Annotated in this window: 103 protein-coding genes and 2 riboswitches (2 of these 105 running past the window's edge); of the genes, 84 read left to right on the top strand and 19 right to left on the bottom strand. The window is 44.7% G+C overall.

The features are described from left to right. Positions 1–38, bottom strand: the 5' portion of a protein-coding gene (locus tag ACSW3C_RS09620) for a hypothetical protein (RefSeq protein WP_486562320.1). It extends 172 nt beyond the left edge of the window; only the first 38 of its 210 coding nucleotides appear in the window; its start codon is at positions 36–38; its stop codon lies beyond the left edge, outside the window. Between the two features lie 177 nt (positions 39–215). Here ACSW3C_RS09620 and rpiB point away from each other — a divergent pair, with 177 nt between their 5' ends. From rpiB to ACSW3C_RS09520, 20 genes are all read left to right on the top strand, one after another. Then, on the top strand, positions 216–656 hold the full coding sequence (gene rpiB, locus ACSW3C_RS09615; RefSeq protein WP_248514269.1) for a ribose 5-phosphate isomerase B: 441 nt from the start codon (positions 216–218) through the stop codon (positions 654–656). Positions 657–668: 12 nt separating this feature from the next. Beyond that, positions 669–1,238 (top strand): TIGR01440 family protein, encoded by a 570-nt coding sequence (locus ACSW3C_RS09610; protein ID WP_486562319.1) that lies wholly within the window; start codon positions 669–671, stop codon positions 1,236–1,238. 346 nt (positions 1,239–1,584) lie between these two features. Then, on the top strand, positions 1,585–2,838 hold the full coding sequence (gene glyA, locus ACSW3C_RS09605) for a serine hydroxymethyltransferase (RefSeq protein ID WP_486562318.1): 1,254 nt from the start codon (positions 1,585–1,587) through the stop codon (positions 2,836–2,838). Between the two features lie 288 nt (positions 2,839–3,126). Further along, positions 3,127–3,756: a uracil phosphoribosyltransferase gene (gene upp, locus ACSW3C_RS09600; protein WP_238078752.1), complete on the top strand. Its 630-nt coding sequence runs from the start codon at positions 3,127–3,129 to the stop codon at positions 3,754–3,756. 19 nt (positions 3,757–3,775) lie between these two features. Then, entirely contained in the window at positions 3,776–4,897 is a 1,122-nt protein-coding gene (gene wecB / locus ACSW3C_RS09595) for a non-hydrolyzing UDP-N-acetylglucosamine 2-epimerase (RefSeq protein WP_486562317.1), read from the top strand. Positions 4,898–5,554: 657 nt separating this feature from the next. Further along, the gene (locus ACSW3C_RS09590) at positions 5,555–6,157 is read left to right on the top strand and encodes a DedA family protein (RefSeq protein ID WP_486562316.1); all 603 of its coding nucleotides are present in this window, start codon (positions 5,555–5,557) and stop codon (positions 6,155–6,157) included. After that, complete coding sequence (locus ACSW3C_RS09585) at positions 6,154–7,338, top strand: MGDG synthase family glycosyltransferase (protein WP_486562315.1); 1,185 nt, start codon at positions 6,154–6,156, stop codon at positions 7,336–7,338. The genes ACSW3C_RS09590 and ACSW3C_RS09585 overlap by 4 nt, the downstream gene beginning before the upstream one ends. 523 nt (positions 7,339–7,861) lie before the next feature. Next, positions 7,862–8,233, top strand: coding sequence for an ATP synthase subunit I (locus ACSW3C_RS09580; protein WP_207960192.1), 372 nt, complete (start codon positions 7,862–7,864; stop codon positions 8,231–8,233). Between the two features lie 29 nt (positions 8,234–8,262). After that, a complete protein-coding gene (gene atpB, locus ACSW3C_RS09575) occupies positions 8,263–8,973 on the top strand; it encodes a F0F1 ATP synthase subunit A (protein ID WP_238078755.1) in 711 nt (236 codons plus the stop codon). Between the two features lie 64 nt (positions 8,974–9,037). Further along, a complete protein-coding gene (atpE, locus tag ACSW3C_RS09570) occupies positions 9,038–9,262 on the top strand; it encodes a F0F1 ATP synthase subunit C (protein ID WP_238078756.1) in 225 nt (74 codons plus the stop codon). Positions 9,263–9,448: 186 nt separating this feature from the next. Beyond that, positions 9,449–9,976 carry a F0F1 ATP synthase subunit B gene (atpF, locus tag ACSW3C_RS09565; protein WP_486562547.1) on the top strand — a complete coding sequence of 176 codons (528 nt, stop codon included), beginning with the start codon at positions 9,449–9,451 and terminating at the stop codon, positions 9,974–9,976. Continuing rightward, positions 9,973–10,512: a F0F1 ATP synthase subunit delta gene (locus ACSW3C_RS09560; RefSeq protein WP_238078757.1), complete on the top strand. Its 540-nt coding sequence runs from the start codon at positions 9,973–9,975 to the stop codon at positions 10,510–10,512. The genes atpF and ACSW3C_RS09560 overlap by 4 nt, the downstream gene beginning before the upstream one ends. 24 nt (positions 10,513–10,536) lie before the next feature. After that, positions 10,537–12,048, top strand: coding sequence for a F0F1 ATP synthase subunit alpha (atpA, locus tag ACSW3C_RS09555; protein WP_486562314.1), 1,512 nt, complete (start codon positions 10,537–10,539; stop codon positions 12,046–12,048). A gap of 49 nt (positions 12,049–12,097) precedes the next feature. Further along, a complete protein-coding gene (gene atpG, locus ACSW3C_RS09550; RefSeq protein WP_238078759.1) occupies positions 12,098–12,952 on the top strand; it encodes an ATP synthase F1 subunit gamma in 855 nt (284 codons plus the stop codon). Positions 12,953–12,994: 42 nt separating this feature from the next. Further along, on the top strand, positions 12,995–14,410 hold the full coding sequence (atpD, locus tag ACSW3C_RS09545; RefSeq protein WP_238078760.1) for a F0F1 ATP synthase subunit beta: 1,416 nt from the start codon (positions 12,995–12,997) through the stop codon (positions 14,408–14,410). Positions 14,411–14,434: 24 nt separating this feature from the next. Further along, positions 14,435–14,836, top strand: a complete 402-nt coding sequence (locus ACSW3C_RS09540) for a F0F1 ATP synthase subunit epsilon (protein ID WP_238078761.1) — start codon at positions 14,435–14,437, stop codon at positions 14,834–14,836. Positions 14,837–14,912: 76 nt separating this feature from the next. Beyond that, a complete protein-coding gene (locus tag ACSW3C_RS09535; protein WP_238078762.1) occupies positions 14,913–15,149 on the top strand; it encodes a DUF1146 family protein in 237 nt (78 codons plus the stop codon). A 423-nt stretch (positions 15,150–15,572) separates the two neighbouring features. After that, entirely contained in the window at positions 15,573–16,868 is a 1,296-nt protein-coding gene (murA, locus tag ACSW3C_RS09530) for a UDP-N-acetylglucosamine 1-carboxyvinyltransferase (RefSeq protein WP_486562313.1), read from the top strand. A gap of 116 nt (positions 16,869–16,984) precedes the next feature. After that, the gene (gene spoIID, locus ACSW3C_RS09525; RefSeq protein ID WP_486562312.1) at positions 16,985–17,953 is read left to right on the top strand and encodes a stage II sporulation protein D; all 969 of its coding nucleotides are present in this window, start codon (positions 16,985–16,987) and stop codon (positions 17,951–17,953) included. Between the two features lie 10 nt (positions 17,954–17,963). After that, on the top strand, positions 17,964–18,617 hold the full coding sequence (locus ACSW3C_RS09520; protein ID WP_238078765.1) for a M23 family metallopeptidase: 654 nt from the start codon (positions 17,964–17,966) through the stop codon (positions 18,615–18,617). Here ACSW3C_RS09520 and ACSW3C_RS09515 read toward each other — a convergent pair. The 3 genes from ACSW3C_RS09515 to ACSW3C_RS09505 form a co-directional block, all read right to left on the bottom strand. After that, positions 18,589–18,945, bottom strand: coding sequence for a hypothetical protein (locus ACSW3C_RS09515; RefSeq protein ID WP_486562311.1), 357 nt, complete (start codon positions 18,943–18,945; stop codon positions 18,589–18,591). The genes ACSW3C_RS09520 and ACSW3C_RS09515 overlap by 29 nt on opposite strands. Before the next feature lie 23 nt (positions 18,946–18,968). Further along, positions 18,969–19,178 (bottom strand): hypothetical protein, encoded by a 210-nt coding sequence (locus tag ACSW3C_RS09510; protein WP_486562310.1) that lies wholly within the window; start codon positions 19,176–19,178, stop codon positions 18,969–18,971. 564 nt (positions 19,179–19,742) lie between these two features. Then, on the bottom strand, positions 19,743–19,871 hold the full coding sequence (locus ACSW3C_RS09505) for a hypothetical protein (protein ID WP_486562309.1): 129 nt from the start codon (positions 19,869–19,871) through the stop codon (positions 19,743–19,745). A 284-nt stretch (positions 19,872–20,155) separates the two neighbouring features. On the opposite strand from ACSW3C_RS09505, the gene ACSW3C_RS09500 reads away from it, so the two are divergent. Continuing rightward, positions 20,156–21,106 (top strand): nuclease-related domain-containing protein, encoded by a 951-nt coding sequence (locus ACSW3C_RS09500; protein ID WP_486562308.1) that lies wholly within the window; start codon positions 20,156–20,158, stop codon positions 21,104–21,106. Between the two features lie 219 nt (positions 21,107–21,325). Here the strand turns inward: ACSW3C_RS09500 and ACSW3C_RS09495 are convergent, their stop codons facing one another. Together ACSW3C_RS09495 and ACSW3C_RS09490 are read right to left on the bottom strand one after the other, a co-directional pair. Continuing rightward, the gene (locus ACSW3C_RS09495) at positions 21,326–21,520 is read right to left on the bottom strand and encodes a hypothetical protein (protein WP_486562307.1); all 195 of its coding nucleotides are present in this window, start codon (positions 21,518–21,520) and stop codon (positions 21,326–21,328) included. An 11-nt stretch (positions 21,521–21,531) separates the two neighbouring features. Then, a complete protein-coding gene (locus ACSW3C_RS09490) occupies positions 21,532–21,786 on the bottom strand; it encodes a hypothetical protein (protein WP_486562306.1) in 255 nt (84 codons plus the stop codon). A 152-nt stretch (positions 21,787–21,938) separates the two neighbouring features. Between ACSW3C_RS09490 and ACSW3C_RS09485 the strand changes: the two genes are divergently transcribed. From ACSW3C_RS09485 to ACSW3C_RS09450, 8 genes are all read left to right on the top strand, one after another. Then, positions 21,939–22,208, top strand: a complete 270-nt coding sequence (locus ACSW3C_RS09485) for a sporulation transcriptional regulator SpoIIID (RefSeq protein ID WP_238080940.1) — start codon at positions 21,939–21,941, stop codon at positions 22,206–22,208. A gap of 315 nt (positions 22,209–22,523) precedes the next feature. Beyond that, positions 22,524–23,519, top strand: a complete 996-nt coding sequence (gene mreB / locus ACSW3C_RS09480; RefSeq protein WP_486562305.1) for a rod shape-determining protein MreB — start codon at positions 22,524–22,526, stop codon at positions 23,517–23,519. Between the two features lie 51 nt (positions 23,520–23,570). After that, positions 23,571–24,410, top strand: a complete 840-nt coding sequence (locus tag ACSW3C_RS09475; RefSeq protein ID WP_486562304.1) for a flagellar hook-basal body protein — start codon at positions 23,571–23,573, stop codon at positions 24,408–24,410. Positions 24,411–24,470: 60 nt separating this feature from the next. Next, a complete protein-coding gene (locus ACSW3C_RS09470) occupies positions 24,471–25,307 on the top strand; it encodes a flagellar hook-basal body protein (protein ID WP_486562303.1) in 837 nt (278 codons plus the stop codon). Between the two features lie 22 nt (positions 25,308–25,329). Then, entirely contained in the window at positions 25,330–25,665 is a 336-nt protein-coding gene (locus ACSW3C_RS09465; protein WP_486562302.1) for a DNA-directed RNA polymerase subunit beta, read from the top strand. A gap of 34 nt (positions 25,666–25,699) precedes the next feature. After that, a complete protein-coding gene (fabZ, locus tag ACSW3C_RS09460; RefSeq protein ID WP_486562301.1) occupies positions 25,700–26,143 on the top strand; it encodes a 3-hydroxyacyl-ACP dehydratase FabZ in 444 nt (147 codons plus the stop codon). A 205-nt stretch (positions 26,144–26,348) separates the two neighbouring features. Continuing rightward, complete coding sequence (locus tag ACSW3C_RS09455; RefSeq protein WP_238080933.1) at positions 26,349–26,738, top strand: hypothetical protein; 390 nt, start codon at positions 26,349–26,351, stop codon at positions 26,736–26,738. A 93-nt stretch (positions 26,739–26,831) separates the two neighbouring features. Beyond that, entirely contained in the window at positions 26,832–27,218 is a 387-nt protein-coding gene (locus tag ACSW3C_RS09450; protein ID WP_486562300.1) for a hypothetical protein, read from the top strand. Between the two features lie 463 nt (positions 27,219–27,681). On the opposite strand, the gene ACSW3C_RS09445 is transcribed toward ACSW3C_RS09450, so the two are convergent. Further along, the gene (locus ACSW3C_RS09445) at positions 27,682–28,119 is read right to left on the bottom strand and encodes a YwpF-like family protein (protein WP_486562299.1); all 438 of its coding nucleotides are present in this window, start codon (positions 28,117–28,119) and stop codon (positions 27,682–27,684) included. 262 nt (positions 28,120–28,381) lie between these two features. Here ACSW3C_RS09445 and ACSW3C_RS09440 point away from each other — a divergent pair, with 262 nt between their 5' ends. Both ACSW3C_RS09440 and ACSW3C_RS09435 read left to right on the top strand, forming a co-directional pair. Further along, the gene (locus ACSW3C_RS09440) at positions 28,382–28,834 is read left to right on the top strand and encodes a single-stranded DNA-binding protein (RefSeq protein WP_486562298.1); all 453 of its coding nucleotides are present in this window, start codon (positions 28,382–28,384) and stop codon (positions 28,832–28,834) included. Positions 28,835–29,096: 262 nt separating this feature from the next. Further along, positions 29,097–29,261, top strand: coding sequence for a hypothetical protein (locus ACSW3C_RS09435; protein ID WP_486562297.1), 165 nt, complete (start codon positions 29,097–29,099; stop codon positions 29,259–29,261). A 34-nt stretch (positions 29,262–29,295) separates the two neighbouring features. Here ACSW3C_RS09435 and ACSW3C_RS09430 read toward each other — a convergent pair whose 3' ends face one another. Both ACSW3C_RS09430 and ACSW3C_RS09425 read right to left on the bottom strand, forming a co-directional pair. Further along, positions 29,296–32,052: a DEAD/DEAH box helicase gene (locus ACSW3C_RS09430; RefSeq protein ID WP_486562296.1), complete on the bottom strand. Its 2,757-nt coding sequence runs from the start codon at positions 32,050–32,052 to the stop codon at positions 29,296–29,298. Beyond that, positions 32,049–33,626, bottom strand: a complete 1,578-nt coding sequence (locus ACSW3C_RS09425; protein ID WP_486562295.1) for an SWIM zinc finger family protein — start codon at positions 33,624–33,626, stop codon at positions 32,049–32,051. The genes ACSW3C_RS09430 and ACSW3C_RS09425 overlap by 4 nt, the downstream gene beginning before the upstream one ends. 88 nt (positions 33,627–33,714) lie before the next feature. Here ACSW3C_RS09425 and ACSW3C_RS09420 point away from each other — a divergent pair, with 88 nt between their 5' ends. The 18 genes from ACSW3C_RS09420 (at position 33,715) to ACSW3C_RS09335 (ending at position 60,398) form a co-directional block, all read left to right on the top strand. Further along, positions 33,715–34,014: a hypothetical protein gene (locus ACSW3C_RS09420; protein ID WP_486562294.1), complete on the top strand. Its 300-nt coding sequence runs from the start codon at positions 33,715–33,717 to the stop codon at positions 34,012–34,014. Positions 34,015–34,126: 112 nt separating this feature from the next. Then, complete coding sequence (locus ACSW3C_RS09415; protein WP_238080925.1) at positions 34,127–34,576, top strand: transcriptional regulator; 450 nt, start codon at positions 34,127–34,129, stop codon at positions 34,574–34,576. Between the two features lie 417 nt (positions 34,577–34,993). Then, complete coding sequence (locus tag ACSW3C_RS09410; protein WP_486562293.1) at positions 34,994–35,680, top strand: hypothetical protein; 687 nt, start codon at positions 34,994–34,996, stop codon at positions 35,678–35,680. Then, complete coding sequence (locus tag ACSW3C_RS09405; protein WP_486562292.1) at positions 35,680–36,951, top strand: efflux RND transporter periplasmic adaptor subunit; 1,272 nt, start codon at positions 35,680–35,682, stop codon at positions 36,949–36,951. Before ACSW3C_RS09410 ends, ACSW3C_RS09405 begins: the two co-directional genes overlap by 1 nt. 303 nt (positions 36,952–37,254) lie before the next feature. Beyond that, a complete protein-coding gene (locus ACSW3C_RS09400) occupies positions 37,255–38,454 on the top strand; it encodes a polysaccharide deacetylase family protein (RefSeq protein WP_486562291.1) in 1,200 nt (399 codons plus the stop codon). 653 nt (positions 38,455–39,107) lie between these two features. Then, a complete protein-coding gene (locus tag ACSW3C_RS09395; RefSeq protein WP_486562290.1) occupies positions 39,108–44,786 on the top strand; it encodes a S8 family serine peptidase in 5,679 nt (1,892 codons plus the stop codon). Between the two features lie 120 nt (positions 44,787–44,906). Continuing rightward, positions 44,907–45,524 (top strand): 3'-5' exonuclease, encoded by a 618-nt coding sequence (locus tag ACSW3C_RS09390; protein WP_486562289.1) that lies wholly within the window; start codon positions 44,907–44,909, stop codon positions 45,522–45,524. Positions 45,525–45,972: 448 nt separating this feature from the next. Further along, the gene (locus tag ACSW3C_RS09385; RefSeq protein WP_486562288.1) at positions 45,973–46,296 is read left to right on the top strand and encodes a YhdT family protein; all 324 of its coding nucleotides are present in this window, start codon (positions 45,973–45,975) and stop codon (positions 46,294–46,296) included. Further along, positions 46,293–47,735, top strand: coding sequence for a sodium/pantothenate symporter (panF, locus tag ACSW3C_RS09380; RefSeq protein WP_486562287.1), 1,443 nt, complete (start codon positions 46,293–46,295; stop codon positions 47,733–47,735). Before ACSW3C_RS09385 ends, panF begins: the two co-directional genes overlap by 4 nt. 420 nt (positions 47,736–48,155) lie before the next feature. After that, a complete protein-coding gene (locus ACSW3C_RS09375) occupies positions 48,156–49,079 on the top strand; it encodes a DMT family transporter (protein ID WP_486562286.1) in 924 nt (307 codons plus the stop codon). Positions 49,080–49,148: 69 nt separating this feature from the next. After that, positions 49,149–50,231: a CAP and S-layer homology domain-containing protein gene (locus ACSW3C_RS09370; RefSeq protein ID WP_486562285.1), complete on the top strand. Its 1,083-nt coding sequence runs from the start codon at positions 49,149–49,151 to the stop codon at positions 50,229–50,231. 157 nt (positions 50,232–50,388) lie between these two features. Further along, positions 50,389–51,534 (top strand): S41 family peptidase, encoded by a 1,146-nt coding sequence (locus ACSW3C_RS09365; RefSeq protein ID WP_486562284.1) that lies wholly within the window; start codon positions 50,389–50,391, stop codon positions 51,532–51,534. Positions 51,535–51,673: 139 nt separating this feature from the next. Further along, positions 51,674–52,963: a nucleotide sugar dehydrogenase gene (locus ACSW3C_RS09360; protein WP_486562283.1), complete on the top strand. Its 1,290-nt coding sequence runs from the start codon at positions 51,674–51,676 to the stop codon at positions 52,961–52,963. A gap of 1 nt (position 52,964) precedes the next feature. After that, entirely contained in the window at positions 52,965–53,678 is a 714-nt protein-coding gene (locus ACSW3C_RS09355; RefSeq protein ID WP_486562282.1) for a WecB/TagA/CpsF family glycosyltransferase, read from the top strand. 519 nt (positions 53,679–54,197) lie between these two features. After that, positions 54,198–57,884 (top strand): S-layer homology domain-containing protein, encoded by a 3,687-nt coding sequence (locus tag ACSW3C_RS09350; RefSeq protein WP_486562281.1) that lies wholly within the window; start codon positions 54,198–54,200, stop codon positions 57,882–57,884. A 905-nt stretch (positions 57,885–58,789) separates the two neighbouring features. Beyond that, positions 58,790–59,152 carry a hypothetical protein gene (locus ACSW3C_RS09345; RefSeq protein ID WP_486562280.1) on the top strand — a complete coding sequence of 121 codons (363 nt, stop codon included), beginning with the start codon at positions 58,790–58,792 and terminating at the stop codon, positions 59,150–59,152. Positions 59,153–59,234: 82 nt separating this feature from the next. After that, positions 59,235–59,807: a Mu transposase domain-containing protein gene (locus ACSW3C_RS09340; RefSeq protein ID WP_486562279.1), complete on the top strand. Its 573-nt coding sequence runs from the start codon at positions 59,235–59,237 to the stop codon at positions 59,805–59,807. A 303-nt stretch (positions 59,808–60,110) separates the two neighbouring features. Beyond that, complete coding sequence (locus tag ACSW3C_RS09335) at positions 60,111–60,398, top strand: ATP-binding protein (RefSeq protein ID WP_486562545.1); 288 nt, start codon at positions 60,111–60,113, stop codon at positions 60,396–60,398. Between the two features lie 241 nt (positions 60,399–60,639). On the opposite strand, the gene ACSW3C_RS09330 is transcribed toward ACSW3C_RS09335, so the two are convergent. Then, entirely contained in the window at positions 60,640–63,981 is a 3,342-nt protein-coding gene (locus ACSW3C_RS09330) for an S-layer homology domain-containing protein (protein WP_486562278.1), read from the bottom strand. Between the two features lie 414 nt (positions 63,982–64,395). Then, positions 64,396–65,049 carry a response regulator gene (locus tag ACSW3C_RS09325; RefSeq protein WP_486562544.1) on the bottom strand — a complete coding sequence of 218 codons (654 nt, stop codon included), beginning with the start codon at positions 65,047–65,049 and terminating at the stop codon, positions 64,396–64,398. A 55-nt stretch (positions 65,050–65,104) separates the two neighbouring features. After that, a riboswitch (cyclic di-GMP riboswitch) is annotated at positions 65,105–65,187 on the bottom strand. 590 nt (positions 65,188–65,777) lie between these two features. Here ACSW3C_RS09325 and ACSW3C_RS09320 point away from each other — a divergent pair. The 5 genes from ACSW3C_RS09320 to ACSW3C_RS09300 all read left to right on the top strand — a co-directional run bounded on the left by ACSW3C_RS09320 (position 65,778) and on the right by ACSW3C_RS09300 (position 69,652). Beyond that, on the top strand, positions 65,778–66,374 hold the full coding sequence (locus tag ACSW3C_RS09320; RefSeq protein WP_486562277.1) for a TasA family protein: 597 nt from the start codon (positions 65,778–65,780) through the stop codon (positions 66,372–66,374). Between the two features lie 262 nt (positions 66,375–66,636). Further along, positions 66,637–67,731 carry a hypothetical protein gene (locus ACSW3C_RS09315; protein ID WP_486562276.1) on the top strand — a complete coding sequence of 365 codons (1,095 nt, stop codon included), beginning with the start codon at positions 66,637–66,639 and terminating at the stop codon, positions 67,729–67,731. Further along, positions 67,673–68,290 (top strand): signal peptidase I SipW, encoded by a 618-nt coding sequence (gene sipW, locus ACSW3C_RS09310; RefSeq protein WP_486562275.1) that lies wholly within the window; start codon positions 67,673–67,675, stop codon positions 68,288–68,290. The genes ACSW3C_RS09315 and sipW overlap by 59 nt, the downstream gene beginning before the upstream one ends. Positions 68,291–68,323: 33 nt before the next feature. Then, positions 68,324–68,986 carry a hypothetical protein gene (locus ACSW3C_RS09305; RefSeq protein WP_486562274.1) on the top strand — a complete coding sequence of 221 codons (663 nt, stop codon included), beginning with the start codon at positions 68,324–68,326 and terminating at the stop codon, positions 68,984–68,986. Positions 68,987–69,049: 63 nt separating this feature from the next. Beyond that, entirely contained in the window at positions 69,050–69,652 is a 603-nt protein-coding gene (locus ACSW3C_RS09300; protein ID WP_486562542.1) for a class D sortase, read from the top strand. Positions 69,653–69,888: 236 nt separating this feature from the next. Here the strand turns inward: ACSW3C_RS09300 and ACSW3C_RS09295 are convergent, their stop codons facing one another. Then, complete coding sequence (locus ACSW3C_RS09295) at positions 69,889–71,925, bottom strand: S9 family peptidase (protein WP_486562273.1); 2,037 nt, start codon at positions 71,923–71,925, stop codon at positions 69,889–69,891. Positions 71,926–72,193: 268 nt separating this feature from the next. On the opposite strand from ACSW3C_RS09295, the gene ACSW3C_RS09290 reads away from it, so the two are divergent. The 6 genes from ACSW3C_RS09290 (at position 72,194) to ACSW3C_RS09265 (ending at position 78,668) form a co-directional block, all read left to right on the top strand. Next, positions 72,194–73,129, top strand: a complete 936-nt coding sequence (locus ACSW3C_RS09290) for a hypothetical protein (protein WP_486562272.1) — start codon at positions 72,194–72,196, stop codon at positions 73,127–73,129. Positions 73,130–73,765: 636 nt separating this feature from the next. Next, positions 73,766–73,848: riboswitch (cyclic di-GMP riboswitch) on the top strand. Positions 73,849–73,919: 71 nt separating this feature from the next. Beyond that, positions 73,920–74,555, top strand: a complete 636-nt coding sequence (locus ACSW3C_RS09285; protein ID WP_486562271.1) for a response regulator — start codon at positions 73,920–73,922, stop codon at positions 74,553–74,555. A 231-nt stretch (positions 74,556–74,786) separates the two neighbouring features. Beyond that, positions 74,787–76,142 (top strand): PepSY-associated TM helix domain-containing protein, encoded by a 1,356-nt coding sequence (locus ACSW3C_RS09280; protein WP_486562270.1) that lies wholly within the window; start codon positions 74,787–74,789, stop codon positions 76,140–76,142. A gap of 479 nt (positions 76,143–76,621) precedes the next feature. Beyond that, complete coding sequence (locus tag ACSW3C_RS09275; protein WP_486562269.1) at positions 76,622–77,044, top strand: hypothetical protein; 423 nt, start codon at positions 76,622–76,624, stop codon at positions 77,042–77,044. A gap of 45 nt (positions 77,045–77,089) precedes the next feature. Next, positions 77,090–77,863: a hypothetical protein gene (locus ACSW3C_RS09270; protein ID WP_486562268.1), complete on the top strand. Its 774-nt coding sequence runs from the start codon at positions 77,090–77,092 to the stop codon at positions 77,861–77,863. A gap of 37 nt (positions 77,864–77,900) precedes the next feature. Continuing rightward, positions 77,901–78,668: a hypothetical protein gene (locus ACSW3C_RS09265; protein WP_486562267.1), complete on the top strand. Its 768-nt coding sequence runs from the start codon at positions 77,901–77,903 to the stop codon at positions 78,666–78,668. 124 nt (positions 78,669–78,792) lie between these two features. Here ACSW3C_RS09265 and ACSW3C_RS09260 read toward each other — a convergent pair whose 3' ends face one another. From ACSW3C_RS09260 to ACSW3C_RS09245, 4 genes are all read right to left on the bottom strand, one after another. Next, a complete protein-coding gene (locus ACSW3C_RS09260) occupies positions 78,793–80,565 on the bottom strand; it encodes a TcaA NTF2-like domain-containing protein (RefSeq protein WP_486562266.1) in 1,773 nt (590 codons plus the stop codon). A gap of 16 nt (positions 80,566–80,581) precedes the next feature. Beyond that, complete coding sequence (locus ACSW3C_RS09255) at positions 80,582–80,707, bottom strand: hypothetical protein (protein WP_486562265.1); 126 nt, start codon at positions 80,705–80,707, stop codon at positions 80,582–80,584. Between the two features lie 159 nt (positions 80,708–80,866). Continuing rightward, positions 80,867–81,673 (bottom strand): hypothetical protein, encoded by an 807-nt coding sequence (locus ACSW3C_RS09250; RefSeq protein ID WP_486562264.1) that lies wholly within the window; start codon positions 81,671–81,673, stop codon positions 80,867–80,869. 19 nt (positions 81,674–81,692) lie between these two features. After that, entirely contained in the window at positions 81,693–82,817 is a 1,125-nt protein-coding gene (locus tag ACSW3C_RS09245) for a TcaA NTF2-like domain-containing protein (protein ID WP_486562263.1), read from the bottom strand. 621 nt (positions 82,818–83,438) lie between these two features. Between ACSW3C_RS09245 and ACSW3C_RS09240 the strand changes: the two genes are divergently transcribed. The 6 genes from ACSW3C_RS09240 (at position 83,439) to ACSW3C_RS09215 (ending at position 88,333) form a co-directional block, all read left to right on the top strand. Beyond that, entirely contained in the window at positions 83,439–83,612 is a 174-nt protein-coding gene (locus ACSW3C_RS09240; protein WP_486562262.1) for a hypothetical protein, read from the top strand. A gap of 479 nt (positions 83,613–84,091) precedes the next feature. Then, positions 84,092–84,397 carry a hypothetical protein gene (locus ACSW3C_RS09235; RefSeq protein ID WP_486562261.1) on the top strand — a complete coding sequence of 102 codons (306 nt, stop codon included), beginning with the start codon at positions 84,092–84,094 and terminating at the stop codon, positions 84,395–84,397. A gap of 1 nt (position 84,398) precedes the next feature. Continuing rightward, the gene (locus ACSW3C_RS09230; protein ID WP_486562260.1) at positions 84,399–86,105 is read left to right on the top strand and encodes a hypothetical protein; all 1,707 of its coding nucleotides are present in this window, start codon (positions 84,399–84,401) and stop codon (positions 86,103–86,105) included. Between the two features lie 7 nt (positions 86,106–86,112). Further along, positions 86,113–86,277 carry a hypothetical protein gene (locus ACSW3C_RS09225; RefSeq protein WP_486562259.1) on the top strand — a complete coding sequence of 55 codons (165 nt, stop codon included), beginning with the start codon at positions 86,113–86,115 and terminating at the stop codon, positions 86,275–86,277. Beyond that, entirely contained in the window at positions 86,274–86,786 is a 513-nt protein-coding gene (locus ACSW3C_RS09220; RefSeq protein WP_486562258.1) for a hypothetical protein, read from the top strand. Before ACSW3C_RS09225 ends, ACSW3C_RS09220 begins: the two co-directional genes overlap by 4 nt. Before the next feature lie 173 nt (positions 86,787–86,959). Further along, positions 86,960–88,333: an AAA family ATPase gene (locus tag ACSW3C_RS09215; RefSeq protein ID WP_486562257.1), complete on the top strand. Its 1,374-nt coding sequence runs from the start codon at positions 86,960–86,962 to the stop codon at positions 88,331–88,333. Between the two features lie 443 nt (positions 88,334–88,776). Here ACSW3C_RS09215 and ACSW3C_RS09210 read toward each other — a convergent pair whose 3' ends face one another. Continuing rightward, positions 88,777–89,259, bottom strand: a complete 483-nt coding sequence (locus ACSW3C_RS09210) for a VanZ family protein (RefSeq protein ID WP_486562256.1) — start codon at positions 89,257–89,259, stop codon at positions 88,777–88,779. Between the two features lie 307 nt (positions 89,260–89,566). Here ACSW3C_RS09210 and ACSW3C_RS09205 point away from each other — a divergent pair, with 307 nt between their 5' ends. Together ACSW3C_RS09205 and ACSW3C_RS09200 are read left to right on the top strand one after the other, a co-directional pair. Then, positions 89,567–90,805 carry a CAP domain-containing protein gene (locus ACSW3C_RS09205; RefSeq protein ID WP_486562255.1) on the top strand — a complete coding sequence of 413 codons (1,239 nt, stop codon included), beginning with the start codon at positions 89,567–89,569 and terminating at the stop codon, positions 90,803–90,805. Between the two features lie 74 nt (positions 90,806–90,879). Further along, positions 90,880–91,869 (top strand): S-layer homology domain-containing protein, encoded by a 990-nt coding sequence (locus ACSW3C_RS09200; protein ID WP_486562254.1) that lies wholly within the window; start codon positions 90,880–90,882, stop codon positions 91,867–91,869. An 811-nt stretch (positions 91,870–92,680) separates the two neighbouring features. Here the strand turns inward: ACSW3C_RS09200 and ACSW3C_RS09195 are convergent. Then, positions 92,681–94,495 (bottom strand): outer membrane protein assembly factor BamB family protein, encoded by a 1,815-nt coding sequence (locus ACSW3C_RS09195; RefSeq protein WP_486562253.1) that lies wholly within the window; start codon positions 94,493–94,495, stop codon positions 92,681–92,683. A gap of 193 nt (positions 94,496–94,688) precedes the next feature. On the opposite strand from ACSW3C_RS09195, the gene ACSW3C_RS09190 reads away from it, so the two are divergent. The 13 genes from ACSW3C_RS09190 (at position 94,689) to ACSW3C_RS09130 (ending at position 109,615) form a co-directional block, all read left to right on the top strand. Further along, positions 94,689–96,194, top strand: a complete 1,506-nt coding sequence (locus tag ACSW3C_RS09190) for a DUF5050 domain-containing protein (protein ID WP_486562252.1) — start codon at positions 94,689–94,691, stop codon at positions 96,192–96,194. A 173-nt stretch (positions 96,195–96,367) separates the two neighbouring features. Beyond that, positions 96,368–97,774 (top strand): tetratricopeptide repeat-containing diguanylate cyclase, encoded by a 1,407-nt coding sequence (locus ACSW3C_RS09185; protein ID WP_486562251.1) that lies wholly within the window; start codon positions 96,368–96,370, stop codon positions 97,772–97,774. Positions 97,775–98,244: 470 nt separating this feature from the next. Then, positions 98,245–99,726, top strand: a complete 1,482-nt coding sequence (locus ACSW3C_RS09180) for a sodium:solute symporter family protein (RefSeq protein ID WP_486562250.1) — start codon at positions 98,245–98,247, stop codon at positions 99,724–99,726. Positions 99,727–99,741: 15 nt separating this feature from the next. After that, complete coding sequence (locus ACSW3C_RS09175) at positions 99,742–100,977, top strand: AGE family epimerase/isomerase (RefSeq protein ID WP_486562249.1); 1,236 nt, start codon at positions 99,742–99,744, stop codon at positions 100,975–100,977. Further along, on the top strand, positions 100,974–102,221 hold the full coding sequence (locus ACSW3C_RS09170) for a hypothetical protein (protein ID WP_486562248.1): 1,248 nt from the start codon (positions 100,974–100,976) through the stop codon (positions 102,219–102,221). Before ACSW3C_RS09175 ends, ACSW3C_RS09170 begins: the two co-directional genes overlap by 4 nt. Next, positions 102,205–102,972 (top strand): glucosamine-6-phosphate deaminase, encoded by a 768-nt coding sequence (locus tag ACSW3C_RS09165; RefSeq protein WP_486562247.1) that lies wholly within the window; start codon positions 102,205–102,207, stop codon positions 102,970–102,972. The genes ACSW3C_RS09170 and ACSW3C_RS09165 overlap by 17 nt, the downstream gene beginning before the upstream one ends. Next, on the top strand, positions 102,969–104,114 hold the full coding sequence (locus ACSW3C_RS09160; protein ID WP_486562246.1) for an N-acetylglucosamine-6-phosphate deacetylase: 1,146 nt from the start codon (positions 102,969–102,971) through the stop codon (positions 104,112–104,114). The genes ACSW3C_RS09165 and ACSW3C_RS09160 overlap by 4 nt, the downstream gene beginning before the upstream one ends. Positions 104,115–104,122: 8 nt before the next feature. Then, the gene (locus tag ACSW3C_RS09155) at positions 104,123–104,866 is read left to right on the top strand and encodes a sugar isomerase domain-containing protein (protein ID WP_486562245.1); all 744 of its coding nucleotides are present in this window, start codon (positions 104,123–104,125) and stop codon (positions 104,864–104,866) included. 51 nt (positions 104,867–104,917) lie between these two features. Then, positions 104,918–106,060 carry an ROK family protein gene (locus ACSW3C_RS09150; RefSeq protein ID WP_486562244.1) on the top strand — a complete coding sequence of 381 codons (1,143 nt, stop codon included), beginning with the start codon at positions 104,918–104,920 and terminating at the stop codon, positions 106,058–106,060. A gap of 25 nt (positions 106,061–106,085) precedes the next feature. Further along, entirely contained in the window at positions 106,086–107,141 is a 1,056-nt protein-coding gene (gene uxuA, locus ACSW3C_RS09145) for a mannonate dehydratase (protein WP_486562243.1), read from the top strand. Further along, positions 107,138–107,968: an SDR family oxidoreductase gene (locus ACSW3C_RS09140; RefSeq protein WP_486562242.1), complete on the top strand. Its 831-nt coding sequence runs from the start codon at positions 107,138–107,140 to the stop codon at positions 107,966–107,968. Before uxuA ends, ACSW3C_RS09140 begins: the two co-directional genes overlap by 4 nt. Before the next feature lie 14 nt (positions 107,969–107,982). Further along, on the top strand, positions 107,983–108,621 hold the full coding sequence (locus ACSW3C_RS09135) for a bifunctional 2-keto-4-hydroxyglutarate aldolase/2-keto-3-deoxy-6-phosphogluconate aldolase (RefSeq protein WP_486562241.1): 639 nt from the start codon (positions 107,983–107,985) through the stop codon (positions 108,619–108,621). After that, positions 108,614–109,615, top strand: a complete 1,002-nt coding sequence (locus tag ACSW3C_RS09130; RefSeq protein ID WP_486562240.1) for a sugar kinase — start codon at positions 108,614–108,616, stop codon at positions 109,613–109,615. Before ACSW3C_RS09135 ends, ACSW3C_RS09130 begins: the two co-directional genes overlap by 8 nt. Before the next feature lie 98 nt (positions 109,616–109,713). Here the strand turns inward: ACSW3C_RS09130 and ACSW3C_RS09125 are convergent, their stop codons facing one another. Beyond that, positions 109,714–110,016 (bottom strand): hypothetical protein, encoded by a 303-nt coding sequence (locus ACSW3C_RS09125; RefSeq protein WP_486562239.1) that lies wholly within the window; start codon positions 110,014–110,016, stop codon positions 109,714–109,716. Positions 110,017–110,768: 752 nt separating this feature from the next. On the opposite strand from ACSW3C_RS09125, the gene ACSW3C_RS09120 reads away from it, so the two are divergent. The 3 genes from ACSW3C_RS09120 to ACSW3C_RS09110 form a co-directional block, all read left to right on the top strand. After that, positions 110,769–111,746 carry a helix-turn-helix transcriptional regulator gene (locus ACSW3C_RS09120; RefSeq protein ID WP_486562238.1) on the top strand — a complete coding sequence of 326 codons (978 nt, stop codon included), beginning with the start codon at positions 110,769–110,771 and terminating at the stop codon, positions 111,744–111,746. Positions 111,747–112,173: 427 nt separating this feature from the next. After that, positions 112,174–113,661, top strand: a complete 1,488-nt coding sequence (locus ACSW3C_RS09115; RefSeq protein WP_486562237.1) for a dynamin family protein — start codon at positions 112,174–112,176, stop codon at positions 113,659–113,661. After that, positions 113,658–115,343, top strand: partial view of a dynamin family protein gene (locus ACSW3C_RS09110; RefSeq protein ID WP_486562236.1) — the 5' portion only. It continues 582 nt past the right edge of the window; 1,686 of the gene's 2,268 nt are visible here — the first part of the coding sequence; its start codon is at positions 113,658–113,660; its stop codon lies off the right edge, out of view. The genes ACSW3C_RS09115 and ACSW3C_RS09110 overlap by 4 nt, the downstream gene beginning before the upstream one ends.

Genomic DNA, 115,343 nt, shown 5'->3' with positions numbered 1-115,343 from the left:
TATCTGCTCCCGAACCACTCGTTTAATCTCAGAACCACTCGTATCCCCGCTGGAACATCTCGTCTCCTTCCAAAACCGCTTCCCCCCTCCAAAAACAAACCCATTGCTAAAGCCTTGCCATTCCTTTCCGCCACCGAAATAAATGGCGGGGACTGTGTTTTTTTGTTGAACAGTGATAGAATGAGTTGTGAGTAAATTACGAAAAGAGGATCGGTATGAAAATCGCTATCTCTTCAGATCATGGAGGCAATCGGCTTCGCCAGGAAATTATGCAGTTATTGAATGAATTAAATGTGGAATATGTGGATTATGGGCCGGATTCCGATGCATCGGTGGATTATCCGGATTATGCTTCGCCTGTGGCTAATGGTGTGGCCAGCGGGGAATTTGACCGGGGCATTCTGATTTGCGGTACAGGGATCGGCATGTCGATTGCGGCAAATAAAGTGAAGGGCATTCGCTGTGCTTTGGTGCATGACGTATTTAGTGCGAAAGCGACGCGTGGTCATAATGATTCAAATATATTGGCGATGGGTGAGCGAGTCATCGGGCCTGGGCTGGCGAGGGAAATTGTCGCGACTTGGCTGGATACTCCATTTGAAGGCGGGCGTCATGAACGGCGCATCGCGAAGCTTGCGGAATTAGAAGATAAATAAGGCGGTGGAACAATGGATGCATTGCATTTATGGAAACTGCAGCTGGAACAGCTTTTAACGGAGTTTGAAGAACAGGCAAAACCGGTTCCGGGGACATTTTTTGTTGTCGGTTGCTCCACGTCCGAAATTGCCGGCAAGCGAATTGGCACAGGCGGCGCATTGGAAGTGGCGGAGGCATTGTTTGCGCCACTGCAAGCTTTTGCGAAAAAACATCGCCTCTACCTGGCTTTTCAAGGATGCGAGCATATTAACAGGGCACTGACGATCGAGCGCCAGGCTGCCGAAAAGTTTAATCTGGATCCTGTATCAGTCATTCCTGTCATCCATGCAGGCGGCTCTATGTCCGCTTATGCATTTGAGCATTTGGAAGACGCAGTCGCTGTGGAATCCATTCGGGCGAATGCAGGGATCGATATTGGCCAGACGCTCATCGGCATGCACTTAAAACCGGTCGCTGTTCCGATCCGGACTTCGATTAAAACAATCGGAGATGCTGTTGTGACGGCTGCGACGACTCGCCCGAAATTAATTGGCGGCGAGCGGGCGGTTTATAAAAGAAGCGACTTGGAAGAGAACTGTTAAGGTACTAATAAAACCAGGTGTTCCTTTCCGCCAAGAGTGGAAGGGAGACTTGGCATTCATTAGGAAACCTACGTGATACTCGGCCAAGCACTCATAAATTTGTAAGAGAACGATATAAAGATGTGAAATCCAAGCGCCCCCTGTCAACTACGAATGGGCTGCTAGACTTCCATCAGGCTACATAATTCGAAGCAAAACCTTTACAGCAATAACTAAAAATGAAACCAAGCGAACCTTTCCATCTGGAGCGAAAGGGACGCTCGGCTTCGGTCGGGCTGCCTGCTTTGTTTTGAGGCCAGGCACTTCACCGGGCATATATAAATTTGAGGCAAAGGGGAAATGACACATGGATTTGAGCAATGTGAAGCGTGAAGATGCGGCGGTTTTTGAGGCGATTATGGCTGAAAAGAAACGCCAGAATGCTAATATCGAATTGATTGCATCGGAGAACTTTGTTACAGAAGCAGTCATGGAAGCGCAAGGCTCCTATTTGACGAACAAGTATGCAGAAGGCTATCCGGGCAAGCGTTATTATGGCGGATGCGAGCATGTCGACGTTGTGGAGAATATCGCACGTGACCGCCTGAAAGAGATTTTTGGCGCTGCTTATGCGAACGTGCAAGCCCACTCCGGTGCACAGGCGAATATGGCTGTTTATTTCACAGTGCTTGAGCCGGGCGATACGGTGCTTGGCATGAACTTGTCCCATGGCGGACACTTGACGCACGGAAGCCCGGTTAACTTCTCGGGTATTCTTTATAACTTTGTGGAGTACGGTGTCAGCAAGGAAGATGAGCGTATCGACTACGAAGACGTACGTCAAAAAGCGCTAGAGCACAAGCCGAAAATGATTGTGGCTGGAGCGAGTGCCTACCCTCGTGAAATCGATTTCGCGAAATTCCGTGAGATTGCTGATGAAGTAGGTGCGTATCTCATGGTGGATATGGCTCATATCGCGGGTCTCGTGGCAGCTGGAGAGCATCCAAACCCAGTGCCGCATGCTCATTTTGTTACATCGACCACACATAAAACGTTGCGTGGACCACGTGGCGGCTTGATTTTGGTCAATGAAGAATTTGCAGAGCAGTTCGGACGTAAAATTGACAAGACGATTTTCCCTGGCATTCAAGGCGGCCCGCTCATGCATGTCATTGCAGCGAAAGCGGTGGCGTTCGGTGAAGCATTGAAGCCGGAATTCAAAACATATATCCAGCAAGTGAAGAAAAATGCGCATGCGCTAGCTGAAGGGTTATTGGCAGAAGGTGTCGATATCGTTTCTGGCGGTACGGACAATCACCTATTGCTCATTAACCTGAAATCACTTGGCATCACTGGAAAAGTGGCAGAACATGTCTTGGACGAAGTCGGCATTACTGTGAATAAAAACACGATTCCATTTGACACGGAAAGCCCATTCGTCACATCGGGTGTCCGGATCGGAACACCGGCAGTCACAACTCGTGGATTTAAAGAAGAAGAAATGAAAGAAGTTGCTGCTATCATTGCGAAGCTTCTGAAAAACCACGAAGACGAGGTTGTAAAAGAAGAAGTGAAGCAACGTGTCGCAGCATTGACAGACCGTTTCCCATTATATAACTAATCCATGCGACAAGCCGCCTTTGTGCGGCTTGTTTTCATTTTATTGAAATCAAATCAAAAATTTCCAACCTAGCAAGCAACCCAATTCATATCCATTCCGTCCTATCAGATGAAGAGCGAAAAAACGACAAATTCAGGCGATAAACGCAATTGTTGCATGGCATTGGTTCAGCGGAGAAATGCTCAAATAATTCTACATTCATGAACTTTAACAAAGCGCTTGCTGACAATGCCTCTTGGCGGAGGTTTCTGTTATAATGTACAGGACATTCGAAAAGGAGCGATTTATATGGCGAAAGTACACGTTTTTGATCACCCGCTCATTCAGCACAAATTGACACATATCCGGGATGTAAATACCGGAACAAAAGAATTCCGCGAGCTTGTTGATGAAGTGGCGACGTTGATGGCGTATGAAATTACACGCGACTTGCCATTGGATGAAGTGGAAGTGGAAACGCCGGTCCGCATGGCGAAATCGAAGGTGCTGGCAGGAAAGAAGCTCGGCATCGTTCCGATTTTACGGGCAGGCATCGGGATGGTGGATGGCATTCTGAAATTGATTCCAGCCGCAAAGGTGGGTCATATCGGTCTGTTCCGCGATCCGGAAACTTTGCAGCCGCATGAGTATTTTGTGAAATTGCCATCTGACGTGTCGGAGCGCGAATTTATCGTTGTGGATCCGATGCTGGCAACAGGAGGGACTGCTGTAGAAGCGGTCAATTCCTTGAAGAAACGCGGTGCGAAGAATATCCGGTTCATGTGCCTGATTGCTGCACCGGAAGGCGTTGAAATCTTTACGGAAGCTCATCCTGATGTGGACGTTTACATCGCTGCACTTGATGAAAAATTGAATGAAAAAGGATATATCGTTCCAGGTTTAGGAGACGCTGGCGATCGACTCTTCGGAACGAAATAACGGGGAAGGCGTGAGTGGTTTGACACGGAAATGGAAAGTGATGACGATCTTCGGAACTCGTCCCGAAGCGATCAAAATGGCACCGCTAGTACTGGAATTGGAAAAGCATACGGAGGATATCGAATCGATTGTCACCGTAACGGCGCAGCATCGCCAAATGCTTGACCAAGTACTTCATACATTCGGCATCACGCCGGATTATGATCTGAATATCATGAAGGAGCGCCAAACGCTGGTCGATGTCGCGACGCGCGGATTGGAAGGTCTTGACCAAATCATGAAGGAAGCGCAGCCGGATATCGTGCTCGTTCATGGAGATACTTCGACCACGTTCATCGGCAGTTTGGCGGCTTTCTATAATCGGATTGCGGTCGGCCATGTCGAGGCCGGTTTGCGGACTGGGAATAAATTCTCCCCGTATCCGGAGGAGATGAACCGGCAATTGACTGGTGTACTGGCAGATCTTCATTTTGCACCGACTGAGCAATCGGCTCGCAATTTGCTGAATGAAGGCAAGCTGGAAGACCGGATTTTCATTACCGGGAATACGGCAATCGACGCACTGCAGACGACAGTGAAAGAAGAATACCATCACCCGATTTTCGATAAAATCGGCGACGATCGTCTGATCCTGCTCACGGCTCACCGCCGGGAAAACCTTGGAGAACCGATGCGCAACATGTTCCGCGCCATCATTCGCCTGCTCGACAAACATGAAGACATACAGGTCATCTATCCGATTCATATGAATCCGGCTGTCCGTGAAGTGGCACAGGAAATACTTGCGGATAACGAGCGTGTTCATTTGATTGAACCGCTTGAAGTGTTGGATTTCCACAATTTTGCAGCGCGGTCCCATATCATCTTGACGGATTCAGGTGGTATTCAAGAAGAAGCGCCGTCCCTCGGTAAACCGGTCATTGTCCTTCGGGATACGACGGAACGGCCGGAGGGCATCGCGGCAGGTACGTTGAAGCTTGCCGGAACAGATGAAGAAGCGATCTTTGAATTGACAGATGCGCTGTTGTCGGACGAAGAGGAATATGCGAAAATGGCAAAAGCGTCCAATCCTTATGGAGATGGACAGGCTTCGAAGCGGATTGTCGAGGCATTGAAAGGGTATTTGTCCTCGATTGAATAAAACCTGAGGTGGGTCTATCATAGACCGTCCCAATCAGTATAGAATTTAATAATTGGAATCGCTTGGCATGCAGGGGAGGCAACAGCTGCCTTCCTATGTTTCGCAGCAGCTGAAATGCGAGCAGGTTAATGAGAGATTTCATGAAAAACGTGCAGCCCTACACAAACCGGGCTACACGCAGGGATTGTCCTACCACGGACAATCCTTTTTTAATTCACGAAATTTGGGGTATAGGTGTGTAAGAAGGTGGATGGCGGATGGCTGGAGCAGGAAGGCTAATCCTTCGCTGTTTGTGACCGGACTTCACCCAGCTTGCATTCTGATTTCAGAAAAATATGAACTGAGAAAGATAGTTTTCGAACGGCAGCGCATGACGGGTGCGGGGGCACTCTAGGGAATTAATGAGTACCTAGTGAAGGTAGATTATGTGGCAGTCCAACAGATGAAGAGGTCACTTAATAGGAAGAGAGAGGCTATGATGGGCTGCGATCCGGTGCTGTGCAACGAGATGGAGCATAGGCATTGAAATGCACCTTTCTCTTGTATGCGGAAAGACGCGTTCTCCTTTAGGCAGGAGGCGAACCGCTGGTGAACCTGGCAGCATAAGATAGAAGTCTACTCACCTCGTAAAGTTCGTTGGGAAGAGGGGGTGTTCCTATGTCCATGGAGGCAGTTGAAGCATATATCGTCCAATACGGTTATATCGTCATTTTCATCGCCTTGTTTTTTGGGATTGTCGGAATTCCGGCTCCAGAGGAATCGTTTTTATTCCTGATTGGCATGATGGCGGCCAGCAGTCAGCTGCATGTTACAACAAGCAGTCTCGCTGCAGTGGCGGGTGCGCTGACGGGAATGGGCATCGCTTATTTGGCAGGACGTTTGTTCGGCATGGCGCTGATCCGGAAATTCGGTAAATATATCGGTCTGTCCGACGAGAAAGTGGCAGTTTTTCAAGGGAAGTTTCGAAAAAGGGCTGTCTGGACGGTGTTTTTAGGATTTTTCTTGCCCGGCTTGCGTCAAGCGAGCCCCTACATTGCTGGCATGATAAAAATGGAAGGCAAACAATTTATCCTGATCTCTATTATAGGTGCCATTACATGGATCGGATTTTATTTCGGCCTGGGGATCCTCTCCGCAACCTATTTGCCAATAAAAGCAGAATATGTACCCTTTATCGGTCTCGCCTTAATTCTTATCTTACTCATCCAACTGATCCACACAGCTTATAGGAAAAAAAGGAATGGAGGTGCCTCAACTTGAAAATTGTTATTTTTCCTTTCTTCCGTTTCCCTTCCGGTCATTCGAAGGTGGCGGAGGCGATCGAGGAACGGATACTGGACATGTATCCGGGAGCCACTGTGAAAACAGTCGATTTTTTAACGTATTGCAACGGCTTGCTCGGAAAATTTGTCTCCTCCTTCTACATGAAAATGATCAATACAACTCCGGAATTTTATCAAAAGGCTTACCGTTTTTTTATTATGAAAGAGCAAAATGGCGGAAAGAAACAGGTTCGCCGTTTCTCCCCCCTTTATTTCGAAAGGAAGATGCGCAGTTTGATTGAAGAAGAGGAGCCGGATCTATTGGTGTTCACCCATTCCTTCCCGTCGAGCATCTATGGCAGGCTTGTCCGCAAACGGAAGATCTCAAGCATTCCTGCTATTAACGCGTACACTGACTTTTTTCTGAATGATGTATGGGCGAAATCGGAAGTCATGTATCATTTCGTGTCGCATCCCGGTGTGCGAGACACGCTAATGGAAGCGTACGGTGTACCTGAGCGAAATATTTTTGTCACTGGCATTCCAGTCAAAAAGATCTTTAAAAGCCATTTGCGCCGGCGCAGTCTGCCGCTTCAGAACGTTCTCGTGGCGGGAGGGAATACGGGATTGTTCGATATTGAGTCGATCGCTTCTCTAGTAAATGCATTTCCAGATATCCATTTTACGTTATTATGCGGGCGCAACATCGAATACAAGCAGCGGCTGGAGCACTTCGGCTTCTCAAATGTAACGGTGAAAGGGTATATCGAAAGCTGCGAGGAAATGAATTTCTTATATGAGCAGGCGGATGCCATTTTAACGAAGCCCGGGGGAGTGACGATTGCCGAATCGCTCTATAAGAGGATTCCGATCATGATTTGCAATCATCTTCCAGGACAGGAGCAGATCAATTTACAGCACTTGACGGAAAGTGGTGTGGCCATTGCCATCAACGATCGGAACAACGTATCGGAGCTGTTGACGGACGCAGTACAGTTTGAACGGATGATGGAGAAGATGGATGCCTATGTCGACCGGTTGAATTCAGATGTCGAAGGGGCGCTTGAGCAGGTGGTGCAGAGAGAATTCACAAAACGCCTCGTTCCGTACTACAAGCCGTGGGATTGGCATACGGGCATGACAGGCATGAAAAAAATACCGCGGCAGCTGCAACGATGAGACGAAGGGATCCAGCCAATTCCTTCGTCTTTTCAATGGATTCGCATGGGAACGGCGTCTAGGGGAATCCCTAATAAAATGCAACTTTTTTTTGCTAAAACAAATATGTCGATTGTTTGACAATAAGAAGAGTTTGTGAAGAATTTCACGGGAATCAATTGACATCAAAATGCCCCTATTGTATGCTAACAAAGGGTAAGAATGATAGGGATTCGTACATATGTTGAGCGGAATTGCCATCCAATCGGGTGGATTCTATCATCCTTGCACTGGATGCCAAGTCGTTCGGTATTCGCTTCGTCACGTCTGCGTGAATAGCAACGTGTCCAGGTGAATCGAAATTGGCGATTCAATTTACTTAACTTACAGGTTCCGGCCTTTATTCGGAGTCCTAGCGTTGGTACAAGCTTGGCGGATCCGATCCCTCAAGCATCGCACATCCACACACCCTGTTCCGTCGGTATGCCGCATGGCCATTGCCAAAATTACATCCAAAATAATAAAACCGGGAGAATCACCTATCATGCATACGCTGCGAGAAATCTTTATAAGACAAAAGAAGGCTCTCTTTTTTTTGCTCGCTTTGTTTATGTTAGGATGGTTTTTTACTGACTTTAAGACAATTTTTGCGGGTTTAATTCTCGGTTCACTATTAGGATTGTATAATTTTTGGATACTTGTCCGTAGAATGGAAAGATTTGATCGTTCTATAACGGAAGGAAAGGGAAGAAGTTCGCTTGGGACGCCTTTGCGTTTCGCGTCCGGAGTTGCGGCGGCGGCCATTGCGCTTGCCATGCCCGAAACATTCAATCTGATCGGTACGGTGATCGGCCTTATGATCCCTTATGCCTGGTTGCTGATTGATAGGATACTATTTCACGCAAAGAATCCTTAATCTGATTGCACAAGGGAGGTGAACGAAACGTGAACCATGAAAATCCGTCTTTCGTTTTATTCGGATTAAGCTTTAACCCAGCCAACATCATGATGTTATTCATCACATGCCTGATTGTATTCCTGATTGCATTCTTCTCAACTCGCAACCTTAAGGTTAAACCGACAGGTATGCAGAATTTCATGGAATGGGTCATGGACTTCGTCAAAGGAATTATCAAGAACAATATGGATTGGAGGACAGGCGGGCGATTCCATGTACTCGGTATTACGTTGATCATGTTCGTCTTCGTAGCCAACATGCTCGGGTTACCAATGGCAGTTGTCTGGGATCATGAGCTTTGGTGGAAATCACCGACAGCCGATCCGGTTATCACCATGACACTCGCAACCATGGTCGTTGTATTGACGCACTTCTATGGTGTGAAGATGCTTGGAGTAAAAGGATACTTCAAGACATACCTTCAACCGATGCCATTCTTGGCACCGCTGAAGATCATTGAAGAGTTTGCGAATACGCTGACGCTCGGTCTTCGTCTTTACGGTAACATTTTCGCTGGGGAAATCCTTATCGGACTTCTCGCTTCACTTGGGGCTTCAAGCGCATTCGGCTTAGCCGGAGCATTGATTCCTGCACTTGCTTGGCAAGGGTTCTCGATATTCATCGGAGCGATCCAAGCTTTCATTTTCGTTATGTTAACGATGGTCTACATGGCACATAAAGTGGACACAGACCATTAAACATATATAACCCGGGAAACGGGAGCAAAAACATACTATTTAATTTTTAGGAGGATATTACACAATGATAGGTTCAGTTGGTCTATTAGCAGCAGCACTAGCAGTTGGTCTAGGTGCACTTGGAGCAGGTATCGGTAACGGTTTGATCGTTTCTAAGACAGTCGAAGGTATTGCACGTCAACCAGAAGCACGCGGTATGCTTCAAACTACAATGTTCATCGGGGTAGCGTTAGTTGAGGCCCTTCCGATCATCGCAACAGTTATCGCGTTCATCGTTATGAACAAATAAGAATAGGTCCATACTATTTAAATGGCGAAGTACGCTAGTTTGTCCTTCGCCATTCATTTATGTCGCTCGGCGGCAGTTGAAATTGAAAATAAAGAATTAGTGTTCTTTCTATAACGAATCGAAATGAAAAAGTTATAAGCTCTTGAAGGGAGTGAAACAATCGTGTTTGGAAAATCCTTCGTCCTTTTGTCAGCGAAAGCTGACGCTGGATTTTTGGCAGCTTTGAACGACCGGCTGAATCTTGGCGATATCATCGTCACGGTCCTATTCTTCACAATCCTTATGGTTCTTTTGAAAAAGTTCGCATGGGGCCCGCTTATGGGTGTGATGGATCAGCGTGCCGAGTTGATTGCCAATGAAATCGAAGCGGCTGAAAAAAGCCGTCTTGAGTCTGAAAAACTTCTTGAAGAACAACGCGCCCTATTGAAAGAAGCGCGTGAAAACGCACAATCGATTGTTGACAATGCGAAGAAGCTTGGCGAATCGCAGCGTGAGGAATTGATCGTGGCAGCTCGTGCGGAAGTAAACCGCATGAAGGAATCTGCAGCACTTGAAATCGCAACTGAGAAAGAAAAAGCAGTTGCTGCGGTACGTGAAGAATTCGTTTCTCTATCGATCCTTGCAGCGTCCAAAGTACTTGGCAAAGAAATTTCCGAGGAAGACAACCGTGCTTTGATTGAAGAAACGATTGTGAAGGCAGGCGAAGGCCGATGAGCCAATCGGTTGTAGCAAAGCGTTATGCGACAGCATTGTTTGAACTGGCGCAAAAAAACGGGCAAACCCTTTCCATTCAGGAAGACTTGGCTGAATTGAACAAGGCGTTCCGTGAAAATAAAGGTCTTGGACAGTTAATGACTTCTCCAGATCTTACAGTAACAAAGAAAAAAGAATTGCTTGCAGGCGTCCTGAAGGGTGCCAATCCGGTGATCCTGAACACGCTTTATGTTCTGCTTGACGCAAAGCGCATGGATGAAGTGCTCAACGTATTTGAGGAATTCCATGAACTTGCGAACAATGCGGCAGGCATCGCGGATGCAAAAGTTTATTCCACACGTCCGTTGACGGATCTCGAGAGCAACTCGATTTCCACAACATTTGCACATAAAGTTGGCAAACAAGCTTTACGTATTGAAAATATCATCGATCCAAGCTTGATTGGAGGCATCCGCCTTCAGATCGGCAATCAAATTTACGATAGCAGCATCGGCGCGAAGCTCGAGAAATTGCAACGTAAATTGATCGGATCCTAATCTGAATTTTGAGGGGTGACATACATGGGCATCAAAGCTGAAGAAATCAGCACGCTGATAAAGCAGCAGATTGAAAACTATCAGTCTGAGATGGAAGTAAGCGAAGTCGGTACGGTTATCCGAATCGGTGACGGTATCGCTCTTGCTCATGGCCTCGACAACGTCATGGCCGGAGAACTACTTGAGTTCTCAAACGGTGTCATGGGTATGGCGCAAAACTTGGAAGCGAACAACGTAGGTATCGTTATCCTTGGACCATACACAGGCATTAAAGAAGGCGATGAAGTACGTCGTACAGGCCGTATTATGGAAGTACCTGTCGGTGAGGAATTGATTGGACGCGTCGTAAACCCACTTGGTATGCCAGTGGATGGACTTGGTCCGATCGCTACAACAAAAACTCGTCCGATTGAAAGCCCGGCGCAAGGCGTTATGGCTCGTAAATCCGTTCATGAACCATTGCAAACAGGTATCAAAGCGATTGACGCGCTTGTACCGATCGGCCGTGGACAACGTGAATTGATCATCGGAGACCGTCAAACAGGTAAAACGACTGTTGCGATCGATACAATCTTGAACCAAGCGGATCAAGACATGATTTGTATCTACGTGGCAATCGGCCAAAAAGAATCAACAGTACGTGGGGTTGTCGAAACACTTCGTAAGAACGGTGCGCTTGATTACACAATCGTTGTAACAGCATCCGCTTCTCAACCGGCTCCACTTCTATACTTGGCACCATACACAGGAGTAACAATGGGAGAAGAGTTCATGTTTAATGGCAAGCACGTTCTTGTCGTTTATGATGACCTTTCGAAACAAGCAGCGGCTTACCGTGAGCTTTCCTTGCTACTTCGCCGTCCTCCAGGCCGTGAAGCATATCCTGGTGACGTATTCTACTTGCACTCCCGTCTACTCGAGCGTGCAGCGAAACTGAACGATACATTAGGTGCAGGTTCCATTACAGCACTTCCATTTGTTGAGACACAAGCTGGGGACATCTCCGCTTATATCCCGACAAACGTTATCTCCATCACTGATGGACAGATCTTCTTGCAATCGGATCTATTCTTCTCGGGCGTACGTCCGGCGATCAACGCTGGTCTTTCCGTATCCCGTGTAGGTGGTTCCGCGCAAATCAAAGCGATGAAAAAAGTTGCGGGTACACTTCGTCTTGACCTTGCGGCATATCGTGAACTTGAAGCATTCTCTGCTTTCGGTTCTGACCTTGACGCAGCGACAAAAGCGAAATTGGACCGCGGTGCACGTACGGTTGAAGTCTTGAAGCAAGACTTGAACAAGCCACTTAAAGTCGAATACCAAGTTGTGATCCTTTATGCGCTCACACGAGGACTTCTCGACGACGTTGCTGTACATGACATCCTTCGCTTCGAAAGCGAAATCAACAACTGGCTCGAATCGAACCACACTGAAGTGTTGGATCATATCCGTACGACAAAAGATCTTCCGTCCGATGACGTGATGAAAGAAGCCATCAACGCATTCAAGAAGACATTTGTTCCGTCTGAAGCTTAATTGATTCTCGGGTTTTGATCTAAATAAACGATAAGGTGGTGAATTGCCAGTGGTATCATTACGCGATATACAAAGCCGTATTAATTCAACGAAGAAGACGTCTCAAATCACGAAAGCGATGCAGATGGTTTCCGCTTCAAAGCTGAACCGTGCGGAAATGAACGCCAAAGCGTTTGTTCCTTACATGGATAAGATGCAGGAGGTTGTCGGTGCGATCGCAGGAGCGACATCCGATTCCGGACACCCAATGCTAGTCAGCCGCCCCGTGAAAAAGACAGGTTATATCGTTGTGACATCCGACCGCGGACTCGTAGGCGGTTACAACAGTAACGTGCTGCGTGCGGTAAAACGTGCGATCGAATCCCGACACTCGAAAGACGACGTGAAAATCGTCGCAATCGGGCGGAAAGGCCTTGATTTCTTCAACCGCCTTGGATACAACGTTGTCGATAGCCTTGTCGGCTTATCGGACCACCCTTCTTTTGATGAAATAAAAACAATCGCGACTCGTGCTGTTGGCATGTTCACAGAAGGCGAATACGATGAAGTGTACTTGTACTACAACCACTTCGTCTCCGCCATCTCCAGTGAAGTGACGGAAAAGAAACTACTTCCGCTCACGGATCTTTCACCAGCGTCAACAATGTCTTCGTATGAATTCGAGCCTTCAGCTGAAGTGATTCTCGAAACGCTTCTTCCGCAATACGCGGAGAGCCTCATCTACGGAGCCGTGCTGGATGGAAAAGCGAGCGAACATGCTTCAAGTATGACAGCGATGAAGACTGCAACAGATAACGCCAGCGAATTGATCGATTCGTTGACACTCGTATTCAACCGCGCTCGCCAAGCTGCCATTACTCAGGAAATCACTGAGATTGTCGGCGGGGTAGCCGCACTCGAATAGAGGAACGAACTGAACGGGAAAAGTAAGACAGGAGGGAAAAGCATGAATAAAGGACAAATCCTTCAGGTTATGGGTCCGGTTGTCGACGTTTCATTTGCAGACGGACAGCTTCCATCGATCTATAACGCATTGAAGGTTCAAATCGAACGTCCGAATGCAGAAGCTGAAACGCTCACGCTTGAAGTGGCACTTCACCTTGGTGACGACTCAGTCCGTACCATTGCGATGTCATCGACTGACGGCCTGAAACGTGGCTCTGAGGTCATTGACACAGGCGCGGCTATTTCAGTACCGGTCGGAGCAGCAACACTAGGACGCGTATTTAACGTACTTGGAGATGTAATCGACCTTGGAGAGGAAGTACCTGCTGGCGAACGCCGCGACCCGATCCACCGTCAAGCTCCACAATTTGAAAACCTTTCAACTCAAGTTGAAATTCTTGAAACAGGCATCAAAGTCGTTGACTTGCTTGCGCCATACATCAAAGGTGGTAAGATCGGTCTCTTCGGAGGTGCGGGTGTAGGTAAAACCGTACTTATCCAGGAATTGATCAACAACATCGCTCAAGAACACGGTGGTATCTCCGTATTCGCGGGTGTTGGTGAGCGTACACGTGAAGGTAACGACTTGTACCATGAAATGACTGACTCCGGAGTTATCAGCAAAACAGCGATGGTCTTCGGTCAAATGAACGAGCCTCCTGGCGCACGTATGCGTGTTGCACTTACAGGACTTACGATGGCAGAATACTTCCGTGATGAGCAAGGCGCGGACGTTCTTCTCTTCATCGACAACATCTTCCGCTTCACACAAGCGGGTTCAGAAGTATCAGCCCTTCTTGGCCGTATGCCATCTGCCGTTGGTTACCAGCCGACACTTGCAACAGAGATGGGTCAGCTTCAAGAGCGGATCACTTCAACAAACGTTGGTTCCGTAACATCTATCCAAGCGATCTACGTACCAGCCGATGACTATACTGACCCGGCACCGGCTACGACGTTCGCTCACTTGGATGCAACAACGAACCTGGAGCGTAAACTTTCTGAAATGGGTATCTACCCTGCGGTTGACCCATTGGCATCCACTTCACGTGCGTTAAGCCCTGAAATCGTTGGGGAAGAGCACTATGAAGTAGCTCGTCAAGTACAATCCACATTGCAACGTTACCGTGAGCTTCAAGACATTATCGCGATCCTTGGTATGGATGAGCTCAGCGAAGAAGATAAGCTAGTTGTAGGACGCGCACGCCGTATCCAATTCTTCTTATCACAAAACTTCCACGTAGCGGAGCAATTCACAGGACAACCGGGATCTTACGTACCTGTTGCTGAAACGATCAAAGGTTTCAAGGAAATCTTGGAAGGCCGTTACGATCACCTTCCGGAAGATGCATTCCGTCTTGTTGGACGCATCGAAGAAGTTATCGAAAAAGCGAAAAGCATGGGCGTAGAGGTCTAATAAAAGGGTTCAGGAGGGAATAAAATGAGTACCATCAAAGTAAATATCGTCACTCCCGACGGCCCTGTTAGTGAAACCGAAGCAAATATGGTTATTGCCGCCACAGAAACGGGCGAAATCGGGATTCTTCCCGGCCATATCGCAATGGTTGCACCTTTGAAAATCGGTGCTCTCCGCCTGAAAAAGGACAATTCGACTGAAGCGATCGCTGTACACGGCGGCTTCATCGAAGTTCGTCCGGATGTCATTACCGTTTTGGCACAACAAGCGGAAAAGGCTTCCGATATCGATCTCTCTCGTGCACAGCGTGCTGCCAAACGGGCAGAAGAAGCGCTACAAGCGAAAGCGGATAATCTGGAAGCCAAGCTGATCGAACTCGATTTGCAACGGGCCATTAACCGGATAAACGTTCACGAAATGAGATAAGTGCGAAGGAATGACGGGCAGAGGTCTTTTTCTGCCCGTTTTTTCCCTTTTAGTGTTTGAGTAAGGAGCTTGAAAATTGACCAATATATTATTGTATAATCCTTTATTAGCGATCCTTTCCCACATCTTTTTCATCGGACTTTCGTTTTACGCCCTTCAAGCCATCATGCCCGAAAAAATCATCAAAAAGAATCAAGTGTTCCGTGCGCAGCTTTTATTCATTTTATTGAGTTTTGCGATAGGTTCAGCCGTATCAAATTTCTTTTTAGACATATCCTATTGGTCAGGAAGGATCCCGACCTACTTCCAATAAAAATTAATTTTGAAAAGAGGCATACTTCAGGGGATAGCGGGTAGAGAGTTAGTAGGCCGAAAAACAACTGTCATGAATAACGTAAACTGTAACTTTTTGCCGGTGAACTCCATGCTATCGCCGCGTGTATGGCCATTCATATACGGGGCGATGGCATGAAAACAAAAACAGGTTTAATTATCCACGTTTGAGGAAATTACATACTATCGCCGACATTCGCCCAAGAAAGCGGATGACACAAATCGCCAAATGGGTACATATTATAGACTATCTTATCGATAGAGGGAAAATAGCTCTGCGGTTACTTGTTTAATAAGGTGGGGCATTGTAGAATAGTATGTGTTTTTATGCTTAATTTATGTGAATAAAATGTACAGTGACTATAAGGCTAAGAGTATAACTTTGGAGTCGGAGGGGCTTTTTGTGGACAAAATCATAATTAATGGTGGACGTGTTCTTCGCGGAAATGTTCGTGTGGAAGGAGCAAAAAATGCGGTTCTGCCAATATTGGCTGCTGCGTTACTCGCGTCTGAGGGTCCCAATATCATACGCGATGTTCCGAACCTTTCGGATGTCAGAACAATAAATGAAGTAGTGAAGAGCTTGAACGCTGCAGTGGAATATTTCCCTGAAGCCGGTCAAGTGATTATTGACTCGAGCAAACAGCTTGCGACAGAAGCGCATTTTGAATATGTACGTAAAATGCGGGCATCGATCCTTGTCATGGGACCTTTGCTTGCACGGCACGGCTTTGCACGCGTTGCGATGCCAGGCGGATGTGCCATTGGTTCTCGTCCAATCGACCAGCACTTAAAGGGCTTTGAAGCGATGGGCGCAGAAATCACATTTGGCAACGGGCATGTGGAAGCGAAAGCGGCACACGGCCTACGCGGGGCAAAAATTTATTTGGACTTCCCGAGTGTCGGTGCGACTGAAAACATCATGACTGCCGCAGCGCTTGCGAAAGGTACAACGATTATCGAAAACGCGGCAAAAGAGCCGGAAATCGTAGACCTTGCTAATTTCATCAATGAAATGGGCGGTAAGGTTGTCGGCGCCGGAACAGATGTCATTCGGATCGAAGGCGTTTCAAAACTATATGGGACAACGCATCATATTATTCCAGACCGGATAGAAACAGGAACGTTCATGGTGGCAGCAGCCATTACGGGCGGCGATGTCATCATTGAAAATGCAGTTCCTGAGCACAATGCTGCGTTAATTTCAAAATTAGGCGAGATGGGCGTCAATATTACGGAATTGGATGAAGGACTGCGGATCACCGCAAAGTACCCATTGCGGGCGGTTGACTTGAAAACGATGCCGCATCCAGGATTCCCGACTGACATGCAGTCGCAAATGATGGCACTTATGCTGACAGCAACTGGTACGGGTGTATTGACAGAGACAGTATTTGAAAACCGCTTCATGCATGTGGAAGAATTCCGCCGCATGAACGCCAATGTCAAAATCGAAGGACGTTCGGTTATCATTTCGGGTCCGTCGAAGTTACAAGGGGCTGAAGTAGCCGCAACTGACTTGCGCGCTGCCGCCGCATTGATTCTGGCAGGTCTCCATGCGGAAGGCATCACACGCGTCACAGAACTGGATCATCTCGACAGAGGATACGTCGACTTCCATAAGAAGCTAAAAGCGCTTGGCGCGGATATCGAACGCGTTTCTTCTGAAACAACTGAAAAACAAACACAACTCGTCTGAGCAACGGATTAATCCATGTTTCATTCGAATCGAACCGCATTCTTCCGGGAATGCGGTTTTTTCATTTCACCAGCCCGGACCGGTCATAATTGATGCACCATCTCATATAGTTAACTATGGACAAACTACTAACCGTTTTATTCATCATTCTCTTATTCTTTATGCCAATCATATTGAAACCCGCACTCACAGCAGACAAAACGGCCAAAGTGGCGTATGACGACCCGTGTACCGTCTGGATCACGGTGGAGGGGATGGACGAGCCCATTCCCCTTGAAGAGTACGTTCTCGGCGTGGTCGCCGGTGAAATGCCCGCTACGTTCCAGGACGAGGCATTGAAAGCCCAGGCGATCGCTGCACGCACATACGCCCTACGGTCAACTGACAACGGCAAAAAAACAATCGCCGCCACCGTCTCCGCGCAAGTGTATAAAAACAAAGCGGAGCGGAAAGAACGATGGGGAAAGGAGTTTAAACGGAACGAACAAAAGCTTCGCGAAGCAGTCGAAGCGACGAGCAGCCAAGTGATTGAATACGAGGGGGAAATGATCACAGCCATGTTTTTCTCCACGTCGAACGGCAAAACAGAAGCCTCCCAAAATTATAGCGGCAACCCGATTCCATATTTGCAAAGCGTGGACAGCCCAGGGGAAGCGGAAGTCGCCCCGGAAGTCGAACGCCGTAAGGAAATGACCTTGACCGAATGGAACCGGCTCATCGGCTCCACGTGGACCGCAGACCGCTTTAAAAATCTTCAGCTTGTCCGAAATCAAACCGGCCGCGTCCAAAAAGCCGTATCCGACAACTTTGAAATGAGCGGCCGCGACATGCGCGACGCCCTCGGCCTGCCGTCCACTGACTTCAACATCGCCTACGACGTCACCAATCAAATCGTCCATGTCACCACCCAAGGATATGGACACGGCGTCGGTATGAGCCAATACGGAGCGGAGGCTTTCGCCCAGAAAGGATGGACCGCCGAACAGATCCTCGCCCACTATTATTCGGGCATCTTGATAAATAATTTTGAAAACAGTGAATCGGAATGTTTAAAAACACCTCCACTTGCAAACAATAGCAAGTGAGGTGATGACCATGCGAGAAGAAAAACCGAAATTCCCTTCTCAAAAGACTAAGAGTACAAAGAAAAATAGTTGGCTCTGGCCAGCCATCTATTCCGGTATTGCCGTCGTATTCGTCGGCATGATCTGGGGTTACAACGCAATCATAAAACAAGACAAGACCGAAACGGCCGAAGTTGTCAACAATGAGGACGACACAATCATCGAGACCAACGCATCCAAGGAAGTACTCAAATACCCATTCAACGAAGACCTACTTGAAAGTGTGGCCATTTTACAAGAGTACTATGACGCGGAAGCCGACGACGACATGAGAGAAAGCGCTTTGCTCGTCTTCAATCAAACCTATGTCACAAACAGCGGAATCTCCATCTCCGTTAACGACGAACCATTTGAAGTCGTTGCAGCCATGAGCGGCACAGTGGAACAAGTCATCGTTGACCAATTCAAAGGCAGCGAAGTCACCATTTCCCACGCCGACGGTAAAAAGACCATCTACGGATCACTCACCGGCGTCCTCGTCCAAGAAGGCGACGAAGTGCTCCAAGGTGCACCACTCGGCACTGCGACAAGCAACGAATGGAATGCCCAAGCCGGCACCCACCTGCACTTCGAGGTCCAGCAAGACGGCGTCTCCGTCAACCCACGTTCGCTACTTGCATTCTGATTTGCGTAAAAGCCGCTTCTGCAAAGCGGCTTTTTTGTTTTGACTTCACACACGCGAAAAGGTGAACTCCGAAGAGTTCCGACGAGTTCCGGTGAATTCCGGCAAGTTCCGGCAAGTTCCGTCGAATTCCGGTCAACCGCTCGTATATTCGATTGTACCGCTCGTATATCGTCTGAACCTCTCGTATATGCATGTGAACCGCTCGTATATACAGGAGACCGCTCGATTGTTCGTGCGAACCACTCGTAAAAGCCGGGGACCGCTCGTATAATGCCGCTAACCGCTCGTAAAACTTTAATAGCAGCAAAAATAGAAATGGGAATGCCATCTTTAATTTCCTGGACCCCATATTCACGCATAAATGTCATTCCGGTCAACCACTCGTATATTTGATTGTACCGCTCGTATATCGCCTGTACCTCTCGTATATGCATTTGAACCACTCGTATATACAGGAGACCGCTCGATTGATCGTACGAACCACTCGTAAAAGCCGGGGACCGCTCGTATAATGCCGCTAACCGCTCGATTAATTGGGAGACAGTTCGTGTCCTGTCTCAAACCACTCGCGAAATTTCAGTAAAATAGTAACCACAACTATAATTTCTTGATTGGTCAAAGGCATTCAGCGCGTCAGGAAGCAGGCAATGTCATGAGAATCTCCGCGTCTCTTGCTAAGGGAAGGGGCCAGCCGCTCGTAAATTCCGTAGACCTCACGTATTTCATCTCGAATCGCTAACGTAGTTCCAAGACAAGTGTAAACACAAATATAATTTCTTAATTGGTCAAAGGTATTCAGCGCGCCAGGAAGCAGACAATGTCATGAGAATCTCCGCGTCTCATGCTAAGGGGCCGGCCGCTCGTATATACCATAGACCTCTCGTATTTCATCTCGAATCGCTAACGAAATTCCAAGACAAGAGTAACCACAACTATAATTTCTTAATTGGTCAAAGGTATTCAGCGCGTCAGGAAGCAGGCAATGTCATGAGAATCTCCGCGTCTCTTGCCAAGCGGCCAGCCGCTCGTATATTCCGTAGACCTCTCGTGTTTCATCTCGAATCGCTAACGAAGTTCCAAGACAAGAGTAAACACAACTATAATTTCTTAACTGGTCAAAGGCATTCAGCGCGTCGTAGAGTAGGCAATGACATGAGAATACCCGCGTTTCTTGCCAAGCGGCCTAACCACTCGTATATTTTGGAGATCGCTCGTATCTTGTATCGAGCCGCTCGCAAAAATCCAGGACGTCATTAAAAACAAGTGCCCTAAATACAAAGGTAAACTCATAATTAATAAATAATAAATGTGTAATGTCTATCCTAAAATGTATGGATGCAAATTGTTGATGCTCTCTTTTTTGGAGCTGTAGTTGCTAAAAAGTTTTTTCGTTAAATTGCCGAAAATCAGGATTTGAAGCGAAACTGCCTATGAAAACTTCGATTTGAGGCAAAACAGCCTCTGATAATTCGACCTTTGTTCAGACTATTCCATTTATTGTTCGGATAGTTTAAGCTTAAGATAGGAGGTGGAGGAGATTGATTTATAAAAAAAGGAGTGCGCCACTGGAAATTGAAGGTTTGATTACATTGGGAAGGAGGATCTCAAAGGAGCATCCAATCCGAAGTGACATGATGAGAAGGTTATATAACCTGCAGGCCGGCTATAGTGGCGAGAAGCAATATGACCGGTATATTACCGAATTCAAGCCAGCTTATCCGTATGCGATTTTGCATGATATTTGTTTGAAAGAAGATAATATTTATTTCCAGATGGATTCGCTGTTGATTACCCCATCAAGGATTGTCGTAACAGAAGTGAAGAATTTGGCTGAGAAAATAATAGTGAAAACAAAGCCTCTCCAGTTTATCAAAGAAATGCAAACGGGCGAGCGGGTTCCTTTTCGAAGTCCAATTACTGAGTTGGACCGCAAAGTCCATCTGTTAAGGCGGTGGTTAAGTCACAGGCGCATTGACCTTCCCATTGAAGGCATTGTTACTTTTGCATACAATAACGAGTTGCAATTCGAGGAAGATCCCCCTGTCGATTTGATCTTCACGTATGAAATAGCTGCTTATCTACGTAAATTGACATTGGAGCGGGAAATCCTTGATAAGCAGACCATACATAAGTTGGCTAATGAAATAGTCAGTGCGCACCAGCCATTCAATCCCTTCCCGCTGAGTGAACGGTATTCTGTGAACCCTGAGGAAATTCTCCCGGGCGTACAATGTCCATCTTGCCATCTACTCTCTATGCGGTGGGAAAGACGAAGATGGAGATGTTTATCATGTGGCCAAATTGGTAGAAATGAGCACCGATTTGCTGTACAGGAATGGTTTTTCATAAAGAAAGACACAATAACCAATCAGGAGTTTAGAGATTTTACTCTATTGGATAACCGACATACGGCGAAATTATTGTTAGCCGGAATCCCCCAACTGAAGATGGTCGGTAAGAGTAAAGGAAGCTTTTACAGAATCAAATAAGGAGTTAGGGGGCTCTTCTGGAGGAGAGCTCTTTTTGAATTTATTTTCTGAATCAACCTAGTGCTCGTAAATGATTGTGAAGCAATTGTTTAATCGGCGAAGCGCTCGTATAGGCTTTCGAAGCACTCGTATACCCGGCACACCGCTCGTATAAGTTTTCGAACCACTCGTATCATCGGTCGAACCGCTCGTATAAGTTTCGAAGCACTCGTATAATCGTCAAACCGCTCGTATAGGCTTTCGAAGCCCTCGTATCATCGGCCGAACCGCTCGTATAAGTTTTCGAACCACTCGTATCCCCGGCGCACCGCTCGTATAAGTTTCCGAACCACTCGTATAATCGTCAAACCGCTCGTATAAGTTTCCGAAGCCCTCGTATTCCCGGCGCACCGCTCGTATAAGTTTCCGAACCACTCGTATAATCGTCAAACCGCTCGTATAGGCTTTCGAAGCACTCGTATAATCGTCAAACCGCTCGAATAAGTTTCCGAAGCACTCGTATAATCATCAAACCGCTCGTATAAGTTTCCGAAGCACTCGTATCCCCGGCGAACCGCTCGTATAAGTTTCCGAAGCACTCGTATAATCGTCACACCGCTCGTATAAGTTTTCGAAGCCCTCGTATAATAAGCGAACCGCTCGTAAATGATTTCGAAGCCCACGTATCCCCGGCGAACCACTCAAACGCGTCCATCGAATATTTCAACCTTCACAACATCTCCCAACAAACCCACACGTAATTTCCTTTTTCCCTCTTTCTCCCTTCGCATATCTCGCAAACTTGCCGCATACGATAAAGGAAGAAATGGAGCTGACAGGAAAGGAAGAGGGCGTGCACGAGCAAATTCGGAGGCGATGCGTGCGCCTCGGCAAAATGTTGCTGGAGACTGGACTTACCGTACGGGCACTGGCAAAAGCGACAGGCTACTCCAAAAGCACGGTCCATAAGGATTTGACGGAACGGTTGCCGAATGTCGATGTAGAGCTGTCGGAGGAAGTCGCCAAAGTTTTGGCCTATCATAAGTCTGTCAGACATTTAAGAGGCGGTGAAGCAACACGGATGAAGTGGATGAATGAACATAATAAGGCTCGGAATGGGTGAGATGAAGAGACGGGGACGCGAACATCCGGCGGATACCCTGTCTTTTTTTTTGTGTTGTCCGTAATCCAGCGGAACTGTTTTTGTCTCCATTAAGATAAGACTAAAAATAGGTAAAAAACGAAGGTCGCGCTCTCCAAATCCATATCAAAAGCATCCCTTTTTCCTCCATCTGAAATCGTGACGAAAATACTAAATTTCCTTTCAAAATATGGTGGAATTATATGTTCAATACAGTATGTCTATGCTACAATTATAAGTTAGTAGAGTATGTTCGAGACAAACATGTCCAAGATGATGGAAGGGGTATCGTGAAAAATGTTCGCTAAAGATATCGGAATTGACCTTGGTACGGCCAATGTGTTGATTCACGTGAAAGGGAAAGGGATTGTGCTAAATGAACCATCCGTTGTGGCGATAGACAAGCAGTCGAGTCGCGTGTTGGCGGTTGGGGAGGAAGCTAGTAAAATGGTCGGACGGACACCGGGCAATATTATTGCCATTCGCCCGATGAAAGATGGCGTAATTGCCGATTTTGATATGACAGAAGCGATGCTTCGGCATTTTATTAATAAATTGAACGTCAAAGGATTTTTATCCAAACCACGCATTCTGATCTGCTGCCCGACGAATATTACGAGTGTCGAGCAGAAAGCGATTCGCGAAGCGGCAGAAAAATCAGGTGGAAAAAAAGTCTACTTGGAAGAAGAGCCTAAAGTCGCAGCAATCGGCGCCGGCATGGATATTTTCCAGCCAAGTGGGAATATGGTTATTGACATCGGCGGCGGCACGACAGATGTTGCGGTCCTGTCGATGGGGGATATTGTGACGTCCCAGTCGATCAATGCCGCAGGCGATATGTTCGACAACGATATTATTCAGTTTATTAAGAAGAAATATAAGCTGCTCATTGGGGAGCGTACGGCGGAGTCCATCAAAGTGACAATCGGCACGGTTTTCCCAGGTAGCCGCAAGGAACAGATGGACATCCGGGGACGTGATATGGTGACAGGATTGCCGCGCACGATCACGATCCATTCGGAGGAAGTATTGGAGGCGCTGACGGAATCGGTCAGCCTGATTATCCAGTCGGCCAAAAATGTTTTAGAGAAAACGCCGCCGGAATTGTCCGCTGACATTATCGATAGAGGCGTTTTCCTGACAGGCGGTGGGGCATTGCTTCATGGCATTGATCAGCTGCTCGCAGAAGAATTGAAAGTTCCTGTTTTCGTTTCAGATAATCCACTAAGCTGTGTAGCCATTGGCACGGGGATTTTGCTTGAGAATATTGACAAGGTCAAAGGGCATTACTAATCAAACCACAAAGCCTCTCAAAAGGCTTTACTATACGAAGGAGGCGGACGCATGTTCCGTGGATTTTACACAGTCGGTTCCGGCATGATTGCCCAGCAACGCAGAACGGAAATGCTGGCTAACAATTTGGCAAACGCGAATACACCAGGATTTAAAGCAGAGCAGTCCTCCATCCGCTCTTTTCCGGAAATGTACATGTCGAGCATTAATGCCGCGCGCATTCCGACGAAAGAAGGATTACAGCTGAAAGGATTGTCTCCACTAGGACCGATCTCAACTGGCGTTTACATGCAGGAAACTCTTCCGCTTTTTGCGCAGGGGCAATTAAGAGAAACAGGATTGACGACGGATATATCCCTTGTGGACGGCGCTTTGCCGGTCGATCCGGAAAACGGCAAAGCCGGGGCGATCTTTTTCAGGTTAGCGAATGGCAATGGACAAGAAGTCTACACGAAAAACGGTAATTTCACGATGGATGCACAAGGCTACCTAACTAATCCGATGGGGTATTATGTCCTAGATTCAGCGGGACAGCGAATTCAGCTGCCAAATGACGACTTCCGTCTGACGAGCGAAGGCGATATAATGGTAGGGGAAACGACAGCTGCTACACTTGGCGTCGCATACGCAGCACAGCCGGAAACCTTGCAAAAACAAGGGAATGGCCTGTTTTCTGCTCAAGGCGGTAACTTGCCGGATGCGAGTGGCGTGGCGGGCGTCGGCTATTCATTTCAGCAAGGCTATTTGGAAGGATCGAATGTCGATGCGGGAAGCACAATGACAGATATGCTGGCGGCCTACCGGGCTTTCGAAGCGAATCAAAAAATCTTGCAGGCATATGATCGAAGTATGGAAAAAGCGGTCACGGAAATCGGACGGGTCAATGGATAATTGAGTAACACGGAGAGCCTTTACGTTCAGGCGTAAAGGAGAAAGGAGCCGGACTGCATTATGATACGAACTATGACAACCGCGGTCAACACGATGACGCAACTGCAACAGAATATAGATATTATCGGCAATAACCTCGCGAACTCGGCAACGAACGGCTATAAAGCGAGCGGAGCCAATTTTCACGAGATGCTGTACCAGCAGTTCAACAACGACAAGGCCGATACGGCGCAGCGCCAAACGCCAGCGGGCATACGCTATGGCGTCGGAGCGATGTTAGGCCCGGCCATGATGAACTGGAAGCAAGGTTCTTTGCAGGTGACAGGGCGGGATCTGGATTTCGCTTTGACCGAACCGAAGCAATATTTTAACTTGCTGATGCCAGGTGAAAATGGAGAGCAGACCGTGTATACGCGTCAGGGAAGCTTCTATGTTTCGCCGGTGGACGGCGGACGCCTCATGCTCGTGAACGGTGACGGTTATCCGGTCGCGGACAGCGCAGGGAATGCGGTTAGCTTCCGAGATGACGTAAAACAATATGCAATGCGTCCAGGCGGCGTGCTGGAAGTGACACAGAACAATGGAACTGTGGAAACGATCCAATTAGGAGTGTCCGTGATGGAGCGGCCGAACCTCATGTCACGCTTGTCAGACACGTTGTTCGCTCTGCCTGCCAATTTAAATGAACTTGGTGTGGCTGCAGGCGATGTAGTAACGGACTTAAACGGTGCAGATCGCGCAATCATTGGCATGGAAAATCAAAAACTGGAAGCTTCAAACGTCAATTATGAGAAAGAAATGACGGATCTCATCAATGTCCAGCGCTCCTACCAATTCAATGCACGGACGATCACATTGGCCGATCAAATGCTTGGTCTGATCAACAATATACGATGAGTTCTGATAGGGAGTCTTTAATATGTTAGATGAAAAACGGAATAATCCGGAATGGAATCAAACAAGTCAAGAGACCACGGTGAATTCCCGTGTGGCGGCTACACGAGCGGCCAGGAATCGACAGGGGAAAAAACCGGACACGGCAAAAGAGGAACGAGTCAAAAATAAATTTTGGGTTCAAGTGCGAATCCTTCCCATCTGGCTCCGCATTATCCTCGTCTTGCTCCTGCTAGTTGGAGCGGCAGTGGTCGGGGCCATGATCGGTTACGGGTATATCGGCGATGGCAATCCGGGCGACGTACTCAAAAAGGAGACATGGACGCATGTTCTTGATATTATGAGAGGAACTGGACCATAACCCAAACATTACATAGGCCAAGGAGAGACGGTACATGCTAACTGCACAACAAATACAAGAAATCCTTCCGCATCGTTATCCATTCCTGCTAGTGGATCGTATTTTGGAAATGGAAGAAGGAAAAAAAGCAATCGGAATAAAAAATGTAACGATTAACGAAGAGTTTTTCAATGGACATTTTCCAGGGTATCCGGTCATGCCGGGTGTGCTGATTGTTGAGGCACTTGCCCAAGTCGGTGCGGTGGCCATGCTTTCAATAGAAGAAAACCGCGGGCGCATCGGATTTTTTGCAGGAATCGATAATTGCCGGTTCAAACGTCAAGTGACACCTGGCGATACATTGCGCTTGGAAGTGGAAATCACAAGAATGCGCGGCATGATCGGCAAAGGCAAGGCAATCGCGACCGTTGATGGAGAAATCGCATGTGAAGCGGACATCACATTTGCCTTAGGCGACAAGCAAAAGAAGGAAAACTAAATTTGCGCACACATTAAAATTTCGTTACAATGAACATTGCAGTGTCTTTGCCGCGGTATTTAAAAAGACCGATGAAAAGGGATGAAGACCAGGCAAAATGGACTGGATGAATTCCAAAACGAGGGGAAAAGGCATCATTTTTTCATCCACCTTTTTACATACCACAACTGCAATGCACTTTACAGTGGGAGGTAACAAATAAGTTATGTTCAAAGATCTTTCTCCAAATATAAAAAGCAGCATCACCCGTTCCATTACACAAACGTTCGAACAGTACATGGCCAATATCGGGTGGAGTGAAGAAGAATACAGCATTGAGGATTTTATTGAAGAATGGCGTGAGTATATCACGACGAAAGCGCTCTGGTATTCAAAAATTCCGGATGAAGTCAAAATGGATCCTACGTTCCATGAAGACTTGGCCCAACGGATTAATGACGTGATTTATAAAATCCTGAATGAACCGCCATCCGATGAGCAAATTGCGGCTATCCAAACGATGCAGGAGCAACTCAACACGCACTATGAGTATGACTGTAAAGCAGAAGCCGTATTCATCGAATCGATTTTAAAAGAGCAAATTGAACAACAATAAAGAATGATGGATAGTTCCCTCTTTTTGAGCCAACCTACAAAGTATCATACAGGATATGTATGAGAAACGGCTTGTGGAAAGGAGGGAATTTTCATGTTCAAAAAAGTGATTCCAGTTCTATTCGTATCGGGAGTCGTATTGGCTGGCTGCGGAACCAACCACAATAATACAGTTCCGAAGAAAAACGAAACACCGATGGAGGCCTTGGAGAACCGAGATCTGACACCGCGTGTCTATGATGGCCAAACAGGACCTAACATGGATGGCATCAACACAGGTCAGGAGCGTTACAACAACCCGAATGGCGGTATCCTCAATGATACCAACCGTAACGGCTTGGACGGCCGCGTCAATGACCGTCATCTCGATATGAATGGTAATAATACCGTTCCGACTGAAGAAATCATCATCGAAGAGAACACAACGACCCCTTCCCCGAACAACGGAACAATGAACCGTAGAGGGAATAACAACCGCTAACCGCAAGCCGTGAAAGACCGCTCTTTTTAAAAGGGCGGTCTTTCTCAATGGAGAGGAATTTATGTTAGGTGCTTAATCGGAGAGTGCTCAACACCAACCCCCTAAATGGTCAAGTGCATGCAGCGCGATCAAATAAGCAAAATATTAACCATTGCCCGCGGACCAGCTGCTTCTTATGTACGCTCTGCCTAAGTCGCTCCCTTTACAGTTCGGCCAACTGCTCGTATTTCTTCGCGAACCGCTCGATTAATTGCTCCAACCGCTCGATTATTCTGCCAACCTCTCGTATATTTTTCCAACCGCTCGATTACCGCCGTAACCGCTCGTAAATCTTCCTCTACCTCTCATAACTTCCCCTGAACCGCTCGTATATTTTCACCGCCATTCCAATTCATCCAGCATCCTCCGAATCCAATAAAATTCCCAAACAAAAAACCCTCATAATAGAGGGTTCGGCCATCGATCAAGTTAAGTTGCGGTCCTTTTTCAAGCGCGGACGGGAACGCATGTCGTGTTCAAAACGGGCGAGCAGTTCTTGGCCGCTTAAGCCTTCGGTAATCAATTCTTCGAGTAAGTGCTCCGCGTATTGGGAACGAGCTCGCTTCAAACGCCCTTTCAGGAGCACGGAAATGTGATCGCCGATTTCTTGGACCGTGTCCACCGCGACTAAAAATCCAGCCGGCTCATTTTCCGGATAGGAGATGACGACGCGGGCTTCCAGCAATTCCTCTGTCGCTTTCCAATTCTCGAAAAGCTCCTTATATTCCTGATCAATGAACATTTCCAGAATCCACATCCGATGACTGTTTTCCTGGTTAATGATGATTCCGTCAATCAAAGGAAAGTCTTGGATTTGATTGTCTTGAAGCACTCCGACAGAGATCATTTTAAACGTCTTCAAACGCGCCACCCCACTCATTTTTCTTCGATTATACCATAGCTCCAAAAACTTTTTTGTAAATAGGGTAAAGTCTTATTATCACCGAAATGAAATAAATTAGGAAACCGCTAGGAGATAAGGCTTGTGAAGAGTTTGGTAATTAAATGCCAAAGAGAAAACTTGGAATTGAACCTTCAGGGTGTATGAAAACTAGGTTTTCACTATTTGGACAATTCATGGTCCTCTAGTATGATAAAGGCGACCTACGAAAGGGGGGAGACAAGTGAACCAAGTTGCACTCGTTGGGCGTATTACAAAAGACCCTATACTGAGAAGGTTGCCGGAGGGAAGACAGCAGTCGAGCTTCATATTGGCTGTCAATCGCAACTTCAAGAACCAAAGAGGTGAGGTCGAGGCTGATTTCGTATCATGCACGGCGTGGGGCAAATTAGCGGAGAACACAGTGAAGCATTGCGGCAAAGGCTCGTTAATCGGTGTCGGTGGAAGAATTCAGTCCCGTACATATGAACGGGAGGATAGGACCCGGGCATTCGTTACTGAGGTCATTGCGGACGAAGTGAGGTTTTTGGCTACAAAAAAGCGCGAGGACGAAAACCTATATGGGGAATCCGCAGACGGCCCGCAAAGTGAAGCTGCAAATGGGGCGGATGAAGAGTATGTAAAAGCGCATTTTCATCTGACCGAAAAGGAGAAGGAAGAATTGCCGATCTTTTGATGGGCAGCAAAGGAGGAGGGACGGAAACCGCTTGATCGTGGAATGAATTGAATATGAGGAATGAAATACGAGGAATGAAATAACTTGAGGAGAGTAAATACGTACCGGTTGGGGGACCGGTACGTATTGAAACAAACAGGAACCGTTTGAGCAGGCGGGTCCTGAAAACTATTAGGGGTAATAGTTAAACAGTTTACGCCAAAATTGAAACTTGGGGCGGAGATCGCTTCCGCTCCAAGTCATAAAGGGGAGGGGAGAAACCGTGGAACGACTTGAAAAGGGATTGATCCGAATGGAGCTGCAAGTAGGGCAACTCATCCGGATCGTAGCAAATATGAGCGAGCGGCTGGAACAGCTTGAGAAACAGGAACAAGGCAGGAAAGTGGTATCTCTACATACCAAGCGAGTGCGGGAGCCGATGCCATAATAAAAAAAGCCCCGGAAAAATCCGAGGCCTTACATTATCGTTCAAATGTCAACAAGTCATCCAATTCAGCATCGGACAATTCGGTCAGCCATTGACTCGATTGGATGAGATCGGCAGATAACTTCGCCTTCTCTTCCAGCATCTTATCAATTTTTTCCTCAATCGTACCGACCGTCACAAACTTATGCACATGGACAAATTTTGTCTGGCCGATCCGGTACGCACGGTCCGTCGCTTGATTTTCAACTGCCGGATTCCACCAACGATCCGCATGCAGAACATGATTGGCTTTCGTCAAGTTCAATCCGGTTCCACCCGCCTTCAAAGACAGGATGAAGATCGGGAACTCGCCGGCTTGGAAAGCGTCGACAAGTGCATCGCGCTGGCCTTTCGGCATACTCCCGGTCAAGAAAGGCACATCAATATCATACAGCTCGGATAAGCATTGGCGGATCAAGTTACCCATGCCGATATACTGAGTGAAAATAAGACATTGTTCGCCATTTTCTGCGATATCAGCAGCCATTGAAACGATTCGTTCCAACTTTTCGGAGCGCTCGAGCATCTGCGTAGCAGGCGCGTGAGGTTCTTTTAAGAAAAGCGCAGGATGATTGCAAAGCTGCTTCAACCGGCTCAACATCTTCAAAATGAGCCCTTTCCGTTCAAAGCCCGTCAATGTTTCCAGCTTGAATTTCGTATCATCAATAAAGCTTTCATATAAAGCGGCCTGCTCGGTCGTCAACGGGCAGTACTCATTTTGTTCCAGCTTCTTCGGTAAGTTCAATTGCAAATCCGGATCATTCTTCGTCCGGCGCAAAAGGAAGGGGCGGATCTTGGAACGCAGCTTCCGCTTCGTCAGCTCGGAATCATCCCGTTCGATTGGGATAATGAAGTCTTCTGTAAAACGACGGAAACTGCCAAAATAACCTTTATGAATGAAATCAAAAACTGCCCATAACTCGGATAGCCGATTTTCGATCGGCGTCCCGGTCAATGCGATATGGTGAAGTCCCGTTAATTTGCGGATCGCTCTCGACTGCTTCGTTTGCATATTCTTGATGTTCTGGGCCTCATCGAGCGTGATGCTTGAAAACGTAGACAATGCGAGCGTTTCTCCATCTTGCGTCGCAGTTCCGTATGTTGTCAAAATTACATCCGGACGCTTCTCTATTATTAGCTCAGCAAATTCTTCTTCTCTAGCACGAGACGGGCCGTAATGGATATGCACAGACAATTCAGGAGCAAACCGTTCCAATTCTTTTTGCCAGTTGCCCATCACGCTCGTCGGACAGATAATCAAAGAAGGTGGAGTATCCTCGCTTGTTTTCGCCTCCCGGTGAATATGGAGCAAGTAGGTGATGAGCTGCACCGTTTTGCCGAGACCCATATCATCGGCCAGGCAAGCGCCGAACTGATGCTCGCGCATGAAGACAAGCCAGTTATAGCCCTCCACTTGGTACGGACGCAATTCCGTGCGCAATAAAGGTGAAATCGGAACAGCGGGAAGCCCTTTTTTCGAGGAAACGATTTCGATGTAATCCTGCAAAGACTTTTGCAGCGTAAAAGAGAACAACGGATCAACCGGTTCTTCATCTAACTCGAGCGGGCTGATTTCTTCCGGCACATCCTGAAATAACAGGTCTTTTACTGTCCATTCTCCGGCATCTGCGCGATCCATTAATTCCCGGATTCGTTTCAACCAGGTGGGATCCAGATGGAACCACTCGTCGCCTGCCCGGATATATTCCCGGTTTTCATCGACGAGCTTGCGGAATTCATCCTTGTCCATCTCTTTGCCGGCAAGGGAGAAATTCCAGTCAAAAGAAAGCACTTCATTCAATCCGGCAGCTGAACGATAAGACGCAGTCCCGGCGCTTGTGCGCACGCGCATTTTCGATTCAGTCACCGATTTGAGCCAAGCAGGCAGAATGACAGGATATCCGAATGATTGAAATAAAGGCAGGTCTTCCTGAATGAAGAGCCTCACATCGGCATCGCTCATTTGCTGGGAAAGGAATTTTCCGTCGGGCGAAGCGTCGACAGATCGTAAAAAGGATACGATTTCATTTTGCCGCTGAACAATCGCCTCATGGAGGTCGGCCCATTTAGGCGGCAGCGCGTCTGCAATTGGTGCATTCCGTTTGCGGACGGCGGGAGTCCAATGGGTACCGCGTTCGTTGACGAGAACCGTCTCCAGCAGCCATTCCGAATCCGCATCTTCCTCCGGCTCCGTCAAGCGGAGTGCCACTTGTATTGGCAAATCCCCAGCGGGTCCCTCTGGCCAGCCGTATTCTCTCAAATGCGCCAGCAGAGAAGGTAATTGGTCGCTTCGTATCCCTGTTTCCATCACTTTTTCAAGAAATGCATCTCGAAGGATGTCAGCTGTTTGACCATTAATGCCAAGCTCCATCTCATCAAATACCGGTATGCTTTCTTCGTTCAGGCGAATGGACTTCCAAAGTTCTTGGTTTTTCCATAAGTGTGCCGCTATCTTGAAGTCTTCGATTTGAAGAGCATCTTCTTCTGTCCGCCCGGAAAAAATGGCGAAAGGGTGGGCGTTTGGATCGAGAAACACTTGGAGGAATTCGCTTGTTTTTAGCAATAAAGCATTGCCTTCCGATGCAACGAGCAAGCCAAAGAGAGCCTGTTGATTATTGAAAAAGAGATAGGAAGCCAGTTTATCAGCAGAGACAGGCATCGCGTCATCTAACGCAGAAATGGCATACCGGCCGGGTCCTACCTGCTGAACTGACATCTTCAACTGGATTTGCAGCAAATTCATGTTTGTCATAAGTTCAGATTCCCTTTCTCCATCTCTTCATTCAATGCTCGAAGCCTCCGATACTGATCACGAACTGTATCGATGTAGCGGTTCCAAAAATCGATTTGTCCGGCTTTTTTCGCACAAGTGCGCATCCTTTTGAAAATCCGGACAGCCCGGCGATAACTATGCCGGTTCTTCTCACCAATAAACCGCATGGCGTACGTATGGAATAAAGGCATGACGGCCATTGGATCTTTCTGGCTCACCAAACGGAACGTATCCGAATCAATGGAATCGAAGGATACGTCAAAACGATGCATGAGTGCAGACCATTCGGCGAAACGCTCCCGTTCAATGAGGAAATCAGCGTACACGGGCACCGAGGCCATTCCATAATTCATAAACATCCGTTCGCGCTCTTCTCCAGAGAAGTCGGCTTCTTCCAGCAAGCCGTCAATCTTCCGAATGAAGTTCAGTCGGTTCCGGAAGGGGACTTCAGACTTGTAGTACTTTGCAATATGCGGATAAATCGTGTTCATCACCGTATTTAGCGCATCCATCATTTCAATCGACAAACAGTAATCTGCAATCGGAAGCCAACAATCGATCCGTTCGCCGCCTTCACGCAGTGCGATTTCCTCCAGTTCCGCCTGGTTGTTTTGAATTAAATGCAGCGCAAATTCAAGAAAAACCTTTTCGCTGGCTGTCTCTTGCTGAAGATGCAGACGCTCTTTTTCGCGGGCAGCGTTTTCAGTAAAAAGCTTGTCCCAAAGAAGGATGTAGGTGAGGATCCGTTCTCGGAAAAGACCCTGATGCCCAAGCACCATGCCGCGCAATAGTTCCTTCGCCTTTTCATAGAAGGGATCTGTTTCAAACAATTTCGGCCGTGAACCGAGTGATTTGACGACTTTTTGTATCTTTTCAAACTGAGATCTAATCCAAGCGAGCAGCTGCCATTCAGGATAATGCTGTGCATCCCCTGTAATGAGGTCCATATTCTTCTGCAAATAGGGCATGGCCGCATCAATAAGGAGAAGCTGGTAATACAGTTCAAAAAGCGGCTTCCACTCATATTCAAAAGGGGATAGCGGAAGCATCCGTTGTCCTGCCTGATCGGTTTCATGCAGAAACACACTCGCACTTTCAGAAGGCGACATGGCACGTATCGGATCCATGAGCCTACCGAGGACACTGATCCAGGCTTCCGGCGTCCGTTCGGATATTTTTAGCGCCAACTGCTGAACCTCAGACTGCCTCCATTCCTGCAGCCATTCGCTCAATGAATTGAATTGCATATATAAATGGAACGCCACTGCAACAATGTGTTCGCATATTCCTCTAGTGCGGCATGTGCAGTTCGCACCCGATTTCTCAAACGCCAGACGTACCGTGAAGGGAACGAGAGAGGAAATAGTGACGACCACCTCCTCATTAGAGTAGGTGTATTGCTGGACAGCCCCTTGCCTGACGAGATGAACAGCATGCTGGACAATAGCTGCTTCCTTTTCGACCGAGGGACGGCACGTCTCTTTTATTACATTCATTAATTCTTCAATATCTTGTTCATGCAAATAAGACACACGTTCAGCTGTTAGGTGCATCTGATCACTCCCTGAACTTAGCATTCCCTCCATTATAATGGTTCCAGATACGAAACGTAAATGAATACATTCGAATAGAGGTGACCAAATGGAAAGTTTCGTACTGTACGTACACGATTTACAGGCAAGGCTTTTTCTTCAGCAGATACAGGATGCCGCTGTCCAAGAGTGGAGCAGGCCGTATGGAAGCCGGTCGAGGCATCTGCATTCAATTCTAGTCGATCTAGAGACAAATCATATTGTGATCCGGAAGCGGACGAATGCACCTTTCGATATGAACAAACGAATTGTCGACCGCCTAGCGGAACTGAACATCGGCACGAAGCCGAGACAAATGACCTTGTTCTTAAACAATCCGCCAGCGCAGAAGACAACTATCTTCAAATAACGAGATCAAAACTGCGCCGTATGAATAAAATAGAAACATATCATTCACAAAACAGTTCGTCCTATGATAGAATGGTATTAATAATCGGAATATTCAATACGGAGGGAGAACGATGTTATCAGTACAGCGCATGATGCCGTTTTTTACTAGCCAAGAAGATTTCCGCCTGCGTTTGGTGTTTGCGTACCAATATTTTTCGATTATCAAAGGAGGCGAAGTGTATCAATTCGTCCCTACAGAGGGAAAAGAAATTGTTATCAACATGAAAAGTCTACAAGTTGAGAATTTAGGTGAAGTATTCGTCTTTCAACGTGGCACCCGTTTTCTACGCCTGCCACTCTACCAGCTTCTACTAATTTCTGATTTGCACTTGCATCTCTCTTCTATGCTGGAAGGCACATTCAATGTAGAGATGAAAATACCGGAAGTGGTGGTAGAAGAAACGAAGAACATCGTCGCCGAACTGGAAGAAACCAATAAAATGAGGATGATCGATTATGCCCTCGAAACCAACAATCGTACTCTATTTAACGAACTGACGGAAGGAATGCACGAATGGTGAATACTACAACGTGAAAACACTTATCGGAAAAAGATGCCGATAAGTGTTTTTTTTAGTTTCCAAGCGGGTAAAGAGATGAGAAAACGCTTGCTTGGCTGCTAGTATGTCTACGTAGTTAAAAAGTGCAGGGCTAAGATGAAGAGAGTGGAACCGGTCAATCCGAAAACTGTGTCTTTCCAGGTGAATCGATAGAAATCCTCCTGATTCATTCACATCTGCTCCTTTGTCGATTTCCCGGGAAATAAAAAAGGTCTCTTACAGGAAATCTAGCGTGTTATTACAGAATGTCCAAAGGCTATACAATTTATTCCTGAAAATAGTAAGAATGATTCCATCTCTTCATTGAAAATCTATATATATTTGATAAAGTAGGAGATACAGGATTATACAAGGTTCGGCATAGAAAGGATTGTCGCTATGTTTTTTGATTTTAAGTTCTGGCACTATCTGACCAGGCCACACGAGCTTGCGGTAAGCCTCCAGACAGCCACGATGCGCAAATACGGAAGCCGTGTCTTTTTCGTTATTCTTGCAGGGCTGTTCATCTTTGCCTGCCGAAACATTTGGGGAATGGGAACGGAGGCGCTGACGCCATTACTCGCCACCATGTCACTGGAGGATTATACGCTAGCGCGAATCGCCTCGCTTGCAGGCATGCTCATTTGGGCTATTCTTTATATTGCTTTTCACTATTACGGGATCGCATACATACTCAGTTTGATTACATCCATTCCTTTCAGAAAGTTGCTGCCGCTGCAATTGCTCGTTACCGGGCTCTTGCTCATGGAGAAAGCGCTTGTCTTTTTTGTGTTCGCTGTAAAAGGTGCAGCGGCCGGTGTTTCTTTCTTGTCTTTCGGTCCTCTTGCTGCGACAGTTTTGGAAAACTGGTATTTGATTCTCTTTTTAAATCAGTTGACGATTACCGGAGCACTCATCATCGCCTTGCAATATCAGTACATTCGCAGTTTTGAAGGCATGAGGGAGCAACGCCATCTGCTTTGGACGTTGTTCGGCATTCATTTGATCATGGCATTCATCACTGCCGCTGTTGGTTTTATTCCATTCGAAACGCTCTATGATAAAGTGGTCGGAGGTGGGAGCTGATGAATAAACGCCTATCGATCTCCATTGCCTTTGTCATCAGCCTGTTCATTGCGGTCAATGCCTTTTTATTGTTCTCTAAAGAAAGCAAAATTCAAAAGTCAGTTTATGTTTCAACCTATGAGCGTATGACGGAAGGCCACTACGAGGAGCAGCTCGCAAAAGAAGGCCTTGTCGCGCCTGCCGAATTATACACCGTTTATGCTGGAAGTGATGAGGCGATCGATACATGGCTTGTCCAAGAAGGGGACCAAGTAGCAGTCGGTGACGAACTCGCTTACTTGCAATCCGAAAAAGCCGACTCTCAAATTGCTGCTTGGGAAGCGGAGGAAGAAGGCCTGCTAGAACAACAGCTTAGCGTAGAAAATACATTATCGGAACTGCAGTCCGAACGGGCAAGCAGCAGCCGGAATAACGGAACTAACGTTACGACATCCGAATCACCGGGTGGAGAAGAAGTTGAGTTGAACGTCAATGTCCAAGTCGATGTCCAACAAGACGGGGCCTATGCCCAAGCCATCGCAGCAGCGGAACAGGAATTAGCCGAGATTGACCGAAAGTTGGCGGTAGTCCAGACCCAGCTTTCACAGCCGTCCTCGCGCGCAGCCCTTATCAGTCCGATTGATGGAATCGTCTCGGACGTCAACCGGCATGGATCAATCGTGTCCGTTGACATCTGCACGGCGGAGAAGCAAATAGTAACCTATGCCAACGTGAAGGATTGGCAAAAAATCGAAGTGGGGGACGAAGTCGTAATTCAACAGGATGGCATGGAGTCGCCGATGGAAGCGAATGTCCTGTCTGTATCGGAAGTGCCGGCTCCCGAATCCAAATGGAAGCAGGCATATGCCGAGCTGAACCCGAAAAAAGCGAAAAATCCACTCGAATATTATGAAGTCCGCGTGTCCGTTGATTCAGCAGAAATTCCATTCGGAGCCAATGTGAACACGTTCATTGTCGTCAATGAAGCTGATGCCGTCGCCATTAAGCAAAAATGGCTGACCAATGTGGACCGCCAAACGGCCACTGCATTCAAAATTGACAAGAGTGGAAACGCCATTCCCGTCCAGCTGACCATCCCGTTCAACTATTACGACCGGGCTGTCGTGTCTGAAGGACTGGCCATTGGCGATGTTGCTTTGGACGAACGAAATCTGCGCGAGTATGACTTGCCGACAAGAATCTTCCTGCCGATGCCCCTGGAGCTTCCATCCAAAACAGCTTGGAAGTCCTTCGGGTGGAAAAATTATATGAAATATATGTTTATCGAATAAAAGCGGTTTTCCCTTTGCTGGGAGCCGTTTTTTTTCATTTGTTTTGCTTGCCACTTTCATTTTTACTTTCATTTTTATACAAGTATTCGTCTCTACATCAGAACAAGAAACCACTGCTTGCAACAAAACGCCCAACACAAACCGATCCGCCAAGAAAACAACAGCCACTTCCATGAGTCAGCAAACTTCGGGGCGTGAACGAAAAAAGGCGAAAAGTTTTCAGCTCAAAACGGAAACTTGGGGGTCTAATTTTTCATCCAATTGATATAATAAAGAGACATTGCGGGGAAGGAGCACGGGATGATGAAACAAAAATTCTGCATTGCACTTATTTTATTATTTATTTGCGGGCTGCTCCTTGGAACAGGGACGAACGCAGCAGCGGCATCTCAAGGAAACCCTTCCTCACAACGGCTGATTGCACTGCATGATCGGATTTTACCGATAGAGGATGTCCGTGTGGTGGACGGGGACACCAAAGTCCCGTTACAGGACTTAGCGAAATACCTGTACTTGCCCGTTGAGGTTGTGGAAGGTGTAACGGTCATCCAAAAAAGGGGAATGGAATTCCGTTTCGATCCGGTTACCGGCATTACAACGAAGGATGGAAAAGAGCTGTCCTGGTCGCCAATCCGGGAGATCGATGGAACGACCTACGTGAGTGTCAAATACATCGCCAAAGAGATCGGCTTTGAATTGGACTTCTTTCCACAAGAAAAGACGATCCGCATTTTTAGGGAAGATTACAAGCACTCCGAGTACGACGCTTTTCAACAGGCCATCCAGCATTATCGCTTGGAGCAGCAAGAGGCCGCCAAGCCAAAACCAAAACCGGTGAAGCCAACAAAGCCGACAAAGCCGGAAACAGCCAAGAAGAAACCGAATGTCTACCTGACATTTGACGACGGGCCAAACCAATTCACGACGGTCAACTTGAAGACGTTGAAAGAACAAGAGGTGCCGGCGACCTTCTTTTTCCTCGGCAAACATATGAAAAAGAACCCATCGATTGTCAAGGCCGCCGCAAAGGATGGCCATTATATCGGTTCCCATAGCATGACCCATGACAAAGAGCTTGTGTATAAATCCACCGACTCATTCATGAATGAAATGAAAGAAAGCACACAGCTCATTCAAAAAATTACTGGAAAAAGCACGAAACTGGTTCGGGTGCCCTATGGCAGCAAGCCTCATGTCACACCCGATATGCAAAAGCAGCTGGCTGCAGGCGGCTACAAAATGTGGGACTGGGACGTCGACTCCAATGACTGGCGATTCACAGATGACGAAACCGAGAAAATCATCGCCAATGTAAAAGAGGGAGTCGCCAAAGCGGAGAAGGCAGGTGACCGCGACATCGTCATCCTGATGCACGATCGAAGCCAGACAACCAAAGCCCTCCCCGCCATCATCGAATGGCTGAAGGAAGAAGGCTATACGTTCAAAAAATACGAATCGGATCATCACGTCGTAAAAAACTTCCTGCAAGACAAGGCTTTATAGAACCGTCCCCGTGACGGTTTTTTCTTTTGGCAATATACCCATACACGTTTATGCGTGGCAAACCCACCTGAATTGTAGTCAAGCGGTGATAGAACGGTGGCCTCCTTGCTCTATCTCTCTCTAAAAAGAAAGAATCTATTAAATCAACCACAACGTAAGAATCAACCCCTCGATTGTTAAAAGTATTCCACGCGTACGAATACATTCAAATACCCGACCATTTCCCCGCGAAACCTTCCTCTTACGCCAACCCGTGCATGACTTCCTTAAGACGAGCATACCCCCTTCATATTGAGCAAAAGAAGCTTACTCTCGTGCATACCCCCAAACATAATCTACCTGCAAAAAGATAGAATCTATCAACCCCCTATCCCGCCTAGATTCAACGAGCGCTACACGCAAAACAAAACATTCCCCAAAAAAGCACAGCACTCCCGACCAAGCCAAATGTCCTGAATTCTACTTGTAGTTAAATAGTTGGAAATCCAGCATTATCCATAAAACCTTAGCGCTACCTGAAAATCCCCGTTCCCATTCTTTCGAACGATATTTCAGAAAAATCAACAAAAACGGCACTATGCGGTATTTTCAATCTATTTTAAATGTGCTATCTTTTGAGAGCACGACCAATTCATGTCAAGGGGGAAACAATATTGGAGAAAGCTAGATTTATGAAGCTGTTCAGTTCATTTCTGGCGTTCGTCCTGGTTCTCTCGCTTCTCATGCCGTATGCCGCATCAGCGAATACGGTGGATGAACTGCAGAGTCTGACTGAGTCGACAGAGACAGCAGACAAGGCAGAAGGGGCAGCGAAGAAACCATTTAAAGAGGACGCGTACAGCGAAAGCATTATGCAGCAAAAGTCGGCGATTGCCGAACAGCTGAACCTGCTTGGCGGGGATGCGAAGCTGCATGAACAGCTGCAAAACGTATCGGGACAACAAGAGGTTCCAGTCATCATTCATTTATCCGAACGATCCGTGGCTCTTGAAAAGGGGATCAAGAAGCTGAAAGGTGAACAACTTTCCAGCACGGAAGCAGCGGCTATTAAGCAAAAAGCACGCACGCAGCAAATTAATGCCAAGAAAGAAATGATGATCAAAGGCATTACGTTCAAAGAAGGATTTTCTTATGACACCGTCCTAAACGGCATGTCCGGCAAAGTAAAAGCGGACGACATTCCAAAATTGCTTGAGGTGACAGGCGTTAAGCTAGTAGAGCCTGACACGACGGTCTATGCATACGAGCTTGGCAAAGCAAATGCCAACTCCAAATTGAACAATCTTAAAAAGCCGGTTCCTGGCGAATCCAAATTGGAAGAGAAGGCAAAACCGGGCCTCGGCAGTCCAATTCCGGGGCAAGTCAGCCCAGCGATGGATACGAGCATTTCATTCCTCGGCATCGAACAGCTTTGGAATGAAGGATACGAAGGACAAGGCATTAAAGTAGCAGTCCTCGACACGGGAATCGACAAAGATCACCCGGATTTCCAAGGCATTTATAAAGGCGGCAAAAACTTTGTTCCACACAACGGCACGGATTATGCACGCCCTCGCGCAGATAACGACGGTTCTGAAACATCACCGGCCGATCGTCCATCCAACCGTCCTGAATTCGATTCAGACGGCCGCGCATTCTACACATCTCACGGGACGCACGTTGCAGGAACGATCGCAGCGATCGGCAACAACCCGTACGGCATTAAAGGGATTGCACCGAAAGTTGACCTCTATTCCTACCGCGTTCTTGGCGCATATGGCAGCGGCTCCACTTCCGGCATCATTAAAGCGATCGAAACAGCAGTCATTGAAGAGATGGACGTCATCAACCTGTCACTAGGCGGCGGCTCCAACTCTGAAACAGACGGTGCTTCTTTTGCCATCAACAACGCGATGCTTGCAGGCACAATCGCAGTCGTGGCAACAGGTAACTCTGGGCCTAATCGCGGCACAATGGGCACGCCAGCTACTTCACGTCTCGGAATTGCAGTCGGAAATACGACGAATCCCGAAGCTCACTATGACGGGCAAGTGAATATCACAGCAGGCGACTACAGCCTATCGAAAACACTTAACTTGATGGGTACAACATTTGGACAAGACCTTGCGGCGCAATTGAACGGCGAATATGGAATCGTAGCAGTTCCTGGCGTAGGTAAGCCAGCGGACTACAACGGGCTTGACGTGAGCGGCAAAGTGGCACTCGTCTCCCGCGGCGAAATTGCATTCGTTGATAAAATCGCAGCAGCAAAAGATAAGGGTGCTGTCGCCATTATCGTCCACAACTTTGCGGGCGGTTCCAACGCACCGGGTCCATCCGGCACGTTCCTTGGCGATTCATTCGAATATATCCCGGCATTTGATATGTCCCAAACGGACGGCGAAGCAATCCGCACAGCGCTTCAGCAAGCGGAAGGCACAATTTCCTTCGGTGCATTCAATGTCACATTGACAGAAGGGGACGAAGTGAACAGCTCCAGTTCCCGCGGTCCATCGAGACCGAACTTCGATATTAAACCGGACGTTACGGCTCCAGGAACGAACATTATGTCCACAATCCCGATGTACAAAGCGGACTTCCCGGATGCATCCTATGAAACAGCATTCGACCGTAAAACAGGTACATCGATGGCAACTCCGCACATCGCAGGAATCGCGGCACTCGTCCAACAAGCGAACCCAAGCTGGTCGCCATTCGACGTGAAAGTTGCGCTATCGAACACAGCGAAAGTGCTTGATACGAAAAAGTATGATGTCTTCGCACAAGGCGCGGGTCGCGTTCAACCTTACGCGGCAGCTCACCCAAGCATTCTCGCTTATGCGATCGACACAGCGAACAACGACGGACAGATCGTTGAGAACTTGAAAGGGACCGTTACATTCGGCCCGCAAAAACTTGACCAAAACCTATCCGTCACAAAACAGGTCCGCGTAAAAGCGATCAATGGCGGCGGCACGTACAATGCGACAGTCGAAATGACAAAAACATTTGGCGATGCAACGGTTACAGTCGACAAGCCGACATTCACACTGTCCGGCGAGCAATTGCTCAATGTCACATTGACAGCTTCCAAGAGAAACACAAAGGCTGGAGATGAAGTGCTCGGCTACATCCATATCACGGGTAACGGAGCTAACATTTCATTGCCATTCGCAGCTGATTTCAGCGGAATTGCCGCAACGGAAATCAGAGACATGAACATTAACGAAACAGATCTTTCCTTCAACGGCGACGGTGTGAAAGACGAAGCGATGCTTACGTTCAAGATCACAGGCGACGTAGGAATGAACTTCATTGAAATCTGGGATATCATGGATCCGGAAGGCGGCGTCTACGGTGATGGTTACATCGGTTACTTGCACGCAGGCCAATCGCTTGGCGCAGGCTCCTACCAGCTTCCGATCAGAGGCCAGTACAGCCCGTGGTCCGGCGAACCGCAAACGACCATTCCAGATGGCTTGTACACAATTGACTTTACGGCACAAACAGCATCCGGCAACCCACCAGTCATCAGTGACTACGTTGGCCCGGTCGTTGTGAAATCCGAAGCAGGCACGATCACAGGCGCAATCGAAGGTACAACAGCGACTGGCCAGATCGACGATGCGTATATCGGATACCAGCAAGAACTTGAAGACTATGGCTTAGGCTATGACATTAACACGAAATTGAAAGCGTCTTACGAAGTGAAAGAAGGGGAAGAAGTTGTGGCATCCGGCCAAGTGAAATTGGCACAGGACGGCGCGTACACATTCGAACTTCCGGAACTCAACAAGGCGAAACACTCCGTCATCGTGAAATACGAAGACGCAGCTGGCAATAAAGCCGAACAGATCATCTACAACGCAGGCGACCAAGTGGAAGACGAAGTCGACTACACGGTAAGCTTTGAAGCAGTAGAGCTTGAACTTGAAGGCACAGAGCAGTTGACAGTAACAGAAACAACAACAAAAGCGGACGGCACGAAAGAAGAGAAGGACGTCACAGCAGAAGCAGAATTCGTCTCTGCGGATGAATCCATCGCAACTGTCGCAAACGGGCTCGTGACTGCGGTCGCACCAGGTACGACAGAAATCACCGTCACGTACAAAGAATTCACGAAGGCAATCCCTGTCGAAGTGAAAGAGCCTGCACAAGGCGAAGAGAAAGTCACGTACTCCGTGAACAAAATGAGCGTCAAACTCGGCGTGGACCAAACGGAGCAGCTCATGGTCACTAAGACGACAGAGAAGCCGGATGGCACAATCGTTGAGGAAGACGTGACAGAAACAGGTAAGTACAACGTCGTCAACAACACAATTGCGCGAATTAACAAAGGTCTCATCACGGCAATTAAACCAGGAAAAACGCAAGCACGCATTATGATTCCTGGCCAAGAGACGATTTTCGTTGATATCGCAGTAACAGCACAAGCCAAAGATATCATCTCGTATTCTGTGAACAAAAAGAACTTGGTCCTCGGCGTTGGCCAGCAGGAACAACTTTATGTCACACAAAAGACAGAGAAGCCAGACGGAACGGTCGTTGAAAAAGACGTTACAAGCCAATTGAAATACAACGTCGTCAACAACACGTACGCAACGGTTGTGAAAGGAACTGTCACAGCGAAATCTGCAGGATTGACGCAAGTGCGGATCCACAGCATCCCAGAACATGAAGACATCTATGTCTACTTGGAAGTAGTAAAGCAGCCGCAAAACATCGTCACGTATTCTGCGAATAAAACTCACCTGACAATCGGGGAAGGCCAGCAGGAGCAACTGTATGTAACAGAAACAACAGTAACACCTGATGGCGATGTGTATGAGCGCGACATCACGGGCACAGGTAAATACAGTGTCATCGATAACACGGTCGCGACAGTGAAAAAGGGACTTGTCTCAGCTGCAAAGGCTGGCAAATCCCAAGTCCGCATCGTAATCAATGAGAAAGAGACGCTTTACGTCTACTTGGAAGTAACAAAAGCACCACAAAACAAAGTCTCTTACGAACTAAGCCATTCTGAACTAGTCATGGCAGTCGGCGAGCAGCAACAATTGAAAGTAAAAGAAACAACAGTAACACCGGAAGGCAAAACGACAGAGCGTGACGCGACAGTCGACACGACGTTTGAAGTAGTCAACGACGCGATCGCTTCCGTCCAAATGGGCCTCGTTACAGCAAAAGAACCGGGTAAAACACAAGTCCGTATCGTACTTCCAAGCGGAGAAGCAATTCTCGCTTATTTGGAAGTCACGGGCGCAGCAACAGCACCTGACAACGTCACGTACGCTGTCAATCAAGACCAATTCGCTTTGAAAGCAGGCGAAACGGCTAAAGTGGCAGTAATGGAAACAACAACGCCGGCAAATGGCACGGCAAAAGACCGCGATGTCACAGGCGAAGTGACATTCACAAGCGCTGACCCAAGCATCGCAACAGTCGAAAACGGCACGATCACAGCGGTCGGAGCTGGCGCGACTACGATTACTGCGACATTCAAAGACTTCACTGCGACAATCGCGGTAGAAGTGGCGGCAGTCCAAACAGACAAAGTTGACTATTCCGTAAATAAATCGGATGTCAACCTGGCAGTCGGCGAGCAAGACACGATTAACGTGTTAGAAACGACGACAAAAGCGGACGGCGAAGTTATAACGCGGGATGTCACAGCAGAAGCTTCCTTCGAAGTGGCAGACGCAAGTATTGCGGCGATCGACCGCGGAACAGTTATCGGCCTTGGCATCGGGAACACAACGATCGCAGTGAAATACGCTGAGTTCTTCCAAATGGTGAACGTCTCCGTCGAAGGAGCACCGGCAGTTCAATCACCGGCTCATAAAATTACGATGGACAGCATCGCTGCAGAACTAGGCGATAAAAAAGCGAAGCAAATTACAATCGACCTCTTCTCGGCAGAAGCTACAGTGGAAGTCGAAATTGATGCATCTACTTTAGAAGCCATCAAAAAATCGAAAAAAGACCTCATCCTTCAAAAAGATGGAGCGGTCATCACTTTCGAAGATGACGCAATCGAAGAGTTGCTTAAGCAAACGCGCGGCGACGTGACAATCGTCATCACGAAATCGGACGCTAGCCATATCGAGAACGCTATATCCGATATGTATACACTGGAATTCTACAGTGGCTTTGGAGACAGCAAGCAAATCTTGGGTAGCTATAAAGAGGACATTGAAATCATCCTCCCAGTAGATGAATCCAAAATGGCACGTTCTAACAAAGTGGCAGTCTTAGACGTCACAACAGGCAAAACGTTGAAAGCGAAGTACAAAAAAGGCCAATTCACATTTGAAACTGAATATGCAGGTAGCTTCGTCGCAATCAACGACTAATTCCAAAACAGCCTTTCCCTTAAATAGTGGGAAAGGCTGTTTTTCAGTTTAAGAGCCTAGGAATCGTGTATACTATCTATAACACTACTAGGGTCAGGAACGAAAGGAAGTGCAAACCATATGACGCAAAAAGCCGAACAGCTCATCAATCAAAAGACAGCCAACAACACCCGTTCCCGCTACGGCAGCCAAAAGAAAAAATACAAGACGACGACCAAACCGCAGACCGACTACGTCGTGCTCGACTTCGAAACGACCGGTTTCCGTGCAGGTGCCGACCGTATCATTCAAATCGGAGCACTCAAATTCATCAACCACGAGCAAATCGAATACTTCAATACGTTCATCAATCCGGAACGCTACATTCCGCCGAACATCACACGACTCACCGGCATCTCGAACGAAATGGCCGAATGGGCCCCAACGATTGAAAATAAAATCGGCGACCTCATCGAATTTATCGATAACATGCCGATCATTGCACACAACGCTGCCTTCGACATGAGCTTTCTTTACGCCCTCGACAACCTCGAAGGCATCGAAATCCCGGCTTACACCGTCATCGACACCGTCAAACTCGCGCGCAAAACGATCACGGCCACACCAAACCACAAATTAACGACACTCACAAAATACTTGCAGCTCGAACACGACGCCCACGACGCAATCGGCGACTGCCTCGCAACCGCCGCCATCTACCAATACTGCACCAACGCCAACGACCCTCACACCGCCTGAGGAATTGTCGTTGGTTTTTTCTGTTCCATCACGCGACTGACGAATTAAAAAGAAAAACCTTAGTTTGTCAAATGCATTTGTCGCGAAAAATACTGTGTATGACTAGTTACCTTCCCGCGAATCTATTATCCTTACGCAACCTACCTAATTCCGTATTTCCTCAAATCCTAGTTTTGAACATAAAAAACCACAGAAAACGTCGTTTTGCCCAAAAAGAGCCCCTGAAAACTTGGAAATCAAACAACCTCTTCTACTAAATCTACTATTAAAAACGACAGTTGTACGTTCAATAGTAGAGTTGTAATCCAAGCATTCACTAACACACAAAAATCCCTCTCCCAAACCCCCCCATATCCTGTATAATCAAACCCAGAGACCATAAAAATCAACCAGAAACAGTAAAACTCGCACGAGACCATAACCAATCCCAACAGAAAGGAGCAACGTCATGAACCGCAAACAAACGAACCCCGCCCAAGCGACCGACCCGCGCTTTAAAATCGCGCACCGGGAAGCGATCATCGGCATCGCACTCGCCATCTTCAATTTCGTCTGGTGGTTCGGCTTCGCCTACGGACTCGGCTCGCGCCCGCCAGAAGAGTACACCTATATCTGGGGCTTGCCTGACTGGTTCTTCTATAGCTGCGTGCTCGGCTTTATCATCATGTGCATTCTCGTCATCGTCATTACGAAATTCGTATTAAAAGAAGTTCCGCTCGATGCGGATCCTAGCAGCATTGACCAACCAAAGGAGGGGCCGGCAAAACAATGAATATCGAAGTCATCATCCCGCTCGTCATCTTTTTAATCGGGATATTCGCAATCGGCTTCATCGCCTCCAAACAAATGAGCGGGGAAGGGGGCTTCCTGCAGCAATACTTCCTCGGCGGACGAGAACTCGGCGGTTTTGTTCTCGCCATGACGATGGTGGCTACGTACGGAAGTGCCTCCAGTTTCCTTGGGGGTCCCGGCACCGCGTACACGGTCGGCTTCGGCTGGATCCTGCTCGCTATGACCCAAGTCGTCACGGGCTATTTCGTGCTGCTCATTCTAGGAAAGAAATTCGCCATCCTCGGCCGCAAATATAACGCCGTCACGATGATCGACTTCCTGAAAGCACGCTACAACAGCCCGCTCGTCGCCATTTTGTCCGCCATCGCGATCATCGTCTTCCTATTTTCCGCGATGACTGCGCAATGGGTTGGCGGGGGACGGCTGATCGAGTCGCTCACCGGACTCCAGTACACAACGGCGCTTTTCATTTTCGCCATATCCGTCCTCGTCTATGTGACGATTGGCGGATTCCGTGCCGTTGCGCTTACTGATGCGGTCCAAGGCGCTATCATGGTCGTCGGCACACTCGTCCTGCTCATCGGCGTCATCATCGCGGGAGGCGGCGTCCCAGCAATCATGCAGGATTTACTCAATGAAAACCCGCGTCTCATCACGCCGTATGGAGCAGACGGAACACTGACCGCCGCCTACGTATCCTCCTTCTGGATTCTCGTCGGCGTCGGGGTCGTCGGGCTGCCGCAAATGGCCGTCCGCGCGATGAGCTACAAAAGCTCACGCGCCATGCATCGTGCGCTCGTCATCGGGACGATCGTCACCGGCTTCATCATGCTCAACATGCATCTGATCGGCGTCTTCGCACGTCCCATCATGCCGGGCATCGATGTCGGGGACAAGGTCATCCCGCTCGTCGCGCTCGAAGTCCTGCCGCCATGGCTCGCCGGCATCGTCCTGGCAGCCCCAATGGCCGCGATCATGTCCACCGTCGACTCGCTCTTGCTGCTCGTCAGCTCGGCCATCGTCAAGGACGTCTACTTAAACTTCATCAAACCGGAAGCGAGCGAAACAACGGTCAAACGCATGAGCTTCGGCGTCACAGGTATTCTCGGCATCATTGTCTTCCTGCTCGCACTACAGCCACCCGAACTGCTCATCTTCCTGAACCTGTTCGCCTTCGGGGGACTCGAGGCCGCCTTCATCTGGCCGGTCGTCCTCGGACTGTATTGGAAGTATGGCAATAAATACGGTGCCATCTTCAGCATGATTACCGGCATTGCCGCTTACATCGTCATCCATTTCTACAACACAGCGAACGGCAACCTGCTCGGTGTCCACACCGTTACCTTGCCCGTCCTCCTGTCACTCGCCGCCTATATCATCGGCAGCCTGGCAGTGAAACGGGAGGCGTATCAGTTTTAATAAAAAGCGGATTCCCTAGCACTACGGGGAATCCGCTTCTTAATAATTATTATTATTCAGCCACTAGATTGTCAAAACACCAGCCCGCCCTCACATCTCCTTCCTTCAAATCTCGAAAGCATCTACCAAACCTAGTTTCCCTATTAATCAACCCTAGTTTGTCAAAACCATTCTACGCGAAGGATAAATTCTCCAACAAATCATCCTCCCGCGAGTCCTCAGACGCCATCCACTACTGCACCCACGCATACCTTACTCCCACCCGCGCATAACCCCTCCATACCCGCGCATAAACTCCACCAGCACTACTCCACCATCCAACTCACTCCGCAAAACCCATCCCCCAAAACCCAAACCTTCCCACCCCTCATTCCATCCTGTATAATCAACCCAAACACCACACGAAAGGCGGCGCGCCCCATGCTCAAAATCTACATGCTCCTCACCACCGTCATGCTCATTTGGGGACTCAACCTGCCCCTCGTCAAATACTTGGTCGGCTTCATGGATCCCGTCACCATGACCTCCTTCCGCATTCTGCTCGCGGGCATCACCGTATTCGCCATCCTCACGCCTCTGAAACTAGTACGAAAGCCAACCAAACAAGAATGGCTGTACATCCTGGGCGGCGCGCTGCTCAACGTCGTCCTGCACCATTACTTCATGAGCGTCGGCCTGTCCCGTACGTCCGCAACGAACACGGGGCTCATCCTCGGTATGGGACCTGTGCTGACCGCCATCTTTACCGCACTCCTCTTGCGCAATAACCCGTCCAAAATCCAGTGGATCGGCGCAGCGATCGGGTTTGCCGGTATCGGCTCCGTCGTCCTCGCAGGCGGGGACGGGGTAAGCGGCCTCGCACTCGGAGATGCCTTCATCTTTTTCAGCATCCTCGCTCAAGTGCTTTCCTTTATGATCATCGCGAAAGCGGCAAGGACGCTGGACCCGCGTTTGCTTACCGCGTACATGCTCGTCGTTGGCAGCATCCTGCTTATGCTCATTAGCTTCGTTCAGGAGCCCGGAAAGATCGAAGGATTTGCCTCGGCACCGCCGCGCTTTTGGATTGCCTTTGCCGCCAGCGGCATGATCGGGACGGCAGTCGGGCATATGTTATATAACTACTCCGTCGGGAAAGTGGGACCAGCGAAAGCCGCCATTTTTATGAACTTGAATACCTTATTCGGCCTTCTCGGATCCGCCATCTTCCTCGGGGAAGTCATCACCGGGCGGCATCTGATTGGCTTCCTGTTCATTATCATCGGGGTCATCCTCGGCTCCGGGGCGGCGGAAGAATTGCGAAAAAGAAAACAAAATCATGAATCTATCACAAAAGAGCCGGGCTAACCCTGGCTCTTTTTACTCTACTATTCTGCCTCAAATCTAGTATAATTACAGAAAAAAGGAGGCAGACTTATGAATCTACGAATCCCAGCAACCGCACTCGCAGCAACTCTCGCACTTGCGACTCTTACCACCCCCGCGCAAGCCGCGACATTCAAAGATGTTCCCAAAAATCATTATGCATATGAAGCGATCGACGTCCTCTCGGACAAAGGGGTTCTCGGCGGCTATCCTGATGGAAATTACGGCATTAACCAGCCCGTCACCCGTGCACAGGCAGCCAAAATCATCGCGCTCGCCACCGGCATGAAACCGTCGGCGAACTTTCAGCCGGATTTCCAAGATGTGTCCCCGGCGCACGGTTCCTACCAGCATATCCGAGCGCTAACAGAACGCGGCATCTTTAACAACGGTGAAAACTTTAACCCGAACGCGCCGCTCACGCGCGGACAAATGGCGAAAATCATCGCCCTCGCCTACGACATCATTGTCGATGACAACGATCTTATTGCCTTCCAGGACGTCAACCGGTTGAACGGCTACAAAGGATATATCATCACGATCGCAGAACTCGGCATCACAACAACTGCAGAAGGCGAAGCATTCAAACCGAACGACCACGTCACCCGCGCCCAAATGGCTGCCTTCGTCAAACGCGCGATGGACTTTGACGCCAAACGCAAATCCGGCGAAATCTATTACGACAAAACCCAGCAACGCTATGTCGATAAGATCTACTCAACTCCTGAGCCGCCACCTGTCGTCAAAGATGACACATTCGCGGCCGACACCATCAATCTAGTAAATAAAGAACGAGCTTCCCAAAAGCTGGCCGCTTTGAAATCAGACAGCGCGCTCAACAAACTCGCCCAGCTAAAAGCCGAGGATATGGTGAAGAACAAGTACTTCGCCCATCTGTCCCCGACATACGGCTCAGTAGGTACGATGCTCGATACGTACAAATACAGCTGGACTGCCTACGGTGAGAATATCGCCAAAGGCTACACTACCCCGGGTTCAGCCGTCGAAGGGTGGATGAACTCCAAAGGCCACCGCGACAACATCATGCAATCCAAGTTCACCAACATAGGCGCCGGCTTTGCGAAAGATGCGGACGGAACGACGTATTGGGTTCATATCTTCTCATCGAAATAAAACAGGAAAGGGGGCAGCGCATGCTACTTCCTGTCCTTTCACCTTCTCCTCACAGAAAAATTGCTAATTCTACCAAACTATTTTCCTCTAACATGTCTTTAATACAGCAAAGCGGGTATAATCAATAACAAGGTCTATATGAAAAGGAGGAACCGGCGTGAAACAACTGCAAGCCATTCTATTCGCATTCATTGCCATATTACTATTCTCCCCGGCTGCTGAAGCGGCACGGGTCGACGACATCAAATTTTTCGTTGAAAACTATTATTACGGCAAAATCCCGGACAACCTCGACTCGATGAAGACCGTCGATGAAGTAATCGACGCACTCGACGAATACTCGCGCTACCTTGCGCCAGACGAATATACGTACTACATGGCGGCAGTCGGGGCGGACGACGTGGCCAGTGCCAAGCTGGACGAGCCCGCGATTTCGTCTTCCATGCTGTACGGCAACATCGGGTATATTAAAATCCAAACGTTCTCCGCCAAGCTGAATCAGGAGATCATCGACCAATGGCTCGCCTTGAAGAAGCAAGGTGCGACCAAGTTGATTCTCGACCTACGCTATAATGGAGGCGGCTACGTCGACAGCGCCGAAAAATTCCTCGGCCATTTCGAGGGCGTGAAAGACGCCTATTATGTTACGACGCGGGAAGGCAGCCAAATGGTGAAGCCAATTCCGTCCAAAGTGAAATTCCCGAAACAGACTTACATTCTTGTTAATAAATACTCGGCTTCCGCTTCTGAAATCGTGGCAGCGTCTGTCATCGACCAGAGCGCAGCAACCGTCGTTGGTGAAAAGACGAAAGGGAAGGGGACTATTCAGACCTTTTTCGAATTCGAGGACGGCAGTGCCTTGAAACTGACTGTCGGTGAATTCACTGGACCGAAAAAGACGAAGATCCATCAGAAAGGTGTCCAGCCGACGATCGAAACGAAACCTGGCAAAGAGCTGACGACAATTCATGAACGGCTCCTGCATGATCACTTTGCCAGCAAGAAATACAAACCGCTTGATCCGCTTGACAAAGTGGCGGCCGCTAAAACGTTTTATCTCCATTTCACCCAGCCGATGAACCTTCGCTCGACTCAGACGTCCAATAAGGTAGAACTCGTGAAAATGGGAGGCGTTGCGGTTCCGGTGAAGACAAGCATGAACAAAAACGGCCAGCTTGAAATAACGCCAGTGAAAAAGATGCAGCGTGGCGGCACTTACATGCTCGTCGTCCATCCCGGTCTTCCATCAACCACCGGACGGACAACAAAGCAGGGTGTCTATTCACAAATTACGGTGCAATAACGTTTACTATAGGGCGGGTATGGACCAAACACTTGGTTCAGGCCCGTCCGCTATGATATAATCATCTACTGTGTAATGTGGAATCCAACAAGCGGCGAACAAGCCGCAAAAGCAGTCCCACAAAGAAAGGAACATACCAATGGATAAGAAAATCTGCGTTGTCGGCCTCGGCTACATCGGCCTTCCGACAGCCGTCATGTTCGCCAACAGCGGCGTTCAAGTACATGGTGTCGATATTAACGAAACAGCTGTCAACATGATTGCCAATAAGCAATTACATATAGAAGAGAACGGTCTCCAGGAACGTCTCGAGCGCGCCATCGACGAAGGGAAATTCACCGTATCTACGACGCCGGTCGAAGCCGATGTCTACATTGTCGCCGTTCCGTCTCCGATTAACCCGGACAACACGGCAAACCTAGAATACATCCGCCAGGCAACGGCATCCATCGTGCCATTTGTAAAGCCGGGCGCACTCGTCATTTTGGAATCAACGGTTCCACCAAAAACAGTCGAAAACATCATGCTTCCGGAGCTTCGCAAATCAAACCTGACACTCGGAGAAGACTTATTCGTCTCCCACTCACCTGAACGCGTCATCCCGGGCAAGATTTTCGAAGAGCTCGTCAACAACGACCGGATCGTCGGCGGCATCACGCCGGAATCTGCACAAATGACAAAAGATCTCTATAAAACATTCGTCCAAGGGGAAATTCATTTGACAGACGCAACAACTGCGGAACTCGTCAAAGTAATGGAGAACACATATCGTGACGTGAACATCGCGTTTGCCAATGAACTGGCTAAAATCGCGGAATCTATTGGCGTAGATATTTGGGAAGCAATCCGTTTCGCAAACTTCCACCCGCGCGTGAACATTCATACGCCAGGCCCTGGTGTCGGCGGCCACTGTATCGCCGTTGACCCTTGGTTCCTCGTTGAATTAAACCCGGCGGAAGCGCAAATCATCCATAAAGCCCGTCTCACAAACGACAGCATGCCGGAATTCGTTGCAGAGAAAACGAAGGGCTTGCTTGATGATCAAAACATTAAAGACGGCAAAGTCGCTGTACTGGGCCTTGCATTCAAAGGCAACGTCGACGACATGCGCGAAAGCCCGTCCCTTACTGTTATTAAAGAATTGCAAACTCGCGATATCGATGTGAAGTCCTTCGATCCACATATTAAAAACGCGAAGCACGCAACACAAAAAGATACACTGGAAGAAGCATTGGCGGACGTCGATTTGATTATCCTGACGACGGATCACGATGAATTCAAACAGCTGAACCCGAACCATCTATTAACGAAAACACCAAAGCCGTTCATTTTGGATACGAAAAATGCGCTGGACCGGAACAAATGGGAGCAAGCAGGCTTCCATTACTACAAGCTCGGTGACGGCTCTCCGGCAGGTGTCTTCAGCTAAGATGAAAGAACAAATACTAGGCGTCAGCGTCAATACGGAAAGCTATGACGAACTTATCCCGAAGGTTTTCCAAAACATCGAAGACAAAAAGAAATCGCTCGTCGTTGCCATCAATCCTGAAAAACTAATGAAGGCAAAGGACGATCCCGAATTGAAGGCGCTGCTAAACCGTGCGGAATTCCAAATTCCGGACGGGATCGGCGTCATCATCGCTTCGAAAATGAAAAAAGGCAATATCCGTTCACGCGTAACGGGCGTCGACATGATGGACCGCGTCGTCAGGGAAGCGGCACGTACAGGAAAACGGATTTTCCTGTATGGCGCAAAACCAGGCGTTGCGGACCAGGCAGCCGCGAAACTCGTGGAAACCTATCCGGACCTCATTGTAGCTGGTACGCAAGACGGCTACGAAAAGGATACGGAGAAAGTGATCAAGACGATCAACGAAGCAAAACCCGACATCATGTTCGTCGCCATGGGTTCCCCGAAGCAGGAGCTATGGATTGAACAATACCGAGATCAGCTTCACCCGATCCTTTACCAAGGAGTCGGGGGATCGTTCGACGTGCTCGCCGGCAACATCAAACGTGCACCGGCCGCATTCCAAAAAGTCGGCGCCGAATGGCTGTACCGTCTATTGAAGGAACCAAGCCGTCTCAAAAGGCAAATGGTTCTTCCAAAATTTCTATTAGAAATTCTAGCAGGAAAAAAATAAAACCATACTTGTAATCTACTAAATAGGATGATAGAATACGTAAGTGTAAGGATAATTTCCTCTGTAGCATATATAACAAACGCCACGCAGGACGAAAACGGTTGGTTGACCGCACAAAAAGCCTGGAACAGCTCCCATCTGTTCCAGGCTTTTTGCATGCTCATAATTAACTCCAGCAAAAACCCGCTCAAATACTTATTACTCCAGTCATATTCCTAATCCTTCCTGCATAACGTCAATACGAAGACAAGCACTACAAATCTATGTCAAAAATAACAACCTACTAAGTTCGACAGAAAAAACATAGAAATACTTGATATATATTTGAAATACGATAGAATAGTAGAAGCGGCGGATAAATTCAGAGCATTTATACTCTATGAATCTGGAACATTACTAATTTGTAATTGACATCCAAGCCGTGACTATCTATACTTTATTGTGTAATGGCTTCTACTTCCATTTTGCCGTGGGGTAGTTGACAAATTATTTTTTTCAATAAGAGGAGGAAATTATTCAATGGCTAACCAACCAACGAAGTATCGTAAGTTTGTAGTTGGCGCTGCATCAGCTGCTCTAGTAGCATCTGCAGTTGCACCAGTTGCAAGCGCGGCATCATTCAAAGACGTGAGCGATACAAACTCTCACAAAGCATCCATCGATGCATTAGTAGCTAAAGGTGTTATCTCCGGATACCCAGATGGCAGATTCCAACCAAACAAAACATTGACTCGTTCTGACGTAGTCAAAATGATGGGGAAATGGCTTGTTGCTGAAGGCTACAAAGTACCTGCAGACTACAAAACAAACCCACGTTTTGCAGACCTGACTTCTAAATCTAACGACGAGCTTCTTCAAATGGCAGCTCTAGTAAAAGACAACGGTCTTTTCATCGGTACTCCAGACGGCAAACTAGATCCATCTGGCAACATCACTCGTGAAAACATGGCAATCGTACTTGTACGTGCGTTCGACCGGGTACACGACATTGACCTAGCTACATATGTGGCTGGACAAGATTTCAAAAAAGATGTAGTTGATCTTGGAACTGCAAAAGCGGAAGCTCGTCCTGCTATCGACGTACTTGACTACTTCGATATCACAAACCCAGAGGCTCCTACTTTCAATCCAAAAGGAACAACTACTCGTGCTCAATTTGCTTCTTTCTTGAACAAAGCGCTTGAAACTGATTACTCTGAAGTAACAGCTAAGAGCCCTTATGGAAAAGCTGAAATCACTGCAATCAACGCTACTACTGTTGAAGTAAAATTTGGCGAATCAGTCGATAAAGAATCTCTAAACAAATTGAAATTCACTATCGATGGTTTAACAGTAGAAAACGCTGTTGTTAAGCAAACAGACGATAAAACTGTAATCCTTACAACTGCTGTTCAAAAAGGCGGAGAAAAATATACTGTTTCTTTGAACGGTGAAGCAATTGGTACATTCACAGGCGCATCTGCAGTAGTTCCTGAGAAAGTAACAATGATCACTACTTCACAACAAGGTATTCTTGGTCAAGAAGTAACTGTACGTGCGGACATCAATGTTAAAGAAGCTGGTGTTCCAGTAACATTTAACGTTGTTTCTTCTACTAACAAGACTCTTAACCCAGATCAAGTTGTTGAAGTGAAAACAAATGCAGACGGTATCGCTGAGTACTCTTATACTCGCTACGCTGCTGGAAATGATACAGTTTATGCATATGCAACTGGTAAGCCAAGCGCACGTACTACAGGTGCTGTTTACTGGGCAACTTATGCTCAATTATCAATCAAAGACATCACTGAAGCTACAACTCTTGTAAACGGATCTAAGAAAGTTTACGAAATCAACGCACCAGCTAATCCAAATGGTTATGTTTTCGTAGCATTTGAAGAAAACTTGAATGTTACGCCTGACAAAGCTGAAGGTAAAGCAAAGGTAGAAGGTCTTACAACACATGTTGTAGATGCTAACGGTAATGTAATTGCAGGTAGCGCTGAATATCCATACGCTTATACAACTGGCGGTAAAGCTGTAACAGCTGTCAAGTTGGATAAAGACGGAAAAGCTAACCTTGTAGTTTCAGGAAGCAATGCAACTGTAACACCAATCGTTTACACTGGTGATTATACATTCAAAACAGGTAGCACTACTGATTTGGCTAAGGTTCCGGTTTACAGTGCAACAGCTCTTCAAACAAAAGGAACAACAGTTAAGTTTGAACTTAAGCATGAGCTTGGCTTAACGCTTAAAGCTGAAGGCGTTCAAAGTGCAGCTGTTTACAAAAATGCAACAGAAACAGGCGGACGTGACTACACAGTTACATTCACTGACAAAAACGGAAAATTTGCAGCTCCTGGAACAAAAGTAAGAATTGCTATCAACACTGCTGGTGTGAAGGGTAACCTACATGTTCTAGATTCGGACAACAAAGAATTGACGAAGCTTGCTTCTTCTACTACAACAACTAGTTACTATGAAGTGACAATTGAAAAAGACGGTGCAACTACTTTCACAGTGTCTAGCGATGGCGTGAACGACTATGTATCTCCAATCGCATTCATCGATACTGGAGTTGCTGGTTTGGATGTAAATGACTTACAAGCTCAAGGCGAGATCACTTACTTTGTAGCGACTGTAAACTATGCAGCTGAACTTTATGCAGTTGACAAAAATGGTGTACCTGTTAAAGCAGTTCTAGCTAACGGAACTGAGTATGCAGATTTTGTATATGAACTAGTGGATCAAAATGGCAAGCCGCGCTCTTCTGCTGATGCAACAACTGTATCCTTTGAAGTAAAAGCTGGAACTGGAGTAGTAACAGCTAACGGGACTACAGTTGAGCAAGGTGCTACTAAGACAATTAACGCAGTGATTCCTGCTGGCTCCACTGAAACAGCGGTTCGAGTTGTAGCGCAAAATCCATCATCTGTAACAGTATCTGCAACTGGTTCACGTGCAGGTGTAGTATTACCTTCAACAAACCCAGCGTCAGTAACTGTTGATTTCTCTCAATATGGAACTGCACCTGTTACGGGTATCGTTTCATCTATTGATAAAGTGAATCAAGTTCTTACAATTAACGATGTAATCTATAGCTATGCTAGTGCTAAAGAATACCAAATCAAAGGTAACACAGTAACAAAGTCGGCATTTGTTGGTGAAATTGTTGCTGGCACATCTAAAGTTTCTGTAACTGTTGATAAAGATGGTAAGATGACATTTAATGTTATCGATCAATCTGGAACACCATCTACTCCAGCAACTGGAACGATTTCAAGTGCAGTACTATCTCCGGATGGAACTAAATTGTCTATAACGTTTGATAAAGATGTTAAGCCTTCAAGTGTACAATTTGGTGACTTTACTATTGTAACAGGTGCTGTTACAGCTGTTGAGTCTGTTGCTGGTGATACTGTTGTTCTCACAACTGATGGAGCTATAACTACTTCTTCAACTGTTGCAGTTGCAGCCGATAAAGTTGAGTTTACTGATGGTACTTCAAATGCAACAATTGCTCCTAAAAATATTACGCAAAACGTACCAACAGTGTCCAATGTTACAGAAACTACAAAAAGTGCTGTAGCTGTAACTGGTAAGAAAGCAGAAGGAAAGGTCACAATCGCTGGACATGAAGTTACAGCTGATACAGATACTGTGCTTACAAGTGCTTTCAATGGTTTGGTAGTTAAGTTTGTAAAATCCTCTGGAAATTCTGCTATTGAAGCTACTCTTGAGGACAATGTTGTGACAGTTAAATTGGCTAATATCGATACAGCAAATACTGTTGCAGATATCAATACAGCAATTCATAACCTAGGTGTATCTGGAAACCGTAACTTTGCTGATCTAGATATCAAAGTAGATGGAGCTACTTCTGATGACACTGTGTTGGTAAATGCTAACGTTGTAGATGGACCATCATTGACTGTTTCTGGTGGAATCACAGCAGTTACTGCGGCTCAAGGTGAGTATACATTTAAGTTAAACAAAAACTTGACTGTTGGTAATAAAGTAGTTGTAAATGGAGTAACATATGTTGCTGGCACAGATTTCACTGTAGCTTCTACTCTTAATACTACAGCTGAAAACTTGGCTGCAGCAATCAAAACCAAGGACGCACGGTTTAACGATGCAGGAACTGCTGCTACTTCTGGCACAATCACATTGAAAGAGGCTACTCCAACTGGTCTTGCAGCTCCTACTGTGACTGTACAGTAAGTATGAATTAAGATTCATGTAAGTCACTAACTTTATTCTAAATACTTTTGAATGGGAAGACCCTGTAGAGAAAACTCTTTACAGGGTCTCTTCTAATGGCCAAAGCAAATTTCCAGCCCTATACCAGAATTAGCTTGCCCGTCAAATGACGATCGATAAGAATCAGACGATACCGACTTTAATAATCAGGCGTTTGATTTTTGGCTAGGAAATGCGAATAATATTACAAACTGACTTACTAAGACGATATAAATCGATGCAACCTTAAATATCTAAAAAGTAAAATCCCCGTCCAGGTAAAACATTTCCGACTTTAGCGAGGAGTTGAATGTTTCGATTGGAGAATTATGGGCATGTGTGCCTTAACGGAACATGCTAATGATAATTTTCTTTTCTTTTACTGATTTTTGAATAAACCTTGATCGCTATGAAAAATACAGCCTACCGGCAGTAAGTTAATTCATCCAGCGTATTCACCCCGTCAATTCCGCACTTCCAGGGACGTCTCTTTCACTTCATAAGCTTTCCAACAATCATACGATGAACGACTAATATAAGGGACTAGGTTCTTATTTAATTAAGAATTATCCGTTAAAAAATGTTGAAAATTTCAGCTAGCAATTTTAAAAAAATAAGTCACCTCCGTTTCTATTGGGATTGTTTCTAATAGTTGGACGGAGGTGGCTTTTCATATTTGTTCCCATGAGATTATATATGAAAATTTTACCTGTCAAAATAGCCACGCCATTTGTTGTTATTTCCACCGTGTAAGATGGAAATCGGCAAAATCCTCAATAATAACGGTTTAAAATTCCCCAGACTTCACTTCCAGTCTAACTCTATAGACATAGATTGGTAGTGTTGAAATGACGTTAATTTTGGATAATTTTTCAATAATTAGATAATTGAAACAGAAAGGTTGGACGATTAGCGCGAGCGCAAGAGAGACAGGATTCGATCGCAAGAAGATCCGGAAACACTTGAAGGCGGACAAAGTCCCCCAGTCTAAGAAGCGAGGGAAAAGGGAGAGTAAGCTCGATCCCTACAAACCATATCTAATGGAACGAATCAAGGGAAGGTACGACAAACTGTTCGGTCTTGATGGGGGAATCCAAGCGAAGGGCTATGAAGGTAAAAACACCAGTTCGTCCAGTCCTTTCGGGAGGCATCCAAGAAGCAGGCGTTCGTCCGGTTTGAAACGATGCCTGAAAGACAGGCGCAAGTGGATTGGGCTGAGAATATCGGGGAGATTTACTTGGATGGCTTGAAACGTCCTTAGTATACATTCATCATGTTCTTGACCTATTCTCCTAAGCGGTACATAGAAGTAGATATGACCAGGAGACGCTTATGAAATGCCATATGAATGCCTTAAGTTATTTCAACGGGATTCCACAGCAGCTGTTTTACGATAACATGCGGACAGTCGTCACCAAGCACAGTTACAACAGATACGGTACAATAAGAAAATTAGAAGATTTTCTATCGTATTATGGTGTGGTGCCAAAAACCTGTAAACCCTACCGCGCCCAGACAAAAGGAAAAGTCGAACGTGCTGTTGACTATTTTAAATCCAATTTTCTAAAGCGCCGTCTACCCGAAAGTTTAGAGGATCTAAATGCAGAAGTGCGGAAATGGTTGGACCAAGTGGTTCACAAAAAACGGAATCAGATCACACAGCAGTCTCCTGATGAACGTTTTAGAGAAGAGTGCACGCTCTTACTTGCATGGAATACAAAACCGCTGTATCAAGTCAGACAATGGGAAAACCGGGAAGTGAGCAAGGAGTGTTTAATTTCCTATCAGCAGAATAAATATTCGGTGCCCTACCGGTACGCTGACCAGCAAGTGAAGGTTCATGATACGAATAAAGGGATGCTTGAACTGTACGATGAATATGAGCGAATTGCGTACATCCGCTGATCGACGGAAGAGATAAAATGACCAGTAAACCCGAGTATTATCAAGGTTTGCAGTGAAAAAAAAAAAGAGCAGGAAACGAATCCATATGGTTTGGCGACCCCGGATATTCGGATTGGAGGCATTAGCGAAGGGGTATCGTGTGTTATTTATGCAGCAAAGTAATTAGGTGAGCAATGTTCAGAAAGCCCTACAAAAAGGGACGCTTTTCTATTTACAGAGACTTCTATGTACCCGGACTTAATCATCTTAGATAAGATTGGGTATTTTGACTTCGACGAAGTCACGGCAAATCTATTTTTTTAAATCATTTCTAAACGATACGAAAATGGAGCAATGATTCTCACTTTAAATAAATTCTATATCGAATGGGGAAAAACATTTGGGGATGACGTGCTGGCAACCGCAATATTGGATCGTCTCATGCATCACTCGGTGACGTTTAGTATCAAGGGTGATTCCTATAGTATGGAAGAAAAAAAGAAGGCCGGGGTATATTCCTCTACCTTACGTGCCAGAAGCAGCAAAGTGAGGGATTTTAGTCCGGCATTTTGGGGGATTGTTAAACCAGTATTAACAACAGTTAAGGATTAGATTTTTATGCCTATATCAAAATATTATTATTATACTTTTAGATACAATAAGTGTCCTAACGAAACTGATATATTATCTTACTAACTGTATTAACCTAGAAATATTCTATTATAATGGGATATAGTAAAATAACCTAAATATAAATTTTGAAAATAATGAATACTTGTTTATATCATGAATAAGTGGCTGTTTTATTACGGATTTATTGCAATCTGTGTTACATATGTTGCACTAAAAATCATTACTCAACATTAATATTTAAATTTACTGTATTAGCCGTATTTGTATTAGGAGTTGCATGATCCACAATGTTTACAAATGCATTGGAATTTCGTAAATTGATATCTTTTATTGTTGATCCAGTAGAAAAAAATGAACTACTTGTATTCACCAATGTAAGAACCAGCTCATAGTCATTTAACTTAGTAGCAGTTGTACCTTCAACGGTTCTTTCCACACCGTTAGAAAAATTGATGGACAGACTAGAGATCACGGAAGATAACTCAATACTCTCATCAAAAGTTAAGGTCAGTGTTTCAGCGACAGCATCAAAAGTCGCTTTAACTATTGTAGGTGGCGTGATATCAGTTGCTTTTGCCGTTTCATTATCAAGAACAGTTTGAAGCTGAGTTAAACTATATGTGGCAGGAGCACCAGTGTTCATGATTGAGTTAATTATTGTATCTTGTTGATTTGAATTGGCTGATTTGAAAGCTGTAATATTTAGTCCTAATAAATGAGCGTTAGTAGTTAGTGCTGTTTTTGCTGTAGACAATTCTTCAGGTGTTGCACTAGGTGCTGATTTGGTAAGTGCTTTATTAACCAATGATAAAAATGCATCTTTTTGTTCTTGGCTAGGTGTAAGAGAAACAATTTCCAATATCAAGTTGTCTCCGTCTTTTCGATAAGTCACTGTAGCTCTTCCCAAATTCGCCTCCACCAGAGTTTCAAACTCTTCAGGGCTAATTGTCACACCGCTAGAATTCTTGAAAGACGCATTTAAGTAACTTTTCATTGTCTTTCCTGCAAATGTAATATTCTTATAGGTTGAATCAAGTTTAGTCACAATACCAGTATGAATAATTTCAATTGACTGGGTTGAAGTAAAAGTTGCTTTGGCTTCGGTATTGTCTAAATAAATCGGAGAAGACGAGTTATTCGATAAATTCGTGTTAGGCTGCACAGTTCCTTTTGCAACCACTCGTACAGAAGATGTTTTATCCCCTACTGTTTCGACCGAAACTTTTGGATTGTCTGAGTGGGTTCCGCTTACAATTACCGTATGACTATGTCTCGGTGAGATTATTTGCGTCTGAACCACTCCATTACTATTTGTCAAGGTGATTTTAATATCTTCCCCCCCGGTATTCCAAATCGTAAATGTTGCATCGATATGGCTATATTCTACTGGCAGAAAAGTCGGCAGATAGCTTTGATTGCTTGGACCATATTCAAACACAGCAATATCATTGCCACCAAACTTAGTCTTACTAGAACCGTAAGCATCAGTAACGTATAGTGAACCATATAACAGCTTCTCTTCCGTAAAGTACGTGACAGGACCTATAGCAAACGGTTCGTTGTTATCAAATTTTCCTTCTTTTGCGACCGGTGAGTTGAGGTCAATCCATGCAAAAGGGGTAGCATAATCATTTGGCACCTCGCTGAAAATAGTAAATTCAGCTTCTCCTAAAGAATTCGTTTTAATAGTAATTTGTTTGCTTTGCATGGATGGATCCTCGAAGTCGACAAACCAAGCTTGAGTATTTGTTTTTAAATCTTCATCCATATCTTCCTTGAAAGCAATGTTTATTGTTTCATCTGCAATTGGGTTTCCATCCGCGTCTGTTAATACAGCTATGATGACACGGCCATTATCTATCCCTACAGCTACTTCAGGATCCTCACCCATTAGACCGAAAAATTCAATGTTATAGGTCGCTTGAACTCCTGAAAATGTTACCGGATCTGATTTAGCCTGTAATTTAAGCTGGTCATATGTCTCTCGGATATTTTTGGGTGTGTCTGCTGTTCCGTTGTCAATAAAGACAAGAGGTGTGACAGTTGTATTCTTTCCTGTAACTGTAAAGATTGCTTCTCCTTTGGCATCTGTTGTCACGGAAGCTACTACAGGCGTATTACTGGTAGTTAATTGAACAGGGTTTACGTTATTGACTGTAGCTTTGGAATTTACCTTGTCCGCATAAATATTAATATTCTCTTCAAATGTAATATAAAATCGTTGATTAGCAACAGGTTTTCCAGTTTCGGGATTCAAATATTTAAGTTTATAAGTTTTTTCTGCACCGTTGTTTACATTTTCTGTATCTCCTTGTGGGGTAACGCTCAGAATTGGGTTGACTCCCCAATAGACGAATGCGTTGTCACGAACTGTTGGAGCCCCAGTAGGATAAATTGAAACTTCATCAGTTCCTGAAGAAACTTGTGTATAAGAATAAGAAGCAATTCCATCCGCATTGGTTATTGCTTCATAGACTTTTTGTTGGTTTAGAGAATTGTTCGATAGTACGTTAAATGTAACCCGAACCCCCGCTTGCTTAACACCTATACTAGCTGATAGTGTTATTTCTTTTCCTACCAAGCCTTGCATAGATTGTGTAGTAAATTGGAGAGAAGTTGGAATGACTGATGAAACACCATCAAATTCCCCAATTTCTTGACCTTTAAAGAACACCACATATTTAGTTCCACCAATTTGTTCAGATGTTGTCAAAATGATGGTCTTATTATCTGATTGCTTCACAACCGCATTCGAAACAGTTAAACCTTTTATTGAGAAAAGGCTGGAATCTATATCCTTAACATCTTCTAAGAATGTAACTTCTACCGTAGTAGAGCTGGTGGAATTTACAACGGAATTGGTTTCACTAATATCACTCAACAAATTTGAAAAATCTGTTGTAGAGAAATTGTGTAAGAATGTTGCAAAGTGTCCACGAGTAGTTGTTGTTTTCGGATTAAACGCTGGAGCAGCTGGGTTCGTGATATTGAAGAAGTCTAAAACGTCGATAGCTGGACGAGCTTCCGCTTTTGCAGAGCCAAGGTCCGTTACATCTTTCTTGAAATCTTCTCCAGCTACAAATGCAGACAAATCAATATCATTCACGTGATTGAACGCACGAACCAATACGATAGCCATGTTTTCACGAGTGATGTTGCCAGCTGGATCTAGCTTTCCATCTGGAGTACCTACGAATACGCCATTGTCTTTTACGAGTGCAGCGTATTTGAGAAGTTCTTCATTAGATGAAGAGGATAGATCAGTGAATCGTGGGTTTGTTTTATAATCTGCAGCTGCCTTATGGCCCTCAGCCTCTAACCATTTACCCATCAATTTAACAACGTCAGAACGAGTCAATGTTTTGTTTGGCCGGAATGTGCCATCTGGGTAGCCAGAAATTACGCCAGCATCAGATAGTGCGTCGATTGTTGCTTCATGAGTGTTCCCTTGTGTGTCAGAAAATGATTTTGCGCTTGCAACTGGTGCAACTGCAGATGCTACTAGAGCAGCTGAAGCCGCAGTTGTAATGAATTTGCGGTATTTCTTGTGTAGTTCCCCCATTGATTTACACTCTCCTGATATCTATAGTGGTTGTACCCATCGGAATGAAGGGTGAATGAATAGAAGATTAGCGAATAATTACGTGAATAAGGGAATCTCAACATGTTGTTCTGAAAGTAAATTGTAAAGAGTTCTCTTTCTAAACTAAATTATCTGCCAATTAACTATTATTAATGATAAAACTTTACCTAGTAAACTGTTTGAATTCAATAGAGTGTGTCTATTAGGGTTAAATTCGTGCTTATTAGGTCAGAAGAGTTTGTAAATAGATACAGTAGGGGAGAATAAAGGAAATTAAAATCCTCCTATTGAATTTTCGCAATAGGAGGACAAGCATTTTTGATTCTATTTAATAGTAGAGAATTATAATAGCTGTGCGTTTGAAAAATTATGAGGTAGAATCTATTGGTTAACTTATATCAACACATCATGCCTAGCCGGCACCAAACCCGTATAGTTCGCGTAAAGCGCAGCCTTAGTACGATCCCCAAGGTTTAGTTTTGCCAATACTTGACTGACATGCTTTTTGACTGTGTTCTCCGTGATGTACAAGTTAGCCGCAATTTGTTTATTCGACAGTCCCATTCCGATTTTTTGCAAGACCTCTTTTTCCTTAGAGGTGAGCTGTGCAATCTGGTTATTGTCCACTTGAGGATTCTTTTGAGATTTTAGTAACAGATCGATGATATCGGGATCGTAATATTTTCTACCTCTTTGAATGACGTGAACCGCGTAAATTAGTTCCTCTGGATAGGCATCTTTTGAAATGTAACCATCCACGTCCATGGATTTAGCATGCTGAAAAGTCAGTGCATCTGTGGTGTGCGTCAGGATGGCGAATTTGCAGGTTTCCCCCAGTTGCCTCGCTGCTGTAATGACATCCATTCCACTCTCATGTTCAAGTTGAAAATCTACAATTGCCAAATCGGGTTTTTCTTTTTCAATCAGATGAAGTGCTTCTTGCTTGTTTCTTGCTTCACCGCAAACTTCGATTGTGCCATGCATGGACAGGATGGAGACCATGCCTTTTCGGATGAGCGTTTGATCATCTACCACTACCACTTTCATCAATGTAGAGAGCCCCCTTACTCAAGATTGAAGGACGTTTTTTACGGACGTCCCTATGTAATGAGGCCGGTTGCACCACTGACTCCCTACATCCCAGGTGCCCAAATAGAGGATGTAGTTCCTAGTCTCCCACTAGTCATTTGTTTCTACATAGTAAGTATAAGTTGTCTTTGTTGCGGAACTTGTCAGTTTATTAGAAGCGATAATCATCTATTTTTGAATGCTTTTGGTCCATTTCGTCTCTTTTTGTCCGTTCTGCGTTCCAAATGGACTAGTACTTCTAGTGTACAAGAATAAACAGAAATTGGGAATGGCACGAAAGTGTGCCTTATGTGTCACTCAAAAGACGAATGCAGTGAAACCAAAAATTACCCATTGGAGGTGCGAGAAATTGTTTATGGCTGTTTATACTAAACGTAGTTCCATTCTCATAGCGAATGAAGCGAAGTCCAAAGGGGGAGATGTTCTGTAGAAGGTGATCCTATGTCAAGATTGATACTCTAACAAGAATGCTTGTGACGTTGATGACGGTACATGGCATAAGGAGATCAGATTCAATTGCTCCTCTGAGTGGATGTAGAGTCTGCTCGGGACTAATCGTAACTATTAGGAGCGAAACTAACTGCCGGGCTATGAAATGGTACATGAAACTACTTGGATTTACTTGCGAGAAAGATGGATGGATTGTAAGAAAACAAAAACTAGGAATCTTAGGGAGGATAATAAGTATGAATCTTAAAAAGAAATTAGCAATGGGTATCGCAACGGGCGCTTTGGCTGTAAGTATGATTGGTGGAGGAACGTATGCTTATTTCAATGATGTTGAAACAAGTACAAATACGTTTGCAGCAGGAACTTTGGATTTGACGTTAAACCCTGAACAAATTATTAGTGTATCTAACATTAAGCCAGGCGACTGGATGAACCGTACGTTTAAATTAGAGAACACAGGTAGTCTTGACATCTCTAAGGTTTTCTTGACGACATCATTTACAGAATCCGTACCTGGTTTTGCAGATCACATAGTGGTTGATTTCCTTAGAAATGAAGATAAAGGAAGCGTTCTTGGAGACAGCAATATCATTGTCTCTAAGACGCTAAGTGAATTGGCAAATATGTCACCGGATGCTGTTAAAAATGAGTCACCGAAATTCTTCGGCTGGCAAGGCGGAGAAAAGAGCGGAATTAAAGCTGGTACGTCAGATAATCTATACGTGAAGTTTAGATTTAACGACAATGGGCAGGATCAGAACGCTTACCAAGGTGCAAATTTAGAGCTTACTTGGAAGTTTGATGCGCAACAAACAGCTGGAGAATCGAAGTAATCCATTTTGGGAGGAGAGCCCTTCTCCTCCCTCATTTCATTTCACCAATCCGTAGGTGCCCTTCCTTAAATGCATTTCTCAATATATAACCTTATTTTATGTTTTGAGGAATGTATTTACGGAATCCAGCGACAAGAATTTGAAAGGCGGGATCGGATTGAGAAGCAAGCGCAGACGAAGGTACAAGAAGAATCACCGCGCTTTATTGTTTTATCTTAAGGTAGCTTTGATCTGCTACTTATCCATATTTGGAGTGAGTTATATGTCGTCGGGCACTTCCGCGTTTCTCAGCAGCCGTGCGGAAGTTTCGCAAGGCATCACAGCTGGTATCTGGACGGTGCAGCAAGTCATCGTGAATGAATGCGGAGAGATTGAAATTATTACTGTAGATTTACGGAAACAAAACGAGAAAACTTCCGAGAAGAAAGATGAGGGAGTATTGGAAGAATCGCAGGGTGAAGAAGCTGTAACAGACGAGGAGAATGGCATCAAACTAGATGGTGAAGAGGAGAGTTCTCAGGAGACGTCGGAAGAAGCAATGCCGAGTGAGGTAATAGAGGTTGACGAGGCCAACGTAGAAGAGCCGCCTCTTAAAAAAGTCGAGGAAGATCCTGCAACTGTTGAGGAAACAGTTGGGGACCATGATGATGAAAAGAGCACTAATGAAGAAAGCAAGGAAAATAACGAAGAGCCAAATAGCGAAGTAGATAGTTCCGAGGAGACATCGGAAGAAGAAAGGGCACCTGGTGAAGAAGCTACAGCAGAAGATCAAGAGAGCGAGGATGAACTAGCTCAGGATGAAAGTGAAAAGGAAGCTGTCTCGAGCGAGAAAGAAAACGAGTGTGGCAAGAAAGACAGTGAGTCGGAGGAAGAGGACGACGCTAAAGATGTCCCTGACAATGACCAATGTACTTACGACGAGGAAGGCCATATTGAAGAGAAAGAAAAAGTTGCTTCAAGTGAGGACATGAGTGAGTGTAAGAAAACAGATGAACCTGAAATAGGGGATGAAAAAGATAAAGTGGTAGATGATCCAGAAGCAACCGACCTAGGTGAAGATGTTGAAGACACTGATGATGCGAATTTGGATAGTGAAGAAGATGAGGGTACCGATGATGGAAGTCTATATGAGTTGGATGACGAGGATGAACAGGGAGATACAACTAAGAAAAATAAAATGAAGAAAAAGGATAAGAAACCGGCTAACAAGAAGCCAATAAAAGATAAATCGCCAGCAAACAAAGAAGATCAGAACGCAGCTCTACCAGAACAAAAACAGAAAGCGGAAGGTGATTCGGATGAGAAAGAGAAGCAAAACACAGAAGGTAACGAAACAGGTGACGAAGTGGGTCAATAATATCGTATCAGGAATTTTGATGGTGTTGCTTATTACAGTGGCAGCAGTAGTTGTGATATCAAAAGCCTCAGGCGGCGAGCCTGAGATTTTCGGTTATCAGTTCAAAACGGTTCTGTCGGGATCGATGGAACCTGGCATTCAAACTGGGTCAATCATTGTAGTGAGAGCAGCTGAGGATAAAAACGCTTATAAGACCGGCGATGTCATCACGTTTCAAGAGGAAGAGGGTATTTTGATTACCCACCGGATTACGGATGTCGTGAAAAGTGGAGATTCCGTCTTGTACAGGACGAAAGGGGATAATAACAATGCGGAAGACATGAACCCGGTTCTTTCGGATAATGTGGTAGCGGAATATACCGGTTATACGGTTCCTTATGTCGGCTATTTCATCAATTTTGCACAGTCTAAAAATGGCGCGTTTCTTCTATTGATACCGGGGTTCTTGTTGCTCATCTATTCCGCGTTCACCATTTGGAAAGTCCTATCGGCAATTGAATTGTCTCCTAAAAAACAGTCGGATTTAGCAGGGGAAGAGGGCGGAAATACCTCTTCCTGAATCAAACGGTACCAAACGGAAGGAGGCAGCACTGTGACTAAGCTTGTTAAGATTATCCCTATACTTTTAGTAGCCTGCGGAATTCTACTTTTCCCGATTGCGAGCGTTTTTGCAGACGAAAGCAATAGTGAAGATAACCAGGAGATCAACATCAGCCTGTCGCCCAAAGAGACTTTGTTTGACGTAAGCAACATGAAGCCGGGCGACTGGGCACCGCGTAAACTTACGGTTAATAATGCTGGAAATAAAGAGTTTACTTACTATATGCAACTGAAAAACAACGGGGATGAAAAGCTGTTTAATGAACTATTGATGGAAGTAAAGGCTGGCAATGAAGAGCTCTATAATGGGAAATTAGCTGCCTTTACGACACTGCCCGCAAGAAATCTGGCGAGCGGTAGCGAAGAGAAATTGGATATCACCATCCGGTTTCCGGAGCATCTTGGAAACGATTTTCAAGGACTGCAGGCAGCTTTTATTCTGAACTTTACAGCTGAAGGGAAGGCAAGTGCTTCTTCGCAAGCCGTAACAAAAGCTCGGATTGACAGTGGCGACGCTTCTTCATCAGGCGGATTTAAATTGCCAGCAACTTCTACGAATATGTTCAATATTTTATTGCTTGGTTCAGTAATGGTCGTGGTCGCGATAGCAATCATGGTTGTCACGTATGTTAGAAGGATGAAGGTTGCACAATAGAATGGTCAAAAAAGCTGCCGTGTCGTGCAGCTTTTTTAATTGGATGGGAGGGAAAGTGGATTGGTGAAGAAAATGGCTTTGCTCTTGCTCGCAGTGGGACTATGCCTAATCGGATATGCGCTTATGCAGCTGTTCTCCACTAATCAATACGAAAAAGCGGCACTCGCTGAAGCTAAAGAATACTTGAAAATGGCTACCGAGTTTGAAGAGAAAGCAACCGTGAAAAATCAAATGACCGCAACACCCGACTTGTCATTCCAAAACGGCGAAACGATCGGTATACTTCAGATTCCTGACTTGGACAAAGAGCTCCCGATCGTCGAAGGGACAGATGATGGCGCATTGAAACAGGGAGTCGGCCATTACACAGGAACCGTATATCCCGGTGAGAAAAACCAGATCCTTTTATCCGGACATCGGGATACGGTCTTTACTGGATTAGACGAACTACAAAACGGAGATTCCATCATCGTGAAAATGGCGCACGGCACGTTTACGTACGCGATTGTGGATACTGAGATTGTAGAAGAGAATGACGAGACTGTCATTCGTTCTACTGCACCGGAGGAATTGCTTACATTGTCCACCTGCTATCCGTTCTGGTATGTTGGCAATGCGCCGCAGCGGTATGTGGTGTATGCGAAGTTGGTTGAAAGTAGTCTTTAAAAAGTGACGTCGTTTTGGTTGCATTGCAATGTTGTAAGCGCTTGGGGACTATTTATGCTCGGGTATTCCTGATTAATGAGCACATGCAGGTCATTTATACTCGGAGTTGCTGGTCGTATGGGCGGTTACTAAAATTTATGGGCTGGTAACAGCTGTTAATGCCCGGTTGAACGGAATGGCTGCTAATAAAAAACGAAACGCTGTGTTAACCTCGCGTTTCGTTTTTTAATTGCTTATCACTTCAAATGCTTATCAAAGAAATCAATCATCGCCCGATAAAACTCAATTCGATTCTCCTCATTTCGGAAGCCATGTCCTTCATTTTCCTTTAGCATGTATTCCACATCCACTCCTCGCTTCTGTAAAGCTTCCACAATCTGATCGGATTCCGCCTGGTTGACACGGGGGTCATTCGCGCCTTGGGCTACGAAGAGAGGCGTTTTGATTTTATCGACGTGGAAGACAGGCGAGATGGCTTCCAGTAATTCTTTGTCGTCAACTGGATGTCCAACCCGTTTGTATAGATCGTTGCGTACGGTTTTCCAATAAGGCGGGATAGTGTCGAGCAATGTGAAGATATTGGAGACGCCGACATAGTCCACCGCGGCTGCATATAAATCAGGTGTGAACGTGATGCCTGCTAATGTGGCATAGCCGCCGAACGAAGCTCCGTAAATGCCGATGCGGTTAGGATCGGCGATGCCTTGCTCAATCGCCCATTGCACGCCGTCTGTTATGTCATCCTGAATTTTCAATCCCCATTGCTTGTTGCCTGCATCGGTAAATGCTTTACCGTATCCAGTCGAGGAACGGAAGTTCACTTGAAGCACGGCGTACCCTCGGTTGGCCAGCAGCTGCACTTCTTGATTGAACCCCCATGTATCACGTGCCCACGGACCGCCATGTGGATTGACGATTAACGGCAATTGCTCAGGCTTCTTATTTTTAGGCAGTGTCAAGTATCCATGGATGGTGAGACCGTCACGGCTTGTGTAGGAAATCGGCTGCATGTCTGCCATGTCGTTTCGGTCAAGCCAAGGGGCAAGCTCTGTCAATTTGGTTAGTTCTTTTGTGGTCGCGTCATAATAATAGTAGGTGCCGAATTCTTTATCGCTCGTTACGAGGACGATGAATTTGGTCAAATCCTCATTATGGTCATCAAGAATTAATTCGCTTTCGCTCACTTGAAGTTCGTCCTTTAAATAGTTGAAAATGTCCTCTAATTCTTTATCGAAAAACACATAATGCAATTTGTCTGTCACATACGTCGTCGCCAGAAGCACATCCTTCTTTTTGTCATAGAGAGCGTCCTCCACGTCGACCTGAGGATTGGCATAAAGGAGTTTCTCTTTAGCATCCAAATCAAACACGACTAACTCCATCTTATCTCGGTCTTTATTGGTTAACGCATAAATGGATTGATTGTCTTTAGAGAAGGCAATCGGTGAAATCTCATCACTTTTATTCGTTTGAAGAAACGGTTTGAAGTCATCCTCTTCGGTAGGACGGTAGAGAACTGTACTATCGACCCCGTCCGTTTCGATCGCAATCCGAATCTTGCCGTCATGGTCCGCAAGCCAGCTCACAATACTGCCAGAATTCTTCGCAACAAGCTTCATGTCGCCAGTTTTGACATTCAATTTATAAACGTCAAAGAACGTCGGATCCTCTTTATTCAAGCCGATGAGGATTTCATTTGTAATACCAGACAAGCGGCTAATCATTTGAACTTTAACATTCGGAAAAGGTGTCAAGTCCCGTTCTTCCTGCCCGTTGAAACTCGATGAATAGAGATGGAAGTTTTCATCGCCGCCTTCATCTTTCAGATAGAGGATGTGGTCATCCTTCCAGAACGAAGCAGCGATATCCCGATCGGTTGAACTTGTTATCCGAACCGGTTCGCCATCGCCATTCATCTTTTGAACATAGACATTCATTCGATTTTCCCATGCAGACCGAAAAGAAATATATTCCCCGTCTGGTGACAACTCATAATCGAGCTCACCTGGATTTTTCATGAAGTCCTCTACGGAGATTTCTTTTACTCCTTGGTTATCGGTGTCCCTTAATTTGGAGGTCTTCGTCGTTCCGTTGTAATTCTCCATCTTCTCAGTAGTAATGATTTCTTGAGAAGGGCTGTCCAAAAGTTCTTTAATATCAAATACAGCTGCGTCCACCTTTTCAATCTCTAGTGCGTTATGGGCATTTGTTACAAATGGATAGGAAGCAAGCAGTGCAGTTAAAAGTGTTTTAAGGATCCGTTGTACTTTCAAACATTCATTCCCCTTTCGTATATGAAAAATGATTTATCAGTCCTTAGTATGTCTTTTCTTCTAGGAATTTTGATGTGGAACATTTAGGGAGAAGCATACAACGTTGAAGAAAAAGTGCAGGGCAACTGGAAAAATAAAAAGGGTTTGTATAATTAATTAAGGGAGCAACAGCAATGGTAAAAATGTAAAATTAAATGATAAATAGGATATTGTACTCTATAATTTTTCGTGTGATAATAGTCTTATCAGAATAGAAAGGTGTAGTTCAATGGAGATAGTTATTTTAGCATTACTCGGGATTTTTACTAGTTATAAGGCGGCTTATAAAAACAGAAATCCGATTGTATGGTTTTTTGCGGGTTTTCTTACAATCGGATTAATAATCATATACTTGGGAACGCTGCCTAAAGTTGAACCAAACGGGAGCACTAAACGATTAATGACCTTCATACCCTCTCGTTTAAAAACATATAGAAAAGCATTACTGGTCGTTCTGCTAACCGGTGTCTTTGCAGTAGCAGGTTTACTAGGTACATATATTTATACAAGTAAAATTATGTTTTCATCGGATACGGATAAGAACAGATCTATCTTGGTAAAAGAATTGCTGGATGATACAACTGAGGGAGAAGAGGCCACTATCCAAAATGTCTTAAAGGTTGCTGAATTTGTAAATTATCGAAGCAATAGCCTCGCTTATTGGTTTGAGGGAAAAGTAAAATCAGACGTTCTGAAAAACTCATTATTATTTGGATTTATTGGCTTGCTCATTGGATTACTTGTTCAGCTAAAGGATAAAATAGCTGCTGCCAGAGCTACTTTATCTCCCATAGTCGAGTTTTTAGCTAGATATCAGAAGGGAATAGTTGTTTCAGTGGCGATCATTTTAATCGCAGGCTATGTAGTTGGCTTGCTCGGTTACTATACAAAGCAGATAGCAATCAATAAAGATCGTTCTGAGTATTATCAAGAGGTGTTTGCGGAGAGAAATGGAGAACCTTCCTATGAATTAGAAGTCGCGGTGTCTAGCTTTTTACGAGGAGAGTATTATATTGTCGATGGTGTAACAATGTACGAAGCAGAACTGACTGAGAAAAAATATAGGAAAATTGGATACGGAATTGGATTAATTATTCTCTTTCTGTTGTATCGTTCTAAACCTCAGTGGTTTCAAAATGGGTCCCGTCGTTTCGTCGATGCATAAAAATGAAGAATTCCGGAAGGGAATATTAATTTTTATGAGGGTTCTTGTATAATCTAGAAGCAGAAAGAAGAATGAATGATTTGTTAGAGACCTTCGGAATTACCATTTGCGGTCAAGACATCCGTATGATTGTTCAGGGAGAGAAATGCAGAAAGCGGCACTTGCTTGTAAATATTGCAACGGGTTCAGCGGAAATATGGATTGCTTGTATAACAGAAGGTAGAGAAACTAGTAATTAAACCGCTCAGCAGAATGACACTGCTGAGCTTATTTATTATTAACGCATAGAGTAACTTGAAATGGAATGAAAGAATTGTGCATCCCAGTGTTGTTATCACGTATAGGCGAGTGATATCCCTCATACCGGTGACGTAATAATTAGTTGCACCCGCGCATACTGAGTCCATACCCGCGCATAACCAGCGTTACCCCGCGCAATAACATACTCCATCGATCTCTACTAATATGTCAAAACGCCTATGACAATAAGAATGCAGGACATGTCAAAGCATCTAAAACCTATGTTACGACGAAGCACGACAAAATAGCAGGCGAAGCAACAAAACTAGAAGCAGACCAGTCGCAGTAGCTGACAGGATATTCTAATTTCATCGCGTATACTGGTGGTACAAGCTTAATAGTGAAGGAAACGTTGAAGTGCAACCTCCATCTGGGCACCTGGGTTGCATGGAGTGAGTGGTGCAACCGACCTAATTGTATTCGGATTTTTCCGTGTATCATTGGGCTTTTTGCGTTTGAGTGAAAATATATGAGTTGAGGTGATTGTGCTTTGAGAGTAGTCATTGTAGATGATCATCCAGTTGTCCGAAGAGGAATGGCGGCCGTCCTGGGGCAGCTGGAAACCTTCGAGGTCATTGGGGAAGCTTCGAATGGGAAGGAAGCGATCACGTTGATTGCAAAAACGTTGCCGGATTTGGCGATCATTGATTTGCGTTTAGGATTGGAGTCGGGACTTGATCTCATCGCAAATATCCAACAGCAAGGCATACATTGCCAGGTTATCGTCCTGACGGCAACTCCGGACAAAGAAAGCTTTAAAAAGGCAAAAGAATTAGGGGTCTCAGGTTATATCTCCAAGGAAGCCTTGCCGGAAGAGTTAGTACATGCTTTGCAGATGGTAGGGAAGGGACGAACCTATTATGATTCGCGTATTTTAGAACAGATAGTCAGCGTTCACTCCGAGCGAGTTGCCATGACGAATGTACTGACGCCTAAGGAGACAGAGGTCTTGATTGAACTGGGAAAAGGGCTTTCCAATAAAGAAATTTCTCAGATGCTATATATTACGGAGTACACAGTGAAAAAACATGTGAGCCAAGTGCTGGGCAAGTTGAATTTGGCCGATCGGACACAAGCGGCATTGTACGCGAATGCGATGGGACTTGTCCGTTATGTTGTGAATTAATGTCTCAGCTGTGCCAACCACCAGATAAATTTGGAGTATTGTGTGCCTTTTAATAAAATCTCGATATCGATATGACGACACCTATTCACCCGGTAAAATGGCTTGGATGCCTTACTTTACCAGGTGAATAGGTGTCGTTTTTATTAAACAACCTAAAAAAATCATCTAAATTTCACATTCGGCATGTAATGTATTCGTGTAATCCAAAATTACTTATTTTCAGGAGGCTTTATGAAAAAGTTATATAATCGTTTTTGGAGATGGCACTTTTTTGCTGGTTTATTTATTACTCCCCTGTTACTTACCTTAACGATTAGCGGCATTGGATACCTATTCTATACGGATGTGGAGAACCAGCTCTATGCTGATTATTTTTTTGGAGATAGTAAGGATACAACAAGCCTTACTATTGACGAGGGGATTGCCGAGGCGAAAGCAGAATTCAGCGACTATGAAGTGAGTAAGGTAATTGTTCTAGAAGATCCGTACAATACCCGCTTGACGATGACTAACGGTGACGTCGATCAAAAATATGTCTTTCTAGATAAAAACAATCAAGTGATTGGTAGTCAGGATGCAAATTATACGTTTTCAAATGTCATGCGAAATCTTCATAGTTCTTTATTTATCGGCGGAACATTTGTTAACTACCTAGTAGAGCTAGCAGCTTGTTGGGCTATCTTCTTGTTGCTTTCGGGAATTTACATGACGTTTAGGAAAAAAACATGGAAGAAAACCAACACAGAAACAACTCGAATACGTTCACGTAGATGGCACAGTCTCTTAGGTGTCATTATTACTCTCCCGATGATTGCAATTATCTTTACTGGATTGCCTTGGTCGGCTTTTATGGGAAACATAATTTATACAGCTGCACAGCAACATCCATCCATCGGATTTCCTGAACTGCAACAAAATCCGCCAACATCGGATATGAATGAAATTCCATGGGCGACTCGTAAAAATGAATTGCCGAAGTCTCAAGATCATTCAGGTCATGCGGGTCACGATGGCCATCAAAGCATTACTGGTTATTCTAACGAACAGGCGATGTCAGTAGGGGAATTAATGGAACACGTTGAAGGTGAACATATTTCAAAACCGTATTCAATTATTTTACCTACATCAGAAGAAGGCGTATTCACAGTCGCAAAGGGTTCGAATACGGGTGTAACAGGTTTAGATGTGAGTCCGAAGGAAGAAGTAACTAATTACTTCAATCAATACAATGGTACACTTATCTCTTCAGTGGGGTACGATGAATATGGAATTTTAGGAAAATGGTTTACGTGGGGGATCCCCCTCCATGAAGGGCATCTATTCGGGTGGCCAAACAAAATGATGAATCTATTTGTTTGTCTCGCATTTTTGTATTTAATTTATCTTGGCATTAAGACATGGGTATTGCGTAAACAAAAAGGGAAAATTTCTGCACCGCCCATGCCAAAAGAAATATCGATTCCATTTTGTATTTTCATGATAATTTTAGGCATCATTATGCCGCTCTTCGGTATGTCGCTTATTGTGGTATTACTAATTGAAGTGATTATTTGGCTCACGAATAAAAATAAAGCAGCAGTAAGGTAACTAAATAAGAATGACGAAAAACCAGGTGCTCTCGTAAGGAGCTTCTGGTTTTTTTCTGCTAATCCAGATAACTTGGATACCTAGTATTAGAAGGGAGACCGCTAATTCAGATGATGAATAGCGGTCTCGCTTTTTTGATTCTCACTGAAGAGGGGTTAGTACAACCAATAACCTCCTTTCTCCTTGTTTGCTAGTGCATTTCAACGGGTTTGTAAGAAGAATTTTACTAGATATAAAGGACTGTTTCTCGTGGAAAAAGTATTCATTTCTAGATGAGTTGGTTCTAAAGTTTACTTCTCTTTCACTAAAGTAGAAGAAGTAGTGGCAAAAGTGTTATGGAAAAGTATCCCTGAGAGTGAGGAAGTCCTTCTATATTCGTCCTATACTAAAAATAGTTCCAAGCACATAAGTAGGGGCTCAATATAACTAGTTGGAGGAGATCTTATCTATGCCAGATTATTTCTAAAGAGGTGTACTCCATGAAGAAGAAATTCGTTATTTTGTTTTCGATTATTTTTCTTGCAAGCGCTGGAACGATCTACGCAAATATCAACTCAGCTCAGATGCTTTCACAGTGGTACGAGAAATCATTTAAAGAAAAAAGTGAAAGTGTAGGAGCTGAAACCGCAACTGCGTTGATACGGATGATTAGTGAAAATCGAATGTTTGTAAAGGAAATGAACAATGCCTTTGAAACGGCGATTGCCGTGCATCGTGACAGGACGACTGGGGACACAACGAATGGAATTGAAGCGTACAAGGATGCCCTGATTAGAGACCTGAAAACGACGTCAGACGAATTGAAAAACGAGACCTTTGAAGAATACGTCACAAACCGCAATATCGAGGAAGAAATCCAACTGGAATTCGAATCGATACTGCAAGAAGTATTAAGCGAGTGAGTACATGTTTTACCAAATAAAATGGATGAAAAAGGGGACAGTCACATGTTGAAAAAAGCAAAAGGGAAAGTAATCGCAGGAACATTGGTAGTTGGACTCGTAGCAGGCGGAGGAGCAGTACTTGGAGCAACAGACGCAGGAGCGAATTTAAAGGCTTGGTATGATGCGCAGTTTGGTAAGGCGAGCAACAAGATAACAGAGGAAGTAGGCAGCTATGGTAATAGCAAAATTGAAGGTTTGACGGCAGAATATAATGGCCTCAAAGCAGACGCAACCTCTAAGATTAATAGTAGAGGTGAGTTTGTTGGAGACGTCACCAAGAAAAGTGTTCAAGAGCAAAGCGAAAAACATATTGATGCGATAAAGCAACAGAAAGCACATATTGAAACGTATTTAAGCGGCCAGTTTGATAGCCTTGCCCAATTTGCCAATGGATTAATTGAACAGTCCGGAAAGGATGCTTTGGCATATGCCGAGAGTGATTTGAAACAACACGCAGGAGATGCGGGTAAAGTGGAGGGAGAAAAGATGGAAGCTGATGTGAAAGCGTCAACGGCAGCCGCTCTGAAGGATTTGGAAGATACAATCAGATGGGCAAAAGAGGATCTTCAAGCAAAATTGGATAAGGAAACGGATCTAACAATTGAAGAAATCAAAGCAATGATTGATAAGAAAATTGTGGAACTCCGAGGTAAGGTAACAGCGTTAAATAATGCATTTGTGAAGGAGCAAGATAGACAACTTACAATGACTAGCAAAAAGCTTCTACTTGAAGCCCAAGCTCAAATGGATGCACTAGTCAACGGAATGAACAAGTAATCACCAAACGAGGGACCTTCTATGAAGAGGGTCCTTCTTGGGTATGAAAGGGAAGAGGAAATTGAAGAAGCCAAACGAAATTCTGAAAAAAGTACTTTTACTATCAGCCGTCCTCCTAGTAACGGTCGCCCTTGGCAGCGGGATGAATAAAGCATGGGCCAATCAGGACATTCAGAGTCTATTGACCAACTGGTTCCATGGGAAAAAGACCGAGTCCATTCAGCAGATAGAACATGCGATCACTAGTGAAAAAGAGCTGCTAATGGATGAGTTGAGAGCAGCCTTGCAAGAAGAGATGAAAAAAGCGGAGGAAGAACTGGCTCGATACACAGAAGAAGAAACAGCAAGGCGGGTGCAGGAACTTCAAGATTATGCGGCCGGTCTAATGGCGAATATACAGATTGACACAACAGCGAAGAAAGCTGAAATCTCAGCGGATCTAGATGCAGCCCTTGCGCAAGCGATGGAACAGCTAGGTAGTTCAGGCGGCGTGTGTACACCGACTACAAATCCACCTGTGCCTGCACCAAAACCGGGTGAAGGGCAAGAAGGCAAACCAGGTGACAAGGAAGAAGCGACGGAGCCAGAAACGGAACCGACAGAAACCGATTCATCTGAAGACACGAATCAAGATTCAGAGCAGCCAGTGGATGAATCCACTGACGGAACGGACGAGAGTCAAGGTGGTGAACAAACGGAGCCGCCTAACGTTCGACCAGAGGAAGAAGCCGAAACCTTGCCCTCAATAGAGGAGAAGGAACCAACAATTAGTGTTGATGAAAAAGATGAAATGCAGATTAAATAAGCGAAAGAAAACCGCGTAACCCTTGTTGAGGGCTAAACGCGGTTTTCTTTACTGTTAAAATAAGAAATTGCAGCAATGCACCCAAGTGTCCCCTAAAAGACTGCTTGCAACAGGCTCAATGAAATTAAATCTCCTTCGTCGAAATAAGCCGATCGACCAGGTACTCGCCATCCACAAGTTGAACGAGTGTGACCGTCCTGAATTTCTTAGTGACGGTGCCATCCGGCCGGTAAATTTCAAATGACTCGATCGTTGTGACCTGGTAACTGCCGTTTTGTAGATCCTCGACCTTCTCGAGATCTGTGGAGAGCAGTCGTTCTGTGATGTTTTTCGAATCCAGGTAAACAATGTAGTCGCTTGCTTCTTTTCTACGAGGTCCGTCTTCCGTAATGTAGTGTTCCACAATCGAGAAATCTCGGGCATTAATTGCGGCAACGCTTCTTTCGTTGAATTCATACATGAAATCTTGCAGGTTCTGTTCGAGTTTCTTGCTCTTCGCGGCTTCGACGAGTTGGCCGGAAGGAGAATACACTGTGCCTGCGCCTTTCTTTTCGTTCGAAATGTCGTAATAACTGTAGTTATCTCTTTCGCAATTGTTCACAACCCAGGAGGAATCACTGGCTGAATAGTAGAGGTCGGACACGCAGGTGTTATAGCCTTCGTCTAATTCCGGTTCTTCGCCTATGTCATGGAAATTGGAGTTGAAATGGAGTTCCGTTACGAGTTGGACTCCGGTTTCCGTAGGATAGGCACTATCGATATCAAACCCCGCTAACTCGAAACTCCCTGTAAAGTAATAACCATCATTTTTGTAGCTCTCCACTGTTTCGGCAAGCTTTTTCTTATAGGAATCCGTAACGGATGTCATCTTGTCTGCCGAATGAGTGGCTAACATTTGAGCATATTCGTCGCCATATACGGTCAACGTGTTGAGGATATCGTCAATCTGCTTTTCGCTCAAAACCGCCAAGTCCATTTCCATATAGTTGCTTTCAATCGGGGTTGATTCAGAAAATACTTCTCCCCATGGCAATTCGACTCCCACTTTCGCTGTTTGGGAACCGTTTAACAGGATAGGGCCGACTTGTTGGGTGCTTCCTTCATCCACTTCGATACGTTTGGAACCAAGTTGTATCCATTGTTTGAAGCCAGTATAATTTTCATAATTGGAAATGACGAATTCTACTTTGCCGATGTTCAGATCTAGCGGCAGCCATACCGCGTCACTATCGGGATCCGCTAAAACTAATTCTGTTTCGGCTGAACTTGTGCCAAAATCGCTGACAAATTCAGCGGATACGACATAAGCCCCCGGCGAAAAGGGACCGAGTGTTGTCATTCCGTTATTTTTATTTAAGATTGGCGCATCCACGCCATCCAAACGAAAACTGACGCCTTCTGTTTCTCCTGCCAATTCTGCGTATTGATCAATGACCTGGACAGAGTGTTTGGGATATAATCCAAGAAACTTTCCGGCTGGGACGACATTATTTAACTGTCTGAGTACCGTCTTTTTCTCTTGTTTTGCAAGTCGGATGAATGCTTCTGCTTCTTTTTCGGTAAGCGCTTTTCCGTCTTCCCGAATGGTCAGTTTGCTGAGCTGCGAAGCATCTTGATCCGCAACGGCTTTGTCAAAACGCTGCTGGACTGCTTCAGCGGCAAAATAATGATTCGCCCACACACTAAACCCAATCACCAGAGCAGCGATGGCACCAATAATGCTGTATATAACTTTCTGGCGCTTAGTTAGCGGCCGTTTAGGAGCTGCTGGGACGGATGGAGCTTTCTGTGCTGGTACTGCCTGCTCTACAGGTGCCGGCAGACGAACGCCGCATTCAGTACAAATTTTGTCATGTTCATTTGCGGGCTTCCCGCATTCCGTACAAAATCGTTTCATTCTGTTTTAGCCCCCCTTACATCCAATAACCAATTTCGTCGATTAACTGGCCAATTGCTGCCTGGTCAGCTGAAAGGGGCTGTCCGTGTTTCCCGCAAAATTTACCACCCGATTGTTGGTGGCGGCAATTCGTACAAATCATTAATGTTCCTCCATAATAGACAATTTTGTAATCAAAACGTTATTAATTTGCCAGATGAAAAGAGTGGTATGTAATTTCTTAATATCAGGAAACGGGGGGATAAAGCCCCCCTGTTCCCGACGAGACAATTCAAAATCTCAGTTGATGGCAGGCCGTTCCTTATGATAGGTAGTTGAGCATGTCACCAATTGCCGAGTCTACGATGAAAAAGCCGACAATGGCACCAAAGATGACAGTGATGACCAAATAGAACATATACGCGTAGAAGCTGTCGATACCTTTTGACTTCAAGCTTAGCTGTCTGATGAGCACGAAGATTGGAATGATGCCAAATGCGATGGCTGCGCCAAAATAAATAATAATGGAAGCGACCGTATAGGATTTTAAAAGAGCAAGCAATATGCCAGCAAGTGAAAGGACTAGTGGTACACCGAAGTATCCGCCAAATCTAGCAATCACATCGGTAAATTTCATGTCTTCAGAGAATAATTTACATGTAATAAATACAGCGAGTCCGTTGATGCCAATCAAGATGATAAAGAAAATAGCTGCATAGAAGAAAATCTGGAAAAACGACGGTCCGACGTACCCGAAGTAGGAATTACCCAAAATACCTCTTAGCAAAGTGTAGATCGCAATGGATGTAAGAAGAATGTATACCACAATGCTGATCAAGCTGTTTTTCGTATCCCCATGAGCCGAAGGCGTCTTTAATTGCTGCTTGAAATAGCTGAGATAGGCTTTCGATTCTTGCTTTAGTTTATCGATTTGCTCATTGCTTTGTTGAGTCGGTTGAACAGGTTGAGATGGTTGAACGGGCTGAACTGGTGGTACCGATTGTGCCGTTGCTGCCGATTCTTGAGCTGCACTCACTGTATCAGTCATCTGGTCGACCATCTTCCCTCCGCATTTTCCGCAAAAGTTCCCTTCTTGTTGCAGATTCCCGCATGTAGAACAAGTTTTCATAGTAGTCATCTCCCTTAAATTAAAATTTTGTCTTTTTCGTATCCACATCTACAATTTCATCAATGAATATGTCATCACCGACATAGGAAAACACATATTTTTTTGTACGTTCATAGTGGAGATTTCCATCTGTAGCGGATGAAAAATCAAATGTTTCAAAAGACATTAGTACAAATTCGTTATCTGAAGCTGCTTGTACATCCGTGATGTCATTTAACAGAAAGTCATAGTAATAGCCAGGGATATCATTATGGTCATTAACGAATTTTGCATAATCCCTTTTAATCTTACTGCCATCCTTAAAGTAATTTTCGATATAGCGGAAGTCCGCATAATAGATAGCTGTTGAATAATCAGACCGGAATTGTTTGTAAAACTCCCGAATTTCCTGTTCTCGCTCTTGCATGCGTTGTTCCTTTCGGAAATGTTCAAACGGTAGATAAATCGAATCACTATCTAGTGAAAGGACATCGGATTTTACTTCATTTCCATCCTGATTCGTTGCCACTGCGTAGATTTCCATTGCTGGATTGATCTGAGCAGGGTAGAGGCTATCCAATTCACTAACTGTTTTGCCCGTCGATTTCCCTCCGACAAAAACGATCGCATCCTCAATGTCAGACGCAACTGAAATACTAGTGAAATCCCATTCTACATCTAGCAAGGCAGCGTTTTCTGAGTTGTAATAGAGAGGATAAGAGCCTTTGCCTGCAACCGGCATGATCCCGTCCTTGTACTCATAGGACCAATCGTACGTCCCGGGTATGTAATCTCCAATAACGATCTGTTCATTCGCTTTTTGGCTGACCACTTCCTTGCCATTGAACGTAAAGGCCATTCCCTCATAAGGTGCTTGAACGCGAACTTCAATTGGAATGACAGTAAATTCAACGTCATGGTACAAGCCGAAAAGAAGAGGTTTTTTAGATAGGGAGATAAATTCTCCTTCGTTATAAATAATATCGGTATGCTCTTTTCTCTTACTCTTTTCGACTTCATCGATCAGCTCTTCCCGGAGACGGCTCCAGCCGTACTCATTCACTGTCGCATAAAAGTGCTGTGCATCGGCAACAGTCCCTTGCTTGAAATGAAATGCGTTGAAGAATGCTTCTTTGTCTTGGCTGTTGTACGCATTGTTCATCACTTCAATTTTTTTGCGGGATCATAATGATGGCTTACAACCAAATGGGCAATCAGGCCTACCAAGAGAACAAAGCAAAATACCGATAAGAGCACTTTTTGCAGTTTGCTCATCGGTTTCTTAGGCATCGGTTTTTCTACAACGATAGGCTGGGGCGCGACAAGAACCGAGGAATCTTTCTCGTCTTGTAGCGTCTGTCCGCACTTTGTGCAAAAAATGGTTTCCGACTTGTTCTGCTGACCACAATTTTGCAAAACGACATAAATTCTACTCCTTTCGAAATTATCAATTACCAGTATACAAGGTAAAATGTAGGAATAATAGAATGGGTAAATATTATTATTTGTCAATGTGTTATTGATATGATTTTGCTATAACTAATTCACCTGGAATCGATTTGGATTTTCTATATGTATCAATTGAAAGGTATGATTTTTCTTTATAAGAACAAAAATTTCTATGCTTCCAATAAGTCGTTTTGTGCAGGAATATCCCGTTGTACGAAGTGGGAAATGCAATTTACCCTCATGGGAAATGAAAGGATGTGTGTTACAATCCAGACCACAAATATGCGCATACATCTGGGATGAGTCGAGAGAACTAATGAGCTAGCCTGAAATCGAGATGAAATTTTGGTTTAGAAATGAAGCTCTCCGTCGCTCATCTCCAGTCCATAATAATGTCATCATTGGCGAAAGTGCTTGGGCCAATTTATTGATGATCGGAACCGGTATTCATCGTAACTATGCACATGTTTGGTTTGGAGAAGAAACAGATCCGGCAGGCGAGATGAAATGAGTTCTATAGCAGAGCCAATTATAATAATTGATCTGTAGAAAAATGTAAAAAAACTAATGTTAATTTTAGCTGGTTAAGGTGCTAAATGTTGCTTAAGGAAGTAGTTGAGTTATGTATTATACACAGCTTAGTTCGTTATTCTGGCAACGAATAGTAAGGTCGGATCAGCTTGGAGAATTTCATAACGTAACTGTTTGTACTTAATTTATTAATAATATTTTCAAATAAGTATAAATTAATATTAAATAAGAGTTGGAAATATAGTATAGTAGTTAATATGACATGGTTAATATATCACGCTCTAAAATGAATTAAAGGGGGGAGAAAGCTTGATAGTAAATCGAAAAAAAACAAGGGTATCCATGGAGGCACCCAGGACCACTGAATCACTTCAACCGGTAAACTCATTAATATTGCGGCAAAAAAGATCTTCTGAGTTCGTCCAACTAGTTCAGCAATTGGATGTAGGGCATGGTACGATGTCGAAAACTGAAATAGAACAACTCATTTCAAACATTAAACAAGAGTTTCCGGTGCGTGAAGCAATATCTACTCTACAAGGCATTATTGCCAAGTGTTATTTGGGGAAAGAGTTTGAGGTTCATATGCTGGATATGAAACTAGATATTCTACAGCATTATAAATATCATGAATCTTTGCCTCCTGAGCTGCAAAAAGCGAGGTCTCTCGCAAGCACATCATTTTACGAATACATAGAAGTATACGAAACAACGTTATGTGCCGTTCAAGCAAATGGAACCGTTTCGATAATAGGGAGGGATTAAGATGGGAGAACGCGTTATTCACACAGCAGATTTGTCGCATATAGAAAACAGCCTGGGGAATCTGCGAAATGATTTGCGTTTTGTTTCTGATCAAGTAGGAGAAGTCGATAATCGTGTTGCAAATACACAGTATGATTTAGAGCAGCTAACCAAGGAATTTCATCAGTTTATCCAGACAGACTTGCTCGCTAAAAACGTTCAGTTGTCCGAGACACGTTTAGTTAAGATTCGCCAAGAGCTTGAAAAAGAGTATGGGCATTATTCCGAAGTAAGGCGATCAGTCATCGGTATCTTACAAGCAGTAGACAATAGTATTGTGAGAAAAGAAACGATCAATAGTGCATCCGAAGAACAAATGATTTTAGCTCCACGTTATTGGCTCGCACCTTGTTTAATCGCCTTATCTGCATGGATTAATGACAATAAAGAACTTGCGAATAAAGCACTGAAAGAGGCATTGAAGCGTAACGAGGAAAAAACAACTCTATTCTTTGCATTAGTATCTAGACGTATTGGTCGATATCATGCTAGTACAACATGGCTCAACCGATACTTGGGAATTCAAAACCCTTACGAATTGGAACGCAGTATTGTTGTGTTGATTGACGGATTCACCAACGGTATTTTCGGACCAGAAGCCAGAAAGAAAAGTGGAGAATCCATAACTGAATGGATTGATGAATTATCCGGTCGGCCTGATTTTGTAGAGCTCCAAATGGCTCAGTGGACTGAGGCGATAAAAAGTAAGGTGTCCAACATTGATTATGGAAATAATTATCAGTATCTGAGGGAATATTCACCTCAATGGACATCGTTGAATCAGTTAATGCAATATGCAGATGTGCACGAAAAAATGGAAAATATGTTTATCACAATTTTAGGGACACCAGTAACTCCAGAAAAGTCAATCGCTATTGCCGTTGATGCAATATTAGATAAACTGATTATTGAGTTCGATGAAGAAGAACTTCCTTTAAGAAGAAAAGAACGATTGGAAGAGCTGGTCATTGAAAATGAGGGAGATCGTACACACGCTGAGCAACTCTTTTCAAATGAGAAGAGTCTAGAAAAAAAAGTTAGTTTCACACAATTACTGACGAATTTTGTGATGCATCCAGAAGTTTCGAATTCCTCCATTGCCACACAGAAACTTGGATTGGCTTTATCGAAAAAATGGATTATTGCTGCTCATGATGATTTTACAGCAGAATACAGATCGAAAAAGCCGACTTCGATTGATATCCAATTTGGCGACTGGACAGGTACAACAATTGACGCGACTAATGAGATGGAGCTTTCTGCCTCTTTACAGCAACATGTCGAAGGGCTGAAGGCACGGGATATTGAAAACACTAGGAAGTCAAACGGCTTTATGAAAAAAATCATAGGAATGGCAGCAGGACTTGGCCTGGCGATCTTTGTATGGCCGGTGCTCATACTCATTACCGGATTCTTTGCATGGTCTTATTGGAAGGAAAAGAAAGGAATCGATAAAAAAATCGCAACGATTACAGCTCAATACAATCAATACTATGAGAATCATCGTGAAATTCTTCGTGCTACTTTGGCTGAATACGTTGATTGGCAACAAGCATTTGAAAAAGAAACGGATAATGCGAAGAAAATCGAAGAACTACTTGAACCAGTTACTGTTGAGCAATATAGCTTTTCAAACTATGATTCAGCAAGAAGTATTCTAGCGAGGTGATATCGAAATGAATGAACACGAAGAGACAAAAGAGCTAATTGAACTCGAAGAGGCGGGTCGGAATATCCCTGCTACCCAAACAGTGAACGAAGCCCTAGCATCCAGCTTCCCAGCCTGGGATCTGTTGCCGCCAGAAACAATGGTAAAACGAAATGGAAGTAGATTCAGTTGAAGAAATTTCAAACCTACCATGAATGGGTAACGATGATTCAAAATTTGTCGGATGAACCATTCAATGAGAACTACATCGCTGCAATTAAGAATTCCAATTTTGAAATGACACCTTTATTAGCAGATAAGTTCTTAACTCAATACAGTGCGATGTTGAATCGACTTTTTGACCATGGAGCTGAATCTCTTCAAGAAGAGTTCAAGCATACAAATGGACGCGAAGAAGCGATTCTGATGGCTCTAATGACGCAAAAAAGAAGAATGAAAACATTGATGGAGTTATGTTGCCTACCATTTTTTGAAGAAGAACTTCGAAATAATTTAAAAGGAATTGTCCGCCAGGCGGCAGATCAAATGCAGGCTTCTTTAGAAGACTCTGCAAGAACAGACCGTTCCGGAAGGATGGCGTATCTAATCAAAAACAATGCAATTAATCGGCTTGCTCATGAGGATGAAGAAAGTTCTTCATTTCATCCAATAAAGAAAGGAAGGAGACAAATCCTTATATGACCAACTCAAAAGAATGCAAGGACATCTTACGAAGATACTTGAAGGCGAGGATTCCCTTTATTTCTATAAGGACAAACGAACGGAACCGAGCCTTGGAAATAATCGCAGAACTGAATGAGGATATGGGAATACCTATTTTTTACCACACTATTTCTCAAGGAACTCGGGAACTTTTGACAAACAGAATGGTGAATGAGGATCGTTCTGTAATTGGTGGTCTAGATTACGCTGTACAGCGTATTAGCCAGCAACAAAATAATTCTTTTGTATTCACGGACGTTCAAGATATTGAAGATGATTCGCTATTAACAAGGCAATTTCAAGATATTGTTATGGTTGCTCCCAATACAGGAGGCTCCCTGATCGTCATTACAAACTCGTCCATCTCAAGCGGTCTTCAGAGATTGGGGATGTCGGTTACCTTGTCCCCGCCTGATGAAGATGAAATGGCGGAAATTATTCGTGAGAACATCGAGCCGTATAAAAACAGTATTACGATTGAATGGGATGACTCTGACATTAATGTTGCAGCTGCCATTCTTGCTGGCGTTAGTCAAATTGAAGCCGAAAATATTATCGCAACCTTACTAGCTAACGGCCGTATCTTGAAGTCAGACATTCAAGAGCTGATGCAGGCGAAGGACCAGATCTTTGCCGATATTTCTGGCATTGAGAGAGTCCACGTTCGAAATGATTATGAAGTAGGCGGTTTAGAAGGCTTGAAACTTTGGCTTAGTATGAACGAGAAGTTGCTGACTGCTGACCTGAGGGAAAGTGGAATTCGTCCTCCGAGAGGCATTTTGCTCGTCGGGGTTCCTGGTTGCGGCAAGTCATTATCTGCCAAAGCTATTTCCTCGATGTGGAAATTGCCCCTTTATCGATTAGATCTCTCGACTATTCACGGACAATATCTGGGGCAAAGTGAGTCGCGTTTAAAAGAAGCGTTGCAGACAGCAGACCATGTGGCACCTTGTATTTTGTGGATTGATGAGATTGAAAAAGGACTGGCAGGCGCTACGGGTGGAGGAGATGGAGGAACTTCAACTCGCATTGTAGGACAATTCCTATATTGGTTACAGGAAAGTCTAGCACGTGTATTCGTTGTCGCAACAGCCAACGACGTATCCAAATTGCCGCCAGAGCTATTGCGCAGAGGCCGTTTTGATGAGTTATTCTTTGTAGATCTACCTACACCTGTGGAAAGAGAAGAGATTATTAAAATCTACACTAAGAAAGGTCTGGGTATAGAATTGGAGGAAGAGCTTGTCGGAAAGTTGGTCCGCCTATCAGAAGGATTTGCAGGATCCGATTTGGAAGCGGCAGTAAGAGAAGTAGTAAAACAGTCCATCGTTAAAGGGAAAGATACGATAACGAACGAAACGTTTATCAGCTATTTCCAAAATATTGTTCCACTCTCTCAAACGAGCCCTGAACAAATTGCGGATATTCGATTATGGGGCAGAGAACGAGCGGTTCCTGCTGGAAAACCACCCGAACATAGTGAGCAAGGTACTGTCAAAAATACAGGCCGTGCAGTCATTGTGTAATCTTCATTTAATCTTTGAGTAAAACGAAGAAAAGTCCTGTTTACTACTTACGGAACTGACCTGGAAAAATGAGACAAATAAAAAACGCCTTTCGTTGAAAGTAGGGTATGGGACCTTATGTATTCAATGTGAAGGTGTTTTTTATGGTAACTCCATCGCTTTCGACAGTCTGTAGGAAAACAATGAATAAAGAATCGCTGTTTATAGGTTGTTTAATTACTGCCTCAAAACGACAATCAGTGCCCTAATAGCCAGGTGGATTATTAAGACCTTTAAACTTTATTAAACAACCGAATGTGTCTTTATAATGTCTGGTTTTTCAAATAAATAGCGTCTTCAAATTTCTTAATAATCCGATAAATTGTTCTCTGCTAATAAAAGTTCCCTTTCCATATTGTCCGATTGAGAAGTTATAATAAAAAACCACTCGGCCACAGGTAGGGCTAACGCGGTTTTCTTTGTTTCTGCATCGAGGATCGAACAACCAGCATGAAACGGAGAAGGACCAGGCATGTGAATGCACCGGCTGTATCCAACAGAACATCATACCAGGAAGCGGTCCTTCCACCTGTTAACGACTGGTGAAATTCATCAGCCATGGCAATAATCGCGGTTCCAAGAAGGGCGAAGAAAGTCCGGAACCGAGAAGACGGGAGAGCGAAATAAGCACCGATCGCTAGAAGCCCGAACGTGAAGAAGTGGGCTGCTTTTCGCACTAGAAATTCGACAAAGTAATAATAGCCACGTTCCTCTACGGAGACAATTCTGCCCCAATACGGGATTTGCAAGTGAGATAACAGGCCTTCAAGTGGTTTATTGGGAAGCCATTGTTTCAAGGTGGGAACAATGGTTTGCTGCTCATACGTTTGACCGGATGAAAAAAAGAGGAGTAATAGGATTGCTAAAACGAATAAATATTTTCTCATAATGTGACTGTACCATATTTGGATAGGTCTTTTAAGATGCTTCGTTCCTAAAATGCGTTAGAAAGCTGCGGCAGGAAGACTGGTGACAGTATGAGGTTGCAACTTTACATCCAATGGTAATTTCATATTTGTAACGAAAAGTCCTAAGCGGAATCTATCTAGTTTCATTTATTTAGTTCTATTTTCATGGTATATTGTGATTGGATAGATAATTGGATTGATTTACATATTGTTACACGGAACAAGAGTTGGTTAACAGGCGTGGTTTAGTGTTCTGAAAATTCATTTATTAAAAGGAGAGGGAAGCATGCACAGAAGAAGGATAGTACCTGCAATGATTTTTGTATTCAGCTTACTAGCACTGGGACTTCTGGCGCCATCAACGACAGTGGCGGCAAATATGCTGGATACCTACAAGAAGGAAGAACAAAAGTTGCTAACAGAGCAACGTAAACTGTCCCAACAAATAGAACAAGATCAATCCAAGCTCGATTCGTTACTGCGCGAAAGCAAGGCAATTTCGATGGACGCGCAAAAGGTGCGTGGGGAATTGGACGCGGTACAAGCCAAATTGACAGACCAAAGAAAACAAGTCTCTTCGCTGAATCAGAAAATCAAAGAGTATAGGAAAAAGAATAAGAAGTTAGCCAGTGGAACGAAACAGCAAAAAGCAAAATACCAAAGGGAACTAGCTACCCTGCAAACAGACTATAAAAAAGTACAAGCGAAAGTGGAATCACTTGTAAAAGAAAGAGAACGAATTAACCAGCGATACACTGCGATTAAACAGAAAGTAGAACAAAATCGAAATGCCGTTGCCAAGTCTCGCAATAGTGTAGCTGCCAATAAAGGAAGAGCGGGCCAGATTGCATCGAACCTTTCCAAAGTGAAGTATCAAATTCTCACGGAAGAAGCATTGATTGCTAGTAAACTTCCGGCTGGATCGAAACCATCCAACACACAAGATACTGCAAGGGAACCTGAACCGACAGGGGATGCACCTGTATCATCCGGTTCACAAGTGAAAGACAACTATGCAATTGATGCTGCTACGTTAACGGAGAAAGAAAAAGAACTCGCTAAGTTGATTAACGACTATCGTATCTCACTTGGTCTCAAGCCTTTACCGATTTCCAAATCATTGACCACTGTGGCGCGCACTCATGTAGTGGATTCAAATCTATACGCTCCAGAAAAAAACGTCGATGTTCGGGGAGTGAAATGTAATCTACACAGTTGGTCCAGCAATGGGAAATGGAGTGATGTGTGTTACACTCCTGATCACAAATATGCGAAAAATATATGGGATAAACCGAGAGAAATAACGAGCTACCCTGGAAACGGCTATGAAATTTCGGTTTATTACAGTGCGGAAATGACTCCGGCAATCGCTCTCAAAGCATGGCAAGAATCACCTGGGCATAATAATGTCATCATTGGCGATGGAGCTTGGTCCGAATTATCGATGATGGGAGTCGGGATTCATGGAAACTATGCACACGTTTGGTTTGGCGAGGAAAGGGATCCGGCTGGGGAGATGAAGTGATGTAGCTCATTTCATAATGCCTCTTTACACAATATATACCATGACATCATCGTAGCTTGATTGGGGGATTCAAAATGAAGAAAATACGAATGTCGATTGCATTAATCGTACTTGCAGTGCCATCAATATTAGCTCCAATTTCTGGAGAGGCCAAAGTGATAACATTTAAAGATGTTCAAGCCACGCATGCGAATTACACGGAAATTATGGAGATGGCAGGCAAAGGGATTATTAGTGGTTATCCTGATGGAACCTTCAAACCAAACCAAAATATTTCCCGTAAGCATGTGGCCACATTACTTTCACGTGCATTTCCAGAAAAACCAGTTCGTATATATCGGGCCGAGGACTTAAACAAAAGTGACCCGTACTACAACGATATCATGCGTGCATTGGGAAGCGACTGGTTACGAACGACATCCACGTTTAAGGTTCGTCCAAATGACAATATGACGCGCGGTGAAATGGCTATCGCATTAGGTGCCCTATTACCTGACGACATGTATAAAGCGGATTCGAAGAAGTTTAAAGACGTTACAGGACGATACGAATACGAAGTTACCAAAATTGTAGCAGCCGGTATTGCAAATGGTTATCCAGACGATACATTCAAACCGGATGAGCCGTTAACTCGCGCTCACTATACGACTTTCATGTATCGTACGCTAGATTACTTAGCAAAGAATCCAGAGGCTAATGAATACGCAAAGAACCCATTATACACGAACGCTTACATCATTAAGTTTCCTATGTTTGAGCTTCCTAACCCGAAAGGTCAAACATATGAAGCTGCACAAGCGTTGATGAAGAAGTATAAAGATGCGATGCCTAGAGGTTCGTTCTGGGGATTATTCTCGACTGAATCTGAGATGTCGTACAACTCGATACTTAAACAAACAAGCAAAGCCTCCGGTGTATCTAAAGAAAAAGTTGCTGAAATGATAGATCATGCAGCAAAGACAGGAGAAGTTGTGAAATTCACAGGAACGAATGGAAAAGCTTATTTTCTATTTATCCAATTTAGCACTTCCTCTGTGATGATAGGAGAAGACCATCTTAAATAAGTAATAGTAAACTTTCGTCTTGCAGGTGTTTACTGCTCCCGGCAGAACAGAGTTGCGGAAAATACAACTTGGAAATGTTGAGACCGGCAACTCTGCACATGCCGGTCTTGCATCATTTCATTATCATTCTGACTCGCGCATAACCCTTCACCCTCTCCAACATAAAAAGCACCTTGTTACAACCCTTAGATGGTGAAGGGCATTCAGCGCGAAATGGAGTGGGAGACGACCCATTAATTTACCGCGGACAAGTTGTTAATTATCTGAGGAATCCCGGCACCGAGAAAATGCCTTGAGGCGAGCATAAACCTGGCAACCCCGCGCATAAGCAAGCGCCAGCCGCGCATACGAGACCGATACCCGCGCATAAGCAAGTGCCAGCCGCGCATACGAGACCGGTACCCGCGCATAAGCAAGCGCCAGCCGCGCATACGAGACCGATACCCGCGCATAAGCAAGTGCTAGCCGCGCATACGAGACCGGTACCCGCGCATAAGCAAGTGCTAGCCGCGCATACGAGACCGGTACCCGCGCATAAGCAAGCGCCAGCCGCGCATACGAGACCGATACCCGCGCATAAGCAAGCGCCAGCCGCGCATACGAGACCGATACCCGCGCATAAGCAAGCGCCAGCCGCGCATACGAGACCGGTACCCGCGCATAAGCAAGGCTAGCCGCGCATACGAGACCGGTACCCGCGCATAAGCAAGCGTAACCCGCGCATACCGACCTTCCCACAACACATCTCTCCCTCAAACCAATAAAAAAAACCACCTGACTAGTCCTACTAGCCAAGTGGTTTTTACACCCATCATTCTCCAAGCTTATAAAGCCGATTATACGCCTCATGCGATACAGCCAAGTAAACTGACCGATCATGGCCAATCAGCAAGTTGCTGTCGGCTTCTTCTGCTGCATTCGGAAGTGTGTATTTCTGCAACAAGCGGCCGTCGCCCGTGAAGGTGATGATGGTATCAGCGGAATTGTACAGTTTCCAAATGCTGTACAAAGTGCCGTTTGCATCAACCGTGAGGGCGGCTTGGCCGAAGTCGTCTGTGTTTTCGTATGTCCAAGCAGTCTGTCCGTTTGAATGAAGAGCTGCGATTTTATTATGGCCGGCGACATATAGCATTCCATTCGGGCCGGCAATGACGGAAGATAAGGTAGTTGGTTCGACTGCATCGCTCCGCCATTTTTCCTTGCCTTCCGGCGTAATGGCGACGATTCCTCCGCTTGAGATGTGATCATCTGCTTCGAGCGCGAAGTAGGTCGCTGCGATATAAACCGTGCCGTCCGGGCCGAGTGATAAGGTGCCGTCGTATGCTTTGGTTTGGGTTACCCATTTGGTTGTACCGTTTGGTGCTAGGGCAAACAGATTGCCGGTACGTCCCAGCATATAGATCGTTCCGTTATCCGCAACAACGGGATAGCGGCTGGCAGCGGAGCGTGAGTCTTCGTCGAGTGCACGGCTCCATGCTTCTTTTCCGTCGGGCTGGATAGCTACTACCCTCAGTCCTTCTCCGACAAATGGCGTGTGGGTGGCGATGATCCTGCCTTCGTTGTCGAGTGTGAGCGACCCGTTCACGCCTAATTTCTTTTCCCATTTCATCTTTCCACTAGGAGAGAATGCAAACATTGACACGTCTCCATACGCGTAAATCGTTCCGTCTTTCCCGATGACGGGAGATGCTTTGCCTGATCCGATCGTGCGCTCCCATAGCAGTTTTCCGTTTGGATTAATGGCGTACAGCTTTCCAGCCGCACTCGGGTCGTACAAAAATCCTTCTTGCACATACAGCGTGCCATCCCGCCCGATGACCGGAGAATGGGTCAAAGTGAAAAGAGAACCCGGTGCCCGGTCATAGTCGAAGGAAATATGCCACGCTTCTCGGAATTTTGTCGGTCCACTGAATCGGGACAAGCGATTCCATGCAGTAGCGGTTGGTTGTAATGCCGTTGTGTCAAAGCCGTTTGCTAGCCCAGTGCCTGCTCGGAAAGGGGGCACGTTGAGCGGTTTAGATTCTGTTGCTTCTTCGTCCTTTCCGGTCGAGTCTACAGGTTTTGAGATGCCTAGATTAGACAGCCGCTGGAAGAAGGCGGCTGCATGGGCACGCGTGATCGTACCAGTCGGATCGTATTGTTCAAGTTTAGTTCCTTTCCCGGTGCGTCCGGTTGTGATGCCCTGTTCATACATCCAATCCACGACATCCGCAAGATTGCCATCTATGCCATTGAGATTTCCCAAGATCTCAGCATACAGTCCGCGGGTGGCGGGTTCGTTCCGCTTTTGGAGTGTTTGATAGCCTTTAAGCGGCAGCCCATATTGTTTCGCTGCGGCATAATAAGGATCTGACCAATGCTTTTGATTGGCAACGGCCGGCACCTCATCATTCAAGAAGTAGCGGAATGTAATTGCGACAAGCTGCGCTTCCGTGAGTTTAGTATTCGGCTTATATGTACCATCCTCATAGCCCTTCACAAGCCCGTTGGCATTAGCCCACATAATGGCGTCGGAAGCCCAGTGGGATGCGGAAACATCTTTGAAAGGCGCTGTTTGCGCTTTTGCGGTTGCCGCCGTGAATAAAAAAGGGATGAGCAATAAAACCAGGAATCTTCTTAATTTCAAGGGGTCCTCCTCCTTATGAATAAAAATACGTACATAATGTAACATGATTTATAGGGAGGAATCCTCTGTTGATTTCACTATTATTAAATAGTAAGTTCTATAATTTCTGAGTATCTATAGTAGTATAGTCCCTTAGATTTCGAGTGACTCGGCAGTATAATTAGCTTATAAAAATACGAAGGAGGCATACCACTTGAAAGGAAGGATTGCAGGAATCATCGCAATCGCATTGCTTGTAGGCGGTTGTGAAGAAACTACACCAGAGAAGGAAATCGCAACAAAACCATCCATTGAGAAAGTGGAAGCGGCCGTCGCCGAAAGCGGCGATCAGACAACTGAAGCAGACCTATACACGGAAGGGACTGTCCTGCCGGCACGCTTAGTTTGGGAAAGCGAATCGCGGCTGTTCAATACAAATCAGGACATGCTGTTTAGCGACAGCAAAGAAGAAGGCGGCAAGAATTATTTGCTGGACGAAGTGACCGATGGCGAATCGAAAATTACTTCATTAACAGTAGACGGCGATTGGGTTTATTACATGAAGGGCAATTCGCTTTGGAAAGTGAAGCGCAACGGACAGGACAAGCAAGCATTGCGGATAGAAGATGGTAAAGAGCATCTCATCATGACGTATCTGGCATATCAAGACCATTTGTACTTCATCAGCAAAGAGCGATTTGCAGACAATGCCTCGGCAGATGTCCTTATGCGCATGGATGGAAATGGCGGGAAGCTTACCACACTTTTTGATGATCCAGCAGAGGGTATTATCAACGACATTTACATACGTGATGGAAAGCTTTATTTCACGACAACCCAGCTTAAAGGCTCATCCTATGTCACCTTCCTTCATACGATTGATGTAGAAACAGAAGAGCTGGCGACAGTTATGGAAGTGAGTGAGCTAACTTCTTATCAAATCGTCGGGGACTGGGTGTATTATATTGAAAACGAACGGTTGTTTAAACGGAAACTGGATGGGACGAAGAAAGTCCAACTGCTGGAGGATCCGGTCGTAAATTTCTTTGTCTATGATAACCGTATGATTTTGCAGCAACCGCAAGGCATTTACATAACGGAAGGTTCGAAAACACTCGACGGTATGCCCGTTACAGCAGTCGAGCGTCAGGCAAATTTTATTAGTCCTCATTCCACAGGCGTAAATTATCTACTGCTAAATGGCGATCAACTTGACCTGTATGGAATTGATTATGAAGACACAGTCGAACCGGAGACGGATGTAGCGTGGGATGAGTCCGCGTATGATGATTTCCACGCCCAACTCTACAGCATCTATGACGAACTGCTGGCGCGGCGTGATCCATTTACCATCGCTGAGATGGAGGAAGAGGAATCCACCCGCTTGACGGGCGGCGATAACTACTTCGTCAATGGTCATATCCTCGGGGCGACCAAGACGCTGCTATTTGGCGTAACGAACTTGGATGAAGAATCGCTCCGCAGTATTAGTGTAGATGAAAATGCCATGAAAAAACTTGTATCTAATACAGCAGCATTCATCAAACCAGACCAGCCATACGGCGGATATGGAAGCTATCGTGTGCAAGCAGTTGATGAAAATACAATCCACGTCGAGCAAGGAGATGTCGAAGCGGAAATTACTTTCAAGCTCATTGGCGATACGTATTATTTTGAGAAAATGACAGGGACGAAATTGATGGTCGTTCCGCCAAAATAAAAAATTATAAGAAGGACTTCATCTCAAATAGTAGATGAGGTCCTTTATTATGAATAAAAATACAGTATTTCCATGGATAATAGTTCCGCTAACAAGATTATTATGATACTATAGTAATAATATCATTTATTATCAATAGTCTATTTTTACTACTACATGTGAGGTGCAGATCCATGGAGAAAGAAGAATTGAGGGACTTACAACAAAAAGCATCGCAACTACGGGTGGAAGGAAAATATAAAGAAGCAATCGAATGTAGCAATGAACTTCTCGAGGGAGGGCTCATGCATGAGGATCATAAGTCTGTCTTAACAGCTTATATTGTCCTGGCCACCTCTTATTATTGCCTGGGTGACATTTCAGAAGCTTTCCAAGTCATCGATCTCTATTTGGAATATGTCGCAGATCATGGAGATAGAAACGACGATTTAAATGGGTTTAATATCTTGTTTTTATTGTACGAGCATAACAAAGAATATGGTAAAGCGAAGGACATACTAGAAAGAGTCATTTCATTAGGGATGGAGCTGGGCCATTACAATATCGTCAGTAATGCGTACAGTAATTACAGCTCAGTATATGCATCAGAAGGAGATTATGCATCAGCATTAGAACAGGCACTCCACGGGTGGGAAGCAGCCAAAAAGCATGAGCCGGCAACTCCTATACTGGAATATCGAGTTAAATTGAACGTGGTGAACGCGCACATCGGACTGAACCAGTTGGAAGAAGCGGGTCGAATGGTAGAGGAGATGGTGAACAGCCCGCTGCTCGACTCCTTTCCGAGAGAAAAGGCGCAAACGTTTGACCTGTACGGCCGGTACTGGATGGCGAGGGAAGAGTACCTCGAAGCCCTTCATGCGTTGAATAAGTCAAAGGAAGTGGCAGAGGAAATCAGTGATACGAAATTACTGAAGAACATTCAGAATAAAAGAATGGAATTGTGCAAGCTGACCGGGGACATGGAGCTCGGTTACAAGGTGCAGCAGGAATATATCGAGCTGCTCCAGGACATTCGAGAGCATGAAATTGCTATGACGGTGGCCCGGATGGAAGTGAAGCACAGCCTGGCGGAAATGGAAAAGAAGGTCCACCTCGATTATTTGACAGGCTTGTATAATCGCCGCTATACGGAATCGACTGCGAATGAGTGGCTGCTAAATGCGGTCCAAACAAAGGAAAGCATCGTCTGCATCGCGCTCGATCTCGATAATCTGAAGACGATTAACGACACATATGGGCACCTGCTCGGAGACAATGTCATTAAGGAAATGGGAAGAGCCTGCAGGCAACGACTGCGGAACTCAGACTTAATGGGCCGTTTCGGCGGCGATGAATTTGTCATCTTTTTGCGCCATATGACGTTGGAGGATGGACGTCGCAAGGCGCAACAATTGAGCAAAGCGATCCAGGAACTACGCATCCAGGCAGAAGGGGAGGTCATCCCAATTACCTGCAGCATCGGAATCGCGGACAATCAGCAAGGCCGCATCTCCACATTCGACGAATTGTTTGATCTCGCGGACCAGGCGCTGTATCAGGCGAAGCAGGACGGGAAGAATCGGATTTGTTTGGTGTGAAGTTAGGGAAGATGGTATTCGCGTATTTGGCAAGCAATGTGAATAAGAGGTATGGTTGGCAGATCAATTGACTTAATTAGGTTCTAAGAGATATATACTGTAGAAGTACGGGATCCAACTCTTTCTTTTAGTAATGACAAAGGGAATTTGTTTGCATGTAACTTATTTTCATTTAAACGAGGAATTATTTTTACTTACAATACCTCGTGAATAAGGATTATTTTGTCTGGTGAAATGAAAACTATTTGAAGAGAAGAAAAATGTAATAAGTGATTTTTGGTAATAATGGCCTTGGACAGGAACAACTGAACCAAGGCTTTTTAATATTTTTTAAGTCTTATTCAGTGGAATAAGACTAGATTAAATTTCATATAGTACGACAAAGTCAGAAAGAAATTAATCTTTACATTATTTTAAATGTATGATACTTTTTATTTAGTCATAGACTATGATTAAAAGGGGGAGAGGGAATGGCGTTTTTAGATTGGGGTGCTGTTGTTTTATTTTTCGTTGCAATGGTCGCGATTGGATTATGGTCTTACAAGAAAGTCAGTGGGTCGGAAGACTTTTTTGTCGCTGGTGGGAAGCTGCCTTGGTGGTTGTCAGGAATTTCACATCACGTTTCAGGGTATAGTGGAGCAGTTTTTGTTGCCTATGCAGGACTTGCTTATACGCACGGTTTCAGTATTTATATCTGGTGGGCGGTAACAATCACAATCGCTGTGATTGTAGGTGCACTAACCTTGGCGCCAAGATGGGCCAGACTACGTATTAATTATAATATCGAGTCGCCTACTGAATATTTATCCACACGATATAATGTGCCAACGCAACAATTAATGGCTTGGTGCGGAGTTTTGTTAAAGTTGTTCGACGTAGGCGCGAAATGGGCTGCCATTGGTATTTTGTTAAATATCTTCACAGGCATCCCAATCATTTACGGTATTCTCGTGTCAGGTGTTGTTTCTCTTATTTACATTACAATTGGGGGGCTTTGGGCAGATGTTTGGACAGACTTTGCACAATTTATCGTTCAGATTGTAGCGGGTCTAGTTATGTTCTTTGTCGTTATGAATCTACTTGGTGGTCCAAGTTCATTAACTGGTATTTGGGAGCAACTGCCTAAAGAGAACTCTGCACTATTTAGGGAGCCTTATACAATTTGGTATGTCTTCTTCTACTTCTTTGTAGTGTTTTTAAGCTACAACGGGGGTACGTGGAACTTGGCCACACGCTATATTTCATCACCATCTGGTAAAGATGCGAAGAAGAGCGGAATATTATCAGGTATTCTATACCTAATCTGGCCATTATTTCTGTTCTTTCCGATGTGGGCGGCGCCGATTATCTTGCCTGGTTTGACAGACCCTACACAATCATATGGATTGATGGCTCAGGAGCTATTGCCGGCAGGGTTGGTAGGTTTGGTATTAGCGGGCCTGTTTGCAGCAACAATGTCAATGACATCTTCTGATGCTAATACGATATCAGCAGTCATCACTAGGGATATACTTCCAGTAATGTCGGCGAAGTTTAAAAATTTGACGCAAAAAGAATCTTTAAAGATTGCTCGTATCACAACATTTACTTTCACATTTGTAACATTACTCATCGGGATACAGGCTGAAAGCTTTGGCGGAGTATTAGGCCTAATCATCTCCTGGTTTGGTGCCTTGATCGGTCCAATTTCCATTCCGATGTTGCTTGGCCTATTCCCGCAGTTTAAACATTCGGATTCCAAGGCGGCAATTACATCAATCCTTGCCGGGCTTGCCACATTTGTCATCACTAAATATGTTGTGACAGTGCCTCTGTCGTTAGCTGTCGGCCTTCCTGTCATGATTTCTGCAATCGTTTACATTGGCATGGGGCTGCTAAATCGCAAAAAAACAGTTGCTCCTGAAGTGGAGGCATTGATTGCGGCAGTCAGCACTGACGAACAAAGAGTGTAAGGAGTTGTAAAAAGCATGGATCGGAAAGCACTATCAGACTTTTACACGTTTCAACTAACCACCAGTTTCATACCTTTTTGGGAATCAAAAATGGATTTGGACCATGGAGGCGTTTTCTCTTGCATCCAAAATGATATCGATAAGATTAGCAGCCAAAATAAGTATATATGGTCTCAAGGGAGATTCTTATGGATTGCGAGTAAGCTGCTGGAGAACAAGGAACGGTATCACTTGAGTAACAGATGGAGCAAGTGTGCCGATAAGACGTATGCGTTTTTGCGAAAGCACGCCATGATGCCCAATGGTCATATTGTGAATGCTGTAAAAAAAGATGGAACCCATTTAGATGATGAGATGGATAATAGCATCTTTGCAGATTGCTTTTATGTACTTGGGTGTAACGCCTATGCACAGTATAAAGATGACCTTGCAATTTATGAACATGCCAAACATGTTTATTGGCAGATTAAGAGAAGAATAGAAGAGGGGATGTTTAAGTCAGAACCCTACCCAATTCCGGAAGGTTTTCACTCACACTCTATCCCGATGATCATGATTAATGTTGCCGATGAGCTATACAGCTCATCGGTAAAGTTTAATGATTCTGAGCGCGAGGAGCTCCAAGAAGAAGTGAAAACACTGTTCATGGAGATTGTCCAGCTGCATATAAAAGGAAAACGAATAGTTGAAATGCTGCCGTCACGGCAAGAAGACACAGATACGTTACTCTTTCGGCATATCAACCCGGGACATACGCTAGAGTGCCTTTGGTTTTTACATGAGGCACTCAAGCATTTTCCGGTGGAAGACCAACCTATATTGTTACAAGGTTTTAAGAGTTTAGTGAAAGAGACGCTTGATATTGGATGGGATAATGAGTATGGCGGACTGTTGCGTTTTGTCGATGTGGACGGTGGCATCCCGAAAGGAAGACTGATAGATGACCGTTTCGAGCAACTGATATTGGATACTTGGGATACGAAGCTTTGGTGGCCGCATTCGGAAGCACTTTATACAGTGTTGTTGTATAATGTCCATTCTCCTGACAAGGAATTAGAACGCTGGTATGAAAAGCTTGAACACTTTTGCTTCAAGACGTTTCCGTCCCCTGACGGACGTGAATGGATCCAAATACGCAACCGCGCAGGCGAACCAATTCGTAAAACAGTTGCATTGCCGGTAAAGGATCCCTTCCATATAATGCGAAACTTCATCAAGATCATTGATTTGGTTGAAGGCGAGCTGGAATGAAACTGACCGTAAAGGAAGTCGACATCACTCCTTCAACCCCTATATATTTATCGGGATTCGCACATCGAAATGTTCCTACGGAAACCGTATACGCCCCTATTTTCCTGAAAATTTTTTATTTCGTTTCCGCTGAAAGCAAGCTGTTGCTTTTCATTGCTGACTTGATATGGTGGGATGATCAGTTCGTTGACGAAATCGCTACCAACTTACATGCTGATTTTGGTATTGAGCGGAAAGATATATGCTTCCATGCCACCCATAATCATTCTGGACCGCAAACAACGAACAAGTTTAGTCAGAAACTTGGAATAATGGATAAGAAATACTTGGAATACTTAAATGACACGATTCTGAAAAGTACACATGATTTATTTTTAGAAGAAGGCGAACCTGTCACTGTAGAGATTTATAAAGGGTGTTCGGATATAGGTATTTATCGTAGGAAGAAACACGAAGGCATTGTTGTTATGAAACCTAATATCAGCATACAAATTGATGATGAAGTAACTTTTATCTCTTTCATTGGCAGGGATGGAATGTTGAGGGCAGGTTTGATTCACTTCACTTGTCACCCGACAAGTACAGATATAAATGAAATTTCAAGTGAATATGTGGGAGTTTGCTGCCAAAAACTAAGTAGCCATTTTGGTGGAGCACCGATTGCTTTCTTGCAAGGCTTTGCAGGAGATGTCCGTCCTAACCTCGTGGCGCAAGATGATTTTTTCAGAGGCACTGCAAGCCACATGGAAGAGTTGGGAGAACGGCTGGCGAATGACGTTATCCATCTTATGGCACAGTCGCCACATCAGTTCTCCGAATTTACGTTGGAAACTTCATTCGATTTCCTTCCAGTGTACTTTGATACGAGCATTGAAAAATGCTCAGATTCAATTTTGTATGATGAATGGAGAAGGTCGACGAATAGTACAACTGGCGTTCGTTGTTTAAGCATCCAAAAGATCATGCTCAATGAACATATCACCTTTCTGTGCTGTAATGCTGAGATGGTCCATTCATATGGGTTGTATGCCAAACAATACGGATCAATTGTATTGCCTGTCGGTTACAGTAACGGCATGATCGGGTATATCGCGAATGATTGCCAATTGATCAATGGAGGGTATGAGGCTGAGCAGTCTATCTACTACTTCAATTTGAAAGGCAAGCTTAGGATAGGCAGTCAAACATTGATTGAGAAAAAACTGAAAGAGATTATGGGAGGTCACAATGAAAACAATAGATGAAGGAAGAAAGGATCTGCTAGATTATAAAGTGTTTGCCAATAGAGATGCTATGGGTGCCTATTCAGCAGCTATCGCAACAAATAAAATCAAAAATGTACTGAAAGAGAAAGAGGAAGTGCGAATTATTTTTGCTTCTGCACCATCCCAAAATGAATTTTTGAAGCATTTAACAGCTGCTGATGGAATAGATTGGTCGCGAGTTGTAGGATTCCATATGGACGAGTACATTGGACTTGCTGAAAAGTCTGACCAGTGGTTTAAAAATTACATTGAGACCCATTTGCTCGCTAAAGTGAAAATGAAGAAATTTCATTTTATTGATGGTACAAAAGATCCGGAAGTGATGATGGAAGAGTATGGTTCGCTTTTAGCTGAAGGATCAATTGACCTCGTCTGTTTAGGGGTAGGGGAGAATGGCCATATCGCATTCAATGATCCACCTGTTGCAGATTTCAATGATCCCTTTACTATTAAAAAGGTCGAACTTGACCAATTCAGCCGACAACAGCAAGTGAACGACGGGTGCTTTAATACACTGGTGGAAGTACCAACTCATGCATTGACACTTACGATTCCCGCTTTACTTAAAGGAGATCTATTAGTTTGTACTGTTCCCGGTGCGACCAAACGCTCAGCAATCCGGAAAGTTTTACAGGATCCAATTTCGACGGCTTGTCCCGCGACTATTTTGAGGACGCACAAAAATGCTTGCTTGGTATGCGATGCGGATGCCTATGGAGATTTCCAATGACGATAATCCAAGGAAACATTTTGGAGGACGGCAACAGGTCAATAGAGATTACTGTTGCTGAAGGCTTCATAAAAGAAATTTCGGAAATTGCGTATGATCAATCGCTACCGTATGTCACGCCGGGTTTAGTCGATCTGCAGATTAATGGATATAAGAATATAGACTTTAATAATGATCCGTTAACACCTGCACAATGGAAAACGATCGTCTGCGAATTAGCGCAAGTTGGTGTGACGACATTCTATCCAACTATTATAACCAATAGTATTAGCAACTTATTGCGAATTTTTGAAGGGAACCTGGAATCATTAAAGAGTGATCCGGATGTTCTCAAATATATTGGGGGATTCCATTTGGAAGGGCCGTATTTGTCAAAAGAAGATGGTCCTCGAGGAGCGCATGCCAAGGAATTTATCAAACAGCCTGATTGGGAAGAGTTCCTGTTGCTTCAGCAAAAAGCGGAGGGCTCCATAAAAATAGTAACTCTATCCCCTGAATGGTATGGGGTCGATTATTTCATTAATAATGCGACGAAGTCAGGAGTTAAAGTGGCTATCGGTCATACGGCCTCCAATACGGACCAGATTAAAAGAGCAGTTCAGTCGGGTGCGGTAATTTCGACACACTTGGGGAATGGCGCGCATGTATTCTTGCCACGGCATCCCAATTATATATGGGATCAATTGGCGGAAACTAATTTATGGGCAACAGTAATAGCTGACGGGTACCATCTGCCTGATAATGTATTACGCGTGATCCAGGAAGTTAAGAAGGACAAGATGGTGTTAATAAGTGATAGCGTAGCACTAGCCGGTATGCCTGCGGGTGATTATGTAACGGCAGTTGGTGGTAAAGTGACACTTACGGAAGAAGGACGTCTTCATTTGAAAGATAATCCTGATCTTCTTGCCGGTTCAGCACAAAGTCTTTGGGAAAGCATCCAGCATTACGTTGATAGCGGACTCGGAAGTATGGCGGATGCAATTCGACGTGGATCCAATTACCCGTCTAAATTGATGGGGCTGCCACAACAGAGAGGCATAGCTATCGGAGCGCCTGCGGACCTAATGACAATCCGGCAGGACGAAGAGTGCTGGAGAATTGAATCTGTGTACAAAAACGGAGAACGGGTGAACTCATGACTAGTTTAATGTTGCAGTATTATGAGGAAGTCAATCGGTACCTGAAAGAAATAGTGGCTGATGAACAGGAAAACATACTAAAGGCAGCCAAGATATTAGCAAAACATGTAAAAGAAGATAGGGTCTTTTTTGTTTACGGACCAGGAGGACATTCTAATCTGGCGGCCCAAGAAGTTTTTTTCAGGGCGGGTGGTCTTATGCATGCGAGTGCAATTCTGGATGAAGGCACTTTGCTTAGTGGGGGAGCCCTGCGTTCAATGGCTATTGAAAGGACACCGGGGTATGGCCGGATTGTGATTAATGATTATAATCTCAAAAAAGGAGATTTGCTGATCATTGTTAATGCCTATGGAATAAATGCTGCTACGATAGATGCTGCCTTGGAGGCGAAGGAGAGGGGAGTTTTCGTTATTGGTGTCAGCTCGCTAAATCATGCAACTGAGACGCCAGAAAATCACCCGGCCCGCCATCCGTCCAAGATGAATCTTCATGATGTCGCTGATATAAGCATTGATTCCAAGGTAAAGGTTGGAGATGCGGTCATGAGTATTGAGGGGCAAGAGCAAAAGGTAGGTGCAATCTCTACATTCGTCAACGCTTTCATACTAAATAGCGTAGTCATCGAAGCTGTACAACTGCTGGCGGACGAAGGAATCAGCCCGCCAATCTGGAAAAGCGGAAATGCAACCGGTGGGGATGAATGGAACAACCAATTTATTAACAGATTTAAAGGGAAAATAAAAAAACTATGAAAATAATATATAATGGAAGGAGTTGATTGATATCGGATAGGAGACTAAATGATGATAAAAGGTACCGGCCTATTACGGGAAAAGAATAAAAGAACGTTACTGTCTCATGTACGAAAGCTTGGTGAGACGTCTAGGCAAGAATTAGTGAAAATGATGAATGTGAGTAAAAATACAGTATCACTTATTGTAGATGAAATGATAAAAGAAAATATACTTGTGGAGAAAGGAATTAAAGAGCCAGGCAGGAAAGGCAGACCCCGAATTAGAATTCAAATCAATCGGGATAGCTACCGGGCTGTCGGATTTTCTGTCAGTAAGTATAACTTGCATTATATTGTTGTTAACTATTATGGAGAACAAGTTGAACAACAAACCTTTGTCGTCGATGGTTCGTCTTCCGAACTTGTAGTAGATATGATTTATGATCTAACGCGGGATCTAATCAGGCGCTATGAAACGTTGATCGGAATTGGAATTGGGATACCTGGAATCGTTGATGTGAATCAGAAGATCGTATTGACATCCACCCCTTTGAATTGGCGCGAAGTGAAGTTTTCTAAGTTTGAACAATTAGGTGTTCCCGTGCATCTTCATAACAGTGTAAATATGGGGGCATTGGATGCCATTAATAGGAACGGCCTTGCAGAAGGCGATGAGACATTTTACATTCGGATTGGTGAAGGGGTAGGCGGAGCATATATTTATGAAAAAGAAATTGTGAACGGGTCAAGTTGGACTGCCGGGGAGATTGGTCACTTATCGATTGAAGCGACAAAAGATCGTTGTAAGTGCGGCCAGTATGGTTGTCTTGAAATGTTGATCAATCATGTTTCCTTTTTGGAAAAGCTCGCACATACCGAGCACAGGATTCCAAAAGAGAAAGAAAACATAACGTTCTCAGAAGAAATCCTCCAATCTAAACCGATTCAATCTATTGTTGAACAATATGGATATTATTTGGGGAAGGCCATCGTTCAAATTATTCATATAATAAACCCGAAACACATTTTAATCGATTCGTCTTACAGTGTTTTTCCGCAGTTCATGGACAGTTGCAATAAGACAGTGCAACAAAATGCATTGAGAGCATCTACTCGAAATATGTCAATAACATACGAGAAAAAAAGAAGCGAGCTTTATAGGGGTGCAGCATTATATTCAATTTTATATTATGAGCAAATGTTTGATCATTGATTAAAGGAATGGGGAGGGATTAGCTTTGAAAATGAGTTTCAGATGGTACGGGAAAGAGGATCCGATCAGTCTGGCCGACATTAAACAGATACCTAATATGACAGGTATCGTGACGGCCATCTATGATATTCCGGCAGGGGAAATATGGCCGGTCGATCGTATCCGCGAATTAAAAGAGGCAGTCGAAAGCCAAGGACTGGAGATTTCAATTATCGAGAGTGTTCCGGTGCATGAAGATATAAAAATGGGTTCAGCGAAGCGAGATCACTGGATAGCGAACTACCAGCAGACCATACGTAATTTGGCTTCTGTCGGAATCTATCGAATCTGTTATAATTTTATGCCAGTTTTTGATTGGACGAGAACCTCTTTAAACGCCCCATTGCCGGACGGCTCTAATTCTCTTGCTTACGATGAGGATATGGTGAAGAATATCGATCCGCTTAACGGAGAGCTCGTTCTGCCAGGGTGGGATTTATCGTACCAGAAAGAGGACTTGCGGAGAATCATGGATATCTATAAGGAGATGTCCGAGCATCAGCTATTCGAGAACCTGAAGTATTTTTTGGAACAAGTCATTCCTGTCGCTGAAGAGGAAAAGGTGTATATGGCTATTCATCCTGACGACCCGCCATGGCCGATTTTTGGCTTGCCCCGAGTTGTTACCAACAAGCATTCGATAGAGAAGATACTGAGTAGTGTGGACAGCGTATACAATGGAATCACGTTTTGCACAGGATCGTATGGGGCTGATCAGGACAATGATCTATGTGAAATGATTGAAGTGGCAAAGGGAAGAATTCACTTTGTTCATGCGAGGAATATCAAATGGACCGGAAAAAAATCATTTCAGGAAACGTCCCATTTATCAAGAGATGGATCTCTTGATATGGTAGGCATTCTTAAGAAGTTGGTCGAAGTTGCATTTGACGGACCAATCCGACCGGATCATGGAAGGATGATTTGGGAAGAGAAGGGCCGACCTGGATATGGCTTATATGACCGGGCATTGGGCGCGACCTATCTCAACGGAGTAATAGATACCATCCAACATCATTCTATAGAAGGTGATGAAGGATGAAAGAATTTGATTTTTCAAAAGAGGTTGTTGTGGTGACTGGTGGCAGTGGCGTCATTGGAAGTGCGATATGCAGGCGATTGGCAAAAGCGGGAGCTCGTGTCGCGATCTTAGCCAGAAATGCGGAGAAAATCGATAAATTGGTTGGCGACATCAGACATTCAGGAGGAGTTGCTGAAGGTTACTCCGTAGATGTTCTGGACTCGGACCGACTGCTTGAGGTCAAGGAAAAAATTGTACAAGACCTTGGTGAATGTACAATATTGGTTAATGGGGCAGGCGGAAATCACCCCATGGCAACTACCTCTGATGAATTTTTTAGCTTAGACCCGACAGAAAGGGATTTCTTCCACTTGGACGGAAAATCGATCGGACAACTGTTTGACTTGAATTTTCTTGGAACCCTGTTGCCAACGCAAGTCTTTGCCAAAGACATGGCGAAGCGACAAAGGGGTACAATCTTGAATATTTCCTCGATGAATGCGTACATACCATTAACGAAAATACCTGCTTACAGCGGTGCAAAGGCAGCTATCAGCAATTTTACGCAATGGTTGGCCGTTTATTTTTCGAAAACAAATATTCGAGTAAATGCAATTGCGCCTGGCTTTTTCCTTACGGATCAAAATCGTTCCCTATTGCTGAAAGAGGATGGCGAATTATCAGAGCGAGCTCAAAAAATTATTGGTCAAACTCCTATGGGTCGCTTTGGTGAGCCGGAAGAATTACTAGGGGCCGTTCTCTGGCTTTTGAATGAACAGGCTTCCAGCTTTGTTACGGGTGTAGTCATTCCGATTGATGGGGGATTTTCAGCATATAGTGGAGTTTAGCGAGGAGGGGTACTATGCAACGCTGCCAAACATTGAACAAATTAGTTGACTCTAGACTTGCGGTTGTTATCCGCAGTCAATCCGTCGAAGAAGGAGAAATGATTGCAGACGCATGCGTCGCCGGAGGGATTCAGTCCTTGGAAGTAACCTTTACGATCCCGAACGCAACCCAATTACTCGTAGCTTTACGAGGGAAATATGCGGACGTATTGATCGGGGCTGGAAGTGTGCTTGATAGCGAAACAGCGCGCATGGCCATCGTTGCGGGTGCAGAATTCATCGTTAGTCCTTCCTTCGACAAGAACGTTGCCAAGCTTTGCAATAGGTATGGAATCCTATACATACCAGGCTGCATGACTATCAACGAAATAGTTGCCGCCTTGCAATATGGCGCATCGCTAGTGAAGTTGTTTCCTGCTGACGAATGTAAGCCGTCTTATATTAAAAACATCAAAGGTCCACTTCCTCAAGTTTCAGTAATGCCTACCGGCGGAGTGAACATTGATAATGTAACGGATTGGCTGAAAGCGGGTGCTTCCTTAGTAGGGGTAGGGGGAGAAATCACTAGACCGATTCAAGATAGAAACAGTGAACAGATTACTGTAAATGCACGAGATTTTCTGTCGAAAATTGAGGATTATTTCCATGGGTAAAGTCGTCACGTTCGGTGAGGTTCTAATGAGACTTACTCCCCCAGCTAACAAACGTATTAGCCAGACTGGTTGTTTCGATGTGCATTTTGGAGGAGCCGAAGCGAATGTTGCCTCTAATTTGTCCAACTTTGGCCATAATGCAATATTAATTACATCAGTACCGAGTCATTCAGTTGGCGAAGCTGCTATGAAGCATTTGCTATCTTTACGAATCGATACGTCGTTTGTCCAACGTGGTGAGGGAAGGCTTGGCATTTATTATTATGAAGCTGGGCATTCATTGAAACAGGCAGAGGTTATCTATGATCGGCAAGGATCTGTAATCCAATCGATAGATGAAGAAGAAGTGAACTGGGATCTCTTGCTAGAAGGGGCCGATTTGTTTCATTTGACTGGAATAACGCTTGCACTAGGACCGTCGGTACGTCGTTTTGCCTGGAGAGCACTAGAGGAAGTGAAACAGAGAGGAATTCCAGTTAGCTTTGATTTTAACTATAGGAGCTCTCTTTGGTCGATTGAAGAAGCGAAGGCTGAGTTTTTAAAGGCGTTGCCGTATGTCTCAATCTGCTTTGCGGGATACAAAGATTTCCGTACGAGTTTTGAACTGGACGGTCCAGACGACTTTAACGAAGAAAGATTGAAAGACTTTTTTAAGATTGCAGCTGAGCGATATGATATGAATGTGATTGCTTGTACGAATCGAAAGATCTATCAATCAGATGATCACGAGCTACAAGGATTTATGCATATCGATGGCCGGACAGTTCAGACAAACCCTTATCGTTTTTCTACGGTTGACCGAATTGGGGGCGGTGACGCATTTGCGAGCGGAATACTACACGGTTTATTAACAGATAAACATGCAGAAGATACTGTTAGATTCGGAATTGCGTCTGCGATATTAAAACATTTTGCGCCAGGTGATGTGAGTCCATATAGTGAAGATGATGTCGAACGTTTCATCCAATCTCCTATTGGGGATGTGTTTAGATAGGTATGCAGGGGATTTAATCCGTCTGCATCGTGCTTGATCTCGATAACTTGAAGACTATTAACAAGCATCCCGCCAAAATGGCTGGGATGCTTTACATCTTACTTCAAATCAATTGTAACCTGATGTTTTTCCTCGAAATCTTCGTCATCCCAAGAGAAAATATAAAGGATCATTTCAAGGTTTTCCTCAAGCGCAGGCAGGTCACCATCATAGTTTTGAATGGTAAGAACTGCGTCAGCCTTTTTGCCGCCGGACACCTCTGTGCTCATATTAAGCATTGAGTCATCTACCATTTTTCCATCAGCGGATACTTCCCGTGCCTGGACTTCAATAGTATCTTGTCGTTTATTCTCCACTTCAAAGTTTACTAGAAACTTTTCTTCGTTCCATTCTTTGTCCACTACTTTTTCTACATTCAGTAAAGTTACCTTCACATTTTCCGTGTCTGCGATGGCTTAATTCAACTCTTTCTTTTGGTTGTCATCTGCAGTTTCATCCGTTGCATCGGTCTTTTGGGTTTTCTCTTCCCCTGAAGCGGATATGATCTCTTTTTCCGAAGAGCTTGATGTGCTGCTGCAAGCTCCAAGCAAGAGCAATAGAGCATCCGTGGATAGACTGATAAGTTTCTTAATTCGTAGCACTCCTATGTATGTTTATCGCATTCTTAATATGTAAATGCCTTCTAATTTTAGTGAATAAAGCAAGTGATATTAAATGTAATTATTGTATTTACCGCATAATGTTTCTAACTTTTTTTATTAAAACTACATGTTTACATTCCCTTCTATTTACCATTTCTGCTACCCCAGGTAATTAATTCATGATAAACTGCTAGTATCATAGAGAGAGTGGGTGTGCACGCTCTCTAAGGTTCATGGCGAAAATGGAATATGACCTTGTCGAGAAGTTTGTGATGTCATGGACGAAATTGCATCACCTGAAATAGGAGAAGGTTTCTGTATAGGTGTAATAAATTCTCGAAGATATTGCTAAATCATACGACAGCATGGGGAAAAAATATCATACCGAATAGGAAGTTTAAAAGAAGTTTCTTACTAAATAAGAAACATTAATTGGGAAATATTAATTATTAATGGAAGCTGTGCTTTTCATGAAATCAAATAGAAGAAGAAAAAATGGAGGAAGTCAAAAGGTGAAATATAGTTCAAGAACAAGGCTATTGGAGCTTGTACGGATCATGCAACAGCATTCCGAAGAGAATCATCCGCTAACATTAAATCAGATTGTCGACTTCTACCCACCGGAGGTTGATATTAACCGCGCCACTATTAAATCAGATCTTGACGAGTTAGTAACGTTTCGCTGGTTCCGCATACATCAGCTGATGCGGAACGGCTTGGAGACGTTATATTGGTACGATGGTGTGGGTTTGAAGCCACATGAACTAAGACTGTTAGTCGATGCTGTTATGGCGGCGAGGTTCATTCCTCCGGACGAGAGTGTCAATTTAGTTAATTCCTTGAAGCAGTTTGCCGGTGTTCGGATAGCAGAAGAAATGGATAAGCAAATCTTTGTTGCTGAGGACGATGGCGTTGCGATGAAGGGGATCGGAGACATTGTGCACCTTCTTCATGAGGCGATTCATCATTTAAACGTCATACAGTTTCAATACGGGAAATACAATACGGATAAAGAATTCGTGTTAAATCGCAGTGGTAGCTTCTATTTGATGAAACCTTATGCGCTTGTATGGAGCAATGACTTTTACTATTTAATAGCGGAACCGCTTGATGGCGAGGGAATGAAGCACTTTCGAATCGATCGAATGCGTAATTTGATGGTACAAGACAAACGTTTTGCGCGAGTCCCATTTGATGTGAACCAATATTTACAGAAATTATTTCATATGTACGCAGGTAAGGAAATAAATATGGAAGTAGAGTTCGATAATCATTTAATCAATGTTGTTATTGATAAGTTTGGCACGAAGGCTGATATTAGGCCATTATCGGATGGCAGATTCAAATTATTTACAAAAGCGGTGTACGGTGATGGACTTGTCAGGTGGCTTCTGACATGGGGTAGCGATGCAGAGGTGCTTCACCCGCCAGAACTCGTAATCCGCATGAAAGAGGAAGCTGAAAAACTATACAATCTATATTTTCACTGACCCTATTGAAATTTCAGTAGGGTCAATTTTTTTTATGGAATAGAATAGAGGAAAGAGGTAAGGAGTGAGGGAAAGGAGTTTGGACATAAATCGGAGATAAAAAAACTGATTGCTATCAGTGAGTATGTAAACCTAGGCAAGAAAATTTTGAGAAATGATGGTTCGTAGGTAAGGAAAAGAGTTGGATGTTGCTAAGTAAGCGATTTTTGATAATAGTTCCTATGGTAAATAAAATCATTAGAGGATGTATATTCTATAAAATAACATCTTCGAATTCTTTTGTATCTCCTATTTAGGTAATATATAATGGGTTTAATGGGACTTAAATACCCCTAAACACCTAAAATATATCTATTTCATAGGGAGGGTCGAATATACCTAAAAGCGAGTGAGCCAAGCAGATTACTTAGTTAGGAGACAAGTTTATATGTATCAATTGGATGAAAAAGAGCAATTCCACTACAAAAGGTGCACGTTGTTTAGTGAAAACCATCCGATTTGCACCGAAAATTATATAACGAAATACCATTATTTTACGCTCTTGTATGCTGTCCTTGAATCGGATCGGGAATTTTTACCGTTTCTAAACGTAACGATGAAAGTTTATCAACATCATTTTGGCATTACGGAAGAAGATTATGTAAAAGTAGCGAGTGGCGAGGCAACGAATACGACTGGTGACATCACCGATCAATTAAAGGCAATTCGTAAAAACTATTATTCATTTAGTCGTTGGAGATTGTATAAGCGAACTTATAAATATATTTTCATCGTACATATTTTGCTATTGAATGAATCTGTCCAAAGCACGAAGTTATTTCAAGAGATCAAAGTCTACTTGAACATCAAGGAAGAAGTGTTTAACGACCTCCTTTCATACGTCCAACAGTTGAATCAAGGGGAAATAGGCAATGCTAATCATATACTAATGGGGCATAAGGAATTGGAGAGACTGGCATATTTCTCTGAAGAGCTCAATAAACAGGCTATAGCACACGAGGACACTGGTCCTGAACTACTCGTCGTTGCAACGATGAGTGCGGGAAAATCGACGTTCATTAACAGTATTGTTGGTAAAGATCTGCTCCCGAGTAAGAACGAGGCTTGTACGGCAAAGGTAATTTCTTTGACGAACCGAGTCGGCTTGCCATTTTATATCGGATACAACACTGGTGGGCTAAAAGAGTTTGATAGTTTCGTTGACCAAGAACGGCTTTCGAAATGGAATGAAGATGATAAGGAAATGGGGATTTATTTAGAGGGTCAGTTTTCGACGTTTGTCCCTCTGAATTCGAATTTGACGATCGTAGACACACCCGGACCAAATAACTCCATGGATCGGCAGCATTCGGCTGAAACGTTGAAGTTATTAGCTGCAAAAGAAAACAGCCATATTTTTTATGTGTTGAATGCGGCGAACATGGCGACTGACGATGATCGGGCCCTGCTCCTTCAAGTATTGGGGCGTGTGCCAAAAGAGAAGTGGTCGAAAGAGATTACGTTCATCATTAACCGAATGGATGAAATTGATATGGAGATGGAAGAGTCAATCGATGGCGTAATCGAAAATGCGACAACTTATTTAACCTCACTAGGCATAAAAAATCCTAGAATCATTCCATATTCATCGAGGGCATCACTCTTGCTGCAAAAGTCTTTGCGTGAGGAAGATTTCACAAGAAAAGAAAGATTTGATATGGAGAATTATTTGGAACTTTATCAGGATGAAACGTATTCATTGGCGAAGCGTTCCACTGTGGAATGTATCGAAGCGCCAATGATTAAAGCTGCAATAGATAGAGAAAACGTCAAAATGGCGTTGGAGAATTGTGGTCTTTACTCGATTCTCCACTGTTTAAGACAGTTGACCGGCATTCCCCAACAAAATGGCGTAAAGGAGAACATTAGCATATGACGACGATTCGCATCAACTATAATCCATTTACGGTAGAAACGAATATTTTTTACAACGATGTAGACCTGACGGAAACCGGGTCGTTAACCCGATTTAAAAATGAACGATTCCAAGTGTGGGTTGAACAGATCATCCCGATTCTGGTCGATGAAATCCTTAACGAGGATACTTTTACGCTTGTGTTCCACGGTACAACCCCTGACTTTAATGACTTGGAGGAAGTTTGCAAGTTCAACAATGAAAATAATAGAACGAATATCCAACTAGAGCATATCCAAGCAAAAGAGACGGACGATAAAATTACGGAACTTGCGAAAATCGTCAAACATATGCAAAGAGGTCCCTTTGAATCACTGCGAAATGTGAAAATCCAGAAAGACTTTGAGAAGGCGATCAATTCTGAGTTTGAAATTGGTGTAATTGCGACGATGAGCTCTGGAAAGTCGACGTTGATCAATGCGTTGCTCGGTAAGGAATTGATGCCTTCAAAAAACGAGGCATGCACGGCGGTAATCGCGCAAATTAAGAACGAAAAGGAGCGCGAAGGATTTGTAGCGGCTTGCTATGATCGCACAGGAAATGAAATCATCACTGAGATGTCAATTACAGCTGAGCATATGGTGCAGTTCAATGAAAACGAGAATGTATCTACGATTAAAATTGCGGGAAATATCCCGGGAATCCAGTCTTATGATATGAACTTGGTACTTGTCGATACGCCAGGGCCGAACAACTCGATGAATTCAGCGCATAGAGATCATACATACCGCGTTATTAAAAATGACGCAAAACCAATGGTACTATACGTGCTGAACGGTACAAACCTAAGCACGGATGACGATAATACGTTACTAGCTGCTGTCGCGGAACAAATGCGGGTCGGTGGGAAGCAGTCGAAGGACCGGTTCATCTTTGCAGTGAATAAAGTCGATCAATTCGACCCTGACAAGGATGAGGATGTAGGAAGAATCCTTGAAAACGTCAAGGAATATTTGGAAAAGCACGGGATTCATAATCCAAATATTTTCCCGATTTCGGCAGAATTGGCGAAAGTGATTAGGATGCATCAAAGCGGAGAGAAATTGACGGCTAGGCAGAAAATGGCCTTGGGCGGTTCCATTCTGTTCATTGATGAACCGAAAATGCATTTAAGCCAATATAGTCCAATTAGCCGAGCTGCTAAAAAACATATTCAAGCAGCAATTAACAATGCGAAGGATGCTGATGATCTATACGGTGAGGCACTTTATCATACAGGAGTGCCATCGATTGAAGCAGCCATCAATGAATATTTGGAGAAATACGCATTGACATCCAAAATCTCGAATGCCATAGAGACATTCCAAAAGATTATTGAGGATCAGCAGATGACTCAAAAGTTGATGGAAGAGCTTGAACGCAATAATGAAGAGCGCAAGATCATGCATGAGCAAATGGTCCGAATTGAAAAGATCATCAAAGATGGCAATAAAGCATTGACATTAAAAACGAGAATTCAACAGCTAAATATCGATGTCACGGAGGATATCGAAAGGGTCCAAGGGAAAATTCAGCGAGAGCTGACGGCAGTGTCGAATGTGTTCAATGACTCCAAAATCACTAAATCAGACGCAAGCAATAAAATCGATAGAAGCAGGAAAAAAGTTGAAGCGTTGCAAAGTGACGTTCTCACAGATTTGGAG

The sequence above is a fragment of the Sporosarcina sp. AD_1 genome (assembly GCF_057373025.1).
This window is presented reverse-complemented; position numbering and strand designations above follow the sequence as displayed.

Bases quoted from the DNA above. Each gene is read 5' to 3' on its own strand.
- spoIID (WP_486562312.1), top strand. From the start codon at position 16,985: ATGGACAAACTACTAACCGTTTTATTCATCATTCTCTTATTCTTTATG.
- ACSW3C_RS09180 (WP_486562250.1), top strand. From the start codon at position 98,245: ATGGCGTTTTTAGATTGGGGTGCTGTTGTTTTATTTTTCGTTGCAATG.
- ACSW3C_RS09320 (WP_486562277.1), top strand. From the start codon at position 65,778: ATGAATCTTAAAAAGAAATTAGCAATGGGTATCGCAACGGGCGCTTTG.
- ACSW3C_RS09520 (WP_238078765.1), top strand. From the start codon at position 17,964: ATGCGAGAAGAAAAACCGAAATTCCCTTCTCAAAAGACTAAGAGTACA.
- ACSW3C_RS09475 (WP_486562304.1), top strand. From the start codon at position 23,571: ATGTTCCGTGGATTTTACACAGTCGGTTCCGGCATGATTGCCCAGCAA.
- ACSW3C_RS09390 (WP_486562289.1), top strand. From the start codon at position 44,907: ATGACGCAAAAAGCCGAACAGCTCATCAATCAAAAGACAGCCAACAAC.
- ACSW3C_RS09430 (WP_486562296.1), bottom strand. From the start codon at position 32,052: ATGACAAACATGAATTTGCTGCAAATCCAGTTGAAGATGTCAGTTCAG.
- ACSW3C_RS09400 (WP_486562291.1), top strand. From the start codon at position 37,255: ATGAAACAAAAATTCTGCATTGCACTTATTTTATTATTTATTTGCGGG.
- ACSW3C_RS09160 (WP_486562246.1), top strand. From the start codon at position 102,969: ATGACGATAATCCAAGGAAACATTTTGGAGGACGGCAACAGGTCAATA.
- ACSW3C_RS09175 (WP_486562249.1), top strand. From the start codon at position 99,742: ATGGATCGGAAAGCACTATCAGACTTTTACACGTTTCAACTAACCACC.
- ACSW3C_RS09410 (WP_486562293.1), top strand. From the start codon at position 34,994: ATGTTTTTTGATTTTAAGTTCTGGCACTATCTGACCAGGCCACACGAG.
- ACSW3C_RS09170 (WP_486562248.1), top strand. From the start codon at position 100,974: ATGAAACTGACCGTAAAGGAAGTCGACATCACTCCTTCAACCCCTATA.
- ACSW3C_RS09225 (WP_486562259.1), top strand. From the start codon at position 86,113: ATGAATGAACACGAAGAGACAAAAGAGCTAATTGAACTCGAAGAGGCG.
- ACSW3C_RS09115 (WP_486562237.1), top strand. From the start codon at position 112,174: ATGTATCAATTGGATGAAAAAGAGCAATTCCACTACAAAAGGTGCACG.
- ACSW3C_RS09415 (WP_238080925.1), top strand. From the start codon at position 34,127: ATGTTATCAGTACAGCGCATGATGCCGTTTTTTACTAGCCAAGAAGAT.
- ACSW3C_RS09255 (WP_486562265.1), bottom strand. From the start codon at position 80,707: ATGATTTGTACGAATTGCCGCCACCAACAATCGGGTGGTAAATTTTGC.
- atpE (WP_238078756.1), top strand. From the start codon at position 9,038: ATGATAGGTTCAGTTGGTCTATTAGCAGCAGCACTAGCAGTTGGTCTA.
- ACSW3C_RS09140 (WP_486562242.1), top strand. From the start codon at position 107,138: ATGAAAGAATTTGATTTTTCAAAAGAGGTTGTTGTGGTGACTGGTGGC.
- glyA (WP_486562318.1), top strand. From the start codon at position 1,585: ATGGATTTGAGCAATGTGAAGCGTGAAGATGCGGCGGTTTTTGAGGCG.
- atpD (WP_238078760.1), top strand. From the start codon at position 12,995: ATGAATAAAGGACAAATCCTTCAGGTTATGGGTCCGGTTGTCGACGTT.
- rpiB (WP_248514269.1), top strand. From the start codon at position 216: ATGAAAATCGCTATCTCTTCAGATCATGGAGGCAATCGGCTTCGCCAG.
- ACSW3C_RS09360 (WP_486562283.1), top strand. From the start codon at position 51,674: ATGGATAAGAAAATCTGCGTTGTCGGCCTCGGCTACATCGGCCTTCCG.
- ACSW3C_RS09250 (WP_486562264.1), bottom strand. From the start codon at position 81,673: ATGAAAACTTGTTCTACATGCGGGAATCTGCAACAAGAAGGGAACTTT.
- ACSW3C_RS09350 (WP_486562281.1), top strand. From the start codon at position 54,198: ATGGCTAACCAACCAACGAAGTATCGTAAGTTTGTAGTTGGCGCTGCA.
- ACSW3C_RS09470 (WP_486562303.1), top strand. From the start codon at position 24,471: ATGATACGAACTATGACAACCGCGGTCAACACGATGACGCAACTGCAA.
- ACSW3C_RS09230 (WP_486562260.1), top strand. From the start codon at position 84,399: ATGGGAGAACGCGTTATTCACACAGCAGATTTGTCGCATATAGAAAAC.
- ACSW3C_RS09200 (WP_486562254.1), top strand. From the start codon at position 90,880: ATGAAGAAAATACGAATGTCGATTGCATTAATCGTACTTGCAGTGCCA.
- ACSW3C_RS09260 (WP_486562266.1), bottom strand. From the start codon at position 80,565: ATGAAACGATTTTGTACGGAATGCGGGAAGCCCGCAAATGAACATGAC.
- atpA (WP_486562314.1), top strand. From the start codon at position 10,537: ATGGGCATCAAAGCTGAAGAAATCAGCACGCTGATAAAGCAGCAGATT.
- ACSW3C_RS09280 (WP_486562270.1), top strand. From the start codon at position 74,787: ATGAAAAAGTTATATAATCGTTTTTGGAGATGGCACTTTTTTGCTGGT.
- ACSW3C_RS09590 (WP_486562316.1), top strand. From the start codon at position 5,555: ATGTCCATGGAGGCAGTTGAAGCATATATCGTCCAATACGGTTATATC.
- ACSW3C_RS09455 (WP_238080933.1), top strand. From the start codon at position 26,349: ATGTTCAAAGATCTTTCTCCAAATATAAAAAGCAGCATCACCCGTTCC.
- ACSW3C_RS09150 (WP_486562244.1), top strand. From the start codon at position 104,918: ATGATAAAAGGTACCGGCCTATTACGGGAAAAGAATAAAAGAACGTTA.
- ACSW3C_RS09375 (WP_486562286.1), top strand. From the start codon at position 48,156: ATGCTCAAAATCTACATGCTCCTCACCACCGTCATGCTCATTTGGGGA.
- ACSW3C_RS09540 (WP_238078761.1), top strand. From the start codon at position 14,435: ATGAGTACCATCAAAGTAAATATCGTCACTCCCGACGGCCCTGTTAGT.
- fabZ (WP_486562301.1), top strand. From the start codon at position 25,700: ATGCTAACTGCACAACAAATACAAGAAATCCTTCCGCATCGTTATCCA.
- ACSW3C_RS09560 (WP_238078757.1), top strand. From the start codon at position 9,973: ATGAGCCAATCGGTTGTAGCAAAGCGTTATGCGACAGCATTGTTTGAA.
- ACSW3C_RS09240 (WP_486562262.1), top strand. From the start codon at position 83,439: ATGAAATTTTGGTTTAGAAATGAAGCTCTCCGTCGCTCATCTCCAGTC.
- sipW (WP_486562275.1), top strand. From the start codon at position 67,673: ATGAGAAAGAGAAGCAAAACACAGAAGGTAACGAAACAGGTGACGAAG.
- ACSW3C_RS09505 (WP_486562309.1), bottom strand. From the start codon at position 19,871: ATGACGTCCTGGATTTTTGCGAGCGGCTCGATACAAGATACGAGCGAT.
- ACSW3C_RS09580 (WP_207960192.1), top strand. From the start codon at position 7,862: ATGCATACGCTGCGAGAAATCTTTATAAGACAAAAGAAGGCTCTCTTT.
- panF (WP_486562287.1), top strand. From the start codon at position 46,293: ATGAATATCGAAGTCATCATCCCGCTCGTCATCTTTTTAATCGGGATA.
- ACSW3C_RS09270 (WP_486562268.1), top strand. From the start codon at position 77,090: ATGTTGAAAAAAGCAAAAGGGAAAGTAATCGCAGGAACATTGGTAGTT.
- ACSW3C_RS09405 (WP_486562292.1), top strand. From the start codon at position 35,680: ATGAATAAACGCCTATCGATCTCCATTGCCTTTGTCATCAGCCTGTTC.
- ACSW3C_RS09135 (WP_486562241.1), top strand. From the start codon at position 107,983: ATGCAACGCTGCCAAACATTGAACAAATTAGTTGACTCTAGACTTGCG.
- ACSW3C_RS09185 (WP_486562251.1), top strand. From the start codon at position 96,368: ATGGAGAAAGAAGAATTGAGGGACTTACAACAAAAAGCATCGCAACTA.
- ACSW3C_RS09130 (WP_486562240.1), top strand. From the start codon at position 108,614: ATGGGTAAAGTCGTCACGTTCGGTGAGGTTCTAATGAGACTTACTCCC.
- ACSW3C_RS09420 (WP_486562294.1), top strand. From the start codon at position 33,715: ATGGAAAGTTTCGTACTGTACGTACACGATTTACAGGCAAGGCTTTTT.
- ACSW3C_RS09205 (WP_486562255.1), top strand. From the start codon at position 89,567: ATGCACAGAAGAAGGATAGTACCTGCAATGATTTTTGTATTCAGCTTA.
- ACSW3C_RS09235 (WP_486562261.1), top strand. From the start codon at position 84,092: ATGTCGAAAACTGAAATAGAACAACTCATTTCAAACATTAAACAAGAG.
- ACSW3C_RS09370 (WP_486562285.1), top strand. From the start codon at position 49,149: ATGAATCTACGAATCCCAGCAACCGCACTCGCAGCAACTCTCGCACTT.
- ACSW3C_RS09330 (WP_486562278.1), bottom strand. From the start codon at position 63,981: ATGGGGGAACTACACAAGAAATACCGCAAATTCATTACAACTGCGGCT.
- ACSW3C_RS09465 (WP_486562302.1), top strand. From the start codon at position 25,330: ATGTTAGATGAAAAACGGAATAATCCGGAATGGAATCAAACAAGTCAA.
- ACSW3C_RS09325 (WP_486562544.1), bottom strand. From the start codon at position 65,049: ATGAAAGTGGTAGTGGTAGATGATCAAACGCTCATCCGAAAAGGCATG.
- ACSW3C_RS09450 (WP_486562300.1), top strand. From the start codon at position 26,832: ATGTTCAAAAAAGTGATTCCAGTTCTATTCGTATCGGGAGTCGTATTG.
- ACSW3C_RS09165 (WP_486562247.1), top strand. From the start codon at position 102,205: ATGAAAACAATAGATGAAGGAAGAAAGGATCTGCTAGATTATAAAGTG.
- ACSW3C_RS09210 (WP_486562256.1), bottom strand. From the start codon at position 89,259: ATGAGAAAATATTTATTCGTTTTAGCAATCCTATTACTCCTCTTTTTT.
- ACSW3C_RS09610 (WP_486562319.1), top strand. From the start codon at position 669: ATGGATGCATTGCATTTATGGAAACTGCAGCTGGAACAGCTTTTAACG.
- ACSW3C_RS09290 (WP_486562272.1), top strand. From the start codon at position 72,194: ATGGAGATAGTTATTTTAGCATTACTCGGGATTTTTACTAGTTATAAG.
- mreB (WP_486562305.1), top strand. From the start codon at position 22,524: ATGTTCGCTAAAGATATCGGAATTGACCTTGGTACGGCCAATGTGTTG.
- ACSW3C_RS09425 (WP_486562295.1), bottom strand. From the start codon at position 33,626: ATGCACCTAACAGCTGAACGTGTGTCTTATTTGCATGAACAAGATATT.
- upp (WP_238078752.1), top strand. From the start codon at position 3,127: ATGGCGAAAGTACACGTTTTTGATCACCCGCTCATTCAGCACAAATTG.
- ACSW3C_RS09515 (WP_486562311.1), bottom strand. From the start codon at position 18,945: ATGGCATTCCCATTTCTATTTTTGCTGCTATTAAAGTTTTACGAGCGG.
- ACSW3C_RS09355 (WP_486562282.1), top strand. From the start codon at position 52,965: ATGAAAGAACAAATACTAGGCGTCAGCGTCAATACGGAAAGCTATGAC.
- ACSW3C_RS09340 (WP_486562279.1), top strand. From the start codon at position 59,235: ATGAAATGCCATATGAATGCCTTAAGTTATTTCAACGGGATTCCACAG.
- ACSW3C_RS09385 (WP_486562288.1), top strand. From the start codon at position 45,973: ATGAACCGCAAACAAACGAACCCCGCCCAAGCGACCGACCCGCGCTTT.
- ACSW3C_RS09275 (WP_486562269.1), top strand. From the start codon at position 76,622: ATGAAGAAGAAATTCGTTATTTTGTTTTCGATTATTTTTCTTGCAAGC.
- ACSW3C_RS09155 (WP_486562245.1), top strand. From the start codon at position 104,123: ATGTTGCAGTATTATGAGGAAGTCAATCGGTACCTGAAAGAAATAGTG.
- ACSW3C_RS09315 (WP_486562276.1), top strand. From the start codon at position 66,637: ATGTCGTCGGGCACTTCCGCGTTTCTCAGCAGCCGTGCGGAAGTTTCG.